General features: G+C 63.4%; 109 protein-coding genes, 1 pseudogene and 1 riboswitch (2 of these 111 cut by a window edge). Of the genes and pseudogenes, 63 read left to right on the forward strand and 47 right to left on the reverse strand.

The window, feature by feature from the left end:
* The 13 genes from tssE to GST84_14815 form a co-directional block, all read left to right on the forward strand.
* Positions 1-86, forward strand: partial view of a type VI secretion system baseplate subunit TssE gene (tssE, locus tag GST84_14755; GenBank protein ID XGB13511.1) — the 3' end only. The gene continues 397 nt to the left of window position 1, outside the view; the window shows 86 of its 483 coding nt (coding positions 398-483); the start codon falls outside the window, past its left edge; it ends in the stop codon at positions 84-86.
* Positions 86-1,906: a type VI secretion system baseplate subunit TssF gene (gene tssF, locus GST84_14760; protein ID XGB13512.1), complete on the forward strand. Its 1,821-nt coding sequence runs from the start codon at positions 86-88 to the stop codon at positions 1,904-1,906. Before tssE ends, tssF begins: the two co-directional genes overlap by 1 nt.
* Positions 1,870-2,940, forward strand: a complete 1,071-nt coding sequence (gene tssG / locus GST84_14765) for a type VI secretion system baseplate subunit TssG (GenBank protein XGB13513.1) — start codon at positions 1,870-1,872, stop codon at positions 2,938-2,940. The genes tssF and tssG overlap by 37 nt, the downstream gene beginning before the upstream one ends.
* The gene (gene tssH, locus GST84_14770) at positions 2,937-5,534 is read left to right on the forward strand and encodes a type VI secretion system ATPase TssH (GenBank protein ID XGB13514.1); all 2,598 of its coding nucleotides are present in this window, start codon (positions 2,937-2,939) and stop codon (positions 5,532-5,534) included. Before tssG ends, tssH begins: the two co-directional genes overlap by 4 nt.
* Before the next feature lie 24 nt (positions 5,535-5,558).
* Entirely contained in the window at positions 5,559-6,287 is a 729-nt protein-coding gene (gene tssJ / locus GST84_14775; protein ID XGB13515.1) for a type VI secretion system lipoprotein TssJ, read from the forward strand.
* Positions 6,284-7,627 carry a type VI secretion system baseplate subunit TssK gene (gene tssK, locus GST84_14780; protein XGB13516.1) on the forward strand — a complete coding sequence of 448 codons (1,344 nt, stop codon included), beginning with the start codon at positions 6,284-6,286 and terminating at the stop codon, positions 7,625-7,627. Before tssJ ends, tssK begins: the two co-directional genes overlap by 4 nt.
* On the forward strand, positions 7,624-8,340 hold the full coding sequence (locus GST84_14785; protein ID XGB13517.1) for a DotU family type IV/VI secretion system protein: 717 nt from the start codon (positions 7,624-7,626) through the stop codon (positions 8,338-8,340). The genes tssK and GST84_14785 overlap by 4 nt, the downstream gene beginning before the upstream one ends.
* A gap of 30 nt (positions 8,341-8,370) precedes the next feature.
* A complete protein-coding gene (locus GST84_14790) occupies positions 8,371-12,174 on the forward strand; it encodes an ImcF-like family protein (GenBank protein XGB13518.1) in 3,804 nt (1,267 codons plus the stop codon).
* Positions 12,171-13,079 (forward strand): type VI secretion system-associated protein TagF, encoded by a 909-nt coding sequence (tagF, locus tag GST84_14795; GenBank protein ID XGB13519.1) that lies wholly within the window; start codon positions 12,171-12,173, stop codon positions 13,077-13,079. The genes GST84_14790 and tagF overlap by 4 nt, the downstream gene beginning before the upstream one ends.
* Positions 13,076-15,571 carry a type VI secretion system membrane subunit TssM gene (gene tssM, locus GST84_14800; GenBank protein XGB13520.1) on the forward strand — a complete coding sequence of 832 codons (2,496 nt, stop codon included), beginning with the start codon at positions 13,076-13,078 and terminating at the stop codon, positions 15,569-15,571. Before tagF ends, tssM begins: the two co-directional genes overlap by 4 nt.
* 143 nt (positions 15,572-15,714) lie before the next feature.
* On the forward strand, positions 15,715-16,233 hold the full coding sequence (gene hcp / locus GST84_14805; protein ID XGB13521.1) for a type VI secretion system tube protein Hcp: 519 nt from the start codon (positions 15,715-15,717) through the stop codon (positions 16,231-16,233).
* Positions 16,234-16,328: 95 nt separating this feature from the next.
* Complete coding sequence (gene tssA, locus GST84_14810; GenBank protein XGB13522.1) at positions 16,329-17,414, forward strand: type VI secretion system protein TssA; 1,086 nt, start codon at positions 16,329-16,331, stop codon at positions 17,412-17,414.
* Positions 17,415-17,581: 167 nt separating this feature from the next.
* Positions 17,582-20,098 (forward strand): ATP-binding cassette domain-containing protein, encoded by a 2,517-nt coding sequence (locus tag GST84_14815; GenBank protein ID XGB13523.1) that lies wholly within the window; start codon positions 17,582-17,584, stop codon positions 20,096-20,098.
* Between the two features lie 78 nt (positions 20,099-20,176).
* Here the strand turns inward: GST84_14815 and GST84_14820 are convergent, their stop codons facing one another.
* Positions 20,177-21,052, reverse strand: a complete 876-nt coding sequence (locus GST84_14820; GenBank protein XGB13524.1) for an AEC family transporter — start codon at positions 21,050-21,052, stop codon at positions 20,177-20,179.
* Positions 21,053-21,479: 427 nt separating this feature from the next.
* On the opposite strand from GST84_14820, the gene GST84_14825 reads away from it, so the two are divergent.
* The 24 genes from GST84_14825 to GST84_14940 all read left to right on the forward strand — a co-directional run bounded on the left by GST84_14825 (position 21,480) and on the right by GST84_14940 (position 46,986).
* Positions 21,480-22,775: an MFS transporter gene (locus GST84_14825; GenBank protein ID XGB13525.1), complete on the forward strand. Its 1,296-nt coding sequence runs from the start codon at positions 21,480-21,482 to the stop codon at positions 22,773-22,775.
* 195 nt (positions 22,776-22,970) lie between these two features.
* Positions 22,971-23,279 (forward strand): hypothetical protein, encoded by a 309-nt coding sequence (locus GST84_14830; GenBank protein ID XGB13526.1) that lies wholly within the window; start codon positions 22,971-22,973, stop codon positions 23,277-23,279.
* 48 nt (positions 23,280-23,327) lie between these two features.
* Complete coding sequence (locus GST84_14835; protein ID XGB13527.1) at positions 23,328-23,879, forward strand: YbhB/YbcL family Raf kinase inhibitor-like protein; 552 nt, start codon at positions 23,328-23,330, stop codon at positions 23,877-23,879.
* A gap of 208 nt (positions 23,880-24,087) precedes the next feature.
* Positions 24,088-25,515 (forward strand): hypothetical protein, encoded by a 1,428-nt coding sequence (locus GST84_14840; protein XGB13528.1) that lies wholly within the window; start codon positions 24,088-24,090, stop codon positions 25,513-25,515.
* A 287-nt stretch (positions 25,516-25,802) separates the two neighbouring features.
* Complete coding sequence (locus GST84_14845) at positions 25,803-26,603, forward strand: helix-turn-helix domain-containing protein (GenBank protein ID XGB13529.1); 801 nt, start codon at positions 25,803-25,805, stop codon at positions 26,601-26,603.
* A gap of 97 nt (positions 26,604-26,700) precedes the next feature.
* Positions 26,701-26,934: a hypothetical protein gene (locus tag GST84_14850; protein XGB13530.1), complete on the forward strand. Its 234-nt coding sequence runs from the start codon at positions 26,701-26,703 to the stop codon at positions 26,932-26,934.
* A gap of 215 nt (positions 26,935-27,149) precedes the next feature.
* On the forward strand, positions 27,150-27,575 hold the full coding sequence (locus GST84_14855) for a hypothetical protein (protein ID XGB13531.1): 426 nt from the start codon (positions 27,150-27,152) through the stop codon (positions 27,573-27,575).
* Between the two features lie 147 nt (positions 27,576-27,722).
* On the forward strand, positions 27,723-27,980 hold the full coding sequence (locus tag GST84_14860) for a hypothetical protein (GenBank protein ID XGB13532.1): 258 nt from the start codon (positions 27,723-27,725) through the stop codon (positions 27,978-27,980).
* Positions 27,981-28,005: 25 nt separating this feature from the next.
* Positions 28,006-28,956 (forward strand): hypothetical protein, encoded by a 951-nt coding sequence (locus GST84_14865; protein XGB13533.1) that lies wholly within the window; start codon positions 28,006-28,008, stop codon positions 28,954-28,956.
* 645 nt (positions 28,957-29,601) lie between these two features.
* The gene (locus tag GST84_14870) at positions 29,602-29,856 is read left to right on the forward strand and encodes a hypothetical protein (protein XGB13534.1); all 255 of its coding nucleotides are present in this window, start codon (positions 29,602-29,604) and stop codon (positions 29,854-29,856) included.
* A gap of 179 nt (positions 29,857-30,035) precedes the next feature.
* Positions 30,036-30,254 carry a hypothetical protein gene (locus GST84_14875; GenBank protein ID XGB13535.1) on the forward strand — a complete coding sequence of 73 codons (219 nt, stop codon included), beginning with the start codon at positions 30,036-30,038 and terminating at the stop codon, positions 30,252-30,254.
* Positions 30,255-30,797: 543 nt separating this feature from the next.
* On the forward strand, positions 30,798-31,382 hold the full coding sequence (locus GST84_14880; protein ID XGB13536.1) for a recombinase family protein: 585 nt from the start codon (positions 30,798-30,800) through the stop codon (positions 31,380-31,382).
* Positions 31,383-32,176: 794 nt separating this feature from the next.
* Positions 32,177-33,238, forward strand: coding sequence for a 3-deoxy-7-phosphoheptulonate synthase (locus GST84_14885; protein ID XGB13537.1), 1,062 nt, complete (start codon positions 32,177-32,179; stop codon positions 33,236-33,238).
* A gap of 81 nt (positions 33,239-33,319) precedes the next feature.
* Positions 33,320-33,601 carry a peptidylprolyl isomerase gene (locus GST84_14890; GenBank protein ID XGB13538.1) on the forward strand — a complete coding sequence of 94 codons (282 nt, stop codon included), beginning with the start codon at positions 33,320-33,322 and terminating at the stop codon, positions 33,599-33,601.
* Between the two features lie 142 nt (positions 33,602-33,743).
* The gene (locus GST84_14895; protein ID XGB13539.1) at positions 33,744-35,543 is read left to right on the forward strand and encodes an ABC transporter substrate-binding protein; all 1,800 of its coding nucleotides are present in this window, start codon (positions 33,744-33,746) and stop codon (positions 35,541-35,543) included.
* Positions 35,540-36,598: a microcin C ABC transporter permease YejB gene (gene yejB, locus GST84_14900; GenBank protein XGB13540.1), complete on the forward strand. Its 1,059-nt coding sequence runs from the start codon at positions 35,540-35,542 to the stop codon at positions 36,596-36,598. The genes GST84_14895 and yejB overlap by 4 nt, the downstream gene beginning before the upstream one ends.
* Positions 36,598-37,614, forward strand: coding sequence for an ABC transporter permease subunit (locus GST84_14905; GenBank protein XGB13541.1), 1,017 nt, complete (start codon positions 36,598-36,600; stop codon positions 37,612-37,614). Before yejB ends, GST84_14905 begins: the two co-directional genes overlap by 1 nt.
* A gap of 59 nt (positions 37,615-37,673) precedes the next feature.
* Positions 37,674-39,056, forward strand: coding sequence for an AAA domain-containing protein (locus GST84_14910; protein XGB13542.1), 1,383 nt, complete (start codon positions 37,674-37,676; stop codon positions 39,054-39,056).
* A 225-nt stretch (positions 39,057-39,281) separates the two neighbouring features.
* The gene (locus GST84_14915; protein XGB13543.1) at positions 39,282-40,673 is read left to right on the forward strand and encodes a GntP family permease; all 1,392 of its coding nucleotides are present in this window, start codon (positions 39,282-39,284) and stop codon (positions 40,671-40,673) included.
* A gap of 10 nt (positions 40,674-40,683) precedes the next feature.
* Positions 40,684-41,454: a 3-hydroxybutyrate dehydrogenase gene (locus GST84_14920; GenBank protein XGB13544.1), complete on the forward strand. Its 771-nt coding sequence runs from the start codon at positions 40,684-40,686 to the stop codon at positions 41,452-41,454.
* Between the two features lie 55 nt (positions 41,455-41,509).
* Complete coding sequence (gene eco / locus GST84_14925; GenBank protein XGB13545.1) at positions 41,510-41,989, forward strand: serine protease inhibitor ecotin; 480 nt, start codon at positions 41,510-41,512, stop codon at positions 41,987-41,989.
* A 91-nt stretch (positions 41,990-42,080) separates the two neighbouring features.
* Positions 42,081-44,033: an acetoacetate--CoA ligase gene (locus GST84_14930; GenBank protein ID XGB13546.1), complete on the forward strand. Its 1,953-nt coding sequence runs from the start codon at positions 42,081-42,083 to the stop codon at positions 44,031-44,033.
* An 87-nt stretch (positions 44,034-44,120) separates the two neighbouring features.
* Positions 44,121-44,396 carry a peptidylprolyl isomerase gene (locus GST84_14935; protein XGB13547.1) on the forward strand — a complete coding sequence of 92 codons (276 nt, stop codon included), beginning with the start codon at positions 44,121-44,123 and terminating at the stop codon, positions 44,394-44,396.
* A gap of 112 nt (positions 44,397-44,508) precedes the next feature.
* Positions 44,509-46,986, forward strand: coding sequence for an autotransporter outer membrane beta-barrel domain-containing protein (locus GST84_14940; protein XGB13548.1), 2,478 nt, complete (start codon positions 44,509-44,511; stop codon positions 46,984-46,986).
* Here GST84_14940 and GST84_14945 read toward each other — a convergent pair.
* Positions 46,983-47,606, reverse strand: coding sequence for a LysE family transporter (locus GST84_14945; protein ID XGB13549.1), 624 nt, complete (start codon positions 47,604-47,606; stop codon positions 46,983-46,985). The genes GST84_14940 and GST84_14945 overlap by 4 nt on opposite strands.
* Positions 47,607-47,737: 131 nt before the next feature.
* Here GST84_14945 and GST84_14950 point away from each other — a divergent pair, with 131 nt between their 5' ends.
* Both GST84_14950 and GST84_14955 read left to right on the forward strand, forming a co-directional pair.
* Complete coding sequence (locus tag GST84_14950; protein XGB13550.1) at positions 47,738-48,547, forward strand: helix-turn-helix domain-containing protein; 810 nt, start codon at positions 47,738-47,740, stop codon at positions 48,545-48,547.
* Between the two features lie 82 nt (positions 48,548-48,629).
* A complete protein-coding gene (locus GST84_14955) occupies positions 48,630-49,244 on the forward strand; it encodes a LysE family transporter (protein XGB13551.1) in 615 nt (204 codons plus the stop codon).
* Here GST84_14955 and GST84_14960 read toward each other — a convergent pair.
* A complete protein-coding gene (locus tag GST84_14960; protein XGB13552.1) occupies positions 49,192-49,917 on the reverse strand; it encodes a serine/threonine protein phosphatase in 726 nt (241 codons plus the stop codon). The two genes, GST84_14955 and GST84_14960, sit on opposite strands and share 53 nt — an antisense overlap.
* A gap of 26 nt (positions 49,918-49,943) precedes the next feature.
* On the opposite strand from GST84_14960, the pseudogene GST84_14965 reads away from it, so the two are divergent.
* The 3 genes and pseudogenes from GST84_14965 (at position 49,944) to GST84_14975 (ending at position 51,114) form a co-directional block, all read left to right on the forward strand.
* Positions 49,944-50,033 (forward strand): annotated as a pseudogene (locus GST84_14965) (DUF3016 domain-containing protein).
* A gap of 98 nt (positions 50,034-50,131) precedes the next feature.
* A complete protein-coding gene (locus GST84_14970; GenBank protein ID XGB13553.1) occupies positions 50,132-50,875 on the forward strand; it encodes a carbon-nitrogen hydrolase family protein in 744 nt (247 codons plus the stop codon).
* Positions 50,872-51,114: a hypothetical protein gene (locus tag GST84_14975; protein XGB13554.1), complete on the forward strand. Its 243-nt coding sequence runs from the start codon at positions 50,872-50,874 to the stop codon at positions 51,112-51,114. Before GST84_14970 ends, GST84_14975 begins: the two co-directional genes overlap by 4 nt.
* A gap of 4 nt (positions 51,115-51,118) precedes the next feature.
* On the opposite strand, the gene GST84_14980 is transcribed toward GST84_14975, so the two are convergent.
* Together GST84_14980 and GST84_14985 are read right to left on the reverse strand one after the other, a co-directional pair.
* Positions 51,119-51,619 carry a methylated-DNA--[protein]-cysteine S-methyltransferase gene (locus GST84_14980; protein XGB13555.1) on the reverse strand — a complete coding sequence of 167 codons (501 nt, stop codon included), beginning with the start codon at positions 51,617-51,619 and terminating at the stop codon, positions 51,119-51,121.
* A 70-nt stretch (positions 51,620-51,689) separates the two neighbouring features.
* Positions 51,690-52,490, reverse strand: a complete 801-nt coding sequence (locus GST84_14985) for a lipopolysaccharide biosynthesis protein (GenBank protein XGB13556.1) — start codon at positions 52,488-52,490, stop codon at positions 51,690-51,692.
* A gap of 325 nt (positions 52,491-52,815) precedes the next feature.
* Between GST84_14985 and GST84_14990 the strand changes: the two genes are divergently transcribed.
* Positions 52,816-53,022, forward strand: a complete 207-nt coding sequence (locus GST84_14990) for a hypothetical protein (GenBank protein XGB13557.1) — start codon at positions 52,816-52,818, stop codon at positions 53,020-53,022.
* A 41-nt stretch (positions 53,023-53,063) separates the two neighbouring features.
* On the opposite strand, the gene GST84_14995 is transcribed toward GST84_14990, so the two are convergent.
* Positions 53,064-53,423, reverse strand: coding sequence for a hypothetical protein (locus tag GST84_14995; GenBank protein XGB13558.1), 360 nt, complete (start codon positions 53,421-53,423; stop codon positions 53,064-53,066).
* Positions 53,424-53,590: 167 nt separating this feature from the next.
* Between GST84_14995 and GST84_15000 the strand changes: the two genes are divergently transcribed.
* A complete protein-coding gene (locus tag GST84_15000) occupies positions 53,591-53,791 on the forward strand; it encodes a hypothetical protein (GenBank protein XGB13559.1) in 201 nt (66 codons plus the stop codon).
* Positions 53,792-54,016: 225 nt separating this feature from the next.
* Here GST84_15000 and GST84_15005 read toward each other — a convergent pair whose 3' ends face one another.
* The 3 genes from GST84_15005 to GST84_15015 all read right to left on the reverse strand — a co-directional run bounded on the left by GST84_15005 (position 54,017) and on the right by GST84_15015 (position 55,582).
* Entirely contained in the window at positions 54,017-54,325 is a 309-nt protein-coding gene (locus GST84_15005; GenBank protein XGB15782.1) for a hypothetical protein, read from the reverse strand.
* Between the two features lie 199 nt (positions 54,326-54,524).
* On the reverse strand, positions 54,525-54,893 hold the full coding sequence (locus tag GST84_15010) for a hypothetical protein (protein ID XGB13560.1): 369 nt from the start codon (positions 54,891-54,893) through the stop codon (positions 54,525-54,527).
* A gap of 401 nt (positions 54,894-55,294) precedes the next feature.
* Complete coding sequence (locus GST84_15015) at positions 55,295-55,582, reverse strand: hypothetical protein (protein ID XGB13561.1); 288 nt, start codon at positions 55,580-55,582, stop codon at positions 55,295-55,297.
* 215 nt (positions 55,583-55,797) lie between these two features.
* Here GST84_15015 and GST84_15020 point away from each other — a divergent pair, with 215 nt between their 5' ends.
* The 3 genes from GST84_15020 (at position 55,798) to GST84_15030 (ending at position 57,666) form a co-directional block, all read left to right on the forward strand.
* Complete coding sequence (locus GST84_15020) at positions 55,798-56,325, forward strand: DUF3455 domain-containing protein (protein ID XGB13562.1); 528 nt, start codon at positions 55,798-55,800, stop codon at positions 56,323-56,325.
* A gap of 103 nt (positions 56,326-56,428) precedes the next feature.
* On the forward strand, positions 56,429-56,977 hold the full coding sequence (locus GST84_15025; GenBank protein ID XGB13563.1) for a sigma-70 family RNA polymerase sigma factor: 549 nt from the start codon (positions 56,429-56,431) through the stop codon (positions 56,975-56,977).
* Positions 56,974-57,666 (forward strand): RNA polymerase subunit sigma-70, encoded by a 693-nt coding sequence (locus GST84_15030; protein ID XGB13564.1) that lies wholly within the window; start codon positions 56,974-56,976, stop codon positions 57,664-57,666. Before GST84_15025 ends, GST84_15030 begins: the two co-directional genes overlap by 4 nt.
* Before the next feature lie 53 nt (positions 57,667-57,719).
* Here GST84_15030 and GST84_15035 read toward each other — a convergent pair whose 3' ends face one another.
* The 7 genes from GST84_15035 to GST84_15065 form a co-directional block, all read right to left on the reverse strand.
* Positions 57,720-57,977, reverse strand: coding sequence for a hypothetical protein (locus tag GST84_15035; GenBank protein ID XGB13565.1), 258 nt, complete (start codon positions 57,975-57,977; stop codon positions 57,720-57,722).
* Positions 57,978-58,210: 233 nt separating this feature from the next.
* On the reverse strand, positions 58,211-58,648 hold the full coding sequence (aroQ, locus tag GST84_15040) for a type II 3-dehydroquinate dehydratase (GenBank protein XGB13566.1): 438 nt from the start codon (positions 58,646-58,648) through the stop codon (positions 58,211-58,213).
* A 4-nt stretch (positions 58,649-58,652) separates the two neighbouring features.
* Positions 58,653-59,471, reverse strand: coding sequence for a shikimate dehydrogenase (aroE, locus tag GST84_15045; protein XGB13567.1), 819 nt, complete (start codon positions 59,469-59,471; stop codon positions 58,653-58,655).
* Positions 59,468-60,700, reverse strand: a complete 1,233-nt coding sequence (locus tag GST84_15050; GenBank protein ID XGB13568.1) for a CoA transferase — start codon at positions 60,698-60,700, stop codon at positions 59,468-59,470. The genes aroE and GST84_15050 overlap by 4 nt, the downstream gene beginning before the upstream one ends.
* On the reverse strand, positions 60,697-61,152 hold the full coding sequence (locus tag GST84_15055) for an acyl dehydratase (protein ID XGB13569.1): 456 nt from the start codon (positions 61,150-61,152) through the stop codon (positions 60,697-60,699). The genes GST84_15050 and GST84_15055 overlap by 4 nt, the downstream gene beginning before the upstream one ends.
* Positions 61,149-61,547, reverse strand: a complete 399-nt coding sequence (locus tag GST84_15060; protein ID XGB13570.1) for a glyoxalase/bleomycin resistance/dioxygenase family protein — start codon at positions 61,545-61,547, stop codon at positions 61,149-61,151. The genes GST84_15055 and GST84_15060 overlap by 4 nt, the downstream gene beginning before the upstream one ends.
* A complete protein-coding gene (locus GST84_15065) occupies positions 61,544-62,491 on the reverse strand; it encodes a 2-dehydropantoate 2-reductase (protein ID XGB13571.1) in 948 nt (315 codons plus the stop codon). Before GST84_15065 ends, GST84_15060 begins: the two co-directional genes overlap by 4 nt.
* Before the next feature lie 60 nt (positions 62,492-62,551).
* Between GST84_15065 and GST84_15070 the strand changes: the two genes are divergently transcribed.
* Together GST84_15070 and GST84_15075 are read left to right on the forward strand one after the other, a co-directional pair.
* Positions 62,552-63,499, forward strand: a complete 948-nt coding sequence (locus tag GST84_15070) for a LysR family transcriptional regulator (protein XGB13572.1) — start codon at positions 62,552-62,554, stop codon at positions 63,497-63,499.
* Positions 63,500-63,712: 213 nt separating this feature from the next.
* The gene (locus GST84_15075; protein XGB13573.1) at positions 63,713-65,461 is read left to right on the forward strand and encodes an OPT family oligopeptide transporter; all 1,749 of its coding nucleotides are present in this window, start codon (positions 63,713-63,715) and stop codon (positions 65,459-65,461) included.
* A gap of 375 nt (positions 65,462-65,836) precedes the next feature.
* Here GST84_15075 and GST84_15080 read toward each other — a convergent pair whose 3' ends face one another.
* The 19 genes from GST84_15080 to mnxG all read right to left on the reverse strand — a co-directional run bounded on the left by GST84_15080 (position 65,837) and on the right by mnxG (position 87,150).
* Positions 65,837-66,688 (reverse strand): curli production assembly/transport protein CsgG, encoded by an 852-nt coding sequence (locus tag GST84_15080; GenBank protein XGB13574.1) that lies wholly within the window; start codon positions 66,686-66,688, stop codon positions 65,837-65,839.
* A gap of 34 nt (positions 66,689-66,722) precedes the next feature.
* On the reverse strand, positions 66,723-67,136 hold the full coding sequence (locus tag GST84_15085) for a curli production assembly protein CsgF (protein ID XGB13575.1): 414 nt from the start codon (positions 67,134-67,136) through the stop codon (positions 66,723-66,725).
* Positions 67,133-67,534 carry a curli production assembly/transport protein CsgE gene (gene csgE, locus GST84_15090; protein XGB13576.1) on the reverse strand — a complete coding sequence of 134 codons (402 nt, stop codon included), beginning with the start codon at positions 67,532-67,534 and terminating at the stop codon, positions 67,133-67,135. The genes GST84_15085 and csgE overlap by 4 nt, the downstream gene beginning before the upstream one ends.
* Positions 67,531-68,058, reverse strand: coding sequence for a type II secretion system protein (locus GST84_15095; protein ID XGB13577.1), 528 nt, complete (start codon positions 68,056-68,058; stop codon positions 67,531-67,533). Before GST84_15095 ends, csgE begins: the two co-directional genes overlap by 4 nt.
* Entirely contained in the window at positions 68,033-68,407 is a 375-nt protein-coding gene (locus GST84_15100; GenBank protein ID XGB13578.1) for a prepilin-type N-terminal cleavage/methylation domain-containing protein, read from the reverse strand. Before GST84_15100 ends, GST84_15095 begins: the two co-directional genes overlap by 26 nt.
* 5 nt (positions 68,408-68,412) lie before the next feature.
* Positions 68,413-68,892, reverse strand: a complete 480-nt coding sequence (locus GST84_15105; protein ID XGB13579.1) for a prepilin-type N-terminal cleavage/methylation domain-containing protein — start codon at positions 68,890-68,892, stop codon at positions 68,413-68,415.
* The gene (locus GST84_15110; protein ID XGB13580.1) at positions 68,889-70,754 is read right to left on the reverse strand and encodes a secretion type II protein; all 1,866 of its coding nucleotides are present in this window, start codon (positions 70,752-70,754) and stop codon (positions 68,889-68,891) included. Before GST84_15110 ends, GST84_15105 begins: the two co-directional genes overlap by 4 nt.
* A complete protein-coding gene (locus GST84_15115) occupies positions 70,751-71,257 on the reverse strand; it encodes a hypothetical protein (GenBank protein XGB13581.1) in 507 nt (168 codons plus the stop codon). Before GST84_15115 ends, GST84_15110 begins: the two co-directional genes overlap by 4 nt.
* On the reverse strand, positions 71,257-71,820 hold the full coding sequence (gene pilO / locus GST84_15120) for a type 4a pilus biogenesis protein PilO (GenBank protein ID XGB13582.1): 564 nt from the start codon (positions 71,818-71,820) through the stop codon (positions 71,257-71,259). The genes GST84_15115 and pilO overlap by 1 nt, the downstream gene beginning before the upstream one ends.
* On the reverse strand, positions 71,807-72,349 hold the full coding sequence (locus GST84_15125) for a pilus assembly protein (protein XGB13583.1): 543 nt from the start codon (positions 72,347-72,349) through the stop codon (positions 71,807-71,809). Before GST84_15125 ends, pilO begins: the two co-directional genes overlap by 14 nt.
* 1 nt (position 72,350) lies before the next feature.
* Positions 72,351-73,130 carry a hypothetical protein gene (locus GST84_15130; protein XGB13584.1) on the reverse strand — a complete coding sequence of 260 codons (780 nt, stop codon included), beginning with the start codon at positions 73,128-73,130 and terminating at the stop codon, positions 72,351-72,353.
* Positions 73,114-74,787: a type II/IV secretion system protein gene (locus GST84_15135; protein XGB13585.1), complete on the reverse strand. Its 1,674-nt coding sequence runs from the start codon at positions 74,785-74,787 to the stop codon at positions 73,114-73,116. Before GST84_15135 ends, GST84_15130 begins: the two co-directional genes overlap by 17 nt.
* Positions 74,788-74,970: 183 nt before the next feature.
* Positions 74,971-75,501: a response regulator gene (locus GST84_15140; GenBank protein XGB13586.1), complete on the reverse strand. Its 531-nt coding sequence runs from the start codon at positions 75,499-75,501 to the stop codon at positions 74,971-74,973.
* 252 nt (positions 75,502-75,753) lie between these two features.
* Complete coding sequence (locus GST84_15145) at positions 75,754-76,395, reverse strand: peptidylprolyl isomerase (GenBank protein ID XGB13587.1); 642 nt, start codon at positions 76,393-76,395, stop codon at positions 75,754-75,756.
* Positions 76,396-76,407: 12 nt separating this feature from the next.
* Positions 76,408-77,997: an ABC transporter substrate-binding protein gene (locus GST84_15150; protein XGB13588.1), complete on the reverse strand. Its 1,590-nt coding sequence runs from the start codon at positions 77,995-77,997 to the stop codon at positions 76,408-76,410.
* 5 nt (positions 77,998-78,002) lie between these two features.
* On the reverse strand, positions 78,003-78,668 hold the full coding sequence (locus tag GST84_15155) for an SCO family protein (protein XGB13589.1): 666 nt from the start codon (positions 78,666-78,668) through the stop codon (positions 78,003-78,005).
* Positions 78,665-79,321 carry an SCO family protein gene (locus tag GST84_15160; protein XGB13590.1) on the reverse strand — a complete coding sequence of 219 codons (657 nt, stop codon included), beginning with the start codon at positions 79,319-79,321 and terminating at the stop codon, positions 78,665-78,667. The genes GST84_15155 and GST84_15160 overlap by 4 nt, the downstream gene beginning before the upstream one ends.
* A complete protein-coding gene (locus GST84_15165; protein XGB13591.1) occupies positions 79,318-81,294 on the reverse strand; it encodes a beta-propeller fold lactonase family protein in 1,977 nt (658 codons plus the stop codon). The genes GST84_15160 and GST84_15165 overlap by 4 nt, the downstream gene beginning before the upstream one ends.
* 18 nt (positions 81,295-81,312) lie before the next feature.
* A complete protein-coding gene (gene mnxG / locus GST84_15170; protein XGB13592.1) occupies positions 81,313-87,150 on the reverse strand; it encodes a manganese-oxidizing multicopper oxidase MnxG in 5,838 nt (1,945 codons plus the stop codon).
* Positions 87,151-87,478: 328 nt separating this feature from the next.
* Here mnxG and GST84_15175 point away from each other — a divergent pair, with 328 nt between their 5' ends.
* Both GST84_15175 and GST84_15180 read left to right on the forward strand, forming a co-directional pair.
* Entirely contained in the window at positions 87,479-88,552 is a 1,074-nt protein-coding gene (locus GST84_15175) for an enoyl-CoA hydratase/isomerase family protein (GenBank protein XGB13593.1), read from the forward strand.
* 16 nt (positions 88,553-88,568) lie between these two features.
* Entirely contained in the window at positions 88,569-89,720 is a 1,152-nt protein-coding gene (locus GST84_15180; protein XGB13594.1) for an acyl-CoA dehydrogenase, read from the forward strand.
* 116 nt (positions 89,721-89,836) lie between these two features.
* On the opposite strand, the gene GST84_15185 is transcribed toward GST84_15180, so the two are convergent.
* Complete coding sequence (locus GST84_15185; protein XGB13595.1) at positions 89,837-90,769, reverse strand: LysR family transcriptional regulator; 933 nt, start codon at positions 90,767-90,769, stop codon at positions 89,837-89,839.
* Positions 90,770-90,883: 114 nt separating this feature from the next.
* On the opposite strand from GST84_15185, the gene GST84_15190 reads away from it, so the two are divergent.
* Positions 90,884-91,144 carry a DUF2790 domain-containing protein gene (locus GST84_15190; protein ID XGB13596.1) on the forward strand — a complete coding sequence of 87 codons (261 nt, stop codon included), beginning with the start codon at positions 90,884-90,886 and terminating at the stop codon, positions 91,142-91,144.
* A 1-nt stretch (position 91,145) separates the two neighbouring features.
* Here GST84_15190 and GST84_15195 read toward each other — a convergent pair whose 3' ends face one another.
* A complete protein-coding gene (locus GST84_15195; GenBank protein XGB13597.1) occupies positions 91,146-91,838 on the reverse strand; it encodes a tRNA (adenine-N(1))-methyltransferase in 693 nt (230 codons plus the stop codon).
* A gap of 136 nt (positions 91,839-91,974) precedes the next feature.
* Here GST84_15195 and GST84_15200 point away from each other — a divergent pair, with 136 nt between their 5' ends.
* Entirely contained in the window at positions 91,975-92,355 is a 381-nt protein-coding gene (locus tag GST84_15200; GenBank protein XGB13598.1) for a RidA family protein, read from the forward strand.
* Positions 92,356-92,567: 212 nt separating this feature from the next.
* Complete coding sequence (locus GST84_15205; protein XGB13599.1) at positions 92,568-94,568, forward strand: collagenase-like protease; 2,001 nt, start codon at positions 92,568-92,570, stop codon at positions 94,566-94,568.
* 336 nt (positions 94,569-94,904) lie between these two features.
* Here GST84_15205 and GST84_15210 read toward each other — a convergent pair whose 3' ends face one another.
* The gene (locus GST84_15210) at positions 94,905-96,230 is read right to left on the reverse strand and encodes an AAA domain-containing protein (protein ID XGB13600.1); all 1,326 of its coding nucleotides are present in this window, start codon (positions 96,228-96,230) and stop codon (positions 94,905-94,907) included.
* Positions 96,231-96,571: 341 nt separating this feature from the next.
* Between GST84_15210 and GST84_15215 the strand changes: the two genes are divergently transcribed.
* Positions 96,572-96,838, forward strand: coding sequence for a hypothetical protein (locus tag GST84_15215; protein ID XGB13601.1), 267 nt, complete (start codon positions 96,572-96,574; stop codon positions 96,836-96,838).
* Positions 96,839-96,944: 106 nt separating this feature from the next.
* Here the strand turns inward: GST84_15215 and GST84_15220 are convergent, their stop codons facing one another.
* The 4 genes from GST84_15220 to cobW all read right to left on the reverse strand — a co-directional run bounded on the left by GST84_15220 (position 96,945) and on the right by cobW (position 103,469).
* A complete protein-coding gene (locus GST84_15220) occupies positions 96,945-97,535 on the reverse strand; it encodes a VWA domain-containing protein (GenBank protein ID XGB13602.1) in 591 nt (196 codons plus the stop codon).
* Between the two features lie 77 nt (positions 97,536-97,612).
* Positions 97,613-98,635 (reverse strand): AAA domain-containing protein, encoded by a 1,023-nt coding sequence (locus tag GST84_15225; protein XGB13603.1) that lies wholly within the window; start codon positions 98,633-98,635, stop codon positions 97,613-97,615.
* A 1-nt stretch (position 98,636) separates the two neighbouring features.
* Positions 98,637-102,398 (reverse strand): cobaltochelatase subunit CobN, encoded by a 3,762-nt coding sequence (gene cobN, locus GST84_15230; GenBank protein ID XGB13604.1) that lies wholly within the window; start codon positions 102,396-102,398, stop codon positions 98,637-98,639.
* A gap of 3 nt (positions 102,399-102,401) precedes the next feature.
* Complete coding sequence (cobW, locus tag GST84_15235) at positions 102,402-103,469, reverse strand: cobalamin biosynthesis protein CobW (protein ID XGB13605.1); 1,068 nt, start codon at positions 103,467-103,469, stop codon at positions 102,402-102,404.
* A 99-nt stretch (positions 103,470-103,568) separates the two neighbouring features.
* A riboswitch (cobalamin riboswitch) is annotated at positions 103,569-103,786 on the reverse strand.
* Positions 103,787-104,035: 249 nt separating this feature from the next.
* On the opposite strand from cobW, the gene GST84_15240 reads away from it, so the two are divergent.
* From GST84_15240 to GST84_15250, 3 genes are all read left to right on the forward strand, one after another.
* Positions 104,036-104,398: a hypothetical protein gene (locus GST84_15240; GenBank protein ID XGB13606.1), complete on the forward strand. Its 363-nt coding sequence runs from the start codon at positions 104,036-104,038 to the stop codon at positions 104,396-104,398.
* 171 nt (positions 104,399-104,569) lie between these two features.
* Positions 104,570-106,147, forward strand: a complete 1,578-nt coding sequence (locus GST84_15245) for an ATP-binding cassette domain-containing protein (GenBank protein XGB13607.1) — start codon at positions 104,570-104,572, stop codon at positions 106,145-106,147.
* Between the two features lie 136 nt (positions 106,148-106,283).
* Positions 106,284-107,303 (forward strand): branched-chain amino acid aminotransferase, encoded by a 1,020-nt coding sequence (locus tag GST84_15250; protein ID XGB13608.1) that lies wholly within the window; start codon positions 106,284-106,286, stop codon positions 107,301-107,303.
* Between the two features lie 178 nt (positions 107,304-107,481).
* Here GST84_15250 and GST84_15255 read toward each other — a convergent pair whose 3' ends face one another.
* Positions 107,482-107,910, reverse strand: a complete 429-nt coding sequence (locus GST84_15255) for a multidrug/biocide efflux PACE transporter (GenBank protein ID XGB13609.1) — start codon at positions 107,908-107,910, stop codon at positions 107,482-107,484.
* 92 nt (positions 107,911-108,002) lie between these two features.
* Here GST84_15255 and GST84_15260 point away from each other — a divergent pair, with 92 nt between their 5' ends.
* The 3 genes from GST84_15260 to GST84_15270 all read left to right on the forward strand — a co-directional run bounded on the left by GST84_15260 (position 108,003) and on the right by GST84_15270 (position 110,196).
* Complete coding sequence (locus tag GST84_15260; protein XGB13610.1) at positions 108,003-108,857, forward strand: LysR family transcriptional regulator; 855 nt, start codon at positions 108,003-108,005, stop codon at positions 108,855-108,857.
* Positions 108,858-109,143: 286 nt separating this feature from the next.
* On the forward strand, positions 109,144-109,395 hold the full coding sequence (locus tag GST84_15265) for a hypothetical protein (GenBank protein XGB13611.1): 252 nt from the start codon (positions 109,144-109,146) through the stop codon (positions 109,393-109,395).
* 81 nt (positions 109,396-109,476) lie between these two features.
* Positions 109,477-110,196: a hypothetical protein gene (locus tag GST84_15270; protein ID XGB13612.1), complete on the forward strand. Its 720-nt coding sequence runs from the start codon at positions 109,477-109,479 to the stop codon at positions 110,194-110,196.
* On the opposite strand, the gene GST84_15275 is transcribed toward GST84_15270, so the two are convergent.
* Both GST84_15275 and GST84_15280 read right to left on the reverse strand, forming a co-directional pair.
* Entirely contained in the window at positions 110,193-111,065 is an 873-nt protein-coding gene (locus GST84_15275; GenBank protein ID XGB13613.1) for an EamA family transporter, read from the reverse strand. The two genes, GST84_15270 and GST84_15275, sit on opposite strands and share 4 nt — an antisense overlap.
* 107 nt (positions 111,066-111,172) lie before the next feature.
* Entirely contained in the window at positions 111,173-111,583 is a 411-nt protein-coding gene (locus tag GST84_15280; GenBank protein ID XGB13614.1) for a RidA family protein, read from the reverse strand.
* A 345-nt stretch (positions 111,584-111,928) separates the two neighbouring features.
* On the opposite strand from GST84_15280, the gene GST84_15285 reads away from it, so the two are divergent.
* A complete protein-coding gene (locus GST84_15285) occupies positions 111,929-112,255 on the forward strand; it encodes a hypothetical protein (protein XGB13615.1) in 327 nt (108 codons plus the stop codon).
* Between the two features lie 43 nt (positions 112,256-112,298).
* On the opposite strand, the gene GST84_15290 is transcribed toward GST84_15285, so the two are convergent.
* Positions 112,299-112,511 (reverse strand): hypothetical protein, encoded by a 213-nt coding sequence (locus GST84_15290; protein XGB13616.1) that lies wholly within the window; start codon positions 112,509-112,511, stop codon positions 112,299-112,301.
* A 103-nt stretch (positions 112,512-112,614) separates the two neighbouring features.
* On the reverse strand, positions 112,615-113,085 hold the full coding sequence (locus GST84_15295; GenBank protein ID XGB13617.1) for an FAD/FMN-containing dehydrogenase: 471 nt from the start codon (positions 113,083-113,085) through the stop codon (positions 112,615-112,617).
* Positions 113,086-113,246: 161 nt separating this feature from the next.
* Between GST84_15295 and GST84_15300 the strand changes: the two genes are divergently transcribed.
* Positions 113,247-113,911: the 5' portion of a helix-turn-helix domain-containing protein gene (locus GST84_15300; protein XGB13618.1), read on the forward strand. The gene runs 343 nt beyond the window's last position; only the first 665 of its 1,008 coding nucleotides appear in the window; the start codon lies at positions 113,247-113,249; the stop codon falls past the right edge of the window.

The following is a 113,911-nucleotide window of genomic DNA, read 5'->3' on the forward strand; positions in this document are numbered from 1 at the left end:
GTCTGCAGGACATCAGCCGCCAGGTGTCATTCGACGCCGTGCTGCAGGTCAACACCCAGGAATACAAAGTGCAGAACCTCAACTGATGCTCGACGAACTGCTGCCCTACTACGAACAGGAACTGTCGCACCTGCGCTTTCTCGGCCAGGAGTTTGCCGCGCAGTACCCGAAGATCGCTTCGCGGTTGCTGATCGAGGGCGACAACTGCGAAGACCCGCACACCGAGCGCCTGATCGAGGCGTTCTCGTTCCTGTCTGCGCGGGTGCACAAGAAGCTCGATGACGAGTTTCCGGAAATCGTCGAATCCTTCCTCGAGGTGCTGTACCCCCACTACCTGCGCCCTACTCCGTCGATGTCGATTGTCGAACTGAGCCTGGGCAGGCACGAGAAAGTCACCGAAGCCTACCGCGTGGCGCGCCATACCGAGATGCATGCCAATCCCGTGGAAGGCGTGGTGTGCAAGTTCCGCACCTGCTTCCCGGTAGAGCTGTGGCCGATTGCCGTGCAGCAGGCCTCGTTCACAGAAATGGAACGCTCGGCATTCAACGGGCACAGCGCCGACCTGGTCGCTCGTCTGCGCATCCGCCTGGCAGCCACTGGCGATGCCCTGTTCGGGCAGATGGACATGAACCGCCTGCGGTTCTTCCTCGACGGCGAAGCGACCCTGATGCTGCAGCTGTACGAACTGCTGTTCAACAACCTGGCCAAGGCCACGCTAAGCTTCGATGATCAGGGCCGCAGCCGCGAAGTGGCGCTGCCGGCCGACGCCCTGAAAGCCGTGGGCTACGCCCGTGACGAAGGCCTGGTGGATTACTCCGAACGCTCATTCCTGGGCTACCGCCTGCTGCACGAGTATTTCACCTTCCCCGACAAGTTCATGTTCTTCGACCTCAGTGGATTTGCCCGCATCCTGCAGGGCAAGGCCATCGAGCAGGTAGAGCTCAACTTCTATTTCTCCGACTACGACCTCAGCGAGCGCCTGGCGCGGCTGACCCAGAACATCGGGCGCAACAACTTCAAGCTCAACTGCACGCCGATCATCAACCTGTTCCGCCAGCAGGCCGAGCCGATCAAGCTGACCCACACCCAGCACGAATACCAGGTCACCCCTGACACACGGCTGCACAACGCGGCAGAAGTGGTATCGATCGACCGGGTACGGCGGGTGCGCAAACTCGGCGGCATCGACCAGGTCGCCACCTGCCAGCCGTTTTTCGAACCACGGGGCGAGCAAGACCCACACAGCAGTTTCTGGGTCGCGCGCCGGCGAAACCAGGGTGACGCCACTGCCATGAGCATCCGCGTGGTCGACCGCGATCTGGAGCTGATTGATGCCAGCAGCGACACCCTGAGCATCGGCCTTACCTGCAGCAACCGCGACGTGCCGCTGATGCTGCCGTTCGGCGGCGAACGGGGAGATTTCACCATTCCCGCCAACTCGGTGATCAAGGATATCCGCTGCCTGCGCAAGCCCACCGCCACGGTGCGTGTGCCCTTGGGCAAGGGCCTGATCTGGCGGTTGATCGCCCACTTGTCGCTGAACCACCTGTCCCTGGTGAGCCAAGGCCGCGAAGTGCTGCTGGAGCTGTTGTCGCTGTACAACTACCGCAATGTCTCCGCCATTCGCAAACAGATCAACGGCATCAAGGCGATCAGCAGCGAACCGGTGGTCGCGCGCATCGGCCACCCGCGGCCTAATTTCGTGCGCGGCGTCGGCATCACCCTGACCCTGGATGAAAGCCAGTTCATCGGCAGTGGCGTGTTTCTGTTCGGCAAGGTGCTGGACCACTTCTTCGGCCAGTACTGCTCGATGAACAGCTTCACCCAACTGACCCTGCGCACCCAACAACGAGAAAAGAGAGTCGTACAATGGCCAGCACGCACCGGCGATCAGCCCCTGGTCTGATCGATCAGGCCCGAGCCGAGCCGCACCGATTCGAATTCTTCCAATTGGTGCGCCTGCTCCGCCTGCATTACAGCCGCACCGGGCGCATGGACCTGGCGACCCGGCCGCACGAAGACCCGCTGCGTTTTCGTACCCAGCTGTCGCTGGCGTTCCCGGCCAGCGAGGTCAGCGACCTGCACTTCGAGCGCGAAGGCAAGGTGTCGCCGGCCGGCTTGCCGCTGTCGGAAGTGCAGGTCACCTTCATGGGCCTGGTCGGGCCGTCGGGCGTGCTGCCGCGCCCATACACCGAACTGCTGCTCGAGCGCCACGTGCAGTATCGCGACGATGCCGCCCATGCGTTTCTCGACATCTTCTCGCACCGCATGACCACGCTGTTCTACGAGGCCTGGCAAAAATACAAATTCCACATCGAGCACGAGCGCAATGGCACCTCGGGCTTCGATGGCTACCTGCTCAACCTGGTCGGCCTCGGACCGCGCGCCCAACAGCTGAAGTTTGAAGAACAGCCGTCAGCATTGCGCCGTGAGCTGTTCAGCTACTTTGCCGGCCTGCTCAGCCAGAAGCCGCGCAACGCGTTGAACCTTGAGCGAATGCTCGGCTTCTATTTCTCACTGCCGATCCACGTCAGGCAGTTCGCCGGGCGCTGGTTGCAGCTGCCGCCTGAACAGCGCACCCAGCTTGGGCGGCGCAACGCCCAGCTTGGCCACAGCGCTGTTGCTGGCAAGCGGATCTGGGACTACCAATCGTGCATCCGCATCGAGCTGGGCCCACTGAACCTGGCCGATTACCAGCGTTTTCAGCCTGGTACCGAGTGCTATCGCCGGCTGGTCGAGCTGGTGCGCTTCTATATAGGTGCCGGCCTGGACTTCGAAATCGCCCCGCGCCTCAAGCGCGAGGCGGTGCCACGTGCCCAACTGGGCCGTAGCGGCAATGTCGCCCTGGGCTGGCTGGGTTGGCTCAAACGCCCTGGTCGCGACGCGGAGCCTTCGCGTTGCGCCGTCTTCCACATTCCTTACGATGGGGTCGCCTTGTGAACCTGAAGTCTCTGTTCGCCAAGCTCAACGAAACCAGCCGCATGGCCACCGAAAGCGCGGCGGCCCTGTGCCTGTCGGAGCACCACTACGACGTGGAAGTGGAGCACCTGCTGCTGCAACTGCTCGACAACAACGACAGCGACCTGGCGCCGATCCTGCGCCACTACGAGGTCGTCGCCGAACGCCTGCAGGCGCAACTGGTCACCGCCCTGGGCACCTTCAAGAAAGGTAATACCCGCACCCCGGCGCTGTCGCCGCACATCACCCGCATGATCGAGCAAGCCTGGTTACTGGCCTCGATCGAGTACGGCGTAGGCCAGGTGCGCAGCGCCCACCTGCTGCAGGCTCTGCTCGACGATGCTGAACTGCGTCGCGTGGTGATCGCCTCGGCGCCGGAGCTGGAAAAAATCAACACCGATGACCTGCGCCTGAACCTTGCCGCGCTGGTGGAAGGTAGCGCCGAGTCCAGGCAGGCCAGCCCACTGGCCAGCCCAGCGGCGCCAGTGAGCACGTCGGGCAAGGCCAGCGGCAAGACCCCGGCGCTGGACCAGTACACGGTCAACCTTACCCAAAGCGCTCGCGAGGGCCGCATCGACCCGGTACTGGGCCGTGAGTTCGAAGTACGGCAGATGGTCGACATCCTCACCCGCCGCCGGCAGAACAATCCGATCCTCACGGGCGAAGCCGGGGTCGGCAAAACCGCCGTGGTCGAAGGCCTGGCGCTGCGCATTGCCCAGGGTGACGTGCCGGCGGTGCTCAAGGACGTTGCCCTGCACACCCTCGACCTGGGCCTGTTACAGGCCGGCGCCGGGGTCAAGGGCGAGTTCGAGAACCGCCTCAAGGCTGTGATCGAAGAGGTCAAGCGCAGTCTGCACCCGATCATCCTGTTCATCGACGAAGCCCACACCCTGATCGGCTCCGGCGGCCAGGCCGGGCAGAACGACGCCGCCAACCTGCTCAAACCGGCCCTGGCCCGTGGCGAGTTGCGCACCATCGCTGCCACTACCTGGGCCGAATACAAGAAGTACTTCGAGAAGGACGCCGCCCTCGCCCGCCGCTTCCAGGTGGTCAAAGTGGAAGAGCCCGACGAAGACAAAGCCATTCACATGCTGCGCGGCCTGCTTGGCAAGATGCGCGAGCACCACAAGGTGGCGGTGATGGACGAAGCGCTGGTTCAGGCGGTACGCCTGTCCAACCGCTACATCACCGGCCGCCAGCTGCCCGACAAGGCGGTCAGCGTGCTCGACACGGCCTGCGCGCGCATTGCCCTGGCGCAATCTTCGCTGCCCGGCGCACTGGAAGACTGCCGCCGGCAGATCGACAACCTGCAGGCGGAAATCGGCGTGCTCGGCCACGAAGCCGGCAAGGGGCACGACCATGCCCGCCGCCTGGAAGCGCTGCAGGCTGCCCTGCAGGCCGAGCAGCAGCAAGAACAGCAGCTCAATGCCCAGTGGCAGCAGGAGCTGGAACTGGTCGAACAGCTCAAGGCGCTGGACGCCGCCAACGATGCCGACGCCCAGCAGCTCAATGCCCTGCGTGCCGAGCTGGCTCGCGTGCAAGGCGACCAGCCACTGGTCCACGCGCTGGTCGACAGCGGCGCCATCGCCCAGGTCATCAGCGGCTGGACCGGCATCCCGCTGGGCAAGATGCTGCGTGACGAAATCGATACCGTGCAGCGCCTGCCAGCCCTGCTTGGTGAACGCGTGCTGGGCCAGGACCACGCCCTGCATGAGATCGGCAAGCGCATCAAGATTTCCCGAGCGCGCATGGAAGACCCGAACAAACCAATTGGCGTGTTCCTGCTGCTCGGCCCCAGCGGCGTCGGCAAGACCGAAACCGCCCTGGCCCTGGCCGACACCTTGTACGGCGGCGAGCGCAACCTGATCACCATCAACATGTCCGAGTACCAGGAAGCCCACACCGTGTCGAGCCTCAAGGGCTCGCCACCCGGCTATGTCGGCTACGGCGAAGGCGGCGTACTGACCGAGGCGGTGCGCCGCAAGCCGTACAGCGTGGTGTTGCTCGACGAGGTGGAAAAAGCCCACCCCGACGTGCTCGAACTGTTCTTCCAGGTGTTCGACAAGGGCGTGCTGGACGATGGCGAGGGCCGCGAGATCAATTTCCGCAACACGGTGATCATCCTCACCTCCAACACCGGCACCGAGCGCATCATGCAGACCTGCCTGAACGCCACCGAGCTGCCGACGCCCGAGGCGATCGTCGAGGACCTGCGCGACCAGCTCAACCACGTGTTCAAGCCGGCCTTCCTCGGTCGCCTGAGCATCGTGCCGTTCTACCCGGTGCAGGACCAGATTCTCGAGCGCATCGTCGCCCTCAAGCTCGAACGCATCGCCAAGCGCTTCGCCCGCAACCACCAGGCCGAGCTCAGCTATGACCAGGCACTGGTCAAGGCCATCGCCGCGCGCTGCACCGAGGTCGACAGCGGCGCACGCAACATCGACAACATCCTGTCCCAGACCCTGATGCCCGAACTCGCCCAGCGCGTGCTCGAGCGTATGGCCCAGGACGCGCCGATCCAGCACCTTGCGATCGAGCTGGGCAGCGATGGCGATTTCGCCTATCGCCTGGCCTGACCAGTACCCGGAGGTTTTGCCGTCATGCAACACAAGCACATCGTCCTCAAACGCCTGACCACAGCCGCCTTGCTGGTAGCGCTGGCCGGCTGCGGGGTCACCGACCGTATCGGCAAACGCATGGAAGACAGCTGGGCGGCCGACATGCTGGCCGACAGCGAAAAGGTCATCCTGACCTCCGACGGCGGCAACCAGCTCAACCCTGACGCCGAGGGCAGGCCGCTGTCGGTGGTGATGCGCGTGTACCAGCTGACCGACCTCGAGCGCTTCGCGGCTACCGATGCCGAGACCCTGTGGGACGCCCCGCAAAAAGCCCTGGGCAACACCCTGGTGGAAACCCGCGAGATTACCCTGCTGCCTGGCATCGGCCAGATCGACCAGTGGCCGCTGGCCAAGAGCGCGCGCTACGTCGGCGTGGCGGCGTTCTTCCGCGATGAGCATGACGCGCGTTGGAAAGTCGCCTTCGACGCCAACTCGCTGCGCAAGGACGGTATCTGGTTCTCCTCCGACGGCCTGCGGGTGCTGGTGGACAACACCGAAATCAGCGCCATGCGGGGCGTGGACGTACTCAACAAACCTCCGACCGCCGACCAGCTTGCAGCTGCGCAGAAGGCCGAGGATGCCGACACGACCCTCACCGACAAGATGCAGGACGCGGTCGCGGTCGTCGACAAAGCCACCGACGCCGCCAGCCAGTCGGCCAGTAACGCCATGGATTCAACCTTCAATTCTTTAGTGGATAGCGTCAAATGAGCAAGCAGAGCCGGGTGATGTGGTCAGAAGGCATGTTCCTGCTGCCCCAACACTTCCAGTATCAGGACGAATTCCATCAGCACCAGTTGGCTGAGGCGACCCTGCGCAGCACCCCTTTCCATTGGGGAGTTCAGGCGCTGCAGGTGGACGAGGACGCCCTGGCCACTGGTTCACTGCAGCTCAAGCGCCTGAAGCTGGTGTTCCCCGATGGCAGCCTCTACGACGCGCCGCAGCACGATCCGCTGCCGGCCGCGCGCGACCTCAAGGACCTGCTCAAGGCCAACGACCTGAAGGTGTATGCTGCGCTCAAGCTGCCCGAGCCATTCGGCCGCAACTACGTCGAGGATGGCCACGAACACAAGGCTGCTCGGCGCTTTCGCAAGCAGTTCGACACCCTGCCCGACCTTAATGAAGGCGAGCTGGAGAACGAAATCACCAGCTTGCGCTTGAACGTCGTACTGCTGGTCGACGGTGACAGCCTCGACGGTTACAGCCACTGCCCCCTGGCGAAGCTGACACGCAACAGCATGGGCGGTTTCAACCTTGACCCGCATTTCGTCCACCCCACCCTGCACCTGGGCAGCCACGAGACCATTGCCGGCATCGGCAAGCGCCTGCTCGGCGCCCTGCAGGCCAAGAGCAAGGCGCTTTCCGGCCGGCGCCGCGAGCGCGCCGACCAGATCGCCGAGTTCGGCTCCAGCGATGTCACCCTGTTCTGGCTGCTGAACACGGTCAACCGTGCCCACCCGCAACTGGCACATCTACTGGCCCACCCGCGCCTGCATCCGGAACGCCTGTACCTGTTCCTGGCCGACCTGGCCGGTGGCCTGCTGACCTTCACCCTGGACACCCAACTCAGCGACCTCCCCGAATACGACCACCACGACCCGGCCGCGTCGCTGGTCAAGCTCGACGAAATGATCCGGGTGATGCTCGACAACGTCGTGCCCAACCAGTGCATCGTCATCAACCTTACCCAGACCAAGCCATCGCACTGGCAAGGCCAACTGCATGACCCGCGCCTGGCCGAGGCCGACTTCTATATCGCCGTGCACGCCGACATGCCTGGCGCCAGCCTGCTGGAGCTGGTGCCCCGTGCGTTCAAGGTCGGTTCGCCGGAAGACATTGAAGTGGTGGTCAACAGCGCCATGCCGGGTGTCACCCTCAATCACGCCGCGCGGCTGCCGAACGCGATTCCGGTGCGCCTGGACAACCAGTACTTCGCCATCGAGCCGCACGGCACTGTGTATGAACGAATGATCAGCGCCCAGGCCATCTGCTTCTATGCGCCCAGCGCCTTTACCAACCTCAAGCTTGAACTGATGGCGGTGCTCAAATGACCGAAGCCGTACTGCAACAGGGCGCCGTCCCGGCCGCCAGCGACAAACCGACGCTCAAGGACCTGGTCCAGGACTTCATCAGCATGGCGTTGATCGTACGTCGCGGTCGCCAGGTCACTTCGGTGCAGGCCTTCGAAGGTAGCGTCGAACGTTTCTTCGCCAACCTGGAACGTGATGCCCGTGCCGCCAACTATAGCGTCGAGCAGGTCAAGGACACCCAATACGCGTTGTGCGCCTTCCTCGACGAAAGCGTACTGCGCTCGGACGACAACGCGCTGCGTCGGCACTTCGAGCTGCAGCCGTTGCAGTTCCGCTATTTCGGCGTGCACCTGGCCGGCGAAGGCTTCTTCGAGAAGGTCGATGCGTTGCGCGCCGACGTCAAGCAGAACATTGACGTGCTCGAGGTTTACCACCTGTGCCTGGCACTGGGCTTCGAGGGCAAGTTCAGCCTCGGCCAGAAAGACCAGTTGCGTTACCTGGCCAATACCCTGGGCCAGGATATTGCCCGCTACCGCAAGGCGCCCAAGGCCCTGTCACCGGACTGGGCACTGCCCGACCAGGTGTCGCAGATGCTGCGCCATGAAGTACCGCTGTGGGTGTATCTGGCGCTGATCGCGTTGGTCTGCGTCGCCGTGTACCTGACGCTGGACTGGTTGCTGGACAAGGACGTCGCCGCCCTGTCCGAACAAATCCGCCAGCTGTTCAGTGCCTGAGCACATACCAGGTAGCCGAGTCAGGAAGACATGAAAACATTACTGCGTCTGTTGAAAAGTTTCTGGGTGCTGCTGCCATTGCTGTGGCTGGCTAGCCTGTTGATTTGCTGGCTGGCCGCGCCGCTGGTGCCGTGGCTGCGTCATCACGTGCCTGAAGCGCTGGCGATCATCAGTGCCTGCTTCCTGCTGGTAATCGTGCTGCGTCAATACCAGCGCATTCGCGCCGAACACAACCTGGAGAACCTGCTACAGATCGAGGTCGACCGCTCGTGGAATGCCACGGGCGAGTTCCGTGACCAGCAGGTGCTGCGTGAGCGCCTGAAGCACGCCATCGCCATGCTACGCACCGACCGCTCCGCGGGTGGCGGCGGCAAGGCGGCGCTGTCTGACCTGCCCTGGTACCTGGTGGTCGGCATGTCGGCGGCCGGCAAGACCTCGCTGCTGACCCATTCCGGCCTGTCGGCCAGCATCGCTACGGCCAACGACAGTGAAAGCGGCACCCAGCACTGCGACTGGTACTTCAGCCCCGACGCCGTGATGATCGACACCGCCGGGCGCTACCTGCGCGACGACCAGTCGGCCAGCGAATTCTCGGCCTTTCTGCGCATGCTGCGTAAGCAGCGTGGCAAAGCGGCGATCAATGGCCTGGTCCTGGTGGTCAGCCTGCCCGAACTGCTGGCAGCCAACAGCGATGAGCGCAATGCCCTGGCGGCCCAGCTGGTGGCGCGGGTGGAAGAATACGCCGAATGCCTCGATGCCAACCCCCCGGTTTACCTGATGCTGAGCAAGACCGACCAGTTGCCGGGCTTTAGCCAGGCGTTCGACGGCCTCGACCTGCACGATCGCCAACAGCCGCTGGGCATGACCTTTGGGCTTTCGGAAATCCGCACCAACGGCCTGCACGCCGTGCTGCAGACGCGCCTGAAGAAGCTGCAGGCTCATATTCGCCAGCACGTCGACGCGCAGATGATCGCCCTCGGTGCCGAAGCCGACAGCACCTTGCTGAATTTCCCGCAGTACTTCGCCGCCCTCAGCGGTGTGCTCGAGCAATTCCTCGACCACTTCACCCGCGGCCATCGCGGCGGTGCCCCGCTGCTGCTACGTGGCCTGTACTTCACCAGTGCACTGCAGACCGGGCAGCAGCTGGGGCAGGTCTATGAAGATGTCGTCGCCGACGAATTCGCCCTGCAGGCCGCCTACGATGAGCAGGCCGGTCACGTCGACAAGCCCCTGGGCAACCGCAGCTACTTCATCACCGACACCTTCCGCCAGGTGATCTTCCCCGACCGCGACCTGATCCTTTACCAGTCGCGCCTGGGCCGCCAGGCTGCGTTCAGCCCGCTGCTACTGGGCCTGGCCGCCGCCACCGGGTTGCTGTTCATCGGTTGGCAAGCGCTGTCGTTCGCCAATAACCGCCAGTGGCTGGACAACCTGCGCGGGCAGCTGGCGCACATCGAGCAGGCAGCAGACCGCGAGCAGCAGCTGGCCGCAGGCAAGGGCCTGGAAGTGCTGCGTGAACAGATGGCCAACGTCGAGGCCCATCGCCTGCAGGGTGTACCCCTGCAGCTGGGTGGCGGCCTGTACCAGGGCGAGGCGATTCACCAGGTGACCCGCAGCGCCTATCTGGCGCAGCTGCGCAGCCAGGCGCTGGAACCGATCGCACGCAACCTGCAAGTGCAGATGCGGGCGTTCAACACCTTCGCCAACGGTATCAATCAGGAGCTGGAATTCACCCCGGCCCCGCAGCCGAAAAAGCGCAATGGCAAGCCGCTTGCTCCTGCCATTGCGGCCAGGGCCCAGGCCGCGCTGGGCAACACCCGCGCTGGCGCCTATGCCGCCAAGGTCAACCTGGCCACTGCCAGCGATGGCGCCGAGCTGTCCGCCGCCACCGGTGGGCTGTCACTGTCCGAAGAAATGCTCGGGCGCCTGGACGAGCAACAGGTGGCCTCGATCATCGAGGCCTACAACACCCTCAAGCTGTACCTGTTGCTGACCGAGCCCAAGGCCCATCCAGACCCGGCCTTCGTCGCTGCCAGCCTGCCCCAGGCCTGGGCCAGCGCCGCCGCCGAAGGCACCCCGGCCGACGCTGGCGTGATCGCGGAAAATGCCCCGCTGTACGTGCAGTTGCTGGAGCAGGGCCAAGCGCCGTCGTTGCCGCGCAACGAACAGCTGATCAACGAAACCCGGCAGAACCTTAAGTCGTTCATGATCTCCAGCTCGCTGGTCGACCGCGAGTACCTGCGCCTGCAGCTCGAGTCGAGCCGACAGTTCCCGGCGCTGAACCTCAACGACCTGGTCCCGCAACCGGGCCGCGCGCTGCTGTATGGAACCGCTGGCGTGCCGGCGATCTACACCCGCCAGGGCTGGGACACCTTCGTCAAGCCCGAGCTGATCAAGCTGGTGTCGGGCAACCTGCGCAACGAGTCGGACTGGGTGCTGGACGGCGAAGGCGGCGATGCCATCGTGCAGAAGGCCAACTTCGTGCGCGAGTTCATGGCCCGCTACAAGCGCGACTACACCCAGGCCTGGTACAAGATGGTCAGCAGCGTTGGCGTGCGCCACTTCGCCGACCTGGCTTCGGCGACCCGGCAATTGGGGCTGCTGAGCGACGTGCAGAACTCGCCAGTGAAGAACCTGCTGCAGGCGGTCAACGACAATACCCAGTGGGACCTGCCGCTCAAGCAAGCCATCCCGGCCCCCGGCACCACCCGCGACGATGGTTTCTGGAGCAAGGTCACCGGTCTGTTCGACGCTAACGACACCCTGCCCGCCAACGTTGCCCCGGCCCTGCCGGCGGTGGACGACGGTAGCCTGGCCAAGCGCTTCGAGCCGGTGGCGCGGGTGTTCGCCGAGAACAACGCCGAAGGCGCCGACAGCACCATCATGGACCGCTACCTGGCCGCCTTGCGCAAACTCAAGGTGCGCCTGAACAACATCCAGCGCTCGCAGGATGTGGGCAAGAGCAGCAAACAGTTGATCAGCGAGACCCTGGAAGGCCAGCCGAGCGAGATCACCACCGTGCGCAACTACGTGGAGAGCAGCGTCGACACCAGCCAGGATGGCCTGTCGCGCTCGCTGCAGGGGCTGTTCAGCCTGCCCATCCAGTATGCCTGGGCGACCCTGCGCGACCCGGCCGGCCAGCAGATCGCCAAGGCCTGGGCGCAGCAGATCGCCAAGCCCTGGGAGCAGGTCATGGCACACCGTTACCCGATTGCCGGCAGCAGCCGCAACGAGGCTTCGGTGAAAGACCTGCAGCGCTTCGTGGATCCCGACAGCGGCCTGCTGCCGGCCTTCAAGCGCAACGAAATCGGCAATCTGGCCGGCGGTGAAGGATTGGGCGTGGGCGATAGCAAGGGGCCAGCACTGGTCAACCCTGGCATGCTCAACAGCATCGACAAGGCCAGCTCCGTGGGCCAGGTGATCGCCAGCCTGTCGGACCGTGACAACGGCTTCGAAATCATGCTGGAGCCTTCAGCCAACTTCACCGACATCGTCTTCACCCTCGATGGCCAGGAGCAGCACTACCGCAACGGCCGCAGCAGTTGGAACCGCTTCGCCTGGCCGGGCACCAGCAACGCGCCGGGCGCGCGCCTTGACGTCGTCACCCTGAGCGGCACACGGGTCACCGTGTTCGACTTCCCGGGGCGCTGGGGCCTGCTGCGCATGAACGAGAGCGCTCGCGTCGACGACCTGGACGGCATTCAGCAACGTTTCAGCTGGAACACCGCCAATGGCCGCGTAAGCCTTATCGTGCGCAATTTCGGTGGGGTCAAGCTGACCGATCTGGCTGACGTCAAGGCCCTGAGCGCCCTCAACAGCAGGGGGGCGCAATGATCGGTTGCTTCGGCAAGCTACCGTCGAGCGCAGATTTCGTCAGCCTTCATGGGGCGGCGGAAGAAGTCTGCGAGTTCGACGCCTGGTTGCAGTCATCGCTGGCAGCCATGCGCTACCGCGATGACTGGCAAGCGTTGTTCGACGCGCTGCCGATGTGTTTTTTCACCTACCGCGCACGCAACGGCAACTGGCTACTGGGTGGCCTGCTCAGCTCGCGCGATGCCAGCCAGCGGCGCTACCCGTTCTTCATCTTCCAGCTGCTCAAGCTCGAAGACAGCAGTGTACTGGTCAACCCGTTCACGCTTGGCGAGCTGTTCAGCGCACAGATCAAACCGATGCTGCACCAGGCTGTGCAAGGCGCCGACTGCACCAGCCTGTTCGAACGGATCAAGGCCTTGCGCCCGCTGCAGGGCCAGGATCTGGACCTGTTCCGCCGGGTGCACGCCAAGTTCCTGCATGATTTCAGCTTCGCGGATGTGGCCCGCGCACTGCACGGGTCCTGGCCAGGTTTCGACAGCGCCACTGCCCTCGCCCACCTGCAGCTCGGCCGTGCTTCGCTGCAGGGCGACTTTGCAGGCGGCATCGAATTGCCGTTGCCGGCCGAACGTGGCCTTAAAAACCCCACGGCCGATCTCTGGCTGACCTGGCTGAGCCGCATGAGCGGGCACCGAGAGTTGCCGGCGGTGAGCCTGTTGGCCGACGACTTCATGCACCCGCAGCTGTACAGCTTCCCGGCGCGCCACGCCAACTGTGCCTACCGCCTGCTCAGTGGCTGTGCCGACCCGCGCCAGCACCTGGAGTTGCTCAGCCCACTGACGATGGTGCCTCGGCTGCACGATTACGACCGCCCCCTTGAACATGTCATCGACCAGTTCGTCGATGCACTGGATGCGACGCCTGTATGAACAAGCTCAAGTACTACTGCCTGCGCTACCAACCCTACCTGCTGGGCGTGGCGTTCTTCCTGGCGATCTTCCTGGTCTGGGCCATCGGCCGAGCCTTCGGCTTCGCCTCGCTGCACAGCCTGCTGGCCGGCATCGGCGTGTTTCTGCTGCTGTCGGCGGGCTATGTACTGCTGCTGTACCGCGGAGTGGGTCAGCACCACAACCTGGAAGGCCTGCTGCGCGACGACGCCGACCAGGCCGTACTCAGTGCAGCCCCAGCCGACCGGGAAGAGGTCAGCCTGTTGCGCGAGCGCCTGCTACAGGGCATCGAGCGGCTGCACAGCAACAAGCCGCGCGGTACCTCGACCAAGGATGCACTGTATGCCCTGCCCTGGTACCTGGTCATTGGCCAGCCGGCCGCCGGCAAGAGCACAATGATCCTGCAGTCGGGCCTGAACTTCCCCTATGCCGAGCGCGAAGGCGCGCGGGTCGCGGGCCTGGGCGGCACGCGCAACTGCGACTGGTTCTTCAGCTCTGAGGCGGTACTGCTGGACACTGCCGGGCGCTACATGAACAGCCCCGAAGAAGCCGGCAAGTGGCGCGGCTTTTTGCAACTGCTGCGCCAGCACCGCCAGCGCCGCCCGCTCAACGGTTTGATCGTCAGCGTCAGCATCGCCGATATCCTGCATGGCCCGGTCGAAGAGCAGGAACGCGTGGCCAAGCGGCTGCGCGAACGCATTCAGGAAAGCTGCGCGCTACTAGAAGTGCGCCTGCCAATCTACCTGGTTTTCACCAAGTGCGACCTGATCCCTGGTTTCACCGCGTTCTATCGCCAGCTGGACGATGCCGCGCGTGGTGAAGTGATGGGTAAAACCTTCTCTCACAAGGGTTTCGAGCAAGCCGACTGGGGCCAGCGCTTCGGCAATGCGATGGACGAGCTGACCCGTTACTGGGGGCAGATGGCGAGCCAGCAGCTGGTGCAGCAGGACATACAAGTCACTCGGCAGAACAACGCAGCCTACCGCTTCCCGCTGGAGCTGGCCGCGCTCAAGCCGCGCCTGCATCAGTTCGTCGACAGCCTGCTGCGCGCCAACCCTTACCAGAATGCCGAAATGCTGCGCGGCTTCTATTTCACCGCAGCGTTGCAGGCCGACGAAACTCAGTGGGGCTGCCACGGCCAGCATGTGGCCGAACGCTTCGCGCTTGAACACGCAGAAGGCACGGGCACTGCCGGCAGCCACGCGGCGCCGCTGTTCATCAACAGCCTGTTCCGCAAAGTGATCATTCCCGACCAGCATTTGGTGGCGCTGTACACCAGCAACCACCGTGAACGCCGGCGCAAGGCCGGGTGGGTGGGCGCTGCCGGCCTGGCGGCACTGGTGCTGTGCAGCCTGTGGGGCTGGTCGTACCTGAACAACCGCGCCACCCTGGCCAGCATTGCCAGCGAACTGGCCCAGGCCAAGGCCGACGACCAGGCGGCCAGCGGCCAGTACACCGCCTGGCGAAGCCTCGACCGCTTGCGCTTCTGGGCTGCTCACTACCATGAGCAACACCACTCAAAGGGCGTGCCCCTCAGCATGCGCCTGGGCCTGTACCAGGGCCATGAGGTCGAGCCGCTGCTGCGCGACCGCTACTTCGCCACCTTGCAGAATGTGATGCTAAAGCCCACGGCCGATAATCTGACCCGCACCCTGTACCTGCTGACCACGCTCAAGGTCTACCAGCGCAACACCCGTGAGCTGCAGCCAGTGAGCGGCATTGACAGCGTAGAGGCCGAGGCGCTGCCCCATGACAACCGCGCCCAGTCGATCGCCAATTTCGGAAAGGCGGCCCTGGACACTTACGTGATGCTTTCTCCGGGCCAGCGCGAGCATGCCGACCCGGCGTTTCTCAAGGCGCACCTGCCGGACTACTGGTACCCGGCCATCGCCCGTCATACCGGCAAGAGCATGGCCGCCGCCGGCAGCGAGGCCGGCAGTAACCAGGACTACCTGTATGCCAGCCGCCAGATCACGTTCTATAGCGACCAGATCCGTGAGCCAGATGTACCGCGCATCCTCGACAACGCCTTCCTGATGTCCAGTTCGCGCAACTACATCGACAGCCTGCGGGCCCAGTCACTGCGTGCGATCGAGACCATCACGCTGGAATCCGACACCTTGTTCGCCTTCGGCCGCGCCGACTTCCAGAGCCTGAAAAACGAAGGCCAGAGTCAGCTGAGCGCAATTGCCAGCAAGCTGCTGAACACCCCGAATATCGGCAAGATCATCATCTCGGGGCACGCCGACCAACTGGGTGACAGGCAGGGCAACCTGCAGGTTTCGAAACAACGGGCACAAACCATCCGCACCTATCTGGTTGGCAAGGGCGTACCTGCCGAACTGATGGTCGCGCAGGGCGAAGGCAGCCGCAAACCGTTGGTCAACTGCGACATGCAACAACCGCGAACGCAGTTGATCAAGTGCCTGGAGCCCAACCGCCGGGTGGAAATCGAAGTGCGTGGGCTTAACTGAGCCACGCCGCAATAACCGGTCGCCGGGGCCTCACAGGATGAGGCCCGGGCGGCGGCAAGCTACCTCTGCCGGCGCGCCCGGCGAGGTCAAAACCAAGGGGCGCATGAGCAACCCTTTACATGTTGTTAATGGAGAGTTTCACAATGGCATTTGACGCGTATATCCAAATCGACGGCATCCCAGGCGAAGTACTGGATGAAAAACACAAGGACTGGATCGAAGTGCTGGGCTACGAGTACGGCGCCACCCAGGCTACGTCGGCAACCGCCAGCTCCTCGGGCGGTGCGTCCTCCGAGCGCGTTGCCCTGAGCGACTTCAAGATCCGCAAGGCAGTCGACAAGGCATCGGCCAAACTGTTCGAACACTGCTGCACCGGCAAGCACATTGCCAAGCTGAAGCTGAACGTGAACCGCGCCGGTGGCGACAAGGTCACCTACCTGACCATCGACATGGAAGAAGTGGTGGTCTCTTCGGTCAAGTTTGTTGCCGGTGGCAACCAGAATGGTGAAGACAAGGCGGTCAGCGACCTGCCGGTTGAAGAAATCAGCTTCAACTTTGCCCGCATCAAGACCACCTACACCCAGCAGAACCGCACCGACGGCCAGGCCGGCGGCAACATCGTCGGTGGCTGGGACCGCACCGCGAACAAAGTGTTTGCCTAAGCACGTGCCAGACCATGGGCCGCTTCGGCGGCCTGTGTTCCGCAGCGCGCCGGGTTTTCTGGCGCGCTGTTCATTAGCCATGTCCAGAGTGTTCTATGCCTGAAATTCTCAATGACCTCTCGCTGGCCACACTGGTCGCCCCTATCGAGGGTGGCAGTGGTGAAGACTTGAGCTTCTCTGCCTTGTTCGACCAGATCAAGGAGGCACGCCGGGCGGACCCTGACTACCTGACCCAGGGCGACTGGCAAACCGACCTGAAGACTGCCGACTGGGAGCAGGTGATCAACCTGTCGGCTCAAGGGCTTGCGCAGCAAAGCAAAGACCTGATGCTGGTGGCCTGGCTCTGCGAGGGGCTGGCCCAGCGCGAACACTTCGAAGGCATCACCTTTGGCCTCGAGCTGACCGAACAGCTCCTGGTTGCGTTCTGGGAAACGCTGTACCCCACCCTCGAAGACGGCCTGGACGAGCGCGCGGCGCGACTGTCCTGGTTGAAGACCACGCTCACCGACATTGCCGGTGGCTTGCCCATTATCCAGGGGCAGAATTTTGGCGTGTTGCGCTATGACGAATCACGCCATGTAGAAAACCTCGCCTTGCAAAACCCCAAGGCGATGCAGACAGCGCTGAACGAAGGCAAGATCAACGCCGAGATCTTCCAGCGTTCGGTAGCGCTTACCGATACCGATTACCTGCGCGCCAAGGCCCAGCAGATCGCTACCAGCCTGAATGCATGCAAACGCCTGCAGGCCAGCGCCGACCGCCTGTTCGGCCACGAGGCGCCCAGCTTTGCCAGCCTTGCCGACATGCTTTCGCGTGCCAGCCAGCTGGCGGAAAAACTGCTCAAGGACCGCGGCGTAGAGCTACACCCCGCCATCCCGGAGGAAGCACAGCCACAGGCCACGGGCGCCAACCTCCACGAAGCAGGTGAACCGATGAATGCCACGCCCCCGACGACCGCGCCTGCAGCCCTGCGCACAACCCCGCTGACCCGCGACGAGGCATTCACCATGCTTGCGGGCATCGCCCAGTACTTCAAACAGAGCGAACCGCAAAGCCCGGTACCCTACCTGATCGAACGTGCGATCAAGTGGGGCAACATGCCGTTGGAAGGCTGGTTGAGTGACGTGATCAAGGACAACAACGTGGTGGACAACATCCGCGATGTGCTGGGCACCCGCTAGGGTCTGCAATAAAAGCCTTGAGACGAACGTCAGGTAAGGCGAAGACAGCCGGCTCCCTGCCCCCCCACCGGCTCCATCGGGCAGGTCCCTTGACTGTTGCCCACGCAAGGGCGCTGCAATTGCTGTTAACTTGAGCGCCCTGCTCAGCTTCAGACAAGGACTGCTTCATGCCACCAAGCCCAACCACCCCAAGCGGTTTCATCCGCGTCCGTGGCGCCCGCGAGCACAACCTGAAGAACATTGATGTCGATATCCCCCGCGATGCCTTGGTGGTGTTCACCGGCGTGTCCGGCTCGGGCAAGTCCTCGTTGGCGTTCTCCACGCTGTATGCCGAAGCCCAGCGTCGCTATTTCGAATCGGTGGCGCCCTATGCCCGGCGCCTGATCGACCAGGTTGGCGTGCCGGATGTCGATGCCATCGATGGCTTGCCGCCGGCGGTGGCCCTGCAGCAGCAACGCGGCACGCCGAGTGCACGCTCCTCGGTGGGTAGCGTGACCACCTTGTCCAGTTCGATCCGCATGCTTTACTCCCGCGCAGGCCATTACCCGGCCGGGCAAGCGATGCTGTACGCCGAAGACTTTTCTCCGAACACGCCCCAGGGCGCTTGCCCGCAATGCCATGGCCTGGGGCGTGTCTACGAGGTGACCGAAGCGACCATGGTCCCCGACCCTTCGCTGACCATCCGTGAGCGTGCGGTAGCAGCGTGGCCAATGGCCTGGCAAGGGCAAAACCTGCGCGACATCCTGGTCACGCTGGGCTATGACGTCGATATCCCTTGGCGCGACCTGCCCCAGGCACAGCGCGACTGGATCCTGTTCACTGAAGAGACGCCCACCGCCCCCGTGTATGCCGGCCTGACCCCGGCGCAGACCCGCGAAGCCCTCAAGCGCAAACTGGAGCCCAGCTATCAAGGCACGTTCATGGGTGCCCGACGTTACGTGCTGCATACCTTCATGCACTCGCAGAGCGCGCAGATGCGCAAGCGTGTGGCCCAGTACATGCGCCCCAGCCCTTGCCCGCTGTGCCAAGGCAAACGCCTGAAGCGCGAAGCGCTGGCCGTGACCTTCGCCGGGCTGGACATCGCCGAACTGTCGCACCTGTCGTTGCAGGCGCTGGCCGAGGTGTTCCGCAAGGTGGCGGCAGCTGACTACCTGACCCAGCAGCAGGACGAACTGACACTGGAAAAACGCCTGGCGGCCCAACGCATCGCCAACGAGCTGCTCGAACGCATTGACACGCTGCTTGACCTCGGCCTTGGTTACCTGGCCCTGGAGCGCAGCACCCCAACCTTGTCTTCCGGTGAACTGCAACGCCTGCGCCTGGCCACGCAGCTGAATTCGCAGCTGTTCGGGGTGGTCTACGTGCTCGACGAGCCGTCGGCCGGCTTGCACCCGGCTGACAGTGAAGCGCTGTTCGAAGCCTTGCAGCGCCTGAAACAGGCTGGCAACTCGGTGTATGTGGTGGAGCATGACCTGGACACCATGCACCGCGCCGACTGGCTGGTGGATGTAGGGCCAGCTGCCGGCGAGCACGGCGGCACCATCCTCTACAGCGGGCCGCCTGCCGGCCTGGCCGAGGTCCAGCAGTCATGCACCCGCACCTACCTGTTCAGTGCCCCGGCCCAGGCCACACGCGCCCCCCGCCAGGCCCGCGACTGGCTGAAGCTCGAAGGCATCACCCGCAATAACCTCGATAACCTGAGCGCTGCATTCCCGCTGGGCTGCTTTACCGCCGTTACCGGTATTTCCGGCTCGGGTAAATCCAGCCTGGTCAGCCAGGCCCTGCTGGAACTGGTAGGGGCACACCTGGGCCATGCCGAGCAACGTAGCGAGCCCGAAGCGCAAAGCCTGGAAGATGAACCTGAACAGACCAGCAGCGGCCACGTAAGCGCCGGGCTTGGCAGCATCAAGCGGCTGGTGCAAGTTGACCAGAAGCCGATCGGCCGCACGCCGCGCTCCAACCTGGCCACCTACACTGGCCTGTTCGACCACGTGCGCAAACTGTTCGCGGCTACCGAGCAGGCCAAGGCACAGGGCTTCGACGCCGGGCGCTTTTCGTTCAACGTTGCCAAGGGCCGGTGCGCCAACTGCGAGGGTGAGGGTTTCGTCAGCGTCGAGCTGCTGTTCATGCCCAGCGTGTATGCGCCCTGCCCGACCTGCCAGGGTGCCCGCTACAACCCCGAAACCCTGGCGGTGAGCTGGCAAGGCATGAACATCGCGCAAGTGCTGCAGTTGACCGTCGACCAGGCCCTGCAGGTTTTTGCCGAACAACCGCCTGCACGCCGTTGCCTGCAAGTGCTACAGGATATCGGCCTGGGCTACTTGCGTCTGGGCCAGCCAGCCACCGAGCTGTCCGGTGGCGAAGCGCAGCGCATCAAGCTGGCGACCGAACTGCAGCGCATGGCCCGCGGGGCAACCCTGTATGTGCTAGATGAACCCACCAACGGCTTGCACCCGCAGGACATCGACCGGCTGCTGGTACAGCTGAACCGCCTGGTAGAAAGCGGGCATAGCGTGGTGGTGGTCGAGCATGACATGCGAGTGGTGGCGCAGAGCGACTGGGTGATCGATATCGGGCCGGGGGCTGGCGATGCCGGGGGCAAGGTGGTGGTCAGTGGCACGCCGCAGGTGGTGGCGGCATGTACCGACAGCCGCACGGCGGCGTTCCTGGCCAAGGCCTTGTGACCCCTGCGCATTGCCAGGTTGCTGGGCCGCCGACTAGCGCGCATTGACTCAACGGAAATTGCTGTCGTTGCCAATGGCCTACATCCACCAGGCCAGCACCACCGGCAACCAGGCAAACGACAGCACCGTAGAACACATCACCAGGTTCGCCACCTGCTCTGGCTCACGGTTGGCCCGCACCGCCATCAGGTAGTTGAACACGGCCACCGGCATCGCCGACTGCACCACCAGCACCGCACGCTCCAGGCTGTCCATATCCAATACCGCGCCCACTGCCCAGCCCACCGCAGCGCCCAGGCCAATGCGCAAACCGCCCAGCAACATGCCGCTGCCCACGTGACGCAGGCGAATGCTGGCCAGTGATACCCCCAAGGTCAGCAGCATGAGCGGGATGGTCATGCCGCCCAGCAGGTCTACGGTGTTGGCCAGCCAACGCGGCAGTTCGAAATCGAGAAAGATGATGGGCATGGCGCCGGCCAGGCTGATGACGATAGGGTTGCGCAGCAGCGCCTTGAGCGAAGCCGCCGTGCCGGAAATGGCCATGCCGATGGTGAACTGCACGATGGACAGGGTCAGGAAAAACGCCACAGCCAGGGCCAGGCCATGCTCACCGAAGGCATACAGACTGATCGGCAGGCCCATGTTGCCTGTATTAGGGAACATGAACGCCGGTAGCAGTACCCGCCAGTGCATGCCCGACGCGCGACACACCAGCAAAGCGGCCAAGGCCATCCCCAAGGTGCACAGCAAGCAGGCCACGGCCATGCTGGTAAAGGCATTCGGGTTCAGCTCGGTACGACTGAGGGTGGACAGCACCAGCGAAGGTGTGCCGACGGTCATCACCACCCGGGCGATGAAATCGGTGGGGTAATCCAGGCCCTTGCGGGCCCAGGCAAAGCCAATTCCGGCGACGATGAAAACCGGAGCCAGGACTGCGAACAGCGACGCGAACATGGAGGCCTTCCTTGGTGGGGGGGTCAGCATTATGCAGCACTCTGCAAGATTGCCGTGCCGATCTCACCGCACGCAGGAGCAGCCATCTGAAATGTCTGTGGAAGACATGTTCATGTCGCGCTGAGACTGCGGCGTCTCGTCGCACACCCATACCCCTTGGCAAAAGCGTCCAAGCCCGTAGAATCCCGCTTCCTTTTCGCCCGTCGCCTTGAACGGTGGCAACCAGCAGCAATGACAGAGTCAGCGCCTGAACACATGAACGCACATGTGAAGTAGGCTCAACCCTCCCCGCCCGGCCCATCTCCCATAACGCCCAGCGGTTGAGTCTTGCCCAGGTCGCATCCGTGTCGCCACTCGCCCCTTGCCGGGTCGAGCCGGTGTGCGCGCCGAGAAGGTGCTCATTCCGCTCATCCAACTAGAGGTACGTATGTCTCCGCGTTTGCTGGCCATGGCGCTGGCGCCCCTGCTCGGGCTGTTCATCATCGCCCTGGGCAACGGCTTCATGTCTTCCCTGACCACCCTGCGCCTGGGCGCCGCCGGTGAGTCTGCCACCACCATCGGTATCGTCTCGTCGACCTACTTCATCGGCCTGACCCTCGGTGCCATCTTCAACGACCGGCTGATCCTGCGCATTGGCCACATCCGCGCCTATACCAGCTTCGCCTCGCTGATTGCCGTCACCATCCTGCTGCAAGGGTTGTTCTACGAGGTCACCTGGTGGTCGGTGCTGCGCCTGATCAATGGCTGGGCGGCAGTCGGCGTGTTTCTGGTGATCGAGAGCTGGCTGCTGCTGGCCGGTGACGCAAAGATTCGTGGCCGCCTGCTGGCGCTGTACATGATCGCCTTCTACGGCGCCGGGGTAATCGCCCAGGCCGGCCTTGGCGAAATCACCCAGCTAGGCGATACCGCCCCGTTCATGCTGGCCGGCGTGCTGGCCGCCCTGTCGGTGCTACCGATCGTGATCCTGCCGCGGGTGTCGCCGCTGCTGGACCAGGTCGAACCCCTCAAGCCCCGCCAGTTACTGGGCGTGGCACCGTCGGGCCTGGTCGGCTGCTTCGGCTCGGGCGTGGCGATTGCCGGCATCTATGCGCTGCTGCCACTGTACTTGCAGCGCATCGGCCTGGAGGTGGGTGAAGTTGGCAACATGATGGCCTGGGTCATCCTCGGCGCGATGCTGCTGCAATACCCGGTCGGGCGCTGGTCCGACCGCAAGGACCGCCTCGATGTGCTGCTCGCGCTTGCCGCGTTGTGCGTTGTCCTGTCGCTTGTAACGGTGTTCCTGCCATCGGACTCGTTCCTGCTGCCGGCCATGCTGTTCCTGTTGGGTGGCGGCGTGTTCACGCTGTACCCGGTGGCGGTCAGCCATGCGGCCGACCGCGCGCCTTCCGATGCGCTGGTACCGATGATTCAGGGCCTGCTACTGATCAACTCGCTGGGTTCGGCCATGGCCCCGGTGGCCATTTCACCGATGATGACCGAGTTTGGTGAGGCCGGGTTGTTCTGGGCGTTTGCCGTGGTCAACCTGACCATGGTGTGCTTCTTCATGTGGCGCCGTGGCAAACGCCCGGCAGCAGAGCACCCTGCCCCGTTCACCGCGTCGACCACCTTCTCGCCAACTGGCGCCGAGCTGCGGGTGACCGAAGACCTGATGCATGCAGCGCAGGAGCATCCGCCGCTGGAGCCAGTCGAAACCCCGGCGCCCGCACAGCACTCAGCATCCTGATGATTGCAGGGGCCGCACTGCGGCCCAATCGCGGTACCAGGCCGTTCCCACAGAAGATTACATTTCCTTCTGCGGGCGGCCTTGGGTGTGACAGGGATATACAGCCCCCAGAAATTGCCACTCGTCGCCCAGAAGGCACCCCGCCAGCTGCCGCCAGCCAAACGAATGACTGATCATCCGCAAAGGAGAAGTCCCATGATCCGCATTCGCCCGCTATCCCTGTGCCTGGCGCTCGCCCTGAGCAGCCTCACCGGCACTGCCTTCGCCGCCACCGACACCCATACCGACAGCCATCCGCAAACCGACCACTCTGGCGGCAAGACCGTCGGTGAAGGCAGCAGCGTCAACAGCCCCGGCAGCGGCAAAGGTAACGACAGCAGTGACACAGGCAGCAACACCGATGCCGCCGACGGTGCCGCTGGCGGCTCCAACAATACCGGCGAAGGCACTGGCTCTGGTGCCGGTGCCAGCGGCGGCACTGCCGAGGACCAGGACAGCCGCTGAAGCCGACCTGGACTAAACTGAGCCCTGACGCCCTGACCAGGATTGACCATGCACCTCAAACACTGGCTGTTCGCTGCTTTGCTGCCGTGCACTGCTTTAGCTGGCGCAGGCAACCAAGGCGCGATGTCGATCAGTTCCTCGTCATTCACCGATGGCGGCGTCATCGCCCTGCAACAGGTCGGCCAGGACCCGGCATGCGGCGCCGGCGAAGAGCGGACCCCGCAACTGAGCTGGGACAACTTGCCCGCAGGTACGCGGTCGCTGGCCCTGATCATGTTCGACCCGGACGGTGGCAAGGGCGTTGGTGTGGTGCACTGGATCGCCTACAACATCGACCCCGAACAGGATGGGCTCAAGGCAGGCACGGCAGGGCTGAGCGGGCCATCCGTGACAGTGGGCCGCAACTCCCGCGGTACCCTCAGCTACCGAGGCCCCTGCCCACCCGCCGGCGACAACCCTCATCATTACGCACTGACCCTGATTGCCACCGACCTGCCTTTGGGTACCTTGCCTGAGGGGCTGGATCGCAGCGGCCTGCTACAACTGCTTCAAGGCCACGCGCTGGGGGCTCAAAGCCTGGTCGGGCGATACGGCCATTGAACCAGTCAGTACAAAAACAAATGATCAGCCCCATAGCATTTATCCATTGAAGCAGCGTGACACACTGCTGTAGCGATTCGGTCTCCGGGGCCCTATATTCAGGGCCTTACAGCGTGTTCCCTTGTGACACACGCGCCCCTGCTCATGCACGTTTCTTTGCCCTGTGCAGCGTACTCGTGCCTGTGCCACGTGCCCCGGAGCCACCAGCATGTCCTACCTATCCCGCCGCGACGGCAGGTACAGCTACCGCAGAAGATTTCCCAGCGACGTAGCTAGCCTGATTGGTCGATCTGAGTACCGAAAGGCCCTAGGCACTGCCGACCGCACCGAGGCCTTGAAGCTGTCACGGGTTCTGTCTGTCGAATTCGATCGAATTTGCGAGGAGGCCCTGGCGTGGAGCGAACCCCGTAAAGCTGAGGGCACCACCAGCCCAGCGCCGGGGCAGCAAACTGCCGCTGATGTACTAGCCAGCCTGGATTCTGTGGTGCGCACCGTTACGCTAGACCTCGTAGAAAGGATGCAGAGGCCGGGGTGGCAAGCTGAGGCTGAGACCCAGCAGATAGCTCTACGGGCGCACGTACAAGGCAAAATGCCTCCTGGCGTGCAGATGCACCCATTGGTGGCGAAAACTGCTTTGAATGCAGTGGAGCGTGTGCTAGCGGGTGATCCGATGCCGGTTCAAACCGACCGCCTTCCTGCCCCGCCTCCAAAGACGAGTCGGCCACTAGAAGACGGCAGTCATACCGCTGGAGAGTTTGAGGAAGTACTGGCTGAGTACTGCACCGGAGTGAGCCCTGGTCGCGCCAGCAAGGTGCGAGGACTCGCCTCACGTGTCCTCACGTGGCCCAGCACCGCCGATGCCCAGCTAGAGCGGATTATGCAGCACTGCGCGGAGAAGCTGGCCGCAGGTGGCCGCGCATCGTCGGTGCATGTCGATGCCGCAGCGTTGGTGACAGTCCTGAAACGCCTGCCCGGTTGGGGCGGACTGGCCCTGCCCAAGACCGGCTCAGTGGCCAAAGCAGTACGGGCAGGCGCTGGAATGAGCAAAGACCAGCGCGACCCGATTCCACTTGAGCAGATGCTTGAAATCCACAAGGCCATCAAAGAGCAAGTGCCAGCGCACTACCCTGCTGCAATTCTCCTTGCCCGGTATGGGCTGCGCCCTGGAGAACTGCTACAGGAAGGCCCCACCGCGCTGTGCGAGCGCGTCGATATCCTGGGCAAGCGGGAACTTGTGTTCAGAGCTGCGCTGAGCGGCGGAAAGAACGCTGCATCACGGCGTGATCTGCCTGTGCACCCTGACGATAAGCCGTTGTTCAAGGCAGTGCTGGCCGGACTCGACCTTGCACCGGACTGCTCTCGCGCTGCCCGGAATAAGCGTGTGCGACTTCGGGTTCACCAGCTCTCTCGCGTGTTCCGGCGCTTCCTGGGCGACACCCCTACTCTCACCTTGTACAGCCAGCGGCATTCGTGCGCGGATTTGCTTCGAGCGGTTGGCGCCACCACAGAGGAAGTGGGCGGCATCCTTGGGCATGCCCCTGCCGGGTCGAAGGCCACGAGCATCTATGGCGGCAGCCAACCCCTGGACCGTCCCCGCGAATTGCTGGCGAAGGTTCGGAAGTTCCTGCCGGGGTAATCCTGCGCGGAACTGCACCTCTGAAATCCTTGAGATAGAGCCTCTGAATAGAATGACACTCTCTAGAGGAAGTAAGGCGCGGCGGGTTGGTGAAGAAATTGGATTCGCCCCAGCAGGCGGGGAAAGCCCGGCACCAGTGGGTTGCGGCTCGAAGCCGTCTACCAAGGGGATTCCAGCCTGTGAAGCAATAGAACTGCACTTAGTGTACAGGGAGGGATGACAGCACAGGATGCGGTCCCGCTCGCAAATAGCCTGATGGAGGGCTGACGAACAGTAGGAGACGACCAATGACCGATTTATCACTGACCCTGGATGACCTGGGGCCGATGTTTGAAGACCCTGCTGCCGGGCTAAGTGATGTACAGCGCCTCTGGTGGGCTAGATGGGATTCCGGGGCCGAGATTGATTCGGGCGCGTACCAGCAGGTCCCGGCGTACCGGGTAGCCGCTGACACCTGGAGTGCTGTGAACGGCAAGGCGGCGAGCAAGTCCCGCGAGAAGTTCCTGGCACTGAAGCGCGCTGAGCAAGATTTCTACCGAGCGTGTGCTGCTGAGCACACTGGCCGATACCGCGCCAGCCAATCCACCGTTGATGCCGCCGTGCTGCTGGTGATTGACGCTGAAGGCGGAGTGCTGCCCCGTGCTGCGCTGCTCGATGCCGGCGTGCCTGCCGACGAAGTGGCCCGGATCAGCGGCAAGACTGGTGCCCGTCGCAAGGTAAAGAAGGCACTCCAGAAGCATGCCGAGCACCAGAATGCGAAGCGGATGATCCAGACGGAAGGCAAGCGCGAGTACATGAGAATGGCAAATGACACCCTGTCCGGTAGCCTTGAGGGAATTGCGGTGAACATGAAGACACAAGCCAGACTGGCCCGACTTGAACAAAGCGAAGCAGACCATGCCCGTCGAATTGCCGAACTGGAGGCACGGTTGGCCGCTGTAGAAGTACGCCATGCCGTAGAAGATGCTGGCATTGATCCGCGAGCTGAGGCCCAGCGACTGCACGCGGGCGGACTGGGTTACAAGGCGATTGCGGCCCGTATTGGTCGCAGTCAGTCCACAGTCCGCAACTGGATCAAGGCCGCTTGATTGATGGGGTGTCATACGTGGCACCCTTTGGCACCCCAAGAATTGAGCAAAACTCTAAAGGTACTACGTACCTACTTACACCCTGCCCGGAACCACCATGACCACGATCACCCTACCCGACGGCACCATCATCATCGACGATTCTGAACTGTACCTGGACTTCCTTGCCCGGCGTATGGCGCACGAGGGCAGTTCCCCAGTCGAGATAGCCGAGGCCTTGGAGGTGCCCCTGGCTGATGTCCAACGTTGGCTCGAAGTCCCGTATGAAACGCCCGAAGCGTACTGGCTGCGCCGGTACAACGACGGCACACACCTCGACGACGACGAGTAACGCCGACGCCGTTCGGCTGATTTCCCCGCTATAGCCGGTTTGGTCGCCGTGCTGTAGCCGCTGGCGACGGCGCCCCTCCTTCGCTGGGCGCCAGCACCTATTCCCGACAGCCTTCCGGCTGACCGTACAAATCTGAACCCAGCCCAGCGACAGCCCACCACCCGGTGCCCGGCTGCGCTCGCCCGTGCCTGCGGTTCAACCTCAAGGAGGACTGCATGAATTATCTGACCATCCACCGAGCATCCAATCTCGTGCACCGCGTAATCGCAACCAGCACCACTCCCACCGACACTGACGCCGTTCGGTTCATCCCAGCGAACGGCAGGGCGGTTGATTCTTACTACGGCTGGATCAAGAAGAACCCCGGCCTTTGCCCTGACCTTGGCGAGATCGCTGCCCGAAGCGCGGCTGTCCTCGACTTCATCACCGGCTCCCGCAAGGGCCTAGCAAAGCCCCGCACCGACAACCTGAACCATCGGTATCGAGAGCCAACCCCGGCTGAGCCCGTTGACCGCGCTGCGGTAATCGCCGCCTTCATCAACGAGAACCCTGGCGCGGATGCTCACGACCTGCACGAGCAATTCCAATGCGGCACTGCCGTCGCTAGGGCGTACCTCGACCGGCACGCACAGCGCCTGTAAGGCCCTTCCCAGCGCATGAAAGTGGTGATTGAGGCATATGTACCAGTCACCAATTTTGCACCTCTACAGACCGCGTATTACGTGGGCCGATACCGCGATTTCGGCCTAGTCCGAGACCTTTCTAGATCAACCATAGGAGCCTAAATCATGGCTAAGAAAACCAGCCTGAACTACCAGGACCGTGAGCGCCTTGCGTTCCTCACCTCGCACCTGCGCAGCGGCGCACGCCCATCTGTGAAGGCGCGTTACGAACAAGAGATTGTCCAGCTGCTTGAGGGTAAAGAACTGACCCGCGGTGATATTGCCCTGGCCGCTTACTACTTCAAAAACTCCGGCGTGGATGCCGAGTCGCAGGCGGCTGGGCAAGAGTACGCCGACCTGTACCGCGCAATGCCGAACGAGTAACCCGAGCCAATTAAGGAGATGACCAATGACTGATTTCGCTGCCCCATCCGCCGCACACCTCGCTGTGCTTGCTGGCCTGTCCGACTCTGACCTGCTGGCCCCCCTGGCCCCCGATGAGCCGAGCCTGGGTGAAATCCTGGCGCTGCCCACCGTCGCCCCCGTGGCGCTAGCCGTCACCCTGCCCGACCTGGATTCGCTGCTGGCGCAGGCCGATAGCATCGCCGGTATTCACAGCACTACAGCCCTGCCCGCTCGCCAGTACCACGTAAGCGGCGTGCCTGCCACTGAGCAGGTATCCGGTCTGCTGCGCGGCAACGGCAGTCGATTGAGCCGAGCCTTGCACGAGGCCGTGGGCGAACATATCAAGACCGCCGATGATCTGCGGTACGCCTTGCGGGTGTTCGCTGCCCATGCCGTTGACAGCCTGATTGGCAACCGATTCCGCGACCTGCTTGCACGCGAGAGCCTTGCAGCTCAGGACGCTCACGCCGAATGGCAAGGCCAAGTTCTGACCGCCGTACAGGGTGAGGTGGCAGCTATCCAGGCTGCCGGACACCTGACCGAGGATGAATTCAAGTTCCTGCTGGAGCTGGTGGACTCCAACCGCTGCGGGATGGCGCAGAACCTTGCCGGAGATAAGGTTGATGTGTCGGCCCTTGCCAAGGGGCGTGGCACCGATTGGCGCGCCCTAGCCGAAGCCTGGGCCAGTGCCTGCCACACCCGTGGCGCTGTGACATTCGAGGCCGGGAAGAACGCAGCGGGCTGGTGCAGCTACAGCTTGGACGTGCAGCCTGATGAAGGCTGGGTGCTGAGCGTGTACGTCGATCAGCAGTGGCTGCCTATCCAAGCATCTGCGAAGGGCAAAGCCCGCGCAGCCGCTGCCCGCGCCCACGTAATGCTCACTCGGTCGGAAGCCGCTAAGCCAGCTCCCTATACCGGCGTGGTGTTCGCTGATGAGTTGCGGGGTGCAGTGTGACCGCTGAGAGGCCCGCGCTCCGGCGTGGGCAGCACCCAACCCAAGCCGACCTTGATCGCATGCGTCTGGGCTATCCCGGTTATCAGGGGCGACTCGACAGTATGCGCCGCCTAAAGCCTGCCCGGTACGAAGCTGTTATGTCGGGCGCCAGGACCTTCACAGATGCCGATTGGCGGTGCTCGGAATGCGGCGGGAACGATAGGTACACCCGGAATCTTGCGTGTCGTGGCTGCGCTGTCCAGCGCCCTGAGCGGGTGTTCAAGCCTGTACCCGGCGTAGGCACCGTTTACATCCCAACCGATGAAGCGGCCTCGGAGAACTGGCAGCAGCGGCACCTCCGTGCCCAGCGCCTGCAAGACCAAGCGCACACCCTGTCCCGCCTGGGAAGCATCGCCGTGGGGCTGTACGCCCTGGCAGGGGGCCGCGTCCTCCGGACAGGCAGCGTGGTACTCGACACCGAGCCGTTGATGCTGGCGGTTGATGCGCTGCTGTCCGGTGATCCTGCCCAAGCCCGAGCGGCTATGACCCCGCTGCTCCAGCAAGACCGAGACCTAGCCGTGTGCGTCCGCACAGTAGCCCAAGCCGTATCGAATCTGAAACTGAACAAACATTGATGTCTGCCCTCTGGGCGGGCCTGGAGGAATTATGAAAGCGAAGATCACTAAGCCCGTCCTGGCAGCAATGCAGGAGGCGTTCTACCTCGACCTGGACTCACCCTCTGGGCTGCGCTGGAAGCGGTGGAACGGAAACTACGGCACCCGCAAGCGTGAGGCGGGTGATGTTGCAGGCGGCGCCACCAATACCGGCACTTACCTTGTGACCCTGGACAGTGCGAAATACCTTGCGGCGGATGTTCTTGTGGCTCTCCACCGCGCAGCACACCGGGAGGCTCGGGTATGAGCCGTGGGCGCGGCGCAGCCGCTGCTGTGGACCGGTACGCGAAGCCAGCAATTAAGCCTTGGCATGAGGAATACACCCTCAGCGACACATCACCGAGCGGGTTACGGCACTTGGTGAACGGCGCACCGAGCGTGGTGGCTGGCACACCGAATGAGCCTATGTGGCCGTATGACAGAAGCATGGCCCACCATTGTGTTTGGCCCAGTAACTACAGCGTGTACGTCCAAGTCGATTGGGAAGGTACAGACATTGGTGGCGGCATGAAGTGGGACATGGTGATGCAGTACGCCAGCGCCTGGACCGTGCGCGAGATCCTGCTGGAGCACGCCGAGGAAGTGCGGCTGATCGCAGCGCTGGAGCGGCACCTGGGGATTCACCCTGAATCGGAAGTGGCCTAGCGGCTGCTTCCCTTTCGGCGGAACTGGTCGCGGCCTGTGCCGTGTACCGTCTGCACTGGCAACCTAAAAATATTGTGCTCAGGCGAGGCGGTACCTCTGACTGTCAAACCGCGCATGCCCCCGTGCCCCTGCCCGCGTGCGTGTGCGTGTGCCCGCGCCTGGGTGGAGAACCGCCCTGTCTGGGCTAGCTTTAGTGGTGGCGCCGTGGTGGCGCCTTATGAACTAGGAGCAGGTATGGCAACGAGATATAGGGATGCGGTATCCGGCGAGTACATCACCGAGGAGAAGGCGAAACGCAATCCTCGGGAGTCGGTGAAGGAGACGGACAAGAAGAAACCTACGGGTGGAGGTAAAGGCGGCAAAGGGAAGAAGTAAGCTGCGTCTCGGGCGTGCTTGTCACGCCCAACCTCAAGGGGTCATTAATCGTCCGTTAAATGACACCGCTGGTCGGGTAGCGTTACTGGTGTCATAAAACATGCTTGACGACTTTATGAGCCAATCCTACAGTGACACCACGTTACATGACACCACTGAGGATTCGCCATGAGCCGCACCTTCCTGTACGCCCGAGTGAGTACCGCAGAGCAGACGACCGATAACCAAATCCTTGAGGTACGGTCCGCTGGCTTTGCAGTAGAGCCTCAGCGCGTAATCACTGAAACCGTATCGGGTAGTACACAAGCTGCTGACCGCCCTGGCTTCAAGAAGCTGCTGGAGCGCATGGAGAGTGGCGACGTACTCATAGTCACTAAGCTGGACCGCCTGGGGCGGAACGCCATGGACGTACGCCAGACCGTCGAGAGCCTCGCACAGGCTGGTATCCGGGTGCACTGCCTCGCCCTTGGGGGCGTAGACCTCACCAGCGCAGCAGGCAAGATGACCATGCAGGTGCTGGGTGCCGTAGCTGAGTTTGAGCGCGATCTGCTCATAGAGCGCACCGCCGCAGGCCTGGAACGCGCAAAGGCTCAAGGCAAGAAGCTAGGGCGCCCCGCCGCTACCGGTACGACCGCACAAGTTCAGGCAGCAAAGGCGGAAGGCTTGAGTCAATCGGCAGCAGCAGCCTCGCTAGGTATCAGCCTCGCTACCGTGAAGCGGCATTGGAATGCGGTAGCGGGCTCGCCTGCTTGAGGCCATGACGTAAACGCCCGTGTACGCCCCGCCCGACACTCGCACCACTGTGCACCGGGCGAGGCAATGCGGACGCGCCAGTGCAGAGCGTACAGCCTTGGGTTTGTGTGGGATGAGCAAACCCCTGTGCACCGGGGCTGAGCAATACGACTGGAGTAGTTCTGGAGGCGTTCTGGATGTACCACACGTCGGATGCGCACGGTGTGGGCAGAAGCCTCATATACGGCTGAAACCCTTGATTTACGGGGCTTCCAGCACGTATGAGACAAAAGATTCAATTCATCCATTGAATGGCCTGCACGAACTGAAGTAAGCTCGGGCTCATTCACTGGAGAGCAACATGCCGAAACACACCCGCAACCACGCCAACCACACCGGTCGCAGCCTGCGCCCTGTGCTGGCCGTTGCCGGCTGCGTGGCACCTGCCAACTATTACTTTGGGTATTGGTTTAGCCATTAGGCGCCGATACCCACCCGGCGTCCACCTTCGAGGGGCCGCCGAACATGAGAATACTCAAACCCCCGGTCGGCTTCCCGACCGGGGGTTTTGCTTTTCAGGCCTTTGACCAACACCGATTCACTTTGAGGACAGATTCATGAACTACGCCACTTATTACTACGCAAACACCTCTGCCTGGCGATTTAGCCAATCCCGCTCGGGCCAGCCTGCCGCCTCCGATCGGTCCTCTACAGGTGGCAATGCAGCAGCCAATACCAATTCAACGATCTGTCGAACACCTCGATAGGGCCGACAATGCGGGCCTGAACCCGCTGTCCGCCCAGGGAAAAACGCCATGCACGCTTCCAGCCTCGCCCTGCCCCTGACCCAGCCGCAAGCGGCCAACACCACTGTCAGCAAACGCTTGCCCAGCCCGCACCTGCTCAAGCAACAGATGCCACTGTCCAGCGAACTGGCCCAGCAAGTCCAGGCCCATCGCCTGGCCATCCGCGACATCCTCGAAGGCCGCGACCCACGCCTGCTGGTCATCGTCGGCCCCTGCTCCATCCATGACCCACGCGCGGCCCTGGAATACGCCGACCGCCTGGCCGCCCTTGGCCGCGAAGTCAACGACAAGCTGCTGCTGGTGATGCGCGCCTACGTCGAAAAACCGCGTACTACAGTGGGCTGGAAAGGCCTGGCCTACGACCCGCACCTCGATGGCAGTGACGACATGCACTCAGGCATCGCCTTGTCCCGCGGGCTGATGCTGAGCATGATCGAACGCGGCCTGCCGATCGCTACCGAGTTGCTGCAACCGATGGCCGCCGGCTACTTCGATGACCTGCTGGCCTGGGCCGCGATTGGCGCACGCACCACCGAATCGCAAATCCACCGCGAAATGGTCAGTGGGCTGGAACTGCCGGTCGGCTTCAAGAACGGTACGGACGGCGGCATCGCCATCGCCAGCGACGCCATGCGCAGCGCTGCCCACCCCCACCGGCACTTCGGCATGGATGCACAGGGCCACCCGGCGATCATCGAGACCTTGGGCAACCCGGACACACACCTGGTACTGCGCGGCGGCCACAAAGGCCCGAACTACGATGCCAACAGCATCGCCATGGCCCGCCAGGCGTTGGCCAAGGCCGGCCTGCAGGCACGGATCATGGTCGATTGCAGCCACGCCAACAGCGGCAAGGACCCGGCGCGCCAGCCAGCGGTCTTCAATGAGGTGCTGGAGCAGCGCCTGGGCGGCGACCGTTCGCTGGTCGGGGTGATGATCGAAGGGCATTTGTTCGATGGCTGCCAGGCACTGGGCAAGGGCGCACTCAAATACGGCGTGTCGATTACCGACGGCTGCCTGGGCTGGGCCTCGACCGAAACCCTGTTGCGTGAGGCGGCACAAAAACTGTAGGCCAATGGTTGCAAGCCTGGCGAGACATACCCCGGACAAGTGCGCTAGGCTTGCCTTTTTTACCCCCAAGGAGCAGTACCCATGGCCCGTGCAACCGCCCGCCACATTCTGGTCAGCAGCGAAGACAAGTGCAACGAACTGAAAGCCCAGATCGAAGCAGGCGCCGACTTCGCTGAAATCGCCAAAGCCAACTCCACCTGCCCGTCCAGCCGTCAGGGCGGTGACCTGGGTTCGTTCGGCCCAGGCCAGATGGTCAAGGAATTCGACACCGTGGTCTTCAGCGCCCCGGTCAACACCGTGCAAGGCCCGGTGAAGACCCAGTTCGGCTACCACCTGCTGGAAGTGACCAGCCGCCAGGACTGATTCCCCCCTCCCGGTGATCAGCCCCCCTGTGGGAGCGGGTTTACCCGCGAAGAGGCCAGACCAGACAACCTCGTTGCCTGCTCCGACGCATTCGCGGGTAAACCCGCTCCCACAAGTATTGTGGGGGCTTGTATTTTCGTGCATGGGCTTTACGGTCCAAGCGGCTACCACCCACGCCCTCACCGTCTACGGTGAAGCCCCCCGCTACGCCGCCAGCTTCCGGCATTTCGACTATGTAAACCCCGACGCCCCCAAGGGCGGCATCTTGCGCCGCTCGGCCATCGAGATCGGCCAGTTCGACCACATCCTGCCCTACATCGACAAAGGCATCGGTGTCAGCGAAGTCGATGGTCTGCTGTACGCGCCACTGGCGGTACGCTCGTACGATGAACCCTATACCGTTTACGGCCTGATCGCCCGGCGCATGGAGCGCGGCCCCAATGATGAGTGGCTGCGTTTCGACATCGACCCACGCGCCACCTTCGCCGATGGCAAGCCGGTGCGCGCCGAAGACGTGCGTTTCACCTTCGAACTGCTGATGAGCAAGGGCAGCCTCAAATACCGTACCCAGTTTGCCGACGTGACCGGCGTGACCGTGGAAAGCCTGCACAGCGTACGATTCGACTTGAAGCCCGAGCACGGCCGCACCCTGGCGCTGGACCTCGCCAGCCTGCCGGTAATGCCCGAGCACGACTGGCAGCAGCGCGATTTTGCCAACGGTGCCGGCTTCGACAAGCCGGTTGGCAGCGGGCCATACCGCATCGGGCGCATCGACAACGGCCGCAGCATCACCTTCGAACGCGACCCGACATGGTGGGCACGTGACTTGCCGGCCAGCCGTGGCCGCTACAATTTCGACAAGCTGCGCATCGAGTACTTCGGCGACACCGAAGTGGCGCGCCAGGTACTCAAAGGCGGTGGCTACGACTATAACCGCGAGTTCTCCGCCACGGCCTACACCTTGGGCTACAACGGTGCGCAACTGGACGACGGCCGCCTGCAACGCGCCCACCTGGCCCCGGCCAAACCGCAGGTGGCCCAAGGTTTCGTGTTCAACCTCGACCAGCCGCAGTTCAAGGACCGCCGTGTGCGCCAGGCGCTGGGTATGTTGTGGGACTACGAGTGGAGCAACCGGCAGATGATGCGCAACCTGTACATCCGCCAGCAAAGCGTGTTCTCCAATACCCCTTTGGCCGCTCGCCAGTTGCCGGATGCGGAGGAGTTGAAGCTGCTCGCCCCCTTGCGCGGCCAAGTGCCAGATGAAGTGTTCACCACGGTGTTCACTGCCCCGGTCACCGACGGCTCGGGGATCATCCGTAAACAGCAGTTGCAGGCCTTGGCCCTGCTCGAACAAGCCGGCTGGTACCCCGAAGGCGACCGCTTGGTCAATAGCCAGGGCACGCCACTGGCGTTCACGTTCCTCAATGGCCAGGCGGGCCTTGAACGCCTGCTGCTGCCGTGGAAGCGCAACCTGGCCCAGATCGGCGTGACCCTGAACATCCGCAACGTCGACTCGGCCCAGTACGTCAACCGGCTGATGGCGCGCGATTACGACATGATCGTCACCGGCTACCCGGTCACCCTGTCGCCGGGCGCCGAGTTGTACAACTACTTCGGCTCGGCGGCCGCTCACGACCCCGGCTCGAACAACCTGATGGTCCTGCAGGACCCGGCCGTAGACCACCTGATCGACGGCCTGGTTCGCGCCGACACCCAGGCCGACATGCTGCGTCACGCCCATGCCCTGGACCGCGTGCTGCAATGGAATTACTACTGGATCCCCAACTACTACCCGCCAGGCAGCTCCACCGCCTGGTGGAACCGCTTCGGCCTGCCCAAGGTCCAGGCCACCTATGACGAGGGCCTGGACACCTGGTGGGAGGTCAGCCCTACCCCGCTGACCAACGCGCAAATGGCCGAACGCCGGAAGGCCTCGCCATGACCGCTTATATCCTGCGCCGCCTGTTGCTGATCATTCCGACGCTGCTGGCAATCCTGCTGGTCAATTTCGCCATCGTCCAGGCCGCGCCGGGTGGCCCGGTGGAGCAAGCCGTGGCCCGCCTCCAGGGCATCGGTGGCGGCGCACCTGGCGCGCGCGCTGAAGTGGTTCATGGCGAATCCCGCGCCACACGCGGCCTGGACCCGAAACTGATCGAAGAGATCAAGCGCCAGTACGGCTTTGACAAGTCCGCCCCCGAACGCCTGTGGTTGATGCTGGGCCAATATGCCCGGCTGGACTTTGGCAACAGCTTCTTCCGCGGCGCCAAAGTCACCGACCTGATTCTCGACAAGTTGCCGGTCACCTTGTCGCTGGGCTTCTGGGCCACGCTGATCACCTACCTGGTGTCGATCCCGCTGGGCATCCGCAAGGCAATGCGCCATGGCAGCCGCTTCGATGCCTGGAGCAGCGCATTGATCGTGATCGGTTACGCCCTGCCTTCGTTCCTGTTCGCGCTCTTGCTGATCGTACTGTTTGCCGGCGGCACTTCGCTCAGCTGGTTCCCGGTACGCGGCCTGGTCTCGGACAATTTCGACGAGCTCAGCCTGCTGGGCAAGGTCGCCGACTACTTCTGGCACCTGGTGCTGCCGGTCGCCGCCCTGGTGATCGGAGGGTTCGCCACCCTCACGTTGCTGACCAAGAATGCTTTCCTCGACGAGGTTTCCCGCCAATACGTGGTCACTGCCCGGGCCAAAGGCCTTAGCGAACGCCGCGTGCTGTATGGCCACGTACTGCGCAACGCCATGCTGCTGGTGGTGGCCGGGCTGCCACAGGCGCTGATTACGGTATTTTTCGCCGGTTCGTTGCTGATCGAGGTGATCTTCTCGCTCGATGGTCTTGGCCGCATGAGTTATGAGGCCGCCGTGTCGCGGGATTACCCGGTGGTGTTCGGCACGCTGTTCATCTTCACCTTGGCGGGCCTGCTGATTCGTCTGATCGGTGACCTGTCTTACACGTTGCTCGACCCGCGCATCGACTTCGATACGAGGGCGCATTGATGCTATCGCCCCTATCACGGCGTCGCCTGCAACGCTTTCGGCGCCACCGCCTGGGCTGGGTGTCGCTGTGGTTGTTTGCCGGCCTTCTGCTGCTGAGCCTTGGTGCCGAACTGGTGGCCAACGACAAGCCACTGCTGCTGGGCTACAAGGGCGAGCTGTACGTTCCGGCGCTCAAACGCTACACCGAGCAGCAGTTTGGCGGGCAACTGCCGTTTCAACCCGACTACCGCAGCGCCTATGTGCGCCAACTGATCGCGGAACAAGGTGGCTGGATGCTGTTCGCACCTATCCCGTTCAGTGCCGACACACCAAATTACGACCTGCAGGTGCCCACCCCCAGCCCGCCCAGTGCCAGCAACTGGCTAGGCACCGACGACCAAGGCCGTGACGTGCTGGCGCGGGTGCTTTATGGCACGCGGGTATCGCTGCTGTTCGCCTTTGCCCTGACCGCGGTCAGTGTGCTTATTGGCGTGGCGGCAGGCGCCCTGCAAGGCTACCACGGGGGCTGGGTCGACCTGCTCGGGCAGCGCCTGCTGGAGGTATGGTCGGGGTTGCCCGTGCTGTATCTGCTGATCATCCTCAGCGGTTTTGTCGAACCGGATTTCTGGTGGCTGCTGGGGATCATGGCGCTGTTTTCCTGGCTGGCCCTGGTCGACGTGGTGCGCGCCGAGTTCCTGCGCGGGCGCAATCTGGAGTATGTAAAGGCTGCGCGGGCGCTGGGGTTACCGGACAGCCAGGTCATGCTGCGGCATATCTTGCCCAATGCCATGAATGCCACGCTGACCTATGTGCCGTTCATGCTGACCGGGGCCATTACCACACTGACCGCGCTGGACTTTCTGGGCTTTGGCATGCCAGCGGGCAGCGCCTCGCTGGGCGAGCTGGTGACCCAGGGCAAGCAGCACCTGGAGGCACCGTGGTTGGGCTTTACCGCGTTCTTTGCGCTGGCGGTGATCCTGTCACTGCTGGTGTTTATCGGGGATGCCTTGCGTGAAGCGTTTGACCCCCGACGATGAGTTTTCAGGCCAGGCCTTTTCGCGGGCTTGTGCTAATACATGATTCAGGATGTTCACCCATGCACGACAGCGACAGCCTCAAGGACTACCCCCAGGTACGGCAACTGGCGATCCGCTCGCTGTTCGAGATCATCGAGCAGTCCAGCGAAGGCACGGTGATCGTCGATCGCCAGGCACGCATCGTCTGGATGAACGAACGCTACGCCCGACGCTTTGGCCTGGCCGACGCTGCCAGTGCCATCGGCCAACCCTGCGAAACGGTGATACCTGGGAGCCTGATGCGCGACGTGGTAAGCAATGGCCGGCCCATCCTGCTGGACATGCTCGACACGCAGAACGAGCCGTTGGTGGTCATGCGCCTGCCCATCCACGACGACCAGGGCGCGCTGATCGGCGCCATCGGCTTTGCCCTGTTCGACGAACTGCGCAGCCTTTCGCCGCTGCTCAAACGCTATTCCAGCATGCAGCAGGAACTGGCCTCGACCCGCTCGCAACTACGCGCCCGCCAGGCCAAGTACAGCTTCGCCCAGTTCGTAGGCAGCAGCGCGGCCAGCCTGGAAGCCAAGCGACGCGCCCGGCGTGGCGCCGGCAGCGATTCACCCGTGTTGTTGCTGGGCGAAACCGGCACCGGCAAGGAACTGCTGGCCCACGCCATTCACGCAGCGTCAGCACGGGCGCACAAAGCCTTTGTCAGCATCAACAGCGCAGCCATCCCGGAGACGCTGCTGGAAGCCGAATTCTTCGGCACCGCGCCGGGTGCTTTTACCGGCGCCGACCGCAAAGGTCGCAGCGGCAAGCTGCAACTGGCCGAAGGCGGCACGCTGTTCCTCGACGAGATCGGCGACATGCCGCTGGCCCTGCAGAGCAAGCTGCTGCGGGTGCTGCAGGAAAAGGAATACGAACCGGTCGGTTCGAACCAGATGCTGCGCAGCGATGTGCGCATCATCGCCGCCACCTCCATCGACCTGCAGGCTGCCATGGCCCGCGGGGCCTTCCGCGCCGACCTGTATTACCGGCTGAATGTGCTGCCGATCGATGTCCCGCCGTTGCGGCAACGGCTGGAGGACCTGCCGGCGCTGTGCGAAGCCATATTGGCTGAGCTGGGCAGCCAGTACGAGCTGGAAGCTGAAGCGCAGCAACTGCTGGCCAGGCATGCCTGGCCGGGGAACATTCGCGAGCTGCGCAATGTGCTGGAGCGCGCGACCTTGCTGGCGGATCAGCCTCGGCTGGGGGTTGCGGACTTGCGTGCGGCACTGGGGCCATTGAGCCCGCTGGCTGAGGCGCCCAAACGCCAGACCTACCGCGAGGCGTGCGAGGCATTTGAACGCGGCCTGATTACCGGGGCGCTGGCCGAACAGGGAGGAAAAGTGCCGGAGGCAGCGGCAGCCTTAGGGCTGGGGCGGTCGACGCTGTACAAGAAGATGGCGGCACTTGGTCTCTGATTGGAGACTCTTGTTTCTTATTTGAGATTACCGCCAGAGCTCCGCCTTCTATCAGAGGCAAGCCAGCGATAGGCTGTAAAGCAGCCCCTGGCGTCTCTGAATGTAGACATAAACTTCTAACAAAACTCTTTATCCCTTACAAATCAGCAAGTTACATAGTTGGCACGATTCCCGCTATCTCCTGTTCAACGATAAAAACAAGACTCACCCAGGAGACCCACCCCGATGACCGTGCTCATCGCACTCGCCGCTCTGGCCTTGCTGATGCTGGCCGCCTACCGCGGTTACAGCGTAATCCTCTTCGCCCCCATCGCCGCCCTCGGCGCTGTCCTGCTCACCGATCCTTCTGCCGTCGCCCCTGCGTTCACGGGGGTGTTCATGGAGAAAATGGTCGGTTTCATCAAACTGTACTTCCCCGTATTCCTGCTGGGCGCGGTGTTCGGCAAGCTGATCGAACTGTCCGGCTTCTCCCGCTCGATCGTCGCTGCGGCCATCCGCCTGCTCGGCACCCGCCAGGCGATGCTGGTCATCGTACTGGTCTGTGCGCTGCTCACTTATGGCGGTGTTTCGCTGTTCGTGGTGGTGTTCGCGGTGTACCCGTTCGCCGCCGAAATGTTCCGTCAGAGCAACATCCCCAAACGCCTGATCCCGGCCACCATCGCCCTGGGCGCATTCTCGTTCACCATGGACGCCTTGCCCGGCACCCCGCAGATCCAGAACATCATCCCCAGCACCTTCTTCAACACCACCGCCTGGGCCGCACCGTGGCTGGGCCTGATCGGCACGCTGTTCGTGTTCTTTACCGGCATGGCCTACCTGCAGCGCCAGCGCAACAAGGCCCTGCGCGCCGGTGAAGGTTATGGCGCCAACTTGCGCAACGAGCCGGAAACCGCTGCCGACCTGAGCCTGCCCAACCCTTGGCTGGCGCTGTCGCCGCTGATACTGGTGGGGGTCATGAACCTGGTGTTCACCCACTGGATACCGCATTGGTACGGCCCCAGCCACAGCCTGCAATTGCCAGGCATGAGTGCACCGGTACAAAGCGACGTGACCAAGCTGACGGCCATCTGGGCTGTGCAGGCTGCGTTGCTGGTGGGCATCCTGATGGTCCTGGTGTGCGCCTTTGGGGCCATTCGTACGCGTTTGGCCGAAGGCACCAAAAGCGCGGTGGGCGGTGCCTTGCTGGCAGCCATGAACACCGCCTCGGAATATGGCTTTGGCGCGGTAATCGCCTCGTTGCCGGGTTTTCTGGTGCTGGCCGATGCCCTGCGCGGCATCCCAAACCCATTGGTGAACGAAGCCATCACCGTGACCTTGCTGGCCGGCATCACTGGCTCTGCTTCGGGCGGCATGAGCATCGCCCTGGCAGCCATGGGCGACACGTTCATCGCCGCCGCCCACGCGGCCGACATCCCGCTGGAAGTGCTACACCGGGTAGCCGCCATGGCCAGCGGCGGCATGGACACCCTGCCGCACAACGGCGCGGTGATCACCTTGCTGGCGGTGACTGGCCTCACCCACCGCGAGGCTTACAAGGACATTTTTGGTATTACCCTGATCAAGACCCTGGCGGTGTTCGTGGTCATCACCACGTTCTACGCCACTGGCATCGTCTAAGGAGCATGGCATGACCCTTGAAGGCAAAACTGCACTCGTCACCGGTTCAACCAGCGGCATTGGCCTGGGCATCGCCCAGGTATTGGCCCGGGCTGGCGCCAACATCGTGCTCAACGGCTTTGGCGACCCGGGCCCCGCCATGGCGGAAATTGCCCGGCACGGGGTGAAGGTCGTCCATCACCCGGCCGACCTGTCGGATGTGATCCAGATCGAAGCCTTGTTCAACCTGGCCGAACGTGAGTTCGGCGGCGTCGACATCCTGGTCAACAACGCCGGTATCCAGCATGTGGCACCGGTTGAGCAGTTCCCGCCGGAAAGCTGGGACAAGATCATCGCCCTGAACCTGTCGGCCGTATTCCATGGCACCCGCCTGGCACTGCCGGGCATGCGCACGCGCGACTGGGGGCGCATCATCAATATCGCTTCGGTCCATGGCCTGGTCGGTTCGATTGGCAAGGCAGCCTACGTGGCAGCCAAGCATGGTGTGGTCGGCCTGACCAAGGTGGTCGGCCTGGAAACCGCCACCAGTCATGTCACCTGCAATGCCATCTGCCCGGGCTGGGTGCTGACACCGCTGGTACAAAAGCAGATCGACGATCGTGCGGCCAAGGGTGGCGATCGGTTGCAAGCGCAGCACGATCTGCTGGCAGAAAAGCAACCGTCGCTGGCCTTCGTTACCCCCGAACACCTCGGTGAGCTGGTACTCTTCCTGTGCAGCGACGCCGGTAGCCAGGTTCGCGGCGCCGCCTGGAACGTCGATGGTGGCTGGTTGGCCCAGTGACGGGCGGCCTGGGCCTGGCAACGGCCGCGCATTCGTTTATCAGCAAGGAGGCCTTATGCGCCCTACCCCAATGACCGCGCTTCTAGCCCTGAGCCTGGCCGCCGCCGCACCTGCGATGGCCGCCAGCCTGAAGGACATCGCGCCCTACCCCGAGGCGGAAAAAGGCTTCACCCGGCAGGTTATCCACCTGCCGGCCCAGGCCGATGAGTCGGCCTATAAACTGGAAATCCTCGCTGGCAAGACCCTGCAGGTCGACTGCAATCGCCAGCGCCTGGGCGGCAGCCTCGAAGAGCGCACCCTGGAAGGCTGGGGCTACAGTTACTACCGCCTGGACAACGTCAGCGGCCCGGCCAGCACACTGATGGCCTGCCCGGACGGCAAGAAGACCGAGGCCTTCGTGCCGGTGGTCGGCGACGGCTTCCTGCTGCGCTACAACAGCAAGCTGCCGGTAGTGGTGTATGTGCCCAAGGATGTCGAAGTGCGCTACCGCGTGTGGTCGGCATCGCAGGATGTGCAAAAGGCTAAAGTAGAGTAAGCAGAACCGCTTTCTCTGCAGGATCAGCTTCTTCGCAACACAAGGCTGATCCTGCACTGAGCCTGCTTTGTTCCGGTAAAGGAGATTCGGCATGAACGATGTGCTCTGGCGCCCGTCCACAACGCAGATCGAGGCCAGCCGGATGGATGCCTTCCGCCGCCGGGTCAACCTGCGCTACAACCTGCAACTCGACGACTACCAGGCCCTGCACGGCTGGAGCATCGAACAGCGCGCCGACTTCTGGCAAACCCTTGCCGAGTTTTTCCACGTACATTGGCATACCCCGCCCAGCCAGGTGCTTAGCGAAGGGCCGCAGATGCCCGATGCACAGTGGTTCGCCAATGCCACCCTGAACTTTGCCGAACACCTGCTGCGCCGCCGCGACGACCGCCCGGCCGTGGTCGCCGTGCGCGAAGACGGCCAACGCGAAGTGTTCAGCCATGCTGAACTGGCCGCGCAGGTGGCCGGGCTGCAAACGGCATTCAAGGCTGCAGGTATCGTCCCGGGCGACCGGGTAGCGGCCATCATGCCCAATACCTGGCAAACACTGGTGGCCATGCTCGCCTGCACCAGCCTTGGCGCAGTCTGGTCTTCCTCCTCGCCCGAATTCGGCGTGCATGGCATCATCGACCGCTTCGGCCAGATCGAACCCAAGCTGCTGATCGTCTGCGCCGGTTACCAGTATGCGGGCAAGGCCATCGACCAGGTGACCAAGGTCAACCAGGTGTGCGCGCAGTTGCCTGGCCTGGAGCAACTGATCGTGGTGCCCCATACCCGCAAAGGCACGCGTGCCGACGAATTCCAGGCAGCCAACGTCAGCCTGTGGGATGACTTCTTCCAGCCCGGCGGCGAGCCCCGTTTCACCCCGCTGCCGTTCGACCACCCGCTGTACATCCTCTATTCCAGTGGCACCACCGGCGTGCCCAAGTGCATTGTCCATCGCGCCGGAGGCGTGCTGTTGCAACACCTCAAGGAACACGGCCTGCACAACGACCTGAAGGCCGATGACGTGCTGTTCTACTACACCACCTGCGGCTGGATGATGTGGAACTGGCTGGCCAGCGGCCTGGCGGTGGGTGCCACGCTGGTGCTGTACGACGGCTCGCCGTTCCACCCGGGCCCCGGGCGCCTTCTGGACCTGATAGAGGCCGAGGGCATCCACGCCTTCGGCACCAGCGCCAAGTACCTGGCGGCACTCGAGCAGGCAGGCCTGGAACCCGCCACCAGCCACTGCCTGACCAGCCTGCGGCTGCTGCTGTCCACCGGTTCGCCGCTGTCACCGCACAGCTATGACTATGTATACGACAAGATCAAGGCCGACCTGTGGCTTGTGTCCATGTCGGGCGGTACGGATATCGTCTCCTGCTTCGTGCTGGGCAACCCGACCCTGCCTGTGCGTCGTGGCGAAATCCAGTGCAAGGGCCTGGGTATGGCGGTGGAGGTGTGGAACGAGCAGGGTCAGCCCGTGGTGGACGAAAAAGGCGAGCTGGTGTGCACGCGCAACTTCCCCTCGATGCCACTCGGCTTCTGGAACGACCCGGACGGCCGCCGTTACCAGGATGCCTATTTCAGCCAGTTTCCGGGGGTGTGGGCCCAGGGCGACTACGCCGAGCAGCGAGCCAGCGGGGGCATGGTGATTCACGGGCGCTCCGACGCCGTGCTCAACCCGGGCGGCGTGCGCATTGGCACCGCGGAGATCTACCGCCAGGTGGAAAAGGTCGAACAGGTCGTTGAAAGCGTGGCCATCGGCCAGGACTGGAACGGGGATGTGCGGGTGGTGCTGTTCGTGCGCCTGCACGACGGCCTGCAGCTGGATGAAGCCCTGCGCCAGCAAATCCGCCAGGTAATACGCCAGTACACAACACCCCGCCATGTGCCGGCGGTGATCGCCCAGGTCAGCGACATACCGCGCACCATCAGTGGCAAGCTGGTGGAACTGGCGATTCGCGATGTGGTGCATGGGCGGCCGGTGAAGAACACCGATGCCCTGGCCAACCCGGAGGCACTGGAGCAGTTTCGCGATCGCGCAGAGCTGAAGAGCTGACATTCATCGCGGCCATTCAGGCACGATCGCTTCTGCTGGATTCAATCAGGCATAATGCCGCCTTTTTTCCCGATACACAGGTAGCCCATGAAAGCCCAAGCCCGCCACATACTGGTCAAGACCGCTGACGAAGCCGAAAAGCTCAAGCAGCGCATCGCCAACGGCGAGGCTTTCGACGTGCTCGCCAAAAAGTTCTCTCTTTGCCCATCCGGCAAGCGGGGTGGTGACCTGGGCGAAATCCGCCCAGGGCAGATGGTCGGTGCCATCGACCAGGTGATTTTCAAGAAGCCTTTGCGGGTGGTACACGGGCCGATCAAGAGCAAATTCGGCTACCACCTGGTGCAAACGTTCTACCGCGACTAAGGCGCTAGCCTTTTGCCACCTGACATTTTTGCCAGTTGTGGTCGTGACGCACTCCTCTATACAACCCCGGTAACCCTGCACACGACGTGTGGTGCGCAGGACTCCCCGGAGAATGGAGGTTTTCCTGATGCGTCTAACCCTGATGCTGACCCTGGGTTCGCTCCCGCTGCTGGCCATGGCCCCGCCCGCCGCAAACGCGGCTTGCACCTTCTCACCCGGCCCGGGTAACGACACCTACACCTGTGACAGCGGCACTGCGCCCTCGCTGGTGGACACCAGCGGTGATAACCGCCTGGTATTCCCGGCATCCGGTAGCGGCGCCATCACCGGCGACGTAACCTTTGGCGCCGGCAGAGACAGCATCGACATGGCCTCTGGCAGTGTTGGCGGCAACATCCACCAGGGTGCCGGCATCGATGACTTCGCCATGAGCGGCGGCGTCATCGAAGGCAACGTCAACCAGGGCGATGGCCTGGACACCTTTCACATGACCGGCGGCTGGATCAAGGGCACGTTCGACAGCGGCGACTATGCCGAAATGGACAACGGCCGTATCGGCAACGTCAACATGCGGCTGGACGAGAACACCTTCATCATGCGTGGCGGCAGCGTCGACCGGAACGTCATCGCGGCCTTCGACAAGGACTATATCGAAGTCTTCGATGGCAACATCGGCGGCAATATCAGCGTCAGCGGTGGCGATGACCAGGTGCTGGTGCATGGCGGCCAGGTTGGCGGCGATGTGTTGCTGAGCACTGGCAACGACCGCTTCACCTGGGACGGTGGCAGTATTGGCGGGCGCGTGGATGCGGGGCCAGGTGATGACACGGCACTGCTCAAAGGCCTCACGCCCGAGGTGCTGAGTATCACTGTGGACGGTGGCGACGGTACCGATAGCCTGACGTTCGATGCCAGCCAGCCGGCAGGCGGTGCCCGCTATGTGAATTGGGAGCGTGTGGCGCTGAACAATGGCAGCCGGCTGGCACTGGATGACACGCTGGTACTGGGCGACAGCAACAGCAGCACGGGCAGCCTCGCCCTCGACGCCAGCAGCAGCATCACTTCACGCCAAGGGGTAATCACTGCATTTGCCCCGGACCAGCGCGCCGCAATCAGCAACGCAGGTACACTTGACCTCACAGCCGGCAATGATGCCATGGGCCGCTTGAGCATCGAGGGTGATTACACCGGCAACAACGGCGCCCTTCGCCTGAACAGCGTGCTGGCCGGCGATGGCGCTGCTTCCGATCGCCTGGTGATCAGCCGCGGTGCCATCGCCGGCTCTACCCAGGTGCTCATCAACAACCTCAACGGCGCAGGTGCGGCGACTGCCCAAAACGGCATCCAGGTGGTCGAAGCCCGCGACGGCGCCACCAGCACGGCCAACGCCTTTGTACAGGCCCAGAGGCTATCGGCCGGTGCCTACGACTACCGGCTGTTCAAAGGCGGCGTCACTGCTGGCAGTGAAAACAGCTGGTACTTGCGCTCGACGCTGGTTGCGCCACCCGCTCCAACCCCTGTGCCGGCACCGGGCGAGCCGCCGGTGATCACCCCGGCCGTCATCCCGCCCGTTGCTGCACCCGCGCCCGGCCAAGCCGAGCTGCCTGCTCCGGCGCAGGGCCAAAGCCTGCCGCTGTACCGCCCCGAGGTCCCGGTTTATGCCGCAGCGCCACGGGGTGCCGCGATCATCGCCCGCCAGGCATTGGGCACCTTCCACCAACGCCAGGGCGACCAGCTGTTACTGCAAGGTGAAAGCGCCCTGCCCGCCAGCTGGGGGCAAGCCTACGGCGGCGCGCTGCGCCAGCAATGGAGCGGCACGGTCAACCCGAGCCTGGACGGCGACCTGTACGGTTTCAAGGTAGGCCAGGACCTGTATGCCAAGGTTGGCGAGAACGGTTACCGCCAGCATGTCGGTATCTACGTAAGCCACAGCCACCTGGACGCCGACGTCAAAGGTTTTGCCCTGGCCGTTCAAGACCGCAGCGTGGGCGACCTGAAGCTCGATGGCGATAGCGTGGGCACCTACTGGACGCTGGTCGGGCCACAGGGCGCGTACCTGGACGCGGTGTTGCAGTACACCCGCCTGGATGGCCGCGCCCGCTCCGATCGTGGCGACACGCTGAACGTCGACGGCCACGCCTGGACAGCTTCACTGGAATCGGGCTACCCCATCACCCTGTCCGAGCGCTGGCGCGTGGAACCGCAAGCTCAGCTGATTGCGCAAAAGGTCGCGCTGGACAGCGCCAGCGACAGCGTCTCGCGCATCAGCCATGACGCCCAGGTCGAGCTGACAGGTCGCTTGGGCCTGCGCCTGGAGGGTGCGTTCACAGGAAGCAGCGGCCGCCTGTTGCAACCCTATGCGCAGGTCAACCTGTGGCACGGCGACGGTGGGCGCGACACCTTGACCTTCGATGACGCAGACAAGATCAGGACCGATTACCGCTATACCTCGGTGCAACTGGAAAGCGGTGTGGTAGCGCAGGTCAACAAAGCGCTGAGCCTGCATGGCGGCGTGCAGTACACCGCCAACCTGGACAGCCGCCAGCAGGAAGCCAGCGGCGTGAACCTGGGCGTGCGCTGGCAGTTCTAGCGGCGCGCAGCCAGCAGACCGAGGCCCGCGCAACCCAGCAAGGAAGCGCTGACCCGGTTGAACATCCGGCGTGGGCCAGGCTGGCTGAACCAACGCTGCATGTAGGCGCCCAGGCCTGAGTAGATGGCAATGGCCGCCCATTCCAGCAGCAGGAACAACACACCCAGCCAAAGGAACTGCTCACTCACCGGGGTGCTGCTACCGACCGAGACGAACTGCGGCAGGAAGGCGGTGAAGATCAGGATGGCCTTAGGGTTACCGGCCGCCACCCAGAACTCCTGGCGCGCCAGGCGCCAAGTGCCGCCTGGGTGATCGCTTGCCACCACGGTCTCGCTCACCGGTGCGCGCCACAGTTGCCAGGCGATGTAGAACAGGTAGGCCGCGCCCACCACCTTGATGGCCAGGAACAGGTATTCGCTGGTATGCAACACCACTGCCAGGCCCATCGCTGCCAGGGCGATCATGCCGCAGAAGGCAAGGATACGGCCGCCGCCTGCCACGCAGGCGGTGCGCAGGCCGTAACGGCTGGCGTTGTGCAACGACAACAGGTTGTTTGGCCCTGGCGCCATGTTCAAGGCGAAGCAGGCGGGGATGAAAAGCAGCAGGCTTGAAAGGTCCATTCTCGTTTTCCTCTGACAACAGCCGTCTATTTCGGCGCGTTCCGGGCCCTGGGGTCAAGTAACAGCCAGTGATAAAAACTGTACGGGTGCACGGTACCTGTTACCCTTCCGGCAATACCGAGGAGCCTGTAATGCCCCGTTCCCACGCCGCCCTGTGGCGCGACCCGGCCCTGGCACATGTCGAAAGCCGGCGCGCCTGCGATAGCCGGGCCTGCTACAAGGCCCACAGCCACCCGACGTTTTCCATTGGTGCGGTGGATGCTGGCCACAGCCATTTCACCGGGGCTGCCGACGGGCAGCAGCACCTGGTACCCGGCACACTGGTAATGGTCCCCGCCCACCGCGTGCATGCCTGCAACCCGGCACCCGGCCTGGCCTGGAGCTATCAGATGCTGCATGTGGATGCCGACTGGCTGACGCAGTTGCGCCTGGAGTCAGGTCTTGGCGGTATCGGAGCCAGCGAACCGGTGCGTATCTGCAGGGAGGCTGAGGTATATCGGCAGTTCTGCGCGCTGAACAGGTTACTGTTTTCCAGTGCCTGCACCGGTGAGAAAGATGCGGCGCTGATTGCCTTTCTGGGCGACCTGGACTTTTCCGCGCACCCACCGCTGGCAGCGCCCCCCACCCTGGAAACCGCCACCTTGAGCGGGTTGCTTACACGCATCGAGCAGCAGGACCCTGCGCAATTGAGCCTGGAGGTGTTGGCGCGGGAGGCGGGGCTTGGGCGCTATCAGCTGATCCGCGCGTTTCGTGCGGCTACCGGGTTCACGCCGCATGCCTACCTGCTCAATGCCCGGGTCAATCGCGGGCGGCAACTGTTGAGTGAAGGGCTGGCCCTGGCGGAAGTGGCCTATCAGCTTGGCTTTGCTGACCAGAGCCATTTCCAGCGGGTGTTCAAGGCCCATGTGGGGGTTACGCCGGGGCAGTACCGAGGGAACTGAAGGCTGCTGCAGGTGCAATATTGTTCAATACGCCAGAGCAGCCCGGCAGCAGACTGCGGTTTTTTCCGTAGAGCAGCCCCCAATGCAGCAATTCATGATCATCGCCCTGGCCCACTTTCTCGCCCTGCTCTCACCTGGCCCGGACTTCTTCCTGGTCGCACGCAACGCGATCAACAGCGGCTGGCGCATCGCCAGCGGCGCCTGCTTGGGCATAGCGCTGGCCAATGGCGCGTTCATCGTCATGGCCTTCACCGGGCTTTCGGTACTGCAGCAGGGCGGCCCGCTGTTCACCACCCTGCAACTGGCAGGCGCCAGCTACCTGCTGTACATCGGCGTGCTGTTCCTGCGCCATGCCGGGCAAACCAGCCTGGGCGCAGTCACCGGCAGCCAGCGGGTTCATGGCTGGTGGCGCAGTTTGGGCATGGGCTTCTTGTCCGGCATCCTCAACCCCAAGAACGCGTTGTTCTATGCCAGCCTGGCGAGCATGGTCGCCAGCGTCAGCCCCGGCTGGAAGGCAGCCTACGCCGTATGGATGTTCAGCATCGTCCTGCTCTGGGACCTGCTGGTTGCCGTGGCCATCGGCAACCAGCGGGTACTGCGGCGATTCGCCCGCAGCCTGGCGTGGCTGGAGCGGGCCTCGGGGGTCATGCTGGTGATCTTGGCGGGGGCATTGTTGCTGCATCTGGCTCGGGGCTGACCCGTTGCAAGGTGCGCATGTCGACCAAGGTGAAATGGCCGCTGGCCCAGCCCCCCGTGTCCAGGTGCCACACATTGCCCAGCAGCTTGGCCTCCAGCACCGGGGTGTGGCCGACCAGCAGGGCTCGCAGGCCCTGCACCGGTTGGGTGTCCCCCTCTTTCAGGCGCCGACGCGACCACTGGCACACTTGGCGCACTTCAGGGTCGTCATCCAGTTCCAGCCAGGAGCGTAAGACTGCCCAGTCGGCAAACGGGCTGTCTGCATGCAGCAGGCCTACCAGCCCGTCCGCACTCTCCACTTCCATGGCAATCGGCAACTGCTCGAAACGCTCCACGAAACGCAGTTGCTCGCGCCGCGGCAAGTCGAGGAACCAACCACCCCCGGCGGCGCGGTACATGCCCAGGTCGAGCCGCCCACCACGCACGCGGGTGATTGCCAAGGCTTCATGATTGCCCTGGACGGCATGGAACCAAGGCTGGGCCAGCCATTCCAGCGCTGCCTCGCTGTGCGGCCCACGGTCGACCAGGTCACCCACGCTGAACAAGCGGTCCACCGCCGGATCGAACCCCACCGCATCCAGGCATTGTTGCAGGCGCTGGAAGTGGCCATGGATATCGCCCACGGCCAGATCCCGTCCCCGGATATTGGCGATCAGCCGCCGAAACCGTGCCATTACAGTGTTCCTCCGCTGGTAGCACCATGCCCGCTTTCGCGCAGGCCGTGCTCATGGCGCTGTCACTGGACAGCATGGCACAAGGTACCGTGGCTGCGCAGGTCGGAGGGCGTTTTGCCGCGTACCCCAGGCTTCCTGAAAAACCCTTCACTGGAACAGGCGTTGGTGCCGATAGTATGCTCGGCACGTCAATCTTCACCAGGGAATGGTTCTGATGAAACTGTGCGCCGTACAACTGGCGTCGCTCAAGGGCGATTTGCCAACCAACCTCCAGCGCCATCTGGTTTGCATCGAGCAGGCTGCGGCCCTGGGTGCCGAACTGGTCGTGTTCCCCGAGCTGTCACTGACCGGCTATGAGCCGAGTGTGGCACGCCAGGCCGCCCTGCCCGTCACCTCCGTGCGCCTGGACCCGCTGCAGGCAGCGTGTGACCGCTTGGGCATTACGGTTGCCGTGGGCCTGCCATTACCGACGCCCGACGGCATACGCATCGGCATGCCCATCTTCTGTCCTGGGGCGCCGCGCCAGGCCTATGCCAAGCAGCGCTTGCATGATGATGAGCTGCCTTACTTCACCCCAGGTGATCAGGCATTGCTGCTGGAGGTGGGTGAACATCGGGTGGCGCCGGCGATCTGCTACGAATCGATGTTCATGGCGCATGCCGCCATTGCCCGCGAGCGCGGTGCCGACCTGTACCTGGTCAGCGTTGCGAAAACCGCCAAGGGTATCCGCGAGGGATATGCGCACTACCCAGAGGTGGCACGCGAGCTGGGCATGCCAGTGTTGATGGCCAACTGCGTGGGGCCGGCCGACACCTTCATCGGTGCTGGCGGTTCTGCCGCGTGGGACAGCCAAGGGCAGTTACTGGCCAACCTGGATGACCACAGTGAAGGCCTGATCGTACTCGACACCCGCAGTGCCAGCGCGATCACCCTGCCCTTGAGTCCGTACCTTGCATGATCTATCTGTTTCTGGCGTTGCTGAGTTACGCCTGCACCTACTACCTGGTCGGCTTGCTGATTCAGGGTCAACTTGCCGATGTGGCCGAGGGCTTGCGCCATCGGCCCGATGCGCCTACGCCCGGCGAGTACCTGCGTGAGGTCGAGCCCCGCGCACGTCTGGCGCGGCGGCAGTACACCTTGATCGCTGGTACGGTGCTGGCCGTGCTGGCCTGCCTGATTGCCAGCGGGTTCGATTGACGCCTTACAGGTCCAGTGCCAGGCTTTGTCGCCCTTCCAGCGCCAGCAGGTACTGCTTGGCCGCCAGGCCACCGGCAAAACCGGTCAGGTTGCCCGACGCGCCGATTACCCGGTGACACGGGGCGATGATCGAAATCGGGTTGCGGCCATTGGCAGCGCCGACCGCGCGTACCGCCCTGGGGTTGCCGAGCTGCCGGGCAATATCGCTGTAGCTGCGGGTTTCGCCGAACGGTATCGCCAGCAGCGCAGCCCACACCTGACGCTGGAACTCAGTACCGGCAAAATCCAGCGCCAGCTCGAAACGCTGGCGCTTGCCGTCAAAGTACTCGCCCAGCTGGCGAGCGGCTTCCAGCAGTACCGGGCACTGGTCGTCCCGGTGCAGCGCGCCCAGGCGTACGCGGTTTTCCCGCTCTTCTTCCCACAATACGGCTGCCAGGCAGTTGCCACGGGCCACAAGGGTGAGCATACCGACGGGCGATGGCATGATCGTGAATGCGCTGGACATAGCCGGCTCCTGCAAGTTGCGACCGCCCAACTGTACGCATCCACAGTCTTTCATGCACCCGCTTTCTTGCTCAGTTCATTGCGCAGCCGGCAATGTGCCGCGCCTGGCTGAGCGTGACCTTGGGTATCAGTTCAGCGGGAATGCGTGATGTTGCCGACAGGTTGTAGACGCGGAAATGCTCGTTCACCACCTCCCTGGCCATTAGCGTCAACGACGGCAGGATGCGGCTGTCCCAATGCTGGTCGAGCCCGCACGGCGAAGACGGGCCCTGGCCGTCCTCGTAAAAGCGCCCGACGCTCTGGTCGAGGTCTACCCCCACCAGCAACACTTCCTCGAAGCCCAGGTGATAGGCCAACTGCAAGGCCACATAAACCACCGTGCGGGCATCGAAAAAGCCATGGGCGAGGTCTTTACTGAAGGCGATCGAGCGGCTGCGTTTGCTCCACAGTGCCCGGTTGCACACGCAACTGTCACCCTGGCCGCGCAAACCGTCCAGCAGGCTCGGCGTGTCGGCTTTGTGCAAGGCATAACACTGGGTGTGGGCTGGCACATCGGCACGCGCATACTGCTCTGGCCACAGGGCCAGGCGTTCGCTGTCGCGCACGGCAGTGGCGAACAAGGCCGGCTGTTGCTGGCAAAAGCTTTTGTCGGTGCACACGTAGAAGAAAGGTTTTATGCCGTGTTCGGCGGTCATGGCGACCGAGCCATTCATGGCGATGATGGGCAAATGCGCAAACTCGCCCAGTGGAAACTGTTTGGCAGAAGCGCCGGAGGCAAGGATCACCACGGGGCCCTTCTGGGTGTTGCGACACGCCTCGAAATCGGAGAACGCCCCGCGTTCAGCGCTTGGCTGCAACGGAAGTGTGTTCATCAATGGCATCTTTAACCGGACAGTACAAACCACAATACTGATCCGTGTATATGCCGTGGCCGCTTTTACCTGACGTTACTTGGCTGAGCTTCAGTCAACCGCCATTCCCTTGTTTGGCGGGGTTTCAGCCTGGCGAATACCGGCTGGTCCAACTGCCTTAACAGACCACCGCAGTGAAAAAGTGTTCCCCTACTGTGGATAAGGAATAGCGATGACCATCACCGATGGTGACGGACGGGTACTAAGCGCCTTTCGTCATGAGCCTGCTTGATGCTTACCACTGGCGAGACTAATACTTAAACATCTGCCTGGGGAGGCACGAAAAATGCAACCAAGATTCGTTATCGTTCCCGCTGTGCCGATCGAAAAGGAGTCGTTCCGCGTAGGCAGCCGCTACTACGCCGCTACCGTTTGTGGAGGGTTCGACATTTATGACAATCAGGCAAAGGAGCGGCTCAAGCCGAGCTATCCAAACCGGAAGGAGGCGCAGGTGAAGTGCGAGCATTTGAACAAGCGGGATGACGCGGGGTAACCGTAGAGATCTGCGCGGCTCAGCAAGCTCGGGTTACTGACTCAATCCAGACATTCCTTGGCAGCCTGGCGTAACTTGTCGCCAGACAGAAAGCTGCCCTTGTAGAAGGTCGCGCGGCTGCCCTCGCGAACGTCGACTACGTCAAGCACATCGTCGCTTGCCACGGCACTTGATGCCGTGAGCCGGTAGCCGTGGGCTATCGACTTCTGCGTGGCCTGGGGTGCCAGCGCCTGCCATTTTGGCAGGACACAGGCGGCGTACTGCTGCGGCGACTTTTTGGTCAGTTTGCTGGCTGTGGGTTTGCCAGGGGTTGCGCAACCGGCAAGGCTGGCAACCAACACAGTTGCGAGAAAAATACGAAATGTAGGCATTTGCAATCGGCCGTTATGGATACGCTGCATTCTAACGGCGATGACACCGCGTTACCAATCAACCAAAGTCTTGCAGCAGGACGAAGCCCAAGCGAGATCTGTGTAGCGCACCTGATATTTCTGCCAGTAGCCGGGGCACGCCGCAACAGTGAAACTCCCGAGGGACATCACACCACGACTCGGCAGGGCTTCATACCATGCAAACGAACGCCAACCACACTCAGTTCTTCTATCAGAACGGCAAACTCGTCACCCTTAAAACCGGTGAACAGGGCCATAGTATCTTTCGCTCGCAGGACGTCCCCCTTGCCGAGCGACAATCAGACGACACCAACGCCGGCGGACTGCTGGCAACTGACGACAAGGGTTCGGTGCTGCAGGTACAGGAGAAAAGCTGAAGCCCTGAGGATACTCCGGCGCCATTGCGAGCCAAACCCGGGGTCAGGGCTTGGCTCCCCTGTACAACACAATGGCTGCTATATCCAGGGCCAACACACTGCCGACAAACAGGAACATGACGTACAGATCTTCAGAGAGCATTGCCGTATCCCCCAGATGCGCCGGTTTCAAAAGGGGTATGCAATTACTGATCCCGTCAGCGCGACAGGTATGCGAGCTGCGAATCAGCTGAACTTTAACTTGACTACTTTGCTCAGCGCCCAGCCACTGAAGACATAGAACGCATCCAGGTAGAAGCGCCCTGCATAGTTGGGCAACGGCGTTTGATTCAACAGCACATCCGGCTCGGGTGCGGGAGGAAACAGTGCATAAAAGCCGTTGGGCAGAACTGCCAGTGCCAGCAGTAACAGGTAAGTCGAGGCTTGTAGCAGGGTGGCACGATGACTGGATCTGGCGGACCACTTCAGCCCGTAGTAGGCAACCAGGCCGGCAACAGGCAAAACCCAGAAATGCGTCGGAATCCCAATGAACATTTCGGCGACTACGCTTCTTGCTTCCACCTGCGACTCTCCATCCAAATACAACGATTATTACGGGCGGGGCCGGCAAATGCAAAGCAACGCTGCTCAGGCCATACCGGCTCCACCCGCCCTTTTTGAACGTTGCCGGGCAGGCGATCGGCAGACAAAAAGCCCGCTCTCGACGGCGGGCTATTGGTGTGGGGTAGAATGATTACGCTTTTGAACACATCAGTGCAGCATCCAGCAACCTGCCATGGTCGTACCAGGCATCACGTTGATAGGCCGTGAAGTGGCGTTCGGCTCCCGCGCCCCGCAACTCTACAAGACCATCGGCCTTGTCGGGGTCAGTGCTTTCGACGAAAAGCCTGACCGCGTTATCACCCTCGACTTCATAGGTTTTCACATTGCTTTGTAGCTCGCCTTTGACGCACCCCAGATACGCAGGTGGGCTTTTCATGGTAGTGCCAGCCGTATAATCGTGGCTGTCACGTACATCAGGGTTTTGTGCGCAGCCTGCCATGAACAACATGGCTACCCCGGATACAAGTAGTGCCCCTGCTAGCGATCTTGAGTTATTCATGCGACACGCTCCTGCAGCCCCATCGAAAACCGGGAAATGTTGCCAAGCAGCCTGCCCTTTTTTAGGTTTTGGTATGCCCATGTTACTGCGCCATCGCGACCGGGCATTAGGTTTGTTTGCTATATAGGTTTCAGGGCGTTTCCCTCACGCCCTGCCGTGCCCCGATTACGAGTAAGTCCTACCCCATAACCGGGGTCAGGGGATGGCGTTGAGAAACACATAAGTCGCCGCCAGGTCCAGTACCAGCACAGCAACCACGCTGAAAATCATGTAATAGCGGTCATCCTGAGTCATATCTGCGTACCCCGCATGATCAATGTCTCAAGGTCACAGCAATTCCCGTTCCAGCAACCTGATACCGCCCACTGGCACCGCGCCAGCCAAACAGCGCAATCGCGCAGTCAGTCCTTGATCTGGCATACGCCATTGGCTTTGTTCTTACCGGTATACGAAACGTCCGGCGAGCCGTCCGGGTTGATCGACAACGATACCGTTACCCCTCCACCTTTGGCCTCGAAATAGTTGTCATTGAATTTCTTTAGCTTGGCTTCCCTGCCATTGATGTAGATAGGCCCACCTTTATCGGCATGGACCTCGATATTTCCGGGGCATGTCGCGTTCAACAGCGGAATACCGGCGTGGGCAGCGCCCGATGCGGCAAGCAACAGGCCTAGTAACAAACGCTTCATTCGCAGTGTCCTCGTGGGGTTGTCGGGGTGCGCGCGTTAAAGCAGTCCTGCGATGGCGAAGAGGCTCATCGCTCGTTCGAGATTCTAGGCAAACACATGCAGGCTCATCTCGCTATGCATTTTTTTTATTCAGTGCATCCAGTCCGCCCGTTGGCGGGTATTGCTGGTGGGCGGCCTTTGACTGCCCAGCCCAATGACTTTCAGGAGCACTGCAAATGAACTTCAAATACTCCACCTGCCTGCTTGCCTGCAGCCTCGCCCTTGCGCTGCCGCCCGCCCACGCTCAGAGCGCGCTGCCAGAACCGATCAAAGTCCCTGATGGCCATCGCGTCCTGCTCGAAACCGTCGGCGTCGGCGAGATCACCTACGAGTGCCGCGACAAGGCCAACACCCCAGGTCAGACCGAATGGACTTTCGTCGGTCCCAAGGCAGTGCTCAATGACCGTACCGGTAACCAGGTGGGCGACTACTTTGGCCCGCCCGCCACCTGGCAGGCCAAGGATGGCTCGAAAGTCACCGGCACCCAACTGGCAGTGGCACCGGCGGACAAAGGCGCCATACCGTATCAACTGGTCAAGGCCAACCCGGCCGAAGGCAAAGGCGCCATGCAGGGGGTCAGCTATATCCAGCGCCTGGCTACCCGCGGTGGTGTGGCGCCGTCAGTCGACTGCACGACCCAGAACAAAGGTGCCAGGCAGGTCGTCCAGTACCAGGCTGACTATGTGTTCTGGACAGCCAAGTAACACGCACCTGAGCCTACGCCCTGCGAGTGATGATCTACGCTCGATGGCAAGCCCCCGGCTGGATGGCCGGGGTACCTTGCCTTACACAAGGAAGCCACACACGTTGAACTCGCCGGCCGCCCCCTTCGACTTCCATCGCTGCCTGGTCGCCTGTGCACAGGGTGACCGGCGAGCCCTGCAGGCGCTCTACGATCATGAAGGCGCGCGCCTGCTGGGCGTTGCCCGGCGTATCGCACGTGACGACGCCACTGCAGAAGACATCGTCCACGATGCGATCATCCGCATCTGGACCCGCGCCGCCAGCTACGACCCGGCGCGCGGCTCGGCTCGGGGCTGGATCTACAGCATTACCCGCCACCTGGCACTGAATTCGATACGCGATACCCGCCGTGAAACGGTACTGACCGATGCCGACACCGAAACTGCGTCAACATTGCACGGGAGGGTTGATGACCTTGACCTCTGGTCCGGCTCAGCAAAGATTTACCGTTGCCTTGAACAGCTGCAGCCCGCACCGCAACGCTGCATCCTGCACGCCTACGTGGACGGCTGCAGCCACGCCGAGATAGCCGGTTTATTGGGCGCGCCACTGGGCACTGTCAAGGCCTGGATCAAACGCAGCCTCAAAGCGCTACGGGAGTGTCTGGAATGAAGCCCGATTCTGCCGAAGAACTGGACAGCCTCGCCGGGGAATATGTGCTGGGGACCTTGTCGCCGGAGCAATATGCCGCGGTGGCCGAACGCCTGCATACCGACCCCGCGCTCCGCGCCGCTGTGGATGCCTGGGAGGCCCGGCTGTTGGAGCTGACCGCGCTGTCTACCCCACAGCCGCCGAGCCCCCGCCTGTGGCGCCGTATCCAGCGCAGCCTCGACGAGCTACCCGCACCGCGCACACAGACGCGTTTGTGGCAACGCCTCGGCCTGTGGCAAAGGCTCAGCGCCGCAGGGCTGGCTGCAAGCCTGCTGCTGGCGTTTATCCTGCTGACCACGCCCCCCTCTACCACGGAATACCTGGTGGTGCTGGTGGCGCCAAACAGCCAGGCCCCCGGCTGGGTGGTACAGGCCAGTGACAGCCACATGATCGAACTGCTGCCGCTGGGCCAGGACACGGTCCCCGACGGCATGGCCCTGCAGTTCTGGACCAAGGGCGAGCAATGGCGTGCCCCGGTTTCGCTTGGCCTGGTCAAACCAGGCGAACCCTATCGGGTTCCGCTGCAAAGCCTGCCCCCTTTGGAGGCCAATCAATTGTTCGAGCTGACGCTGGAGAAAGCCGGTGGCTCGCCTACCGGTCTGCCGACAGGGCCGGTGAAGTTCATTGGACGCGCGGTGAAAGTGATATGACACGAAAGGGCCGCAGCACGTGTCTGCGGCCTTCGTAAAGCTGGAAGCCAGGGTCAGGCGCGGATCACCTCAAGGCGATCCCGCCCAGCCTCTGTGATGGCGTTCTCTCCTTCATCGCTGATGCGATAACGTCCTGACACCATTTTGGTAATTGAGAAACAGACCAGCCCGCTTTGGGACAAGGCTTGGCCTGCTTCGAAGCTCATTGCCTGCTCCAGGTCGAAGATCTTGATCTCTCCGATTTTATAGCGTGCAAACGCGACCAAGGCGTTATCCAGTTCTTGTTGACTGATCGTTGTAGCGACTTCCATTCGACCTCCCAGGTCATGAGAGCCCCGGTCCGTGGGGGTGGAGGCAACGAACCGGGTGGCTTGTTGAAGGCGGACCGTACTATGCAGTCACGGAAGTCGCTACTGGCTTTCCATCCATGCTGGATGGGTAGGCAGCACGACACCCGCCACACCTACGGTCACTTCAGGAGCCGTCGCCGCATGCCCCGCGTCACCTACCTCGCGGGTAATCCCGCTAAGCCATGCGGCCCTGCTCAGACCATGCTCATCGCCGCACGCAGCGCCAGCAGGTAGGTTTCGACACCAAACCCGCAGATTTGCCCGCGCACCACCTCGGCAAATACCGAGTGATGGCGGAACGGCTCCCTGGCATGGATGTTGGACATGTGCACTTCTACCACCGGCACTTCGATGATGGCCAATGCATCACGAATGCCGTAGCTGTAATGGGTCCAGGCACCGGCATTGATCAGCACGGCATCTACCCGGTCCTCATAGGCCTGATGGATGCGTTCGCACATGGCGCCTTCGAAGTTGCTCTGGAAGCTCTCAACCTGGGCTCCCAGCTCTTCGCCCAAGGCCTGCAACGCCTGGTCGATGTCGGCCAGGGTCGCAGTGCCGTACTGGCGCGGGTCGCGCTTGCCGAACATGTTGTGGTTGATGCCATGCAGCATCAGTACATTGGCGACCATCGACCTACTCCAGGGGAATCGTCAGCTGATCGATCACCGCACGTGTGTCGGGCCGCACCCCGCGCCACCAGGCAAACGCCTCGGCGGCCTGCTCCACCAGCATGCCGACGCCATCGGCCAGGCGCGCCTGGCCGTGCGCGCGGGCCAGACGCAGGAAAGGCGTGAGGCCTTTGCCATAGGCCAGCTCGTAGGCCAAGGCCGCCTCGCCCAGCACATCAGCAGGCAGTGGCGGCAGATCAGCGGTCAGGCTCGCCGAGGTGGCGTTGACCACGATGTCGAACGATTGCCCTTCCAGCGCTTCGTAGCGGCTGATGCGCAGACGCGGGTGGTCGAGCTCGTTACGCAGCGCCAGCGCCTTGGCCATGTCCCGGTTGGCGATCACCAGCTCACATGGCCCCGCCTGCAGGAACGGCAGCAACGCCCCGCGCACCGCGCCACCAGCACCCAGCAGCAGCAAACGGCGGTTGCGCAGCGGCTCGCCAAGGTTCTGCTCGATGTCCCGCAGCAAACCGATGCCATCGAAGTTCTCGGCGACGATGCGACCATCCTCGAACTTCAGCGCATTTGCCGCCCGTGCCAGTTGCGCCCGCTCGCTGCGCCGGTCGGCCAGTTCGAAGGCACGCAGCTTGAACGGGGCGGTGATGTTCATGCCCTTCCCGCCTTCGCTACGAAACTGCAGCACCTGGGCTTCGAAGTCTTCCAGCGAGCCTTCAATGGCCCCGTATTCCAGCTGCTGGTTGCTGGCCTGGGCGAACAGGCCATGAATCAGCGGGGATTTGGTGTGGTTGATCGGCCGGCCGATCACTGCGTAGCGGTCGCTCATCGTGCATCTCCGTGGGTGAACAGTACACCGTCTGCCTGCAGGGCAACGATTTCTTCGGGGCTGAAGCCAAGCCCGGCGGCCACTTCGGCGTTGTGCTGGCCAAGGTCCGGGGCCACTTGGTGAATGGTGGTGTCGCAGTCGGAAAAGCGGAACGGCAGGTTGGGCAGGCGCAGCGTGCCGTAGCGTGGGTGCTGCTGCTCGATGACCATGTTGCGTGCCTGGATCTGCGGATCGGCCAGCACTTCGTCGATGCGTTGGACCTTGGCACTGGGGATGTCGATGGCATCGAGCAACGCCAGGATCTCGGCCACCCGACGCGCGCCGACCCAGTCGCGGACCACCGCCAGGATCGCCTCACGGTGGGCGTTGCGGCCGTTGAGGTTGTGGTAGCGGCGGTCGCTGCCGAACCCGGGCGGGCCGCCGTTGGCTTCGAGCATGGCCGCGAAGCGTTGCCAGGCATCGTCGACCTGGGCAGCGATCACCAGGTCGCCGTCGGCAGCGCGGAACACGCCGTACAGGGTCGAGGTGGGCATGTCGTGGCCGGTCTGCTGGGGCAACACAGTGCCACCGGACAGCGTGTAACACTGCACCGCGTATTCGTGCATCGACACCAGGGTGTCGTACAGCGCCATGTCGATATGCTGGCCACGGCCACTGCTCACCCGGCCGAGCAGCGCGGCATTGATCGCCGCCACCGCGTGGATGCCGGTGTACATGTCGCCCAGGGAAATACGCAGCAGCGGCGGTGCCTCGCCCGGCACGCCCACCATCTGCATGATCCCGCTCTTGGCCTCGGCGATCAGGCCGAAGCCGGCGCGGTGGGCGTCCGGCCCGGTATGGCCGTAGGCGGAAATCGAGCAGTACACCAGGCGCGGGTTGCGCGCCGACAGCTCGGCGTAGCCCAGGCCCAGCTTGTCCAGGGCGCCGGGGCGGTAGTTCTCGATGAACACGTCGGCCGAATCGGTCAGGCGCTGCATGAACGCCTTGCCGCGCGGGTCCTTCATGTTGACGCTGACGCCCTGCTTGCCCATGTTCAGCTGCAGGAAATAGCCGCTCTGCTGGTCGTCCAGGGTGAACGCGTGCTGGCGGCCAGCGTCGCCGCTACCCGGCCGCTCGACCTTGATCACCTCTGCGCCAAGCGCCGCCAGGCAACGGCCGACATAGGGGCCAGCGAGGAAGTGGCTGTAATCAACGACGCGGATACCCGCCAATGGCAATGCCTGGCTCATGCTGCTGCCCTCCGCGGCACCATCAACCGGTGCTCGCCACGTTGCACGACTTCGCCGTGCTGGTTGATCAGTTCCGAAGGCAACACCACGATGCCCCAGCCAGGTCGGCTGTTGCTCGGGCGCATCGCACCCACTCGCATGCGTACGTGGAGCACGTCGTTGACCTTGATCGGCAGCACGAAGTCCCAGGTCCAGCCCAGCGACATGCCCGGCAGGAAGCGGTACTCGCACTGGGTCTTCAGGCCGTCGGCGATCGACAGCCCGAACAGGCCGTGGGCAACCAGGCAGCCAAAGTGGCTGGCGTTGGCGTAAGCCTCGTCGACATGCACCGGGGTGTGATCGCCGGTAAGGTCGGCGTAGGCCAGGATGCGTTCGCGGGTCACGGTGTAGGTCGGGCTGATGCACTCGTCGCCCTCGCGGGCATCGTCCCAGTACTTTTCAATTACGCTCATGCCTGCACCTCCGCGCGCGGGTCGATGGCCAGTGCCTGGGCTACGCATTTGGCCGGCAGCGCCTGGATGAACTCCACCGCCAGGCCATCAGGCAGGCGTAACCAGTTGCGGCCCTGAGGCATTTCGCTGACGCCAAAGCGTTGGGCGGCGGCCAGCGCCGCTTCCAGGTCCTCACACATGATGCCCAGGTGCGCCATGCGCCCTTCCGGGCCAGTGAAGTCCGGCTGGTGAATGAACTGCAGGCCGCCGAGGGTCCAGTACTGCGCCGGTTGCTCGACGTCACCCTGCACTTCACGCATGCTCATGCCGCACACCTCGCTGAAAAAACGGATATGCCACTGAATGTCCTGCACCCAGAACGCCACGTGTTCGAGGTAGGCTTTTGGCTGGCTCATGGGGTTTCTCCCTTCTGGTGATCGGCCATGGCGCGCTCGATACCCTTGATGCAGGCCACCAGGGTCGCGTTGACCGGCGTGGCCACGCCATGGCGCTGGCCCCAGCGCACGACGGAGCCGTTGATGAAGTCGATTTCGGTGATCGAGTTTTTTTCCAGGCTCTGCAGCATCGAGGTGCGGAAGCTCGCCGGCAGGCCTTCGGCGGCCAGTGTCCAGGCAGCTTCGGGGCTGGTCAGGCTCAAGCGGATGCCGGCGCGCTCGGCCACGGCGATGGCCTCGGCCACAGCGGCCTTGGCGGTACTTTCCAGTAGCGGCTCGCTGTATAGCTGGCCGTAGCTGAGCATGGTGATACCGCTCAATGCACCGGTGGCGACGTTGACCAGCAGCTTGTCCCACATGGTGCCGAGGATGTTGTCGCTTACCGTGGTGGCCAGCCCGGCGTGGTTGAACGCTTCGGCGATGGCCTGCACGCGCGGCGTCAGCTGGCCGTCGAGCTCGCCGATGAAGGTCTGTTTGCCGGCCACACCGGCACGGATCGAGCCCGGCGCGAGCAGCACGCCGCCGACATAGGTCTTGCCAGCCAGCACCCGCTCACGCCCCACCGCCTCGGCCAGGATGTCCTCGTGGCCGAGGCCGTTCTGCAGCGACAGCACCAGCGTCTGCGGCCCGATCAGCGCGACAGCGCCGGCGATGGCCTCGGCGGTGTGAAACGACTTCACCAGCACCACCACCAAATCGGTCACGCCAACGTCTTCGGCTTCAATGGCCGCGTTGACCGGTACATAGCGCTCGCCCCGTTCGTCCTGCACCCGCAGCCCGTGCTGGTTCATCGCCTCGATGTGCGCGCGGCCGCGGTTCAGCAGCCAGGTTTCATGCCCTGCCTCGCTCAGGGCCGCGCCAATGGCGCAACCCAGTGCTCCGGCGCCCAGAATGCAGATTTTCACGTCGCAGACCTCCTGTGATTTGCGATCACCTTATGCAGCAGGGGTTATTTGCGCTATACAATGGCCTCAATACGACTATTGAGAATCGCAATGACGGCTACCCTGGAGGCCCTGCCCGAACCCAAGCTGCTGCAGTTGTTCGACGTGCTTTACCAATGCCGCAGCGTGACCCGCGCCGCCGAACAGCTAGGGCAGAGCCAGCCGACCATCAGCATCTGGCTGGCGCGCCTGCGCGAGCAATTGAACGACCCGCTGTTCGTGCGCACGCCGGGCGGCATGGCCCCTACCCCCCGCGCCGATCAGCTGATAGGGCCGTGCCGCGAGGTGCTGGAATCGCTGCGCCGGCTGACCGCCTGGGAGCCGCAGTTCATCGCCGCCACAGCGCAGCGGCGTTTTCGCCTGTGTGTCAGCGATGCCAGCCACATCACCTTGCTGCCAAGCATCCTCAACCATCTGCGCAGCCATGCGCCGGGTATTCGCCTGGAGGCGGCGCGGATCGACGGCAATACCGAGAGCGCGCTGGAGTCGGGCGAAGCGGACCTGGCCATCGGCTTCGTGCCCTGGCTGGGCGGGGGGATGTATCAGCAGGTGCTGTTCGAACAGGACTGGGTATGCCTGAGCAACCCGCAGCATCCACGCCTGAGCAATGGCATGAGCCTGGAGCGGTATCGGGCCGAGGGGCATGTGCAGATCAGTTTCGGCACCGGGCAAAAGCTGCTGGAAGCAGGGTTGGCGCGGGCCGGGATCGAACGGCGGATCATGCTGGAGCTGCCAGCGTTTCTCGGGTTAGGGATGATAATCGGGACTACCGATCTGCTAGGCACCTTGCCGCGGCATATCGGGCAGACACTGGCCGATATGCATGGGCTACAGGTCCATGACTGCCCGTTCGAAGTGGAGGGGTTCACGGTCAAGCAGCATTGGCATGCCCGCTATCATCAGGACAATGGAAATCGATGGTTGAGGGACGTCGTGCGCGGATTGTTTCAGCAAGCAAGCCAGGCATGATCCAGTTTCGACTTAGATAGCATTGCCCAGATAAGGCCCGAATTCTCCAACAGGCCAAGTCACAAGCGACGTTTGGTTAACACATCGGATAAAGCCGCACACGCGCAGGGCTGCTACAGCCTTCAGGCTCGTCTTTGGCGCCAGCAGTGAACCTTCGTGGCTGGCGGGGCTCAGTTGTCCAGAGCGCGTTTGCGACGTCGACAAAGGATTGCCATGGGACATGCCTCCTCAACCGCCCTCCCCCAGGTTCGCATCGAACGTGAACTGAGCCTGCGGGCGGTGCTCACCGGCACGGTGCTGGGCATCTTGCTCACGCCCTCGAATGTGTACGCAGGGCTGAAGATCGGCTGGTCATTCAACATGTCGATCATCGCCTTGCTGGTCGGTTTCGCCCTGTGGCAGGGCCTGGCAAGGCATCGCAACAACCGCTCCGCGTGGACGTTGCACGAAAGCAACATCAACCAGACCGTGGCGTCAGCCGCCGCCTCCATCATCTCCGGCGGGCTGGTCGCGCCGATCCCCGCCTATACCCTGCTCACCGGACACCAACTGGACCCGCTGCCGATGATGGCCTGGGTGTTCTCGGTGAGCTTCCTGGGCATCTGGATCGCCTGGTACCTGCGCCCCGCCCTGCTCAACGACCATGGCCTGAAGTTTCCCGAAGGCATGGCGACCTTGGAAACGCTGCAGCAGATCTACAACCACGGGCGCGAAGCCATGGCGCGGATCAAGGTGCTATGCAGCGCCGCGTTGCTTTCAGCACTGGTCAAATGGGTAGACGGGTTCGTCTGGGCGATACCGCGCTGGGCGCCCACGCCGGCGCTCGAGCGCCTGACCTTCACGGTCGACCCTTCGCTGATGCTGATCGGCTTCGGCAGCATCATCGGCATTCGCGTGGGCGTGACGTTACTGATTGGCGCCGCGCTGGCCTGGGGCGGACTGGCGCCGTGGTTGATCGAACAGGCCTTGGTGGCGCTTGCTCCGAACGCCAGCGGCCCGCAGTTTGCCGCGCTGGTGGAATGGCTGTTGTGGCCTGGCGTGAGCCTGATGGTCTGCGCGACGCTGACTTCATTGTTGGTTCGCCTGTTCCAAGTGCCCCGGCGATCGCCCGCTGAACAGCGAACGCCGCGCGCCAGGATGCGTTTTAGCCCCTGGCCTGCGTCGGGGCTGCTGCTGTCCACGGCGCTGATCATTACCCTGCAGGTGTTGTTGTTTGGCATCGACTGGTGGATGGCGCTGTTGAGCATTCCGTTGGCCGTGTGCCTTGCCGTGGTCGCGGCGCGCGTGGTCGGCGCCACTGGCATCGCACCGATTGGCGCCATCGGCAAGCTGTCGCAGCTCAGCTTCGGCCTGATCGCCCCCGGCCAGGTGGCGATCAACCTGATGAGTGCCAACACGGCGGGTGGCGCGGCCGGGCAATCCACCGACCTGATGAACGACTTCAAGGTTGGCCAGGCGATCGGCGCTACGCCGCACAAACAGCTGATTGCTCAGTGCGTCGGTATTTTCATCGGTAGCGTGGTCGGCGTGCTGGTGTATCGAGTGCTGATTCCCGATCCGCAGGCCTTGTTGCTCACTGAGCAGTGGCCGGCACCGGCAGCGGCGACCTGGAAAGCGGTTGCGCAGACGCTGACCCAGGGGCTGGGGGCGCTGTCCTTGGAGTCGCGCTGGGCGATTGCGACTGGGAGTGCTGTTGGCGTACTGCTGGGGGCACTGGACAGCCTGTTGCCGCAACGGGCAGCCCGCTGGCTGCCGAGTACGGCGGCGCTGGGGTTGGCGTTCATCCTGCCTGCATCGATCAGCCTGATGATGGGGTTTGGTGCCGTAGTGACCTGGCTGGTCAGTTGCCGGTGGCCGAGGGTGACGGAGCGTTTTGCGATTACCGCGGCGGCGGGGTTGATTGCCGGTGAGAGCATCATGGGGGTGGCGGCATCGTTTTGGGAGATGCTTCGGGGGTTGTAGATACTGCGTATCCCCCCTCGCCCGCGCGTCCCTTCTATCACGTCGTACAAACCAAGCTGTCGCGCGCACCTGTCACAGGCATGACTGGCCCGAAACAAACGTAGGAGCGAGCGTAGCTCGCGATGCGCCGCGCGGGCGGCGCTCGATCTCACAGGCGACGAATCCCTATCGCCAACACCTCGAAACCCAAACACAGACCCAAGCCTTCAAACACCGGCTGCACCGCCTTGGCCGAGTCCACCCCATGGTCATTGCTCAACAACAGATCACGCACTGGCCTCTTCGCGGGACACCGCTCCTACAAGGGACCGCGCCAAGCCTGAGGCCAGCGCTGCACTTGAGCGGGTTTACCGGCGAAGAGGCCCTCAAGCCTGATCACGGCTGCTGATTCTGGCTCAAAAACTTGTCCACCATCGCCGTGCCTTCCCCCGCATCCCCCGCCACCTGCCACAGCCGCCGCTCGATCCCCTGCGCCAGCAAGTGCCCCACCGCCGCTTCGATCGCCGACAGCACGCACAACTGCGCCGGTTCATTGGTGGTATACCCCACCTCGGCCTCCAGCAGTTTCTTGAACTCGATGAACTTGAACACCCCGGCACTGCGCCCTACCGAGTAGATGGTCTTGCTGGTCATCACGTTGGCCAGCACCTGCCCGGTGCGCACGTCCACGGCGCGCAGGTTAACGGTGACCTGGTCCACCCGGTACTCACGGGAAATGTCGATCCCCAGGTAGCGGGCGCCCTCGCCGCCGCTACGCACGTTGGTGTCGTAGGCAATGATGCCGCCTTCGAGCATCAGGTTGGCGGCTTGCAGCGGTGGCAGCTCGCCCATGATGTTTTCCGCCACATCAGGCTTTTTCTGCGATGCACGGATGATCTTGCGCTCGGTCAGCAGGTTCTGCAGCCCTTCACGCTCCAGCACCACGAACCAGCCGCTGGCACTCAGTGCGTCCATCAACATGCTGGCCGCGCCCTGGGTGACGCTGGTGGAGAACGAACTGGCCGGGGTCGGCTTGTACTGCCCGGTCTGGTCGCGGAAGCCGTACACCACGGCCATCAGCCGGCCTTTGGGCCGTGGCATGTTGATCAGGTCGTAGTAAGTCGAGGCCCGAGGGGTCAGGGTCGGGGTTTCCGAGTCCAGTTCAGCCGACATGGGTTCGCGCAGGCTGCAACCACTTTGCAGGCCCAGGGCGGTGAGGATCAGCAGCGTGCTCAGCAGACGTTTCATGGTGTTCTCTCCCCAACATAAAAGCCCTTCCCTCTCAGGGGTTCAGGCCGCTGACCTCAATGATCGAAATTTCTCCTGTGGCACGATCGGTGACCTTGATGCTCAAGGCCCCGGAATCGTCGATGACGTCGATGAGAAACGCATCGGTCGCCATGCTGCCGGTGTTGCCGTTGCTGATGTTGTCCAGCAACTGCGACAACATCCGCGACTCCAGCTGGTTGCTGAACCGCTCAAGGGCTGTGGTGCCGGTAAAGGCCGAGGCACGGTCCTTGAGGTCCGGGTCGTCGTAGTCGTTCTGCGCCTGGGCGTTGTTCAACAGCCAAGTGCCGTTCAACGGGTTACCGCCAAACGCCGGGTTGACCGGGGTGTACACCAGCTCGGTGGCCTGGGAAGCACAGGCGCTGGCCAGCAGGCAGGCGGCAATGCAACGTGGAATACGGTGGTTCATAGCTCGTCCCTCTCCAAGTCGGTGGTGTCCTGTAACAGGCGTTGCAGCTTGCGTTGAATGATCTGCTGCTTGACCAGGTCGGCGGCGGCGACGGCCTCGTCTTTGAGCTCGGTGGTGTTCGGTGGCAGGAACCGGCGGTACACCACTTCACGCTCGAACTCCACCGTCACCAGGCTGCCCCAGCGGGCATCCGGGCGTTCGCGTACCACCAGGTTGAAGTCCAGGCGGCTGGTGGCACGCAGGCGGTCGGCGAAGTAGTAGTAAAAGTCGTGGCCGATGTGCGAGATGGTGTTATCGACGATAAAGCCCTGCATCTCGTCTTCGGCACCCGCCTTGGCGCAGGTGGCCACCCCTGCCAACAGCAGCAGGCCTAGGCACAGCGCAGCCAGGCGCTTCATGGCGTATCTCCCGGGCCCGCATTCATCTGCACACCGCGTGCACTTTCGGTAAAGGCCTGCTCGGCGACGAACTGCCAGTCGCTGTAGTGTTCCAGCCCCTCGAACCCGCTCCATTCGGCGCTGAAGCCACTGCGCTTGAAAGGGGTGGCGTCCGAGCGGCTGTAGACGCCAGTGATACGGCCGTCGATCGAGCGCAGCAGGCCCCACTCGTCGCTGTTGCTGATCGGGTCAGGGTAAAGCCTGCGGATGTGCCGTTTGGCCTGCGGGAAGCGGTTGTCCTGTAGCAGGTCGGTCAGTTCCTGGGGGTACTGGGCCAGCCCTGGCGAGGCGCGGTAGTAGCTGCGCAAGGCCTGGGCATACTGGCCGCCAACCCACAGCAACTGGCGTTCGCGGTCGCGCTGGGCGGCGCTCGCCCAGATCGTGCCGGTGGCGGCCAGGGCCACGCTGCTGACCGCAATCAGCAGCAGCACACCCAGGTAGGTGAAGCCGCCACTGGCCTTACCATTCAGCGAAGAGGCTGCCATCACGCGCCCTCCCTGTGGCACCGCTCTTGATATCGGCCACGCCGCCGGCCACGCCCTCGGGCGGTGGCACCAGCTGCCAGGCATCGCTGCGCTCGGTGATCGGGTCGACCGGCGTGTTGCGCAGGTAGCGCTGTTCCACCAGCTGTTCCAGTGAATCGGGGTAATGGCCGGTGTCACCGTAGTAGTGGTCCAGCGCCTCGCGCAGCACTGCCAGGCTTTGACGCAGGGTGGCCTCGCGCGAGCTTTCCAGGCTGTTGAAGTAGCGCGGCATGGCGATGGTCATCAGCGTGGCAATGATCGCCATCACCACCAGCAGTTCGATCAGGGTGAAGCCTTTGCTGCGTTTCATGGCTGTCACCATTGCCCGTAAGGGATGTTGTTCAGGCCTTTGCCACGGGCCCTGGAATACACGTCGAACACGTCTTCGCCTTCGCGCGGGTTGTCTGGGCTGCTGTCGTAGGCGCGCAGGCCCCAGCCGCCTTCGTCTTCATCCTTTGCCGCCACCAGCGGGTCGTGCGGGATGCGCCGCAGGAAGTAGAACTTGGCGCCTTTGGCACTGCGCACATCGCGCACGCCCTCTACCAGCACCTGCAGGTTCGGCGGATAGCCACTGCTATCCACGCGCTTCTCGATGTAGCCGGCGTCGAAGGCCCGCTTGTAGGCATCGATGGCGTCGCGAATCTGGTACAGCGCCTCGCGCAGTTGCTGCTCCTTGCCGCGGCGTACCACGGTTTCGGTCAGCGGCGCGGCCATGCTGGCGAGCAGCCCGAGCAGTGCCAGGGTCAGCACCACCTCGATCAGGCTGAAGCCGTGCATGCGGCGCCGGGCTTTCATGGCCGTGGGCTCCCGTTGGTCGGGACGACCGCCATCTGGCTGTCCACGACCGGTGCATCAGTGGCCGGCGCGTTACCGGGCATGTCCATCGGCGCCAGTGGCGCCATCTGGCGCACCTGCATGGCCGACTCGGTGCCAGTGGGAAACTCCATGTCCGACGGGCTCTGGTACGGCAGGTTGCGCACGATGCGCGGGGTGATCGCCAGCACCAGCTCACTCTTGCTCATGTCGTCCTTGTTGCTGCCAAACAGCCGGCCCAGGCCAGGGATGTCGCCAAGGCCGGGGATCTTGTTGCCGCTGGCGTTGTGGTCGTTGCGCACCAGGCCAGCCAGCACCTGGGTTTCGCCATCATGCAGGCGCAGGCTGGTCTGCGCGTTGCGGGTGTCGACCTGAACCGGAATGGTGCCCTGGCGCGTGGCTTCCAGCGGCGTGGCATTACTCACCTCAAGCGCAACCTTGATTGCCACTTCGTTGTTCAGGTGCACGGTGGGCTGCACCTCAAGCTTCAGGCCGACGTCCAGGTAGGTGACGCTCTCGGTAATGACCGGGCCTTGAGTCGACGGCACCGAGGTGGCGCTGATGATCGGTACCCGCTGGCCGATGTGGATGCGCGCCTGTTCGCGGTTGCTGACGCGGATCACCGGGCTGGCCAGGGTGTTGATGTCTTTGTCCTGGGCGTTGATCTTGGCCTGCGGGGACGGAGAAATGCTGATGCGGCTGGAGTCGATGCCCCTCAGTTGGTCGAGCACACTGACCGGTTTGCCGTCGTTGCTCAGCACACCAAAGGTGTTGGGCCATTGCAGGCCGAGGTCAAGGATGCGCGAGGTGGCCACTTCCATCACTTCCACCTCCAGCACCACCTCGGGGTTGGACTGGTCCTGCGATTGCAGCAGCTTCTCGGCCATGCGCACGGCGTCCGGGGTGTCGCGCATGGTCAGGGTATTGAGGCGCTCGTCAACGAACACGTCACGGGTCTTGAGCATGGTCTTGACCATGTTCAGCGCGGTGTTGGCATCGATGCTGGTCAGGTAGAAGGTGCGCATGACCAGTTCCTGGTAGTCCTTGGTCTTCTGCGGCGAGTCGGGGTAGACCATCACGGTGTTGTCGTTGACGATCTTCTGGCGCAGCTGGTTTTGCTCCAGCAGCAGCGCTATCGCGTCCTCGATGCGCACCTCGCGCACGAAGATGGTGGCCTTCATGTCCGGGCGCAGGTCCTTGTCGAAGATGAAGTTGATGCCGGCCACCTGCGACAGCACTTCGAAGATGGTCTTCAGGTTGGCATCGCGAAACTCCAGGGTTACCGGCCGCTCGAGCTTGCTGCGCAATTGCGGGTACGGCTGCGCGGTGCGTGCCTGCACGTTTTCGATGTCGCTGCGCAGGGTCATGCCCTTCTGGTTCTGCGGGTCCAGACGCAATACTTCGCGCATGTAGCGTTCGGCACCGAACAGGTCGCCCTGGCGCAGCGCTGCCTGGCCAAGCGCGACGCGTTCGTCCAGGGTGCGGATCAGCTCCAGCTGGCGAATGCCTTCCTGGGCACGGCGGTTGTTCGGCTCCAGGGTGAGCACCCGGCCATAGCCCATGCGGGCGTTGGCGAAGTCGTGGCGGACGCGGTCGCTGTCGGCCTGGGTAATCAGGGCCTCGACAGCCGCCTGGCGGCTGTGGGCCAGGGCGATGTTCAGCTCTGTGTCACGCGGGTCGTCGCGCAACGCCTCTTCCAGGCGGGCGATGCCGGCTTCGTACTGGCCCTCCTTCATCAATTGATCGCTGTCCTTGCGTACCGCGCTGGAGCCGCAACCGGCAATGGCCACGCACAGCGCAACGAGCAGAAACGGAGCAGGCTTGCACAGCTTTGACGACATCATGGTGCGCTCCCGACAGACAAGGTCTGCGACTGGTGCAAAGGCAGGTAGACCAGGTTCAGCTCGCTGGCCGATACCCGATCGAGGCGATAGGTGTCTTCGATCACGTCGCCTTGGCGCACGACGTAGAGTTTTTCGCCGCTCTGCAGGAAGACCTGCAGGTCGTCGCGGTCACCCATGCGGCCGATGAATTCAAATGGCAAGGCTGGGGCGGTCGGAGCGGGTGCCAGTACTGGCGCGACGACCACGGGCTGTTCGATGACCGTGGCCAGGGCTTTGGGTTGGGTCCATTGCTGGGTTGGGAACAGGTCGCGGGAAGCCTGCTCCGGCCCTTTCGCGGGCAAGCCCGCTCCCACAATGGGCGCAGCGCTTTCTGTTGCAGGAGCGGGTTTACCCGCGAAGGCCGCGACGCCATCGTCCTGGCCAAACCAATGGTCCGGTGCCCAGGCCAGCGCCGCACTCACGCCGAGGAAGCCGACCCAGATGACTGCACGTTGTGTGTTCATCACGACCTCGACAGGTAAAGGGTCATGCGCAGGCGGGCATTGAGCTCGCTGTCGCCGATGCGTTTGCGTTGCAGCTCAAGGTCTTCCAGCACCAGGGTCGGCAGTTGCTTGAGCAGGCCTTTGATAAAGCCGCGAATCTGCGGGTAGCTGCCGCGCACAGGCAGCACGATCTGATAGCGGGCCAACTGGGTCTTGGGGTCGATGCCCAACGCGTATTCACCACGGGCCAAGCTGATGCGCTCGGCGCTGGCCAGGCGGTACAGACGCTCGATCAGTTCGCTGGCCTGGGGCTGCCCGGGCAGTTGCTGGCGCAGGCTGTCGAGGGCCTGCTGCTCGGGCTGGGCCGCAATCTTCAGCTCACCCCGCTTGACACGCCCTACCTGTACGCTGGCCTGCGCTTCGGTGGCGCGCAGTTCGCGTACGCTTTGCCATTGCGGCAGCACACCGGCACACCCCACACCAATGGCGAGCAGACCTACGGCGACCGCAGCCAGGCCTACCGGGCCGACAACGCGCAGGCGCTCATGGAGGATCAGGCTGCTGAAGGATTCAAGGGCGCGCATGGCCGGTCTCCCAGGTGGCAGTGAGGGTGAAGCGCACCGGGTGCTCGGGCCGCGCAGCGAGCACCTCGTGGTTGAGCAACGACACGTCGCTGAGCTCGTCGCTGGCTTCCAGCCGCTGGTGGTACTGCAGCATCGCTTCGAGGTTGCGCGCCTCGGCGGCAATGCGCACCTGGCCCTTGCGCGCATCCGGCGTCAGAGCAAGCAGCGCGACGTCGTCCTGCGGCATGGCTTCAAGCATGGCGAACAGTTGCTGCCAAGGGCGCTGCAGTTGCTGCGACACACTGCGCATCTGTGCCAGGCGCTCAGCCTGCTCCCGGCTGGCAGCGCTGTTCCTGGGTTCGGCGCTGGCCGGGCGGCGGCCCAGTTGCAGTTCCAGGCTATGGACGCTGGCTTCCAGTGCCACTTGCTCGGTCTGCAAGCTTTGCTGCAGCAGCACCAGGCCGGCGACCATGGCGCTGGCAAGGACGAGCAGCGACCAAACCAGCGGTCCGCTGCGCCGTGGCTGAAATTCCAGGTCGAGGCGGCGCATGTCAGGCCACCGCCCGCCACATGGCGCACAGCGGGTCGGCTTCACTGGCCGGCTGGCACAGTTGCACGGCCGCCAGTTGCGGCATGTCGCAGCGACCCGGGGCATGCAGGTACACCCGTGGCAGGTGCTCGCCGTACAGCTCACAGGTACGCTCGATCAGTGCTTGCAGGGCCTGGTCGCTGTCAGCGCAGCCTTGCGCCAGCACTTGCTGCCAGGCACCGCCGGCGGCCAGCAGCAATACACTGCGGCGCGGCTCGGCCAGCACGAACAGGAAGTCACCCTGCTCCAGCTGTGACCAGCAGCGGTTGTAGGCAGCCATCAGGTACGGCTGCACCGAGCGCAGGCTCAGGCGGCTTTCCTGGCCCAGTGCCTGCAGCCGTTGCAGCAAGGCTTCGGGCAGTGCCGTGGCGATGCGGGCCGCACCGGCAGGCTCGGGTGACAGCACGATGCGCCAGTCGTCCAACGGCTGCCCGTAGAGGTTTTCGAAGCAAGCACGGGCATAGGCGTCCAGCTCGCGAGGGTGGCCAATGGCGTCACTCCAGGGCACCAGGCAGAAGCGGCTGTAGCGGGCGGACAGCAGCACCCGCAACTGGGCACCCCGCACCGCATGCTCGGCCAACAGCGCAGCAAGTGCATCGACGGCAGCTTCCCAGGCCGATTGGGCGACGTCGCTACTGAACGCACGGCTGCCCAGCCATTGGTGGTGGTTCTTGTGCCAGCGACCCAGGCCGACACCCTCGGCGCCCACTACGGCGCAGTAACGGTCAGATGAATGTGACACGGTTGATCTCCTCAAGGGTGGTGCGGCCATCGCGGACCAGGTCCAGGGCCGAGGCCCGCAGCAGGCGCAGACCGCGCTGGCAGGCAAGCGTCTTGATCTGCGCCAGCGGGCGGCGCTCGACGATCATTTGCCGCAGGTCGTCATCCAGGTGCAGCAGCTCGGCAATCGCACTGCGGCCGCGATAGCCACTGCCACGGCACTGCCCGCAACCCTTGACGCGGACGAACGTCCAGCCGGCCACACCCTCGCGGGTCAGGCCTGAGCCATACAGGGTGTCGTCATCGTGTTCGCAGGGCGTGGCGCAGTGCGGGCAGGCCAGACGAATCAGGCGCTGGGCCAGCACCGCGTTGAGCGCAGAAACGAAGCTGTAGGGGTCGACCTGCATCTGGCTGAAGCGGCCAATCACGTCGAACACGTTGTTGGCGTGGATGGTGGTGAACACCAGGTGGCCGGTGAGCGCCGATTGCACGGCAATCTGGGCCGTGTCGGGGTCACGGATTTCACCGACCAGGATCTTGTCCGGGTCGTGACGCAGGATCGAGCGCAGGCCGCGGGCGAAGGTCAGGCCCTTCTTCTCGTTGACCGGGATCTGCAGCACGCCGGGCAGTTGATACTCGACCGGGTCCTCGATGGTGATGATCTTGTCCACGCCATGGTTGATCTCGCTGATCATGGCGTACAGGGTGGTGGTCTTGCCGCTGCCTGTAGGGCCGGTGACCAGGATCATGCCGTAGGGTTCTGCCGCCAACCGGCGCAGGGCGCGCAAGGTTTCGTCGGCAAAGCCCAAGGCTTGCAGTTGCACGCCGCTGACCCGGTCAGACAAGTCCTGCTTGTCGAGCACCCGCAGCACGGCATCTTCACCGAAGATGCTAGGCATGATCGACACCCGGAAGTCGATTTGCCGGTCGCCCACGGCCACCTTGAAGCGGCCGTCCTGGGGTACGCGTTTTTCGCCGATGTCCAGCTCGGCCATGACCTTGATGCGCGAGATCACCTGGTCGGCGAAGGCGCTGCCACTGGCCTTGCCAGCACCGTTGAGCACGCCGTCGATACGGTACTTGATGGTCAGGCCCTGGCCGGTCATGCCCAGGTGGATGTCGCTGGCGTGCAGCTTGAGGGCGTCGTACAGGGTGGAGTTGACCAGCTTGACCACGCGGCTCTGGTCTTCGCTGATACTGGCCAGCGACAGGCGTTGCAGCGGGTCACTTTCGCTGCTGGCTTCGGCGTCGTGGTCAAGGGCATCGACAGCGTGGAAGCTTTCTTCATGACGGGCCAGAAAGGTGGCCAGGTCGGCGGCGTGGGCCAGGTAAAGCGGCGCGCCTTGCAGTACGTCGTCGATCCAGGCCAGGCGGGCGTGGTCGAAGGGGTCGGCGAACACGCCCAGCAGTTGGCCGCCTTGCTCGATCAGCACACATTCGCGCTTGATGCACTGGGCCAAGGCCACCTTGTCGAAGCGTGGGGTGCTGGCCAGCAGGCTGTGGCTGTCGAGTACCGGGTAATGCAGGGTCAGGCCCAGGCGCTGGGTGAAGGTGTCGGGGGTGTCGCAGGCCAGGCGTTCCAGGCAGTCGAGCAGGCGCTCGTCAGTGGCTTGCAGACGGGCCTGGGCCAGCAGTTCGCGGGGGTAGGCGGAAATTTTTGCCGGGTTCTTCGCGGGCATGCCCGCTCCCACAGGTACATCACAGGTCTGTGGGCTGCATACATCCTGTGGGAGTGGGCATGCCCGCGAAGACGTCGGTGCAGGCTTTGCAGATTCCGGGGTTGCATCGAATGCTTCTGGCATGGCCTGCGACTCCGCTCAGGGGCGCGTCGCAGGCTGGCTCTACCAGAGGTGCGGGCGCCGCTATTCCCCTGTGAGCAGTTGATCGTCGTCGGGCTCTGGTGGCTTGGCGCCATTACGGCGGCGGTCGGCCAACACCCAGCTTCCATCGTACAACTGCAGGGGGAACGATTCGTTCCTGTTCTGGCGTCGTTCGACGAACCCTTCGGCCGGGTTGTCCGTGGCCCTGCGCCGGCGCTCGATGCCCAGCAGGTCGAAGATCGCACGCGCCAGTTCCATCAGTGGGAACGGCTTGAACAGGACGTGACTCACACCGAGTTCGGCGGCCCGCTCACGCACCTCGACGGTGGGGTGGGCGGTGATCAGCACGAAGTGGCATTGCCTGTTCTTGCGTACAGCCTCCAGAACCTGAAAACCTTCCATGTCGGGCAGGCGGTAATCCAGCACAACTACTTGCGGTGCCAGGCTTTCAGCCTGTTCGATACCACTGGCACCGTCGTGGGCAACATGAACTTCCAGGCCTTGCGCCTGCAGGTACGCTTGCAGGTTCTGCGCAAGAGTCTGTTCGTCATCGACTACCAATACTCTGTTCACCAAGGTCGACTCCCAAATACTGCCCGGTTCCCCGGTCTGCGAAGTACGCCCTTGTAGAGACTGGAGCAGGCTTCGTGCCAGGCGTGAATAGTCATGTTGCACCACTGTAAGTCGCTGATTTTACTAGAGCGCTGGCCAGCAACCGACATACGCTGAGCGGGCGCACCCCACCCGTTCCCCACAAGCGGGGGAAATGATGGCATATTGCCAAGTCTTAATTCCCCAGGATTGGGGCAAGCGCCCTCAACGGTCTCAGTTGGCGATCTCCACTTTAGCGGACTCGCGCAAACGTTGGCGCACGGATTGGCGCGCCTGCGCCTCCCGCTGACCGATGAGCGTTGCCCTGGCCAAGGCCAGGCCTTGTTCGCGTATGACCGATGGATTATCACTTTGGTTCTGCGCTCCTTGCAGTCTCTCCTGGTTGGCATCATAGAATGCCTCCACTTCGCCCTGGCTCGGCACGTCGACTGCGCTGAGCTGGGCGTACACCTGCTGGGCCGCCATCTCATGCCGGGTGTATTCAGTGTACTGTGCCCTATCGAAGCCTGCCTCTGCCAGCCGCCTTTCGAATAACGCCGGGCTGCCAAATGCCGCCTCCATTTCACCAATCTGCGCCGACACTTGTTCATCGCTGATGGCTATGCCTTGGCGTTGCGCTTCCTGCCACAACAGCTCCTTGTCGATCAGCTCGTCCAGCGCTTGGTCACGCAGGCGTTTGTACAGGCCTGGGTTGCGGATGCTGGTCACCGCCCGACCCTGGGCGTCCAGGTACTCGCTGAAGTAGCGCTCCAGGCGCATCAACCCGATCTCGACACCATTGACTCGCGCCGCCGGCACATCCGCCCAGCTCGCCCTGGTCAGCACCAGCAACAGGCACAACCATACGATACGCATGACAACCTCCGCTCAAGGGCTGACCGGCACTGGCCGGTAGGGGGTGACCGCAGTAAAGCGCGGCCCGGGCAGGGTCACGGCCACCACGTGGGCACCTGCCATGCCCTGGCGGCGACCAGGGCCAAAGCCCAGTGCCGGGGTCAGGCCGGTGGGCACATCGTGCAGGCCTTCGAGCGCAGCAATCAGTTGCTCGCGGCTGGCATCACGACCAATCTGCTTCAGCGCTTCGCTCAACAGGCGCAACGCGCACAGCGTATTGACCTGCAATGACGCCTGGCGCGGGTCCAGGCCCTGACGCTGCTGCAGCCCGGTAAGCGCAGCCATGCCTTGCTCGGTCCAGTCCTCTGGCACGTAGGGATAGGCCAGAAACAGCCGTTGCGACCACTGCGCCGGCAAACGCGCCACAGCGCCGGCCACCTGACTGGAGGCGGCAAACAGGTAAGGCTCGCGGCCGGCCACCTGCAACGCCGTGGCCAACTCGGCAAAGGCCTGGGCGCGGCCAAGAAAGACGATGCCCTGCCCGTCCACGGCCTGGCCGTCGAAAGCCTGGATAGCGGGTGGCGCCCAGCCCTGCTGTCGTAAAAGCTCGCGTACCTGCTCGGCCAAGGCTGCGTGCTCGTTACCGGCAAACACTACACGTAACTCATCCGGGGCCAGGCCCAGCGCTCCACGGGCATGCTCTGCCAGGCTCAGCAACTGCTCGGGCAAGCCGGGTAGCGGGTCGAAGATCTGTTCGCTGCCGCCGCTGCGCGGGGTGCTGCCGACCATCGGCACGTTCTGTGGCGCCAGCAAGGTCGTCAGGCGCTGGTCGAGCATGGGCGCCAATGGCGCGATCAGGGCAAACACCCGCTTTTGCTCGAGCAATTGTTGCAAGGCGCGTTCGGCACTGACCGGGTCGGCACCTGGGTCAAGCACTACCAGTTCCACGCGCCGCCCGTGAATGCCGCCTTGCTGATTGAGTTGATCCACGCCGTCTTCCAGCACGGCACGCACTACCTGACCGGCTTCGCCCAGCGGACCGCTCGCGGGCAGCAGGGTGCCAAGGCGCAGCACGCCCTCCTCCACACCAGGGTCGCGTTCTTGGGCCAAGCGCTTGAGATAGGCGGTGAGGTTGCGCTGGTCGGCCAAGGTCAGTTCGAAGCGTGGCATGGCCGGGTCCAGGCGATTGCCTGCCGGGTCGATGCCCTGCTGGATGGCCCGCGCCAGGCTGCTGTCGGTATAGGCCGGGTAACGACGGCCGTTGGCCTCACGCATGCCCTGGCCGAGTGCCAGGCGTTGCCAGTCGAGGCCTGGGGGGCGCACACCGCCTTCGGCTCGGCCACGGCCGTCGTTGCCGTGGCAACTGGCGCAAGGCAGCACGCTGGTGGGGACTGTGATGTCGCTGGCGCCTACCCGGGCTTGCAACTGAGCATCGCTACTGGAAACGCCCTCACGGTAAAGGCGTTTGCCAGCTTGTTCGTGATCGGTCAGGTCCAGGGCCAAGGCTGAGGTCGAAGATGCCATGCCAAGCGCGCATGTGAGCCATATCGCAAGCCCTTTCGCGACGCAAAGCCGCGCCCACAAAAGCTGATACCACTTAGGCCAATTCCCCAGGCGGCCCATGATACTCACCGACCTGCCAGCGGCTGGGTCAGCAGCTGCATGCGCTGGGCAATGGCCGCTGGCGGTGCATCCGGGCGAATCTTGCTCCAGCGTTTACCTGCAACATCACCGGCAATCAGCTGCGTCGAATGCTGCTCGGGACTCGGCAGGAACTGCCCTATACGGCCAAGCACCAGGTCGACATTGGCCTTGTCGCCAGTCAGGAACAACCAGTTCGGCCCATCCACCCCCTGCTTGGCGGCGAACGCCTTCAGCACCTCGGGGGTGTCGTTCAGCGGGTCACTGCTGATCGACACGAAGGTCACCTGGCCGGCCAGCACTGGCCCCATGGCCTCGCGCACCTCGCGCAGCTTACGGGTGATCAGCGGGCAGGCATCGGTGCAGTGGGTGAAGATCACGTTGAGCATCACCACCTTGTCCTTAAGCACGTCACTGTAAAAGCGCAGCTCGCGGCCATTCTGGTCCTTCAGCAGGGTGTCGGTGAACCAGGTCCTGGCGTCGCGGGTGCCGCCACCACTGGCCATCGCCTGTGGTGCCGGCTGCGGCTCGGGCGGTTGCGGACCATGGCCTTCGTGGGCGAACGCCACCGACGTGAGGATCCACAGGCAGCCACCCAGCACCAGCCAGTCGAAAGCACGCATGCCAGCGCGGTGGGTGCTTGCAGTGCTCATGGTTGCACCTCGTGGTGGTCGGCAATGGCGGTGCTCTTGGCATGTACCCGGCGGGCACTGAGGCGGTTGATTTCCTCGATCAATACAGCCGGGTCGGTGAAGCCGTAGTAACGCGTCCAGTGCCCGCTACGCCCGTCACCCACCAATATCAGCGGCGGGTGCTGGCTGAGGTCGGCGTTGAAGCTGCCCAGCCCTTTCAGGGTTTCAGTGATGGCGTAGGGGGTACCGGTCAGCCAGCTCCAGCCCGGCCCTTTCTGGAATGCCTTGGCATAATTTTGCAGGCGCTTGGCGTCGTCACGCTGGGGGTCGACACTGATCGACACCATGCGAATCTCTTCGCCTACCCGGCCGCCCAGCTGTTGCTGGACCTTGCCCATGATCGACGACACCACCGGGCACACCGTGGTGCAGCTGGTGTAAATGAAGCCCATGACCACCAGATGGTCACTCACCAGGTCTTTCTCCAGGCGTACCGGCATGCCGTCCTGGTTCAGCAGCGAAACATCGGCAAAGCGCACGCTGGTCTTTTCCTGATGCGCCGCTGGCGGTTGCCCGGTGTGACCGTCATGGTCGTGACCGGCGTGAGCCATCGCCAGGTTGCTGGCAAATGCCAGACTCAGGGCCAACAGTGTGCAAGCATGCTTGGCGTTCATCGCACATTCCTCACGTCAGTCTGGGAAGCGTTGGTTGCAGCAGCCGGCAGGACGCGCAGGCTGGTGTAGTTTTCTTCGGCAAACTTGCGCCCCAACGAGGGCGACTGCACATGCAGGTACCAGGCACCGGCCTCAGGCAGGTTCAGCGCCGCCTGGTAGACCCCCTCGCCCACCTCTTGCAACTGCAGGTTGCGCGGCATCGACGATGGCGCCAGGAAGTAGCGCAGGCTCAAGTCGTTCAGGCCCAGGCGCGGCTGCCCGTCCTCACCGACAATCCGCACTCGCGCGGTGAAGTCGCTGTGCTGCGGCAGCGGCTGGTCGAGGCCGATGAACTCGGCACGCGCGCCTTTGGGTTTGCTGGCATTGGCCCCTGCGGCCACCTCGGTGCTGAAGCAGTGAATGATCTGCGGCTGGTTGAGCAGGAAGGCCACATCGAACTTGCCGGCGATGGGCAGCTTCACCGTCGAGCCATACACGCCGGGGGCCACTTCCCGCAGGCTGCGGTCAACGACGAGGGCGGCGCGGGCCTGGTGGCCGCGGTTGTTGTAGCCGGACATCGGCGCATTCATGCCTTCGGTGTAGAAGTAGGTGTTGTTGTCCACCGGGTTGACCACGAACACCGAATTATCATCACGCGATACCGACAGCCCTTGGGCCAGTGGCAGGTCACCGGCCTGGCGCGGCGCTGCCGGGCCGGCCTCGAAGCTTTGCACGATTGGCGAGCGCCCCTCTCCCAGGCTGGCCAGATTGATCATGCTCACTCTCGGTGAGGCCAGGCCCCGCACGTAGGCATAGCCTTTGGTGAACGTCAGCTGGTACGGTTCGGCCGCCACCGGAACGTGGTGGATCAGCTTGTCGGTACTGGCGTCTATGACCAGGGCCTGGTTCTCCAGAGTATTGAGCACGATGCCGTAGCGGCCATCCTGGCTGAAGCGCATCGGCCCCAGGCCCTGCTCGGCCTGGACCGTGTGGCGCAACTGGTGGCTGCGGGCATCGAACACCCTTACGCTGCCTTCCTCGCCATCGACCACGTACACGGCCTGGGACAGCGCCGAATAGCTGACCGACAGCGGGTGTGGGCCCACCTTGATGGTCTTGGCCAGGCGCATTTCCGGGATGTCGATGACGCTCAGGGTGCCGCTGTCGCGATTGCTGACGTAGGCATAGCGCGAGTCGGCGCTGAAGGCGATTTCGTGGTGCCCGGTACCGGTGTTGAAGTGTTTCAGGACGCTGCGCCCCGGCACGTCGATCACTGTTACCCCGCCTTTGGCCGGGTCGCTGCTGTTGTTGCCGACCCACAGCCGAAGCTGGTCCGGCTGCAGGGCCACGCGCAGCGGCTGGTCACCGGCATCCAGGTCGGCCACGCGGGTGAAGGTCTCGGTATCGATCACCGAAACCTTGCCCCGCTCTGGTATCGACACGAAAACCTGCTTGTCATCGCTGATGGCCGCCCAGTCCATGGGCCGGCCTGGCAGCTCGATGCGGGCCATGGTGCTGGTTACGCCCCCCACCGACACCGTCGGGTCGATCACGGTGAGGCTGGCGTCATTGTTCAACATCAGCAAGAAGTAGCTGTTCAGGTCGAGCAGCGGCCGGGCCCCGATGCTGCTCTTGAGAAACAGCGCAACCCGCGCCTTGCAGCTCTGCTCGCGGTCCCCCGCCGGGGCCGACTGCACCGGGTCGATCCACGCCCCCGGGGCCATGCCCGACAGCGGTTGACCACTGGTCTGGTCGCTGAGCTTGAAGCGGATATTGGCGAAATCGCCCTCCTTCAGTTCCCCTCCGGCCAATGGCCGGGCCTCGAACTCCACGGTCACGCCGTCCCGGCTGAGCCGGTGCAAGGCCTGCGGATTGGCCCGTTCCTGCAACAGCTCGCGCGGGTCGCACCATAGCTTTTCGTACGCCACGCCCAGGCCGATCAGCGCTACCCCCAACACTACCCCCAGGTAAGCAGGGCGAGTCTTTTTGTTCATGCTCGCGTTCCCCTTCCGTCACTGCGCCGGGGCCGTTGCCGGCGGCGCTTCGTTGGTCACCCGCAAGATCCCCCACAGCCCCGAAAGGTTGCCGTAGGCGGCGTAGTCGCGGAACAGGTAGTCACCCGCCACCGCGTTGGCACCGCCGGCACTCGGCAGCATGAAGCTGAAGTGCGCCGCTGGCAGTACGCTTTCCTGCGCGCCGATGTACATGGCCATCGGGTTGTAGCCAAAGCGCACCGAACCGATACCGGGCATGCTCATCGGGTAACCGTCCGCATCGCTCTTCTCGGCCTGGTAGTTGTGCAGTGGCCATACGTGCCCGTCCAGTTGGTAGACCATGCCGCGGCTGCCACCACTGGGCATTACGATATGGTTGCGCACCGGTTGCCCTGGCTTGGCGTACAGCACCGGGGTTTGCGGGTCGCCACCGACCAGGGCGTTGGCGTAGGCCATGTGGGCGTTGGGTACATCACCAAAGCCCAGGCCATTGGCGCGGCCGAATGGCGAGTCGGGCGCCATGCCGAAGCGCAGCCACAACGGTTCGGTCTTGTAGTTGACCGCCATGTTGCCGTTGTCTTGCGGGTCACCGGCAGCGCCGTTGCCTTCGACATTGATACCTTCTACCGGACGACCGTCGGCCCAGCGCATGTTCAGTGCGCGCTGCCACACCGTGACGAAGTCGCGGTAGTCCGGCTGGCCACTGACCTTCACCGTGGCCTGGGTACGGGTAGCAGTATCCTCGGTCCAGGTGGCGGTTTGCGGCAGGATGCTCATGGCACCCACCAGACCTTTCTGCGGCTGTTTGATGAAGTCTGACGGGATCAGGTTGAGGCCACCGAACTCGATAGGCGTGGTCTTGATGTTGTCCACTGTGCGGCCCAGTTGCGACACCGGTTTGCCTTCACGCTCCAAGTGGCCGGCGTAGTACTGGTACTCCTTGGTCGGGTAAGCGCCGCTGGTGCCGGCACGCGGTGGCACGGTCTGCACCGGGTTCAGGCCAACGTTGGCACCGTCGGACTTGGTGATGTCGTAGGCCAGCAGCTGCGCATGCAGGCCCACGTGGCTGGACGGCCGCATCAGGTTGTTGGCAAACGCGGTGGAGCCTTCGCTGTCGAAGCGGTCACGCTTGACCACGTTGTGCATCACTGCAGTGCTCGACAGGTCTGGCATCACCAGTGGCAAGCGGTTCTCCAGGGTGATGCTGATGCAGTCGCCGGCATTGGCGCGCAGTACCAGGGGCTCTACCGGAACACCCGGCTTGAGCTTGCCGGTGGTGGCGTCGAGGTCAGCCTTGCGCACGTACAGGATCGCGGTCGGGTCATGCAGCGGCGCACTGTGGCCACCGATGGTGAAGGTCGCCCCATCTTCAGGGTCTACCCCACTGACCAGCGGGATGGCGGTTTTGCGGCTGTTGAACACCAGGGTGCCACCGTCGGCCTTGAGCGCGCCTCCGACATGCTGGCCGATGCCCGCCGGGTCATTGATGCTGACGCCGTTACGGTTTTCGAGGATGTCGTTGGCCAGCGCCGCGACGATCTCGTAGTTGCGCTTGACCGTGGTGCGGGTGCCGATGCCGTTGGGGTTGGCCGTGGTTTTCGGGCAGATGCCGTTGAAGTTCACGGTATTGCGCATGGCCACCGGCTGCGGGTTGTTGGGCAGCGGGAACAGGTCGGCACGCTGCGCGGTGTAGTTGCGCATGATGCCCCAGATACCGTTCCAGTAGCCCTCCAGGGCGGCGTCCAGCGAGTACAGGTAGTCGCCGTTGGTGGCTGCCGAACTGGAGATCATCGACACAGGCGCCATGAAGCCCAACTGCTCGGAGATGCCGATCATTTGCGACGACTTCCAGCCCGAGTTGGAGCTGTTGCCAAAGCCAGAGCCATTCTGCAGCCATTTCACGCCGTGCAGGGTGACGTTGTGCTCCTCTTCGTGGCCACCGGCGTGCATGCGCAGGCGCACGTTGTCACCGGAATAGGTTCGCAGCAATGGGGTGAACGGGTCGCCCGGCTCGGCGCCGGCCGTGTTGATATGTGGCGGGAACAGCGTGGTGCCGCCGGTGGGGCCGACTGCCGAGGTGATCGCCGATGGCGACAGGTTCATCGCCGGGATAGCGCGGTCGGTACGGGTTTGCAGGGCATAGCTGAGGTCGCCGGCCAGGCCGTCGGCCTGCATGCCACGCTTGCCGTCCGGGCCGACCTTGTTCGGGTCGTACACGCGCAGGGCCAGCGGCTCGTTACGGTAGTTGACGACGAACATCCCCGGGTCATCCACCGAGATCGCCTGCGGGCATGGCCGGCTTGGGCAGCCAGGGTTGATACCACCACGTTCCTCGACGATGGCCTCAAGCAGGCTCGACGCCTTGCCACGCACGGGCGGGTTGATGGCGTAGCGGAAGCTGTCGGCCGTGGCCGGGTACGACTGGGCATTGGGAATGCCGTCCGGCCCTGCGCCTACATACACGCCGGCTTCATAGGCATGCTGGAAGTCGCTGTACTCCAGGAAGAACTCGCGGTAGCTGTCGTTCTTGCCGTCGCCATCGTGATCGCCGGTCTGGATCACCGCCTGCCACGAGGTCGGGCCGCCGTCCTGGCGCGTGGCCGGGTTATACAGCTGCTCGCCGGTTTCGGCGTGGTACCAGGTAGAGCCGGCCGGTTCGGCCAGCACGGTGGCATACAGGCCCACTTGCTGGTGGGTCGATGGGCCAAGGTGGTCATGGGTGAAGATGGTGCCCAGGCCACGGTCGACGTTATGCACGTTCACCAGCGGGTCGGCGAACCAGCGCTGCATGGCTGTACGTGCGCCCAGCCAGTCGGCGCGGCCAAAGCGGCCGAAGTACGGGTGCTGCCTGGCTATCGGGCAGGCAGCAGTGCCATCGCGACTATCCCCTTCGGTGCAACCGTTATAAGTACGAATGGCATGCACGCGCTCGACCACGCTACCGGGCGAAAGAATGCCGTCTTCGTAGTTCCAGCCGTTGGCCGAACCGTCGGCGGCGGTCAGGTCCCATTTGGGCAGGTGGATGTGCTGGCCGATCACGTCGGTCGGGGTGCGCACCTGGTAATCGTCCATCTCATAGATGTTCGGGATTAGGTTGGTGTGCTGGTACATCGCGCAGTCGAAGGTGTTCATGCGCATCACCAGCGGCTCTGGCGGGCGCTGCTTGGTAATGACCGGCCAGGCGTCCTCCCACAGGGCGATGATGCGTGCCTGCGGGAAGTGGTAGCCCACTTTGTTATACACCGCGTCGAACTGGATGTTGGCCCCTTTGTAGATGCGTGGGCGGTCGGCAGTGAAGGCCGAGGCGCCACGGAAGTTCACACCCGTCAGGCTCTCTCCACTGTTGAACTCACCGACCCCGGAGGACTGCGTCAGACGTTTTCCACGGTCATCCATGCAGGGCTCGTAGTACGGCGCACCCGCAGTCGGCAAGGCGCCGTTGGTGCGGAACGCCTTGGCCACTGGCTGGTTACCGGGAATCAGTGCATAGCTGGGGTGTTCACCCATGGCGTGGAACTGCATGGCTGCCTGCTCCACATCGGTGCCCTCCTCAGGCAGGTAGATGGGCTTGGCCTTGTGCACGACCTTGGTGAAGTCCAGTTTGGTGGTGGTGGTATCCGCTACGCCACCGGCCGACACACCGTCCAGTGCATGGCGGCCAAGGCCGCCGTCCCAGCCATCGACCTGGTTCGCATCCAGGTTGGCCCACAGGGCTTTACCGCTGTCTTTCAGTTGCCGGGCCAGGGCCGGGTCGAGCATGTCCAGGGGCGGGGTTGGCGGGCGATTGCCGACGCTGCTTTCCATGCCGCCGATCCAGAACGGGTAGCCTGGGTTTTTCAACGTGCCGTCGGCATTTCGGTTGGCCTCGGTGCGGTCGACCAGCGCCAGCGAGCCCACGGCCTTGCGCACGGGCGCCTCGCCGGCAGGCTCGTCATCGTCTTCGTGGTCATCATCGTTGGCGGCAACCAACGTTTCGGAGAGCTTGGGCACGACCACGACTTTGCCGGGCATGGGCGGCATGGCCTTGCCGGGCAGCGGCACGATGGCCGGAATAGGCGTACCGGCAATGATCTCGCCATCGGGCAGGGCTCGGGCGCCAACGGCCGGCTTACCGCTCCGCAGTGCGAACGGGGTACTGTGGAAGCCATTCTCGCCCTCCCCGCTTACCTCCAGCCGCGTGCCTTCTTCGAACACGTCATGCACCCGCCACATGGCCCACATGCCTTGGGCGAAGTGCGGGTAGAAGTGACAGTGGTAAATGGCATCGCCGGCAACACGGTTGCGGTTGCCCGAACCGCCGTTGGCGATTTCGTAGGTGTAGCCGACGCCAGCGCCGATGCCTTGGGCATCGATGTAGTCGGAGTTGTCGTCATTGGGGTTGAACAGCCACTGATGGCCGTGCAAGTGGAAGATGTGCTGCTCGTGCCCGTTGTGGGTGTTGCGGAACTTGGTGAAGTCACCGATATAGCTGTGGTGCACGTTGGCAGGCTCTGAGGGGTAAAGGGCCATGCTGGCCTTGACCCCGACGGCACTGGCCGGCGGCACTTCGCCCGGGCGGATGTGTTCCAGGCCGACGTTGGCCGGTACATCCACCAGGGTGCCTATATCACCGACCGTGTGGGCGCTGAGGAAGAACTCTTCATAGGCACACGACAGGCAGTCGTGCATCGGCCCCACCCCCAAGCGGTTGGCCACCACTTCGGCACCCATGCCACCAGAGCCGTAATTGATCATGAACGCATCGCGCGCCGGCTCCAGCACGTGGCCCATCACCGGGTCGGCCCAGTAGCCAGGGAAGGCCTGGGTACCGGCAACCTCGTCGGCGAACTGCGAGGCGAAATCACGGAACGCCTCCAGTCGGTTGGGCAGCGCCGGGTTGCGTTTGCCCGTGCTTTCCAGCGGGTAAGTAGAGCTGGGGAAGCTGCCGTCGGGGTTGGGCCCCATGACGATGGCATCGGTTTCGCTGCTGATGATCTCGTTGCCGTTGACCATGGCAATGATCGGTTTGCCAGCCTTGCCTTCGGCGATCCACGGCTCGACCTGCGGATAACGGGCTTCGTAGTCGATCACGGGCTGGCCGGTGGCAGTTCGACCGGTGGTGGCCAGGCGCATTTCTTCTTCGGTGAGGGTATTGCGGTAGGTACGGCCCAGTTTGGGCACCACTACCACCTGGCCGAACAGGCCATTGGAGACGTTGCCCGCCGTGCCCTCGCCGCCGAACGTAGCGGCTTTGCTGGTGGCGGCGAAGGCGCCTTCGCGCTCGGCATACAAGGTGTAGCTGCGGGTGCTGCCGGGGTTGACGAAGAAGTTGCCGTTGCGCCCGGTATAGGCGGAAATATCGGCAATGCTGTTCACCGCCTGCATACCGTTGACCTGGAAGCCGACCATGCGCTCGGCCACCTGCTCGTCGGCGACAAAGCCTTCGCCGCCTTCGTTTTCAACCTCCGGCGCCTCTGCCTCACCCTCGGGCACTTCGGCCTCGATACCGTGCTTGTTGGGGTTCGCCTTGTAATCCAGCAGGTTGGTGAGGTTGACCGTCAGGCAGTCACCGGCCGCCACGCGCAGCACGATAGGCCGCGGGCGCTTGTCCGGGCGCAGGGTAACCTTGCCCGGTACTGCGGCCCCGCCCTTGCTGAGGGGGACCTGCTTGTCGTCCACCACATCCTCACGAAGGGCAAACATCATGCCGTTGGCGTTTTGCGCGCCAAGGCGGTTGAACATCAGTGGCTGATCCAGTGCCACCACGTTGGCGACCAGGGTGCGCTGGCACTGCACAGCCGCCTCGCTGGTTGCTTCCCAGCCAAGCAAGGCCAGTAAAAGTGACGACAGGATGGGGCCTTTGAGCGGCGTCGACATGCTGCACCTCCGGGACACAGGATCTCTGCGAGGAGCTGGAGCAAGGTGTGTGCCAGAAGAAAACTTCCATATTTGTCAGTAAGTTGTGCGGTCAACCGCAACAAACTGGGGAGGATCCCCCAACAGGTTCCCCCGAATCGGGGGACGACGTCCCGTGGGGTAATGGCTACTCCACAAGGCGCGCGCTGGGCTCGCACAAGGTAAAAACGCACGATACCCTTGCACAATTGTCGATTGTGCAAGGCAAATTCGCATGCAAGGATCCTGCGATCCTCCAGCGAACTCCAGACTTCACTTGGAAAATCAATAACAAAGCAGGGAGAACGCAATGACTGCGCACGCTCATACCGCGGCAGCAACCGACCACGTACTGGCCGAGGTCCGCAACCAGATCGGCCACCTGACCCTGAACCGCCCTGCCGGTCTCAATGCCCTGACCCTGGACATGGTGCGCAGCCTGCGTCAGCACCTGGATCAGTGGGCCGACAACCCGCACGTGCGCGCCGTGGTCCTGCGCGGCGAAGGCCCCAAGGGGTTCTGTGCCGGTGGCGACATCCGCTCGTTGTACGACAGCTTCAAGGCCGGCGACACGCTGCATGAAACCTTTTTCGTCGAAGAGTACGCCCTCGACCTGGTCATTCACCGCTACCGCAAGCCAATACTGGTGGTGATGGACGGTTTCACCCTCGGTGGCGGCATGGGCCTGGCCCAGGGCTGCGACCTGCGCGTGGTCACCGAGCGCAGCCGGCTGGGCATGCCCGAAGTTGGCATCGGCTACTTCCCGGACGTGGGCGGCAGCTACTTCCTCTCACGCATCCCCGGCGAGCTGGGCATCTACCTGGGTGTCAGCGGTGCCCAGATCCAGGCGGCCGACGCCTTGTACTGCGGCCTGGCCGACTGGTACCTGGCCAGCGACCAGCTCGCCGCCCTATACCAAGGCCTCGACCAGCTCGACTTCAGCGACCACCCGCTGAAGGACCTGCAAAACCTGCTGGCCAGGCTCGGTAGCCAGGTGCTGGATGATGCGCCACTGGAAAAGCTGCGCCCGGCCATCGACCACTTCTTCGCCCTGCCCGACCTGCCAGCCATCGTCGAGCAACTGCGTGCGGTGAGCCTTGGCGACAGCCACGCCTGGGCGATGGCCACCGCCGATCAGCTGGAAACCCGCTCGCCTCTGGCCATGGCGGTTACGCTGGAGATGCTGCGCCGAGGGCGCGAGCTGGGCATTGACGACTGCTTTGCCATGGAACTGCACCTGGACCGCCAGTGGTTCCAGCACGGCGACATCATCGAAGGCGTGCGTGCCCTGATCATCGACAAGGACAAGCAGCCCCGCTGGAACCCGCCGACCCTGGCCGCGCTGCAACGCCAGCGGGTCGAACAATTCTTCGAAGGCCTGTGAGCCCGGGAGTACACAGATGCAAGACCTCGAACTGAGCGAAGAACAGATCATGATCCGCGACATGGCCCGGGACTTTGCCCGTGGCGAAATCGCACCCCATGCCCAGGCCTGGGAAAAGGCCGGCTGGATCGATGATGGCGTGGTGCGCAAGATGGGCGAACTGGGCCTGTTGGGCATGGTGGTGCCCGAAGACTTCGGCGGCAGCTACACCGACTATGTCGCCTACGCCCTGGCAGTGGAAGAGATCGCCGCCGGCTGCGGCGCCACCGGGGCGATGATGAGCATCCACAACTCGGTAGGTTGCGGCCCGCTGCTGGCCTACGGCACCGCCGAACAGCAACAGCAGTGGCTGCCACGCCTGGCCAGCGGCGAGGTGATTGGCTGCTTCTGCCTGACCGAGCCACAGGCCGGCTCCGAGGCGCACAACCTGCGCACCCGCGCCGAGTTGGTGGATGGCCAGTGGGTCATCAACGGAGCCAAGCAGTTCGTCAGCAATGCCCGCCGTGCCGGCCTGGCGATCGTCTTCGCAGTGACCGACCCGGAGCTGGGCAAGAAAGGCCTGTCGGCGTTCCTGGTGCCCACCGACAACCCTGGGTTCAAGGTTGACCGCAGCGAGCACAAGATGGGCATCCGCGCCTCCGACACCTGCGCGGTCACCTTCGACAACTGCCGCATTCCTGCCGCCAATATCCTCGGTGAGCGTGGCAAGGGCCTGGCCATTGCCCTGTCCAACCTCGAAGGCGGCCGTATCGGCATTGCCGCCCAGGCCTTGGGCATCGCCCGCGCCGCATTCGAAGCGGCGCTGGTCTACTCGCGTGACCGCATACAGTTTGGCAAGCCGATCAACGAACACCAGAGCATCGCCAATCTGCTGGCCGACATGCAGGTGCAGGTGAACGCCGCACGTTTGCTGATCCTGCATGCCGCCCGCCTGCGCAGCGCCGGCAAGCCGTGCCTGTCGGAAGCGTCACAGGCCAAGCTGTTCGCTTCGGAAATGGCCGAGCGGGTGTGCTCGATGGCTATCCAGGTGCATGGTGGGTACGGTTATCTGGAAGACTACCCGGTGGAGCGCTATTACCGGGATGCGCGGATTACGCAGATCTATGAAGGGTCGAGCGAGATCCAGCGCATGCTGATTGCACGGGAATTGAAAAACTATCCGCTGTAACGCAAAGGCAACGCGGTTTTTGGGGGAGTGGGCGACGCGGTGGATGGCACCGGCTTTGCCGGTGTTCGCGGGCGCGCCCGCTCCCACAGTAATGTCACCGCGGCAAACTTCTCGCCTCAGCGCCAATACCGCGCATCATCCACCACTCTGGCATGCCCCTCGAACAACGCCGGCAACTGTTCCTTGAGGTAGTCGATCCAGGTGCGCACCTTGGCGTCCAGGTAGTGGCGTGACGGATACATCGCATACAGCGCACTCTCCCGCAGCCGATACGGTGCCAACAACCGGCACAAGCGCCCCTGCCTGATCGCCTCGCTGGCGGTGTAGAACGGCAGCAGGCCAATGCCCATGCCCAGCTCGCTGGCCACCAGCATGGCGTCGGCGACGTTGGTAGAGAAACTGTCGTTCGGGGCGATCACGCACTGGTCAACCCCTTGCGGGAACACCCAGTCACCTTCGTACATCGGGTAAGCCATGCGCAGGCAGCGATGGCCGTGCAAGTCTTCGGGGCGCTCCGGTACACCGTGAGTATCCAGGTAACCGGGGGCCGCGCAGGGGATGCTGAAAATGTTGCCCAGCGGCACAGCGATCAGCTGCGAATCCGGCAGCGCACCGTCCACAGTGATCACCACGTCATGCCCTTCGGCCAGCGGGTCGGGGTTGCGCTGCGACAGCGTCAGCTCGATCACCACTTCCGGATATAGCGTGTTGTAGCCGGCCACCAGCGGCATCAGCAACAGCCCCATGCCGTGTGGGCAGTGCAAACGCAGATGGCCGCGAGGCGTGAGGTGCGCCCCTCGCGCTTCGCCCACGGCTTCTTCGGTCAGCAGCATGATCTGCCGCGCACGCTCCAGAAACCGCTCACCCGCCTCGCTCATGCGCAAGCGCCGGGTGGTGCGGTGCAGCAGGCGGGTCTGCAGCTGGTTCTCCAGCTCGGCAACGATGCGCGAAACCTGCGCTGCAGAAATATCCAGAGCATTGGCAGCTGCAGCAAAGCTGCCACATTCCACCACACGGGTGAAGGTACGCATGGCATGCAGCATGTCCATGAAGGTGCGCTCCTTATTGTTGCGTTAAAAGCAGGAATCTATCACGTTTTAGCCCATTTATTGTGGATGACCAATGAATAGATCATAAGCCATCCATTAAAAAAGGAGCCTGTGATGAAACGCTCGATCGCTGTCCTTGCCATTGCCGCTGCCTTCGCCTCGTTCGGTGCTTTTGCCGATGCCGGCGACAACCAGCCCGTCAGCAGCCACTATGAATACGGCATGCCGCTGGACGTGGCCAAGGTCATTTCCATCACCCCGGCCAGTAACGCCGCCGACTGCCAGGTGGGCACCGCACACATGGTGTACGTCGACCATCAGGGCCAGAAGCGCGAAATCGACTACCGGGAAATGGGCAACTGCTCGCAGCAGTGAGTCAGGCCAGCACCTGGGTGATCCAGCCCACCTGCTGATTGAAATCGTCGATCTTCGCCTGAGGCACCGCATCGCGGGCCCGCTGGAAATTGGCCAGGGTCTGCTGCTTCTGCCGCAGCATGCGCCGCCACTTGACCACAAACGCCTCGCTTTTTTCCTGCATCAACACGGGGCCGAAGTACAGCTGTTCAGCGCTATACATCACCCTGCCCGGCTCGGCGACGATGATCTCGTAATCGAAGCGGTTTTCCCGTAGCAGCTCTTCGCTGACGATCTGGTAACCATTGCCCGCCAGCCACTGGCGCAGCTCGCGCTCACCACCATTGGGCTGCAGTACCAGGCGCGTGACGCCGCCAAGGCGCTGCTTGCCGGCCTCGAGTATCTCGCACATGGTGTCGCCGCCCATGCCGCATATGCTCACCACCGAGATACGGTCTTGCGGCTCGACCGCTGCCAGCCCATCGGCCAGGCGCACGGTGACCCGCTCTTGCAGGCCGTTCTTGTGCACATTGCGCTGGGCCGAGGCGAACGGTGTCTGTGCCACCTCACCCGCTATAGCGGCCTCAAGCACGCCACGCAGCATCAAGGCCACCGGCAGGTAGCCGTGGTCCGAGCCAATGTCGGCCAAGCGCGCGCCCTGCGGTACATGGGCGGCCACGCGCTCCAGGCGCCTGGACAAAGTCTGTTCGTTCAACGTAAACCCCTGGTTTTGCAATCGGCCGCGATTCTGACGGCGAACGCCGCGCATTTCAAACACCGAGGCACCCTCGACCGGGCGGATGCGCTCGCGTAGGCTTGCCGTTTTCCTTCCGTTGCAAGGCGAACACACCATGGCAAATGCAGACATCATCTACACCCCGGACCCGGATGCCGAGTCGATTTCCTCCGACGTTGCCGAGTACAACGGCGTGCTGGTCACCACGCAAATCCCGACCCACGCCGACGGCAGCCTGGAACTGGGCGGCATCGTCGAGCAGAGCGAATGCACCCTGCAGGCGCTGAAAGTGGCCCTGGAAAAGGCCGGCAGCGGTATGGACCGCGTGCTGCACCTGACCATCTATCTCACCGACATGGCCGACCGCGCGGCGTTCAACGAAGTGTACCAGCGCTTCTTCAGCAAGCCCTGGCCGGTGCGTGCGGCGGTGGGTGTGGCTTCGCTGGCATTTGAAGGCATGCGTGTGGAAGTGACGGCAATGGCTGCCAAGCGCTGAGCTGCGCTTGTTGGGGTGCACAGCGCCCCCAACATCGTTGACTGACCGCAAAACCGCCGGGGCCGCTCTGCGGCCCTTTCGCGACACAAGGCCGCTCCCACAGTTGCGCGTGCCCGCAGCCAATCCCACCTCTCGGCACCCCAATGATGCCGCCAGCCCGTTTCACCGCTACAATGCCCGCCTAAACCGTGACAGCCCGAAAATATAACGACATGTCCCTTCCAAAGAATCACCTGGAACTGCTCAGCCCTGCCCGTGACGTGGCCATCGCCCGTGAAGCGATCCTGCACGGCGCTGACGCCATCTATATCGGCGGCCCGAGCTTTGGCGCGCGCCATAACGCCTGCAACGAAGTCAGCGATATCGCCGAGCTGGTCGAGTTCGCCCATCGTTACCATGCACGCGTGTTCACCACCATCAACACCATCCTGCACGACAACGAGCTGGAACCGGCGCGCAAGCTGATTCACCAGCTGTACGATGCCGGCGTTGACGCGCTGATCGTGCAGGACCTCGGGGTGATGGAGCTGGACATCCCGCCGATCGAGCTGCATGCCAGCACCCAGACCGACATCCGCACCCTGGAACGGGCCAAGTTCCTCGACCAGGCCGGGTTCTCGCAACTGGTACTGGCGCGTGAGCTGAACCTGCAGCAAATCCGTGCCATCGCCGCCGAAACCGATGCTGCCATCGAGTTCTTCATCCACGGCGCGCTGTGCGTGGCGTTCTCCGGCCAATGCAACATTTCTCATGCGCAGACCGGCCGCAGCGCCAACCGTGGTGATTGCTCGCAAGCCTGCCGCCTGCCCTATACGCTGAAAGATGACCAGGGCCGCGTGGTTGCGTTCGAGAAACACTTGCTGTCGATGAAGGACAACAACCAGACCGCCAACCTGGCTGACCTGGTCGATGCCGGCGTGCGCTCGTTCAAGATCGAGGGCCGCTACAAGGACATGGGCTATGTGAAGAACATCACCGCCCATTACCGCAAAGAGCTCGATGCCATCCTTGAAGACCGCCCTCAGTACGCCCGCGCGTCCAGCGGCCGTACCGAACACTTCTTCCTGCCCGACCCGGACAAAACCTTCCACCGCGGCAGCACCGACTACTTCGTGACCGACCGCAAGGTCGATATCGGCGCCTTCGACTCGCCAACCTTCACCGGCCTGCCGGTGGGCGTAGTGGAAAAGGTCGGCAAGCGTGACATGCAAGTGGTCACCGACGTACCGCTGACCAACGGCGACGGCCTCAATGTGCTGGTCAAGCGCGAAGTGGTGGGCTTCCGCGCCAACATCGCCGAACCGCGTGGCGAATTCGAAGAAGATGGCCACAAGCGCTACCGCTATCGCGTCGAGCCCAACGAAATGCCCGAAGGCCTGCACAAGCTGCGGCCCAACCACCCGCTGTCGCGCAACCTCGACCACAACTGGCAGCAGGCCCTGCAACGCACCTCCTCCGAACGCCGGGTCGGCGTGGAGTGGCACGCAGTCCTGCGCGAGCAGCGCTTGATGCTTACCCTGAGCAGTGAAGAAGGCGTGAGCGTGCAAGTGGCCCTGGATGGCCCGTTCGGCGTAGCCAACAAGCCGCAGCAGGCACTGGAGCAGCTGCACGACCTGCTCGGCCAATTGGGCACCACCCTGTACCACGCCGACCGCATCGAACTGGATGCCCCGCAGGCGTACTTCATTCCCAACTCGCAGCTCAAGGCCCTGCGCCGCGAAGCCATCGAGGCACTGACTGCAGCACGCGTGCAGGCGCATCCACGTGGCGGGCGCAAGGCCGAGACCACGCCACCGCCGGTATACCCCGAGTCGCACCTGTCGTTCCTGGCCAACGTGTACAACCAGAAGGCCCGCGACTTCTACCACCGCCACGGCGTGCAACTGATCGATGCGGCCTATGAAGCCCATGAAGAGCATGGCGAAGTGCCGGTGATGATCACCAAGCACTGCCTGCGCTTCTCCTTCAACCTGTGCCCCAAGCAGGCCAAGGGCGTGACCGGCGTGCGCACCAAGGTGGCACCGATGCAGCTGATTCAGGGTGACGAAGTGCTGACCCTGAAGTTCGACTGCAAGCCGTGCGAGATGCATGTGATCGGCAAGATGAAGAGCCACATCATCGACCTGCCGACCCCGGGCAGCGCGGTGGCCCAGGTGGTGGGGCATATCAGCCCGGAAGACTTGCTCAAGACCATCCCGCGCGGGCCGCACTGAGTTCGCCTGGCAGGGCCTCTTCGCTACACGGGCTTGTGGTTTCCCTGTAGGAGCGGCTTTAGCCGCGACTACGGTAGCCGAGACAACGGTGAACGGCAGGTGGAAATTGGCCAGCAGGCACGGCCCTTTCGCGGGTAAACCCGCTCCTACACGGGCTTGTGGTTCCCTGTAGGAGCGGCTTTAGCCGCGAATACGGTAGCCGCGACAACGGTGAACGGCAGGTGGAAATTGGCCAGCAGGCACGGCCCTTTCGCGGGTAAACCCGCTCCTACAGGGGGTTGTGGTTTCCCTGTAAGAGCGGCTTCAAAGAACGGCGCAAGCGTACCTCAGCAACGCTCAGCGTATCTGATGCTTGTGCAGCAACCGATAGAACGTCGGCCGCGAGACGCCCAGCACCTTGGCCGCCACGCTCAGGTTGTCGCTGTGCCGGTTGAGCACATCGCACAACGCCTGGCGCTCGGCGCGGTGCTTGTATTCTTCCAGCGTGCCGAGCGGCTGTTGTTCCGGGTCAAGCAACTGCAACCCCAGGTCCTGCGCCTCGATCTGCCGCCCTTCAGCCAGCACCAGCCCGCGGCGCACACGGTTGGCCAGCTCGCGTACATTGCCCGGCCAGTCATGTCGGCCCATCGCCGCCAGGGCATGGTCGCTGAACGACCGTGGCCGACGCCCGGTTTCCACGCTGTAGAAATGGGCGAAATGGCTAGCCAGCATCGACAGGTCACCATGGCGGTCGCGCAACGGCGCGGTAACCACTTGCAAGACGTTCAGGCGGTAATACAGGTCTTCGCGGAAACGCCCTTGCTCGATGGCCCGCTCGAGGTCCACATGAGTGGCCGCCAGCACCCGGACATCCACCGGTATTGGCTGGCTGCCACCCACCCGCTCAATGTGCTTCTCCTGCAGGAACCGCAGCAGGTTCGCCTGCAACTCCAACGGCAAATCGCCGACTTCATCAAGGAACAGCGTGCCGCCATCGGCCGCTTCGATACGCCCGGCCTTGCGCTGGTGGGCACCGGTAAAGGCGCCCTTCTCATGGCCGAACAGTTCGGACTGGATCAAGTGCTCGGGGATCGCTCCGCAGTTGATAGCGATGAACGGCTGCTCGCTGCGTAGCGACTGGCGGTGCAGGGTGCGCGCCACCAGCTCTTTGCCGGTGCCGCTCTCACCGCGGATCAGCACAGGCGATTCGGTGGGTGCCAGTTTGCCCAGCAACTTGCGCAACTCGCGGATAGGCCGGCTTTCGCCGAGCAACTCATGGGTTGTCTCATCGACCTTGACGGCCCCCTTGCCGCGCAGGCGTGCCATGCCGAAGGCCCGGCCCAGGGTTACCTGCACACGGGAAACGTCGAACGGCAGGGTATGGAAGTCGAAAAACCATTCACATACAAAATCGCCGAACGCCGGCATGCGCAGCTGGTCGGCACTGAGCACGGCAATCCATTCGGTGTTGCTGCGCTTGATCATGTCCTTGACCGCGTCCGGCTGCCTCAGGTGCGAGGCCTGCAAGCGCAATAGCCCGACATCGCAAGTGTGGTCCAGCGCAGTCCCGAGCATGCAGCTGTCCACATCCCAGCCTGCGTTGCGCAGGCCAGGTAACAAACGGTGGCAATCGTCGCAGGGGTCGACGACAAGCAAACGGCGTTGAGCGGCAGGCTGCTGCATGACCGGTCCTTGGCGCCAGTTTTTGGTTTTTTGAAATAAAACAGCAAGTTGTGGCGCTCGTTTAACAGTAGCAACGAAGTTGACGGTTCCCAGTACCGTTTGTCTGCCGAATCATTTTCTTACAAACCACCACGGGAATTTTCGCACTTTATCGACATCACATGGCGGCGCAGGCAAGAACAGCGTCACCCCTGAAAAAAATTTTACAACCAATGTGTGACTTACCCACTAACAACGAGCATCAGTACACACAACCCCGCGCTGCACTTCGCGATACATGAGGCGACTTTAAAGCAACGCGGACTTCACTTCGATGTTTGGGACCATAGAGAGACCGAACCATGAATGCCCCGCTCCGTGTCAACGAAGCACTGCTGATTGCCGACCACGCCTTCGAACCTTTCCAGTGCGTAGCCTGGGATGCGCCCAACGGTACTGGTGAACTGAGCTTGGCAGTGATCGACCGGACCAGCACCCGCATCGGCGCCAAGCAGGTGTCGTCGCGCATCTACTCCGACCCGGCCCAATGGGCCAGCCTGATCGAAGAAGTGCGCGCCGAACTGTGTGAAAAGGGTTACGACCTGCAACCGTGGTCGATGCCAAAGTAATATCGGCCGGCACAGCAAGTGCGTGCACTGTCACGCACTTGTACAATTTCTCTGTTGCTGTTGCGACAACTTTTCTGATTGCGACATAGTGTCGCAAACCGCCCTTTCAATCCACCACCTTGAATTGTTGCAAATGCTGGTAATCGGCGTGCAATTGTTCTGCCAGACGCTGCGCGCGCCCCAGGCGCACTGGCGCCAGCTCCATATCGACCAACAACGTGGCGCACGGCATCGGTTGCACGGCATTGCAGTGCTGCAGGCGACCGTCGGTGAACACCAGGCAACGCAAGGCCTCTTGCGGATGCGCTCGCTGCCGCGCCTGTAGCCAGTGCCGCGCCTGCTCCAGTGCGGCCAACAGCGGCGTGCCCCCACCTGCCCCCAAGGCCTGCAGCCAGGGTTGCAAGGCGGCGGATGCCTTCAGCCCGTGGCGCTGCCACTGTGGCGTGCGCCCGCTGGCAGTCAGCAGGGCCAGGCGGGCGCGCTGGCGATAGGCCTGGTCGAACAATGCCGCCAGCAGCCCTTTGGTCTGCGCCAACGCCTGATGACGCCGGGTTGAAGCCGAGGCGTCGACGATCACCAGCCACAACTCTGCAGGCCTGCCCTTGCGCTGCTGCCAGCACAGGTCCTCTCGCAGACGTGGCCGCCCTTTGAGCAAGGTCGGCAGCCAGGCCACCCGGCCAGCCGCCGCATGACGCACGGGGCCACGGCGGGTACCGTTCTGCTTGCCTTTGCCCGCTCTGGCATCCGCCCCTCTGGCTGGTGGCTGGGGGATGCTCAGGGCTTTTTTGCCCAGTTCGGCACCTCGCGGCGGGCGCCGCTGGCCACCGGCTGTGCCGGCAATGCCCCCCAGTCGCCCTGCCCGCTCTGTTCGCCAGGGTTGTCGGCACTCTGATGACGGAGCTGCTGCTCAGGCGGCGGTGGCGCCGACGGCGGGTTGGCCTGAGGCGTCATACGGCGGCGATGGCGCAAGGCGAACTCGGCCACCGCCTCGACATCCACTTCTTCGATAGCTGCAGCCCCACGCCACGCACAGTGGGCGCGCGCAGCGCGCAGCCACACCAGGTCGGCGCGCAGGCCGTCCACGCCGGCGGCGTAGCAGCGCTCGGTAATCCAGGCCAGCGCCTGATCATCCAGGGCAATGTCGGCCAAGGTCTGGCGCGCCGCCTGGCAGCGCTCGCGCAGTTGCGCCTGGGCCTGGGCCCAGTGTGCGCAGAACGCCTGAGGGTCACTGTCGAAGGCCAGACGGCGGCGAATGATCTGCTGCCGGGCCTCGGGCTCCGGCAAGCCCTCCAGCGCCACGTTCAATCCGAAACGGTCGAGCAACTGCGGGCGCAGTTCGCCTTCTTCCGGGTTCATGGTGCCGATCAGTACAAAGCGGGCGCTGTGCCGGTGCGAGATACCGTCACGCTCGACGCGGTTTGTGCCGCTGGCAGCCACGTCAAGCAACAGATCGACCAAGGTGTCGGGCAGCAGATTGACCTCATCGACATACAGCACACCGCCGTCAGCCTGGGCCAGCACGCCCGGAGAAAACTGCGCCTTGCCCTGCCCTAGCGCGGCATCCAGGTCGAGGGTGCCGACCAACCGCTCCTCACTGGCGCCCAATGGCAAGGTGACGAACGGGCCTTCGCCAAGCAGGTCGGCCAGGCCACGGGCCAGGGTGCTCTTGGCCATGCCACGCGGCCCTTCGATCAGCACACCACCGATCCTGGGGTCGATGGCGGTCAGGCACAGCGCCAGCTTGAGGTCGTCTGCACCGACCACGGCCGCCAGCGGAAATTGTACGGGTTCACTCATTTCAAGCCTGTTCCTCGCCGTCGAGCAATTGTTCCTCAAGGGCTTCGCGGTAGTCGCCCGGCGCCTGCCACAAGCCGCGCTGCTGGGCCTCCAGCAGGCGCTCGGTGAGGTCGCGCAAGGCCTCGGGGTTGTGCTCGCGCATGAAATCGCGGGTCGCCGGGTCGAGCACGTAGGCATCGGCCAGCCCCTGGTAATGATGGTCGTCGATCAGGTGCGTGGTGGCGTCGAAGGCGAACAGGTTGTCGACTGTCGCTGCCATCTCGAAGGCACCCTTGTAGCCGTGACGCTTGACCCCGTCGATCCACTTGGGGTTGAGCGCACGGGCACGGATCACCCGGTTCAGCTCTTCCTTGAGGGTACGGATGCGCGGCCGGTCGGCCTGGCTGTGGTCGCCATGGTAGCTGGCCACCACCGCCCCGGACAGGGTTTCCGAGGCCGCCAGCATGCCGCCCTGGAACTGGTAGTAATCGTTGGAATCGAGCAGGTCGTGCTCGTGGTTGTCCTGGTTCTGCAGCACCGCCTGCACCTTGGCCAGGCGCTGGGCGAACTGGGCGCGGGCCGGGGTGCCGTCGTCGCTGCCACCGTAGGCATAGCCGCCGTGGTTGAGGTAGACCTCAGCCAGGTCGTCGCGACTGTTCCACAAGCGCCCATCGATGGCGTTCTGCACCCCGGCACCGTAAGCGCCAGGTTTGGCACCGAACACCCGCCAGCCTGCCTGACGCGCGGCCTGCTCGGCATCCACGCCCTGAGCCTGCAGCGCTGCCCGTTCGCTGCGCACGCGGGCAGCCAAGGGGTTGAGGTCGTCAGGTTCGTCCAGCGCGGCCACTGCCTGCACGGCGGCGTCGAACAGGCGGATCAGGTTGCCGAAGGCATCACGGAAGAAGCCGGAAACGCGCAAGGTCACATCCACCCGCGGGCGGTCGAGCAGGCTCAACGGCAAGATTTCGAAGTCGTCCACGCGCTGGCTGCCGGTAGCCCATACAGGCCGCACGCCCATCAGCGCCATGGCCTGCGCGATGTCGTCGCCGCCGGTGCGCATGGTCGCCGTGCCCCATACCGACAGGCCGAGCTGACGCAAGTGGTCGCCGTGGTCCTGCAAATGGCGTTCGAGGATCAGGCTGGCCGAGGCGAAGCCCAGGCGCCAGGCCGTGGTGGTGGGCAGGTTGCGCACGTCCACGGTATAGAAGTTGCGGCCGGTGGGCAGCACATCGAGGCGCCCTCGGCTTGGCGCACCACTGGGGCCGGCGGGCACGAAGCGCCCGGCCAGTGCCGCCAGTAGGCCATGCATTTCAGCCGTGCCGCAGGCGTCCAGGCTGGGTGCGACCGCCTCACACAGGGCCTGCACGACAGCGTGCACCGGTTGCCACTCACTCAGGTCGGGTAACTTTACTGTGCCCTCCAGTGCCTGCCCAATCACCTGCAGTGCCAACAGCTCAAGGCGCTCGCGGGTATCGCCACAGGTGCGCCAGGGTTCATTGCTCATGGCCAGCAGCTGTTCAGGGCGCATGCCCTGCCACGGCTGCCCAAGGTCGCAATCGAGCGGGTCCCAGCCCGGCACCAGTGCTTTGGCCAAAGCCCGCAGCAGGCTGGCATTGCCGCCACGGCCGTCGCCACGCTCGACCCGCAACAATGCCAGCAGCGTATCCAGGCGCAGCCGCCCTTCAGGTGACTGACCAAACACGTGCAGGCCATCGCGAATTTGCGACTCCTTCAGGTCGCACAGGTAGGTATCCAGGCGCGGCAGCCAGAGCGCCGCATCGTCCAGTTGCCCTTCCAGTTGCAACTCACGGTCGATGTGGTTGGCCTTGACCAGCTCGAGGATGTCACGCTGCAACTCGCGGGCACGCCGAGGGTCGAGCAACTGCGCTTCGTAGAATTCGTCGGCCAGTTGTTCCAGGTGGCGCAGCGGGCCATAGGTTTCAGCACGGGTCAGCGGCGGCATCAGGTGGTCGATGATCACCGCCTGGGTACGGCGCTTGGCCTGGGCGCCCTCGCCCGGGTCGTTGACGATGAACGGGTAGATGTTCGGCAGCGGACCCAGCAGCGCGTCCGGCCAGCACTGCTCCGACAGCCCGACGCCTTTGCCGGGCAACCATTCGAGGTTGCCATGCTTGCCGACGTGGATCACCGCATCGGCGGCAAATGCGTGACGCAGCCAGAAGTGAAACGCCAGGTAGCCGTGCGGTGGCACCAGGTCAGGGTCGTGATACACCGCGCTAGGGTCCACCTGGTAGCCCCGCGCCGGCTGGATACCAACGAAGGTCAAGCCAAAGCGCAGGCCGGCAACCATCAACCGGCCGCTGCGGTACATCGGGTCCTGTTCGGGCGGCCCCCAGCGTTCCAGCACTGCCTGGCGGTTGGCCTGCGGCAGGCGCTCGAAGGCCACCTGGTAATCGGCCAGGCTCAGGCTCTGGGCACAGGGGCGCTGGTCGAGGTGGTCGAGGTCGTTGGTCACGCCACCGAGCAACTGGTGGATCAGTTGCGTACCGCTGCCCGGCAATTCGGCCAGCGGGTAGCCTTCGGCCTGCAGCGCCTTGAGGATGTTGAGTGCGGCGGCGGGCGTGTCCAGGCCGACACCATTACCAATGCGACCATCCCGGGTCGGGTAGTTGGCCAGCACCAGGGCTACACGCTTCTGGGCATTGGGCAGGCGGGCCAGCTCGACCCAGCGGCGGGCCAATTCGGCGACAAAGTCCATGCGCTCGGGGTGGGCGCGGTAGCAGACGACATCGGACTGACTGCGCTCGCTGCGCCAGGCCATGTCCTTGAAACTGACCGGGCGCGTGATGATGCGCCCGTCCAGCTCCGGCAATGCAATGTGCATGGCCAGGTCGCGCGCGCCCAGGCCCTGCTCGCTGGCTTCCCAGCCAGGCTGGTTGTCCTGCGCACAGATGGCCTGAAGCACCGGGATGTCGCGGCGGAACGGGCGCAGGTTGGGGCGCTCGGGGCTGGACAAGGCGAAACCGGTGGTATTGACCAGCACTTCGGCGCCGACCTCGTCCAGCCAGGCTTCGACCTGTTCCAGGCAGGCGCTTTCCTTGAGGCTGGCCACGGCGATCGGCAACGGGTTCAGGCCGGCAGCCTGCAGGCGCTGGCAGAACACGTCGATGAAGGCGGTATTGGCCGCTTGCAGGTGCGAGCGGTAGAACAGTAACGGCGCCACCGGCTGTTCGGGGTGCCAGTGCGGGTACCAGTCCTCGAGTGTCGCGCTGCCGTTGGCCGGGTGATAGACCGCCGTGCGCGGCAAAGGCTGCGGTTCGTCCCAGGCATAGTCGCGGCCCAGCCACTGGCTGGCCAGGCAGTTGAACAGGTTGATGGCGTTGGCCTTGCCGCCCTGGCGCAGGTAATGCCAAAGCCGCTCGGCCTGCTCACCGCGGACGTTGCCCAGGCTGGTCAGCTCCGGGTCCGGGCGGTCGTCGCCCGGCACCAGAATCAGCTGCACGCCACGGGCGGCCAGCTCGACCAGTTGTTCGACGCCGTAGCGCCAGTAGCCAACGCCACCGTGCAGCGACACCAGGATGACCTTGGCGTGACGCAGCACCTGGTCGACATACAGGTCGACCGAGGCATGGTTCTGCACCTGCATCGGGTTGGCCAGGCGCAGGCTGGGAAAGTCTTCGGGCAATTGCTCGGCGGTGTCGGCGAGCAATGCCAGGTGTGAATCGCCGCTGCAGAGAATCACCAGCTCGGCGGGTGTCTGGCCGAGGTCGGCAATGCTGTCATCCGGTACGAAACCACCGGGCTGAGTCCGCAGCAGGTGCATGGGTCAGGCGCCCAGCGCCTGGCGCAGGCGCGCCTCCAGCTGGGCAGCATCGAGGTCCTGGCCGATCAGCACCAGGCGGGTGATGCGCGGCTCGTCGGCGCGCCAGGCGCGGTCGAAGTGCTTGTCGAAACGGGTGCCCACGCCTTGTACCAGCAGGCGCATCGGCTTGCCCGGGATGGCGGCGAAGCCTTTGGCGCGCAGGATACCGAACTCCACCACCAGCTGGGTCAGCGCATCGAGCAGCAGGCTTTCGTCGGCTTCAGGCAGGTCGATGGAGATGGAATCGAAAGCGTCGTGGTCATGATCGTCATGATCGTCGCCGTCGTGGTGGGAATCGTGGTGAGTTCGACGGCCATCGATATGTGACTCGGACTCGGCACCCACGCCCAGCAGCACGTCCAGTGGCAGCTTGCCGCTGCTGGCCTCGATCACTTTCACCGCCGGCGGCAGTTCTTCGGCCACCTCGGCACGCACCTTGGCCAGGCCTTCGGCGTCGATCAGGTCGGCCTTGTTCAACACCACCAGGTCGGCGCTGGCCAGCTGGTCAGCGAACAGCTCGTGCAGGGGCGATTCATGGTCCAGGTTAGGGTCGAGCTTGCGCTGGGCATCGACCTGGTCCGGGTAGGCGGCGAAGGTGCCAGCGGCCACGGCCGGGCTGTCGACCACGGTGATGACCGCATCGACGGTGCAGGCATTGCGGATTTCCGGCCACTGGAACGCTTGTACCAATGGTTTGGGCAGGGCCAGGCCGCTGGTTTCGATGAGAATGTGGTCGAGGTCGCCACGGCGTGCCACCAGCTCGCGCATCACCGGGAAGAATTCTTCCTGCACGGTGCAGCACAGGCAACCGTTGGCCAGTTCGTAGACGCGGCCGCTGGCTTCTTCCTCGGTGCACCCGATGCTGCACTGCTTGAGGATTTCGCCATCGATGCCCAGTTCGCCGAACTCGTTGACGATGACCGCAATGCGGCGGCCCTGGGCGTTGTCGAGCATGTGGCGCAGCAAGGTGGTCTTGCCCGAGCCGAGGAAGCCGGTGACGATGGTGACGGGGAGCTTGGCCAGTGTTTTCATGTCGCATTGCCCTTGGCAGTGTGGCGCGGGCATGCAGGACGACAGCCGCGGGCCAGACCGGCCGGGCTTGTTCGCCACCGGATCACCCCGCCCGGTTGAAAGTCGAAAACGTGACGAGGCAGGTCTCCTGGCTTGCACCGTTCCATGCCCCCGTTCAGTTGAACGGCAGGCTGGCGGGATGACGCCTTCCCGCGCGCTGGCGCAGTGGCTGTGTCGATCCGTTGTCGGTGCTTACAGTTGCGGGGGCAGCCGCGGCTTGTACCGCGTTCCCGTCTTAGCTCCGGCCATGCCGAAGAACCTCGAAGTGGGCAAGGCTACGCAGTGGCTGGCGGGTGGTCAACCATTGCTGCCGGCTGGTCGACCATAAGGGCAGCAACTGCGCTACAGTGGCACTTTTTCAACGGACAAGGACGCCCCATGCCCCTCGCCCCCGCCCTACCGGTATTGCGCATGTTCTCCGCCGACAAGGCCAAGGCTTTTTACCTGGATTTTCTGCAGATGCAGGGGCAAGACCCGTTCGGCAACCGCCTGCGCTTTTGCCAGCAGATCGATGACGAGGCCAACCCATGAAGGCATTGGGCAAACGCGAGATAAGTCGCCTGGAGCGGGAGTTGGTCGCGTGCCTGACCGATGCCTGCGAAGCCGCCAAGGCGGAGATTGTCGGCTTCAGTTGGCTTACCCATCGCCTCGACCCCGAGGACTTTCCGAGCAGCCTGCGTATCACCTGGGTATTCGAGCAAGAGGCCGACAAGGCAGCGGCCGTGGTCGGTGATGCGAAGGCGCGCATGCTGGCGCTTACCGGCCTGGCGCTGGAGCAAGCCGGCATTGAGCTGGACCATCCGGCCTGGCATGTGCGATTCGACAGTGAAGAGGCCTGCGCGCACGGCCACGGCGGAGACTGGGCCAAGCGCTTGCAGACGCAGCGCTGAGCCCCAACCGGCAGCCGGTGCTTTACCCGGCCCCAAACGGTCCGTTAGGCTACGCATTCCCTAAATTACGAGGTGTTCGTCCAATGCGCCATTGATGCCGCCGTCCGTTCGACGGCCAGTCTTCAGCCTCCGGTTCGTTCCGGAGATGTCGCGGCATTTGTGGAGATGTACATGACGAACACGTCGATTCTGACGCTGGACAGCGTTTCCTTGGTCTTGCCTGATGGCAGGCCGCTGTTTAGCAACCTCAACGAAACCTTCGACCAACGCCGCACCGGCCTGGTCGGGCGCAATGGCGTGGGCAAAAGCCTGCTAGGGCAGATTCTTGCCGGCCAGCGTGAACCGAGCAGCGGCCATTGTCGGCGCCTCGGGCCTGTCCACTTGCTGGATCAGCAAGTCATCGAGCGCAGCGCCACGCTGGCCGACCTGGCTCAAGTGGGGCCGGTGATTGCGGCGCTGGAACGCATCGAGCAAGGCAGCATCAAGCCCCAGGATTTCGACACCGTTGGCGAGCGCTGGGATATGCGCGAGCAATTGCAACTGCAGCTTCAGGGCCACGGCCTGGGTCAACTTGACTGGCGCCAGCCCGCTCGGACCCTGAGCGGTGGCCAAGCCATGCGCGTGGCACTGATTGGCGCGTGGCTCAGCGATGCCGATTACCTGATCCTCGACGAGCCAAGCAATCACCTGGACAGCAACGCCCGCGCCCAGTTGCTGAGCATGATCGAAGCCTGGGACCGTGGCTTGCTGGTGATCAGCCACGACCGCAGCCTGCTGGCGCACATGGCACGCATTGTCGAACTATCCAGCCTGGGCTTGCAGGCCTATGGTGGCAACTACAGCCTCTATAGTGCGCAAAAAGCCAACCAGACGGCGCAGGCCCAGCAGCAACTTGCCCGGCTGAAGCAGGAGCAGCAACGCCAGGCCCGTGAACTGCAGCGCCAACGCGAAGACCTGGAGCGCCATCAGGCTCGGGCCGGGCGCCAAGCCAAGCACACCAACCAGGCCAAGATTCTGGTCGACCGCAAGCAGGAGCGCAGCCAGGCCACTGCCGGCAAGCAGCGCCGCGACCATCGCGATGCTCGGCAAACGCTATTGGGCAAAGTGCGTGACGCCGCCCGCGAGGTGGAGCAAGACAGCGCTATTACCTTGCACGCGCCCACCCCTCAGCGTCATCCGGGCCGAGAAGTGTTGGCCTTGCAGGCACTTTGCTTGCCCCATGGCACCCGTAAAGCGCTTGACCTGCGCTTGTGCCTGGGCCAGCGCGTAGGACTGATCGGCGCCAATGGCAGTGGCAAGTCCACCCTGCTCAGGCTGCTGAATGGGGAATTGCCGGCATCGCCCGACAACGTGCGCCTCAGTGGTGAGACCGCCCTGCTCGACCAGCACTGCAGCACCCTGCCAGGCAACCGTAGCGTGCTCGAACACCTACGCCAAGCCAACCCGACGCTGGCCCAGGGAAAATTGCGCAGCCGCCTGGCGCAACTGGGCCTGGATGCGCCCCGTATCGAACTGCCCAGTGGCCTGCTTAGCGGCGGCGAGCGTATGAAGGCGGCGCTGGCCGCCGTGCTGTACCGCGAACGGCCGCTCGACCTGTTGCTGTTGGACGAACCCGGCAACCACCTGGACCTGCCATCGCTGACAGCCCTGGAACACATGCTTGGGCAGTTTCGCGGGGCGCTGATAGTGGCGTCCCATGATGCGGTATTGCTGGAAAACCTGGCGCTGGATGAGTACTTGCGGTTGTAGAAACCGAAAAAAAAGCATCGCAGCCTATCAATTCGTGACTGGCCGTTCCCGATCCGCCAAGGATGGTTTAAGGTGGCATGGTGCGCATATAACAGCAGCCCGAGCGATCGGGCACTTGCAAGACAATGAGGGTGTCATGAGCAACGAAAGCATTAATTGGGACAAGCTGGGTTTCGACTACATCAAGACCGACAAACGCTACCTGTCCGTATGGCGCAATGGCGAGTGGGACAAGGGCACCCTGACCGAAGACAACGTACTGCACATCAGTGAAGGCTCCACGGCCCTGCACTACGGCCAGCAGTGCTTCGAAGGCCTGAAGGCCTACCGTTGCAAGGACGGCTCGATCAACCTGTTCCGCCCGGACCAGAACGCCGCCCGCATGCAGCGCAGCTGTGCACGCCTGCTGATGCCGCACGTGCCGACCGATGTTTTCATCGAAGCCTGCAAGCAAGTGGTCAAGGCCAACGAAAAGTTCGTGCCACCGCACGGCAAAGGCGCCCTGTACCTGCGCCCGTTCGTGATCGGCACCGGCGACAACATTGGCGTGCGCACCGCCCCCGAGTTCATCTTCTCGGTGTTCGCCATCCCGGTTGGTTCGTACTTCAAGGGCGGCATGAAGCCGCACAACTTCCAGATTTCCAGCTTCGACCGTGCAGCCCCGCAGGGCACCGGCGCGGCCAAGGTCGGTGGCAACTACGCTGCCAGCCTGCAGCCGGGCGCGGAAGCGAAGAAGGCCAACTTCGCCGATGCCATCTACCTCGACCCGCTGACCCACACCAAGATCGAGGAAGTCGGTTCGGCCAACTTCTTCGGCATCACCGCCAACAACGAGTTCGTCACCCCGAAATCGGCCTCGGTGCTGCCAGGCATCACCCGCCTCTCGCTGATGGAGCTGGCGCAATCGCGTCTGGGCCTGACCGTGATCGAAGGCGATGTCGAGATCAGCAAGCTGGACCGCTTCGTCGAAGCCGGTGCCTGCGGCACCGCAGCCGTGATCACCCCAATCGGCGGCATCGAGTACAACGGCAAGCTGCACGTGTTCCACGACCTGGAAAAGGTCGGCCCGGTTACCCAGAAGCTCTACAACGAGCTGACCGGTATCCAGAGCGGTGATGTAGAGGCACCGGCAGGCTGGATCGTCAAGGTCGCCTGAGGCGCATCAGCTGTATGAAAACGGGGCATGCCAGTAATGGCATGCCCCGTTTTTCTTGGGTTTATACGGTCACCTCGAGCGGTTTTTACCCGCAAAGCAGGCGGCGCGGGGCATGGCACCAGCTGCGCCCAACCACCGACCTGTGCCCCCGATCAGTGAACCGCGCAGGGTTGCAGAATCATGCCAGGTGCCGCTGCACCAGCAGGTGCCGGGCTTTGTCGAACGCCCAGTTGTACACCACGGTGTAGGGCAGGATGATCACGAAGAAGCCCAGCTCCACCATGAACGCCTGCAGCAGCGAAATCTCCAGCATCCAAGCCGCCACCGGCAGGCACCACACCACCAGACCGGCTTCGAAGCCAAGACCGTGCACGAAACGCATACTGGCCTTCCAGTTGATGCGTTCGGTTTGCACCCAGCGATCGACCAGTGCGTTGTAGGCCATGTTCCACAACATGGCGATTACCGACAGGGTCACCGCCAGCGCGCCCGCCGTTGCCAATGACCTGCCCATGATCCAGGACAGCAGCGGCGCACACAGCAGTACCGCGAAAACTTCATAGCCAACCGCGTGGACCAGGCGTTCGGTGAAAGACACGTTTTTCATTGCAAATTCCATCCATTGCGTGAGTCGTGCTTCCCATTCTCTTTGATAGAACTGATACTCGCGATATAGCTGCCATCGGTTTTATCAATACCATGCGATACTCTCCCGAAGCTCTGGTCGCCTTTACCGAAGCCGCATCACTCGGTTCGTTTTCTGCGGCGGCGCGCAAGCTGCGCAAAAGCCAGTCCACCGTCAGCATCGCCATTGCCAATTTCGAGGCCGATATCGGCTGCCCGCTGTTTGATCGCAGTGGCCGCCACCCCACGCTGAATGAAGCGGGTAGGCAGGTGCGGAGCCATGTAGAGGCGATTCTCGATGCCAGCGCCCAGCTCGATGCGCTGGCAGTGCGACTGGCGCAAAATGTCGAGGCGCTGGTATCTGTGGTGATGTCGGACAGCTACAGCGTAACGTTCCAGGGGGCGGTGATGACTCGTTTCGCCCAGCACTACCCCCATACCGAGCTACGCTGCGGCCCGGCGGAAGACGCTGATGTGATCGAGATGATCCAGCAGGGCCTGGCCCATGTCGGCATCCTTGCCACACAGCCCGGCTACCCCGCCGACGTGGCCGTGGCGCGCTTGCCGGAGCAGGCAGAGTTCGGCGTATATGTCGCCAGCGAGCATCCGCTGGCAAGCCTGCCGCAAGTAAAGGCACAGCATCTGGAGAACGCACGACAGCTGTATATCAAGACCTATGCCCCCAGCCTGCACCACGGCCGTGGCCAAGCGTGGTCGGCACCGGATTACCTTACCCTGCTGGAGTTCGCCGTACGCGGGTTTGGCTGGGCCGAACTGCCCAGGGCGCTGGTAAGACGGTTTGGCCACGAGCTGGTGGAGTTGCAGATAGCGGGTTACCCCCGGCGGGTGGATATGGATGTGGCCTGGTCGAGCCGACGTGCCTTGGGGCCGGCCGGGCAATGGCTGGTGCGACAGATGTTGGGGCAATAGTTGTGTTGCCCGCCCGAACTTGAAGTGCGCCCAGACACAACAACCGGTACACCCAGCGACAAGCCTTCCTTCCGCCCCGTACCGAGCACGCCGCATTGCTTCGATGCCCGTCAGGGCCTGGGGCGCATCGTCGTCGAGCAGTTAGACCTGTACCTAGGTGACCCCGATCTGCTTCCTCGGAACCGTCGATAGTCACTATCGAGCAGGGCAATTTCTACCGAACGCTGTGGCCGCATAACCTAGCTCCATCCCCTCGCTGCCTACTAGCCTGCCCTGGAGCTAACCGATGAATGCCCTGGCCCGCCAGCTTTCCGCCACCCTTGTCGTTTTCGCCATCGCCGTGATCAGCGGCTGTGCCAGCCACCCTGAGCTGCGCCCGTACACCGCTGAAGAAACTCGCCAGTTGCAACTGGAAGCCTTGCAGCGCCGCGGCCTGTCGCTGGACAATTACGAGCAGCAACGGCGGGTAATCCTGCGTGCTGGCAAGCTGCCTGTGGTGACCGAAACCACCGACAATGAACCTTCGACCAAAGGCTGAACGGGCTAGCCGGCGGTTCCCTCCCTCCACTTGCGCAGGTATCCTCTACCGCTCAACCGCAAGCCTTCCAGGACGGAGACCATGATCAGGCCCCTTCTGTTGCTGAGTGCTGCGCTGCTTTTCAGCTCCGTATCGCTAGCCCAGCAGATGAAACGCCAACTGGGCGATTTCGACTTTACACTCGGTACCACTCCCTCGCGCAGCATGGCGCAAGGGCTTATCTCACCCAGCGCCGTCGGCGCATTCCATGGTGGGCTCGACCTTAGCCACCCCAATGGCTGGTATCTGGGCCAGTACGCCCCCAGCATGGGCGTCGCCCACAACTCGACCCTGCGCCTGGACAGTTACCTGGGCTACAAGCACCATTTCGACAGCAGCCTGGGCTACGAGGTAGGGTTGATCCATTACAGTCAGCCAAATATCGCAGGCCCCGACAGCTACGCCCTGTATGGGGGTGTTTCGGTGCTAGGCAGCCGCTTCGGCGGGGCGCTGCGCGACAACCCCGACAACCGCACCGGCACGCTGTTCGCCGACTTCGGCCATCTGCCGATGTTCGACGTCGACTTCACCGTCAAGCTCGCCCACCACCGCCTGGGCACACCGTTCACCATTGGTGATGGTAGCCAGGTGAATGCCTTTTCCGATTGGTCACTGGAATTGTCGCGGCCTTGGCTGGGCATCGACCTGAACCTGATCTACAGCAACTCCAGCCTGAGTGGCGACGGCTGCGATGCGTACTCAGGTATCAACACCTATTGCGACAGCGTGGTCACCCTCAAGGCCCAGCGCAACTTTTTTTAACGGCGCGACGCCAGCGCCAGGGCAATGCCGCCCAACACCACCACACAGGCGATCAACAAGCGCAACGACACCGGCTCGCCGATCAGGACAACCCCGCCCAGTGCGGCAATCACCGGCACGCTGAGCTGCAGGGTCGCCGCCTGTTGCGCACTGACCTGCCTGACCACGCCATACCACACGGCGTAGCCGGCGCCTGAGGCCAGCACACCCGAAGCCAATGCATACGCCAAGCCAAGCGGCGTGAGGTGCGGGCCGGCGCCCAGCAACAGCATCGGTAGCAGCAGCACCAGGCAAGGCAGGCTGCGGGCAAAATTGCCGGCAGTGTCGGCCAGCGGCCTGGGCGAGCCTTTGCCCAGTAGCGTATACACCCCCCAGGCCACCCCGGACAGAGCCATCAGCAAGGCACTGGCCAACGAAGGTGCCGAAGCACCGGGCAACAGCAGCACCAGCAGGCCGGCAAAGGCGATCAGCATGCCCAGAAGCATGCGTACCGTGATGTGTTCGCCCCGGTACCAGGCAAAGCCGAACATGGTGATTTGTACAGCACCGAACAGCAACAACGCCCCCACCCCAGCCCCCAGTTGCAGGTACGCCGCAGAAAACAGGAACGCGTACAGAAACAGCGCCAGGCCGCCCCACCAATTGCCGCCCATGGTGTGCACCGGCTTACGCAGGCGAATCAGCAACAGCAGAAAGAGCGCACCACTGGCCAGGCGTACCATGGTGAAGGATACCGGGTCGATGGCCCCGTCTTTCAGCGCCAGCCGGCAGAACACCGAGTTGGCAGCAAATGCCACCAGGCTGAACAGCGCAGGCCAAAGCCAGGCTCTGGTCTTGCGGTCAGTAAGCGTGCTCGTGCCAGTGCTCATGGTGTGGTCACCTCTGAGTGGGATTGTTGTTATAGCAGCAGTGCCGATGGTGCCTGCATCGATATACAACAGAGTAATTCCCTGGCGCCACCACTGATTTGACTGCACTACACCGCAGCGACTGCCTCGATTTCCACCAGCATGCCGTCCAGCGCCAGCCGTGGCACCGGTATCAACGTGCAGGTCGGTTTCATGCGCGTTCCCCAGGCCCTGTCGGCCTCGGCCACCCATTGGCCCAGGCGCGCTTCGGAGTGCTCGACAATCAGCAGGGTCAGCTTGAACACCTGGGCCAGGCTGGCACCTTTCGACGCCAGGGCCAGTTCCAGGTTAGCCAGTGCCTGGCGAGCCTGTTCGGCGAACACAGGTGACAACCGGCCATTGCTCTCCTCCCCACCCTGGCCGGCGATGAACAGTAGACGGCTGTCAGCGCGCACTTCGGCGACATGGGAGTAGGCGTTGCCACTGGGGTCGTAGAGGCCTTCGGGGTTGCTTAGCTGGAATGCGTTTGATGGGGTCACGACAAGCCCTCGCTCGGTTGGAAGAGCGCCGGAGTATCGGACCTTAAGCTAACTCGAGGTCAAGCACCAAGTAGGACATTTCGTACAAAACACCGTCATGTCAGAACCACGCGTGTGTTTGCGCGGTGGCTGTAAGGCCGTAGGCTCTGTACGAAAAGTCTTGAGACGCAGGTCAGGCAAGGCGAATACAGCCGAGGAACGGCCGGGGTCGCGCCCGACTGTACTGGAGTACATGAGCATTCCGAGGCTGTTTTCAACGCAGCATCAACAAGTATCAAGGCTTTCCGTACAGAGCCTAGAGTGCAAAGCCCGGCATGGAGGCCTTTAACCAACAAGGAAAAACCGATGAGCAAATTTGATTTTCAGCTGGCCTATACCATCAAGCCGCACAACGCTCCACGCGATGAAACCGATGCGGCACAGGCACGTCTGCACCTGCGGGAAAAGCTCGGCCTGGACACCGTCGAGCACATTGAAACCACGTTGCTTGGCATGATCACGCTCAATGGCACCAGCCTCGCTGACCGCAAGCGTGAAGCTGAAAAGCTGGTCCGCGACTACATCCATGACGCGCTCAAGGAATTGCGCGTACTGTCTACCGTGAAATTCTACGGGTGCCTGATGGTGGACGGGCTGGGCCCTGCCATACGTTTCGACATCCTGCCTAAATAAACCTCGAAGGCCTCAGGCGCCCCCGCGCCTGAGGCCGCAAACCTCATTTCTCCTGCAGCACCGCCCTGCCCTTCACCGCCCGCGGCCCGCGCCAGGCCCAGAACAGCAAACCGGGGAATGGTGCGTAGACCACGAAGACGATCCACAGCATCTTGCGCTCGGCGCGCCGTTCACTGCCGATGATGTGCCAGATGGCCCAGATCTCCAGCAGAATGACCAGGGCCGCAATGATGATCCAGATTGTACCGATTTCCATGAGCGCTCTCCCAATGGCATGTAATGGGTTGGGTTGCTGCAAGCGCTGAGGGTTCAGATTGATTTGACTCGCCACACCTCTTTGCAGGCGCGGCGATAGGGCCTCATTGCCGTGGTGCGTTCTCCAGTGCAGCCTTCAACGCCGCTGCATCGGTAAACGCCCGCTGGCTGACCAGCACGCCCTGCTGCAGTTGCAACCACTGCACCTGGCCATCCTGCCCGGGGTAACGGCTGGCCACTCGCCCTTCTCGGTCGAGCAGCACCCGGTAGCTGTAATCGCGCATGGCCGGTACAGCAAACAGTTTGCTGATCAGTGCAGGCATGCGCTGGATGTCGGCCACAAATACGGCGCTACGTGCTTCCAGGTAGCCCTTGGGCTCCTCGGCCAATGCCGCCTTGACCAGCTTGGCACCGTCCATATCGCGTGCCACCAGCAGAATCTGCGTGTCGGCATCCAGGCTGTAGGCCTGGTCGTACTGGTCGAGCAGTGTGAACGGGGCGAGCTTGTCGCCCTGCTCCAGGGCGTTGGCCAGCAACGGCAACAGGCTGAGCAACACTACAGCGGCATATTTCATCAGGGGCATCCTCAATGACGGGAATGTCAGCATAGCGACAAAGCACCAGGACAGGCAGGTTGCCTGAACACGACCTGTAATACGACACCGCCACCAGGGAGATTGTCTTTCCCCCGGGCACCGTCCACACTCTGCGGGCCAGCCAGGAAGCGGAGTCCAGAGTGCCCACGCCACGCCAGTTCAGCAAAAAAACCAGCACCAGCAACATGCTACGGCTGAAAACAAGCAGCGCCAATATCCAGGCGCCCTATCGGGTCGACTTTATCCTGCTCGAACACTTCTCGATGGCCAGTTTCACCGTGGCCATGGACGTGCTGGTCACGGCAAACCTGCTGCGTGCCGACAGCTTCCAGTTCACTCCGCTGTCGCTGGACGGCGACCGGGTGCTCAGCGACCTGGGGCTGGAACTGGTAGCCACCGAGCTGTCCGCCGCGGCGCTGAAGGAGCTGGACCTGTTGGTGGTCTGTGGCGGCTTGCGCACACCACTGAAGTACCCGGAACTCGATCGCCTGCTGGACGATTGCGCGGCCCACGGCATGGCCTTGGGCGGCTTGTGGAACGGCGCCTGGTTCCTTGGCCGCGCCGGGGTACTGGACGACTACGGTTGCAGCATCCACCCCGAGCAACGCGCCAGCCTGTCCGAGCGCAGCCCGCAAACCCGCATCACCCCGGCCAGCTTTACCCTCGACCGTGACCGCCTCAGCGCCGCCAGCCCCAATGGCGCCATGGAGCTGATGCTGGGCCTGGTGCGCCGGCTGTATGGTGATGGCCTGGCCGAAGGGGTCGAGGAAATCCTGTCATTTTCCGGTGCGCGCTACCGCCAGGT

Origin of the sequence: Pseudomonas putida (assembly GCA_041879295.1) — a bacterium.
In the GTDB taxonomy this organism is placed as follows: Bacteria; Pseudomonadota; Gammaproteobacteria; order Pseudomonadales; family Pseudomonadaceae; genus Aquipseudomonas; species Aquipseudomonas putida_Y.

What these genes read in the sequence shown, in the direction of transcription:
- GST84_14890 (XGB13538.1), top strand. Translation starts at nt 33,320, where the DNA reads ATGGCCCGTGCAACCGCCCGCCACATTCTGGTCAGCAGCGAAGACAAG.
- GST84_15030 (XGB13564.1), top strand. Translation starts at nt 56,974, where the DNA reads ATGAAGCCCGATTCTGCCGAAGAACTGGACAGCCTCGCCGGGGAATAT.
- GST84_14880 (XGB13536.1), top strand. Translation starts at nt 30,798, where the DNA reads ATGAGCCGCACCTTCCTGTACGCCCGAGTGAGTACCGCAGAGCAGACG.
- GST84_15015 (XGB13561.1), bottom strand. Translation starts at nt 55,582, where the DNA reads ATGAAGCGTTTGTTACTAGGCCTGTTGCTTGCCGCATCGGGCGCTGCC.
- GST84_14785 (XGB13517.1), top strand. Translation starts at nt 7,624, where the DNA reads ATGACCGAAGCCGTACTGCAACAGGGCGCCGTCCCGGCCGCCAGCGAC.
- GST84_15095 (XGB13577.1), bottom strand. Translation starts at nt 68,058, where the DNA reads ATGGCAGCCTCTTCGCTGAATGGTAAGGCCAGTGGCGGCTTCACCTAC.
- GST84_15270 (XGB13612.1), top strand. Translation starts at nt 109,477, where the DNA reads ATGATCAGGCCCCTTCTGTTGCTGAGTGCTGCGCTGCTTTTCAGCTCC.
- GST84_14840 (XGB13528.1), top strand. Translation starts at nt 24,088, where the DNA reads ATGTCCTACCTATCCCGCCGCGACGGCAGGTACAGCTACCGCAGAAGA.
- GST84_14960 (XGB13552.1), bottom strand. Translation starts at nt 49,917, where the DNA reads ATGGCACGGTTTCGGCGGCTGATCGCCAATATCCGGGGACGGGATCTG.
- GST84_14955 (XGB13551.1), top strand. Translation starts at nt 48,630, where the DNA reads ATGCAGCAATTCATGATCATCGCCCTGGCCCACTTTCTCGCCCTGCTC.
- GST84_15070 (XGB13572.1), top strand. Translation starts at nt 62,552, where the DNA reads ATGGCCTCAATACGACTATTGAGAATCGCAATGACGGCTACCCTGGAG.
- GST84_15145 (XGB13587.1), bottom strand. Translation starts at nt 76,395, where the DNA reads ATGCGTATCGTATGGTTGTGCCTGTTGCTGGTGCTGACCAGGGCGAGC.
- GST84_15165 (XGB13591.1), bottom strand. Translation starts at nt 81,294, where the DNA reads ATGAACAAAAAGACTCGCCCTGCTTACCTGGGGGTAGTGTTGGGGGTA.
- GST84_15185 (XGB13595.1), bottom strand. Translation starts at nt 90,769, where the DNA reads ATGGACATGCTGCATGCCATGCGTACCTTCACCCGTGTGGTGGAATGT.
- GST84_15125 (XGB13583.1), bottom strand. Translation starts at nt 72,349, where the DNA reads ATGCGCCGCCTCGACCTGGAATTTCAGCCACGGCGCAGCGGACCGCTG.
- GST84_14985 (XGB13556.1), bottom strand. Translation starts at nt 52,490, where the DNA reads ATGAACACACTTCCGTTGCAGCCAAGCGCTGAACGCGGGGCGTTCTCC.
- GST84_15155 (XGB13589.1), bottom strand. Translation starts at nt 78,668, where the DNA reads ATGAGCACTGCAAGCACCCACCGCGCTGGCATGCGTGCTTTCGACTGG.
- GST84_14940 (XGB13548.1), top strand. Translation starts at nt 44,509, where the DNA reads ATGGAGGTTTTCCTGATGCGTCTAACCCTGATGCTGACCCTGGGTTCG.
- GST84_14875 (XGB13535.1), top strand. Translation starts at nt 30,036, where the DNA reads ATGGCCCACCATTGTGTTTGGCCCAGTAACTACAGCGTGTACGTCCAA.
- tssJ (XGB13515.1), top strand. Translation starts at nt 5,559, where the DNA reads ATGCAACACAAGCACATCGTCCTCAAACGCCTGACCACAGCCGCCTTG.
- GST84_15115 (XGB13581.1), bottom strand. Translation starts at nt 71,257, where the DNA reads ATGAACACACAACGTGCAGTCATCTGGGTCGGCTTCCTCGGCGTGAGT.
- GST84_15295 (XGB13617.1), bottom strand. Translation starts at nt 113,085, where the DNA reads ATGAAATATGCCGCTGTAGTGTTGCTCAGCCTGTTGCCGTTGCTGGCC.
- GST84_15265 (XGB13611.1), top strand. Translation starts at nt 109,144, where the DNA reads ATGAATGCCCTGGCCCGCCAGCTTTCCGCCACCCTTGTCGTTTTCGCC.
- GST84_15100 (XGB13578.1), bottom strand. Translation starts at nt 68,407, where the DNA reads ATGAAACGCAGCAAAGGCTTCACCCTGATCGAACTGCTGGTGGTGATG.
- GST84_15135 (XGB13585.1), bottom strand. Translation starts at nt 74,787, where the DNA reads ATGCCCGCGAAGAACCCGGCAAAAATTTCCGCCTACCCCCGCGAACTG.
- GST84_15190 (XGB13596.1), top strand. Translation starts at nt 90,884, where the DNA reads ATGAAACGCTCGATCGCTGTCCTTGCCATTGCCGCTGCCTTCGCCTCG.
- GST84_14970 (XGB13553.1), top strand. Translation starts at nt 50,132, where the DNA reads ATGAAACTGTGCGCCGTACAACTGGCGTCGCTCAAGGGCGATTTGCCA.
- GST84_15105 (XGB13579.1), bottom strand. Translation starts at nt 68,892, where the DNA reads ATGAAAGCCCGGCGCCGCATGCACGGCTTCAGCCTGATCGAGGTGGTG.
- GST84_14950 (XGB13550.1), top strand. Translation starts at nt 47,738, where the DNA reads ATGCCCCGTTCCCACGCCGCCCTGTGGCGCGACCCGGCCCTGGCACAT.
- GST84_15050 (XGB13568.1), bottom strand. Translation starts at nt 60,700, where the DNA reads ATGAGCCAGGCATTGCCATTGGCGGGTATCCGCGTCGTTGATTACAGC.
- GST84_14945 (XGB13549.1), bottom strand. Translation starts at nt 47,606, where the DNA reads ATGGACCTTTCAAGCCTGCTGCTTTTCATCCCCGCCTGCTTCGCCTTG.
- GST84_14870 (XGB13534.1), top strand. Translation starts at nt 29,602, where the DNA reads ATGAAAGCGAAGATCACTAAGCCCGTCCTGGCAGCAATGCAGGAGGCG.
- tssG (XGB13513.1), top strand. Translation starts at nt 1,870, where the DNA reads ATGGCCAGCACGCACCGGCGATCAGCCCCTGGTCTGATCGATCAGGCC.
- GST84_14975 (XGB13554.1), top strand. Translation starts at nt 50,872, where the DNA reads ATGATCTATCTGTTTCTGGCGTTGCTGAGTTACGCCTGCACCTACTAC.
- GST84_15035 (XGB13565.1), bottom strand. Translation starts at nt 57,977, where the DNA reads ATGGAAGTCGCTACAACGATCAGTCAACAAGAACTGGATAACGCCTTG.
- GST84_14885 (XGB13537.1), top strand. Translation starts at nt 32,177, where the DNA reads ATGCACGCTTCCAGCCTCGCCCTGCCCCTGACCCAGCCGCAAGCGGCC.
- GST84_15250 (XGB13608.1), top strand. Translation starts at nt 106,284, where the DNA reads ATGAGCAACGAAAGCATTAATTGGGACAAGCTGGGTTTCGACTACATC.
- hcp (XGB13521.1), top strand. Translation starts at nt 15,715, where the DNA reads ATGGCATTTGACGCGTATATCCAAATCGACGGCATCCCAGGCGAAGTA.
- GST84_15240 (XGB13606.1), top strand. Translation starts at nt 104,036, where the DNA reads ATGAAGGCATTGGGCAAACGCGAGATAAGTCGCCTGGAGCGGGAGTTG.
- GST84_15020 (XGB13562.1), top strand. Translation starts at nt 55,798, where the DNA reads ATGAACTTCAAATACTCCACCTGCCTGCTTGCCTGCAGCCTCGCCCTT.
- GST84_15245 (XGB13607.1), top strand. Translation starts at nt 104,570, where the DNA reads ATGACGAACACGTCGATTCTGACGCTGGACAGCGTTTCCTTGGTCTTG.
- GST84_14995 (XGB13558.1), bottom strand. Translation starts at nt 53,423, where the DNA reads ATGCAGCGTATCCATAACGGCCGATTGCAAATGCCTACATTTCGTATT.
- GST84_14895 (XGB13539.1), top strand. Translation starts at nt 33,744, where the DNA reads ATGGGCTTTACGGTCCAAGCGGCTACCACCCACGCCCTCACCGTCTAC.
- GST84_15160 (XGB13590.1), bottom strand. Translation starts at nt 79,321, where the DNA reads ATGAACGCCAAGCATGCTTGCACACTGTTGGCCCTGAGTCTGGCATTT.
- GST84_15290 (XGB13616.1), bottom strand. Translation starts at nt 112,511, where the DNA reads ATGGAAATCGGTACAATCTGGATCATCATTGCGGCCCTGGTCATTCTG.
- aroQ (XGB13566.1), bottom strand. Translation starts at nt 58,648, where the DNA reads ATGGTCGCCAATGTACTGATGCTGCATGGCATCAACCACAACATGTTC.
- GST84_15180 (XGB13594.1), top strand. Translation starts at nt 88,569, where the DNA reads ATGCAAGACCTCGAACTGAGCGAAGAACAGATCATGATCCGCGACATG.
- GST84_15260 (XGB13610.1), top strand. Translation starts at nt 108,003, where the DNA reads ATGCGATACTCTCCCGAAGCTCTGGTCGCCTTTACCGAAGCCGCATCA.
- tssK (XGB13516.1), top strand. Translation starts at nt 6,284, where the DNA reads ATGAGCAAGCAGAGCCGGGTGATGTGGTCAGAAGGCATGTTCCTGCTG.
- GST84_14820 (XGB13524.1), bottom strand. Translation starts at nt 21,052, where the DNA reads ATGTTCGCGTCGCTGTTCGCAGTCCTGGCTCCGGTTTTCATCGTCGCC.
- GST84_14910 (XGB13542.1), top strand. Translation starts at nt 37,674, where the DNA reads ATGCACGACAGCGACAGCCTCAAGGACTACCCCCAGGTACGGCAACTG.
- GST84_14845 (XGB13529.1), top strand. Translation starts at nt 25,803, where the DNA reads ATGACCGATTTATCACTGACCCTGGATGACCTGGGGCCGATGTTTGAA.
- GST84_15085 (XGB13575.1), bottom strand. Translation starts at nt 67,136, where the DNA reads ATGAACCACCGTATTCCACGTTGCATTGCCGCCTGCCTGCTGGCCAGC.
- tssA (XGB13522.1), top strand. Translation starts at nt 16,329, where the DNA reads ATGCCTGAAATTCTCAATGACCTCTCGCTGGCCACACTGGTCGCCCCT.
- GST84_14790 (XGB13518.1), top strand. Translation starts at nt 8,371, where the DNA reads ATGAAAACATTACTGCGTCTGTTGAAAAGTTTCTGGGTGCTGCTGCCA.
- GST84_15055 (XGB13569.1), bottom strand. Translation starts at nt 61,152, where the DNA reads ATGAGCGTAATTGAAAAGTACTGGGACGATGCCCGCGAGGGCGACGAG.
- GST84_15200 (XGB13598.1), top strand. Translation starts at nt 91,975, where the DNA reads ATGGCAAATGCAGACATCATCTACACCCCGGACCCGGATGCCGAGTCG.
- GST84_15215 (XGB13601.1), top strand. Translation starts at nt 96,572, where the DNA reads ATGAATGCCCCGCTCCGTGTCAACGAAGCACTGCTGATTGCCGACCAC.
- GST84_14860 (XGB13532.1), top strand. Translation starts at nt 27,723, where the DNA reads ATGGCTAAGAAAACCAGCCTGAACTACCAGGACCGTGAGCGCCTTGCG.
- GST84_15285 (XGB13615.1), top strand. Translation starts at nt 111,929, where the DNA reads ATGAGCAAATTTGATTTTCAGCTGGCCTATACCATCAAGCCGCACAAC.
- GST84_14990 (XGB13557.1), top strand. Translation starts at nt 52,816, where the DNA reads ATGCAACCAAGATTCGTTATCGTTCCCGCTGTGCCGATCGAAAAGGAG.
- mnxG (XGB13592.1), bottom strand. Translation starts at nt 87,150, where the DNA reads ATGTCGACGCCGCTCAAAGGCCCCATCCTGTCGTCACTTTTACTGGCC.
- GST84_15255 (XGB13609.1), bottom strand. Translation starts at nt 107,910, where the DNA reads ATGAAAAACGTGTCTTTCACCGAACGCCTGGTCCACGCGGTTGGCTAT.
- GST84_14930 (XGB13546.1), top strand. Translation starts at nt 42,081, where the DNA reads ATGAACGATGTGCTCTGGCGCCCGTCCACAACGCAGATCGAGGCCAGC.
- tssM (XGB13520.1), top strand. Translation starts at nt 13,076, where the DNA reads ATGAACAAGCTCAAGTACTACTGCCTGCGCTACCAACCCTACCTGCTG.
- cobW (XGB13605.1), bottom strand. Translation starts at nt 103,469, where the DNA reads ATGAAAACACTGGCCAAGCTCCCCGTCACCATCGTCACCGGCTTCCTC.
- GST84_15205 (XGB13599.1), top strand. Translation starts at nt 92,568, where the DNA reads ATGTCCCTTCCAAAGAATCACCTGGAACTGCTCAGCCCTGCCCGTGAC.
- GST84_15175 (XGB13593.1), top strand. Translation starts at nt 87,479, where the DNA reads ATGACTGCGCACGCTCATACCGCGGCAGCAACCGACCACGTACTGGCC.
- eco (XGB13545.1), top strand. Translation starts at nt 41,510, where the DNA reads ATGCGCCCTACCCCAATGACCGCGCTTCTAGCCCTGAGCCTGGCCGCC.
- GST84_14980 (XGB13555.1), bottom strand. Translation starts at nt 51,619, where the DNA reads ATGTCCAGCGCATTCACGATCATGCCATCGCCCGTCGGTATGCTCACC.
- aroE (XGB13567.1), bottom strand. Translation starts at nt 59,471, where the DNA reads ATGAGCGACCGCTACGCAGTGATCGGCCGGCCGATCAACCACACCAAA.
- GST84_15000 (XGB13559.1), top strand. Translation starts at nt 53,591, where the DNA reads ATGCAAACGAACGCCAACCACACTCAGTTCTTCTATCAGAACGGCAAA.
- GST84_14855 (XGB13531.1), top strand. Translation starts at nt 27,150, where the DNA reads ATGAATTATCTGACCATCCACCGAGCATCCAATCTCGTGCACCGCGTA.
- GST84_14850 (XGB13530.1), top strand. Translation starts at nt 26,701, where the DNA reads ATGACCACGATCACCCTACCCGACGGCACCATCATCATCGACGATTCT.
- GST84_15080 (XGB13574.1), bottom strand. Translation starts at nt 66,688, where the DNA reads ATGAAACGTCTGCTGAGCACGCTGCTGATCCTCACCGCCCTGGGCCTG.
- GST84_14825 (XGB13525.1), top strand. Translation starts at nt 21,480, where the DNA reads ATGTCTCCGCGTTTGCTGGCCATGGCGCTGGCGCCCCTGCTCGGGCTG.
- GST84_15060 (XGB13570.1), bottom strand. Translation starts at nt 61,547, where the DNA reads ATGAGCCAGCCAAAAGCCTACCTCGAACACGTGGCGTTCTGGGTGCAG.
- GST84_15210 (XGB13600.1), bottom strand. Translation starts at nt 96,230, where the DNA reads ATGCAGCAGCCTGCCGCTCAACGCCGTTTGCTTGTCGTCGACCCCTGC.
- tagF (XGB13519.1), top strand. Translation starts at nt 12,171, where the DNA reads ATGATCGGTTGCTTCGGCAAGCTACCGTCGAGCGCAGATTTCGTCAGC.
- GST84_14815 (XGB13523.1), top strand. Translation starts at nt 17,582, where the DNA reads ATGCCACCAAGCCCAACCACCCCAAGCGGTTTCATCCGCGTCCGTGGC.
- GST84_15110 (XGB13580.1), bottom strand. Translation starts at nt 70,754, where the DNA reads ATGATGTCGTCAAAGCTGTGCAAGCCTGCTCCGTTTCTGCTCGTTGCG.
- GST84_15150 (XGB13588.1), bottom strand. Translation starts at nt 77,997, where the DNA reads ATGGGCCGCCTGGGGAATTGGCCTAAGTGGTATCAGCTTTTGTGGGCG.
- GST84_15010 (XGB13560.1), bottom strand. Translation starts at nt 54,893, where the DNA reads ATGAATAACTCAAGATCGCTAGCAGGGGCACTACTTGTATCCGGGGTA.
- GST84_15075 (XGB13573.1), top strand. Translation starts at nt 63,713, where the DNA reads ATGGGACATGCCTCCTCAACCGCCCTCCCCCAGGTTCGCATCGAACGT.
- csgE (XGB13576.1), bottom strand. Translation starts at nt 67,534, where the DNA reads ATGAAGCGCCTGGCTGCGCTGTGCCTAGGCCTGCTGCTGTTGGCAGGG.
- GST84_14905 (XGB13541.1), top strand. Translation starts at nt 36,598, where the DNA reads ATGCTATCGCCCCTATCACGGCGTCGCCTGCAACGCTTTCGGCGCCAC.
- GST84_14865 (XGB13533.1), top strand. Translation starts at nt 28,006, where the DNA reads ATGACTGATTTCGCTGCCCCATCCGCCGCACACCTCGCTGTGCTTGCT.
- GST84_14920 (XGB13544.1), top strand. Translation starts at nt 40,684, where the DNA reads ATGACCCTTGAAGGCAAAACTGCACTCGTCACCGGTTCAACCAGCGGC.
- tssF (XGB13512.1), top strand. Translation starts at nt 86, where the DNA reads ATGCTCGACGAACTGCTGCCCTACTACGAACAGGAACTGTCGCACCTG.
- GST84_15275 (XGB13613.1), bottom strand. Translation starts at nt 111,065, where the DNA reads ATGAGCACTGGCACGAGCACGCTTACTGACCGCAAGACCAGAGCCTGG.
- GST84_14830 (XGB13526.1), top strand. Translation starts at nt 22,971, where the DNA reads ATGATCCGCATTCGCCCGCTATCCCTGTGCCTGGCGCTCGCCCTGAGC.
- GST84_14935 (XGB13547.1), top strand. Translation starts at nt 44,121, where the DNA reads ATGAAAGCCCAAGCCCGCCACATACTGGTCAAGACCGCTGACGAAGCC.
- GST84_15225 (XGB13603.1), bottom strand. Translation starts at nt 98,635, where the DNA reads ATGAGTGAACCCGTACAATTTCCGCTGGCGGCCGTGGTCGGTGCAGAC.
- cobN (XGB13604.1), bottom strand. Translation starts at nt 102,398, where the DNA reads ATGCACCTGCTGCGGACTCAGCCCGGTGGTTTCGTACCGGATGACAGC.
- GST84_14835 (XGB13527.1), top strand. Translation starts at nt 23,328, where the DNA reads ATGCACCTCAAACACTGGCTGTTCGCTGCTTTGCTGCCGTGCACTGCT.
- yejB (XGB13540.1), top strand. Translation starts at nt 35,540, where the DNA reads ATGACCGCTTATATCCTGCGCCGCCTGTTGCTGATCATTCCGACGCTG.
- GST84_14915 (XGB13543.1), top strand. Translation starts at nt 39,282, where the DNA reads ATGACCGTGCTCATCGCACTCGCCGCTCTGGCCTTGCTGATGCTGGCC.
- GST84_15005 (XGB15782.1), bottom strand. Translation starts at nt 54,325, where the DNA reads ATGTTCATTGGGATTCCGACGCATTTCTGGGTTTTGCCTGTTGCCGGC.
- pilO (XGB13582.1), bottom strand. Translation starts at nt 71,820, where the DNA reads ATGCGCGCCCTTGAATCCTTCAGCAGCCTGATCCTCCATGAGCGCCTG.